Genomic DNA, 115343 nt, shown 5'->3' with positions numbered 1-115343 from the left:
TGAACTACACCGCACGAGCAAACGCCCTCTTAGCTTTCAGGGTTCCTGGACCAATATCTCTACAGATTATATTGATGACTCTAATACCAGTGCCCCAAATATCTCGGAACATGGCGTCCTGTCAGGTATTGCTTTGCTCGATAAACATCATAGGGTTATCAGCGTGGACGCTCCGTTCACTGAAATTTCCGGATTAAACGAATCTCTTTGTGTTAACTCAAAGTTGGAAGAGTTGCTGACCACCACAGAAATCGACGATCTGGCGAGTCACTTTCCCTATGACCAAGGTATTCTAATTGTTGGTCGCAATGCTGACAAAAAACGTTATTCAGCTATTCTGACAATTCGGGAAGCCATTTCAGGCTTTTCCGGGCAAGCGACGTATATCGCTACGTTAAGTGACGTAACCCGAATGAAGCAGCAACAGCGACAGCTGCAACGATTAGCTTTTTCTGATGAGTTGACTGGATTACCTAACGGCAACTCACTGGCATTAGACTTGTCCAAACTGCTGGATGAACTACCCAGTGACCGTCTGGCAGCGGTATTAGTAATAAATGTCGACCACTTCCACCAGGTCAACGACAAATACGGTCATCACATTGGTGATAAAATCTTACAGCGTCTAACCCAGAGACTAAAAGAAGTCACACCTTTTGGTACTAAGTTATATAACTTGGGAGGCGATGAGTTTGCCGTCGTTCTGAATCATGTCGTCGAATATATCGATATTCAGAATATTATCTTACAAATCCAAAAGGCGTATGAGCGCCCTTTCGAACTGACCAGCGATAACCAACAGCTTAGTTTAACAGCCAGTATTGGCGCCAGCGTCTATCCGCTGGATGGTCACGATGGTAGCAAACTATTAGCGCAAGCTAACCTGGCAATGAACTCAGCCAAAGACCAACAAAACGTCAATCAGAGTTATTTTAAACAAGAACTGGAAAACCGGTCGTACGATGACATTCAATTAGAAGAGGATGTCCACAGTGTTCTCCAGAGCGAACAGATGCAACTGGTCTATCAGCCAGTCCTCAATATGGAGAAGCAGGTTGTGGGTGTTGAGGCACTGCTACGCTGGGAACACCCCGAATTTGGTACTTTACAGCCAATACAATTTTTACCCCAGTTTGATGCTAACGGTCTGTTAGACACCCTGGGTATATGGGTCATTGAGAACGTCGTTGCACAAGTTGATAAATGGCAGCAACAAAATATCACTCCGGGCACAATAGCCATTAATTTGGCCACCGAGCAAATATCTCCGCGGCTCTACCAAACCATGAGTCGGTTAGTTAAAGAAACCCCTGAACTTGTGGCAAAATTTGAATTCGATTTAAGTGAGAGTAGCTTGAATGAGCCGTTACCGGACACGCTGGATATTATTGAACAACTGCACGAATTAGGTATCACTCTGGTCATCGACCGCTTTGGTAAAGGCATCGGCAGTATGCTGCATTTAAAAACCATGGCGGTCAGCAAAATTAAAATTGAACGTGAGTTTATCCGTGACCTCGATACCAACGAGCGCTCACAAAGCTTGGTCAGAGCAGTTATCCGCATGACCTCAGAGTTGGGTTTGGAAGTGCAGGCGGTTGGCGTAGAAAATCAGGCTCAATTAGATAAACTCACGGAATTCGGGTGTCATTACTGGCAAGGGCGGCTTTATAAACTCCCACAAACAGCCGACGATATCTTTATCAGCGATTGAATTAGTCGTTTACTAACGCATTATAAATCTGTGTAACGTGTGGGTCATTAACACCCAGTTGCTGTAACGCCAGTTGCAGCTTTACCAGGTACTCGGTATTTGGCCCACTGGGCCCCGATGCACAAGCTATATGCTGAGCTATTTCAGACTCCGGAGCCTCGCCAAGAAACGCTTCATTCTCTTCGGTTGCAATGTAAACCAATCCCTCATGCTGAGAACCATCGCGAAACGTCATTGCGGTTGTAAAACGTAAGTAGCCGTTTTTCTCCCGGTGGTCTAAGTGCTCAAACACATCCGGTGACACTTTATAAGCCATACCGGTACAAACTTCGCCCGGTGTCTCAATTAATGTCAGCACCCTTCCTGGTGCTTCGGGTGTACCGCGGTGGTCGTGAGAGCCCTGCCAAAACCGCCGCGACCAACCTTCAATAGAAGCCGGCGCACGTTCCAGGTAAGGAAAGTCAACTTTATAAATAAGTGACCCATAACCAAATAACCAGACCGCTTCCAGTCCACTTAAATCCTGACGCTCTTTATTCATTGCGATGGTATCGTGTGACATACAACTCACTTGTCCATTTTTTCAGTTACAGAGGTTTGTAGCCGATACGGAAACCGCCCCAATGTTTGCCGTTAACATAGACAGGTACCGATAAGTCGTGCATAACCTCCCCCGTATCGCGCTTATAGGTCTGTAACAATAACGCCTGCGTGTGGGCTCCGCAACGTGCACCCGTTTTATCATTAAATAACCGCCGTGACCGATTACCCACCAGGTCCTGTTTGGGATCGCCCGTTAGCGGCTTATTAAAGGCGTCGTTGTGCCGGGCAACGTATCCATTCGGGTCCGTTGTGATGGCATACACAATATGTTCGTGACGCTTCAGTATAGGTTCCTGAATGGCGGGTAGTACATTATCAAAAAATTCGGTATACGCGGCTTTGTACTTCACCGGCTCTGTTCCCGGAACTGGCTCATAATGTCGTGAAAACAACTCAGACGAGTTGAGCTCACCTTGTTCAAGTGCCTGCTCTAAGCGCTGCTCAATTTGTTGTGCCGCATCAGTTGCCGCTTTATAAATCACTCTATGCTCTGCATCGGCATCGTTTTCGACTAAATGCGCAAATAATTGCTCAGACTGCATTTCCAGTTGCCCGGCCTGGTCACTCACATCATCAAGCTGTTGATATTGCTCCGACAGGTCTGAATTAACCGAGTGCAACAGCTCGCCATTACGGGAGAGGTCATGCGCATTTTCTCCCATTAATGCGGTTATTTTCTGCAGTTGTTGCTCGACCGTTTCCGCTTGCTCCACAATACTCGCCAGTTGCTCAACAATACCTGCGGTAGTCTCAGACTGCTGTTCAATGTGCTTCGATAAATGCTCAATATTTTTCACAGCAGCCGTGGTTTCCGTATGAATCGCTTCGACCAGGTTACTGACTTCTACCGTTGCATCGGATGTTCTTCCCGCCAGCGTTCGAACTTCATCGGCAACCACGGCGAAACCTCTGCCATGTTCACCAGCGCGGGCTGACTCTATTGACGCATTAAGCGCCAGCAAATTGGTTTGTTCGGCAATACTGTCGATAACCTGAGTTACTTTTCGAATATCGCTGGCTTTTTTCTGCAAACCTTTAACCGCTTCTGCACTTTCCCGGCTGTCTGACACAACCAAATCAATTTCACGCGTCAGCTGCTTTATTTTTTCCCTTCCCTCTCGGCTTATTTGCTTGGTTTGCTCAGCAGCAACCGCTACTTCCGAAGAGAAGGTCTCGATACCTTGCGCGCGTTCACTAACCCGAGACGAATTATCAACGCTTTCTTCCAGGCGCTCGACAATGTCTGCGAGTACGGTTTTAAAGCGGGTAATTGCAAAGCTAAGCTCTGCCGTAGCAATAGCGTTCTTGCCTGAGTTTTCGGCAAGATGGTCTGTGCTGACGTCGGCTTCTTCGGACTCATCAGCAGAAGTCAGAGCACGCCGGAAGTAATTAATATAAAACCAGCTTAAACTAATAAACAGCAAAGACTGAATACATAGCTGAAGCCAGGGCCAGGGAACAAAAGAGGTAACGATTAAACTGCCAATTATCGCTAAAGCCGTTATTAATAACGGTGGTTTCACATCAACTGTGGACATTTTTCTGTTTCCATAAGGCGCAGACACCGCGACAAACCATGTCTATTTATCGAACAGTTTCCACGAAACTTTATAACGGCGCACTACGACCTTGGTAGCACAATGCAAATCTGAATGACGGTTTTCTCTCAGTATTTGAACCACTCATTCCATTGACATCAAACGACACGAGTAGCAATCTAACCTTCTATTTAGGCACCAACTGGCAAAACTTATGAAGAACATCGTTGATCACTTAGCACAATATGCGGCTTATCATCGTAACCGAAAGAATGTAGCAACCCACATTGTCGGTATTCCTCTGATTGTTGTTGGTATCATTAGTCTCTTATCCCGACCAGCGCTACCTTTAGATTATCTGCTGATCACCCCGGCCAGCTTAGTCGTTTTAGCCGCTGTTATTTTTTATATTCGGCTGGATATCAAGCTTGGGCTGCTCATGACCTTACTATTATGGTTGTCTTTATCTCTGGGCCGCGATATCGCCGCATTATCCACCAGCCTGTGGCTTAGCTGGAGCATCGGCTTGTTCGTGGTCGGCTGGGTATTTCAATTTATTGGTCATTACTTTGAAGGGCGAAAGCCTGCTTTCGTTGATGACATTATGGGTTTGGCCATTGGTCCCTTATTTGTAGTTGCAGAGGTGGTTTTTATGCTGGGCTTTAGAAAAGACTTAAAAGCCGCTGTGGAACAAAAATTATGATGAACCTGGAATATCCGCAGTGGTTTCAGGCATGGGCTGATACCCAGCCCTGGGCGTATACCTTTAGCGCCTGTATTATTCTTGTTATTGCGGTTTGGTTGTCCCAATTAATTACCCAGCATATTTTGCTACGTGGTATTTCCAGACTCCTGTCACAAACCGAATTAGGCAGTGACCCGGGTGTTGGCATACGCGTTATTGTGCACCGACTAGCTCAAGTCGTTCCCGCGTTAGTCTTGTCAGCCGGTATTTATCTGGTACCCGATTTACCGGAAATAGCGACTACCATAATACGCAATATCAGTATCGCTTATTTGATTTTGACTTTGGCACGCTCATTTAGCGCGGCCATGACCAGCGTTAACGAAATTTACAACCGCCAGCCAGATGCTCACGAAAAACCCATTAAAGGTTACCTGCAAATTGCCAAAATTGTGGTGTATGTGGTCGCCGCTATCCTCATTATCGCTTCGTTGCTGGACCGTTCCCCGGTTATTTTACTGTCTGGCATTGGAGCGATGGGTGCCGTGGCCATGCTGGTGTTCCAGGATACTATTCTGTCGTTAGTTGCCAGTATTCAGCTTTCCTCTAATGACATGCTGCGGGTAGGCGACTGGATTGAAATGCCTCAACTGAATGCTGACGGTGATGTCATTGATGTTGCACTGCATACCGTACGAGTACAAAACTGGGATAAAACCATTACCAACATCCCGACTAAACGCCTTATCTCCGAGTCTTTTAAGAACTGGCGTGGCATGCAGGAAAGCGGCGGACGGCGTATAAAGCGTTCGCTGTACATTGACCAGAACAGCATCCATTTCTTATCCGCAGAACAAAAGGAAAAGCTCAAGCGTTTTTCATTACTTTACGACTATCTGGGGCAAAAAGAAAAAGACATATCAGAATGGAACTCAGGGCTGGAGAAACAAGGCCTGGACCCCATAAACAGCCGTCAAGTCACCAATATTGGTACTTTTCGCGCATACGTCAAACAGTACCTTAAAAGCCGTCCCGATGTGCATCAAGGGCTCACCTTAATGGTTCGCCAGCTAAGTCCCGGACCTCAAGGGTTGCCAATAGAAATCTATTGCTTCAGCAACGATACGGCATGGGAAACCTACGAAGGCATCCAGTCAGATATCTTCGATCACCTTTTTGCCATACTGCCTCAGTTTGACCTGCAGGTGTATCAGGAAACGTCAGGGCAAGATGTTCGTATGGCGGTTCAGCAATTCAAGCAGATCGGTGATGAGCCGTCATAACGGCGGTTCATTAGATTCGGCTTTTTTCTTGACCGGAGGATTCACCCAATACACATCGACTTTGCTCGTTCCGCCCATACGAGCTTCACGATTAACGGCGTCAACGTAGCCGCGATCAATCTCATACAGGGCAACACCGGAATGCTGACTTCGGCTGGAACAGCCTGTCAATAACAGGGTGGAAACACTGAGTAACACCACGAATAATATACGCATAATAGCCTCCTGAACTGTCTATGCAGCTCATTATTAAGTGTAGAACCCCCCTGTCTTTTTTTCCTGAAATAAATATCCTTAGTAATCAATAAAGTATTCTATTGAGTCCGTTAAAAAATACTTGTATGGTCGTCTACCCCTTTAATGTCAATGAACTTACAACGGTGGTATCGCTAAATGACGGTTTTATCAAAACGAACTCAATTCGGCTTCTTGATCGGCTTTTTTGTCGCTTTTAATAGCACCGCAGACGATACCAATTTAGTGAAACAGGTCACTTTTCAACAAGTGCTTGAACTGCCGGCAAACGCGTCCACAAAAAGGTATACCTATGGCTCGCACCACTCTCAGTACATTGACTATTGGCCTGCGCCAACGCAAATAGACTCTGCCGCTCATGTCATCTTCATTCATGGCGGGTGCTGGTTAAAAGAGTACGACATGAGTCATACCAACCCGGCAAGTAGCGCGTTATCAGAGGCCGGCTTTAATGTCTGGTCTATTGAATATCGCAGGCTGGGAGAAGAAGGCGGAGATTGGCCTGCCAGCTTAAACGATGTAAAAGCCGCGATAAAGCAGATACAAAAAAAGCTTAATGGTGAACCCGCTGCCGTTATGGGGCACTCAGCGGGTGGTCATCTCGCCCTTTTAGCAGCATCGGGCGCAGGCTCTGCGGCGCAGAATATCAAGACGGTTGTTGGGCTGGCCGCCATTACCGACATAGTTAGCTACACTCAAGCTGAAGGCAGTTGTAACCGCGCGGCGGCTAACCTAATGAACACGGCCTACGAAGAAGAAAGCGACTATAAGAAAGCCAGCCCTGACGCCTATGACTTGCACACAAACACCTGGCTGATACAGGGCTCTGCCGATAATATTGTTCCCGTGAGCCAAACTCAGGGCCTTAACGTACACATTAAAATGATTGAGGGCGCCGGACATTTTGACCTCATACACCCTCACTCAATTGCATGGCAACCCATCATCCAGCTTCTCAATAAAGAGCTTAACCCATGAACCTGACTGACGTACAAGCACTCGACAATAGAGACCCACTGGCAGAGTACCGTGAACAATTTAAATTGCCGGAAAATACCATCTATCTGGACGGCAATTCGTTAGGCGCAATGACCACAGCGACTGAAAAACACCTTCAGCACGTCATTAGCCAGCAGTGGTCACAAGACCTTATCAGTAGTTGGAATGAGCATAACTGGATCCACCTGCCACAAACCGTCGGTGAAAAAATTGCGCGTCTGATAGGTGCCGGGCCAGAGCAAACCATTTGCTGCGATTCCATATCGGTCAACTTGTTTAAAGCCTTGGCGGCAGCACTTGCACTGGCTCAAAGCCATGACTCTGAGCGCAACATCGTGCTATCCACCAAAGACAATTTCCCGACAGACTTATATATGGTTCAGGGCATTTCTCATTTCCTGGGCCAGCATCGGTGTCAGTTAAAACTGGTTGAAGAAAGTGAACTGCAGCAACATATTGATGATAAAACCGCGGTTATACTGGCCACCGAAGTTAACTTTCGCACCGGCCGACGTCTTGATGCGAAGCCGTTAGTTACCGCCGCACATGAAAAAGGCGCATTGGTTATTCTGGATTTAGCCCACAGTGCCGGTGCAATGCCTGTGCATCTGGATAACTGGCGCGCCGACTTTGCGGTTGGATGTACCTATAAGTATTTAAACGGCGGCCCCGGGGCTCCCGCTTTCATCTACGCTGCAAAACGCCACCATAAAGCCATGACGCAACCTCTAAGTGGCTGGTTCGGACACGCACGTCCTTTTGACTTTACTCCAGACTACCAACCGGCAGGTGGCATTCAACAGATGCTCACCGGTACACCATCCGTTATCGCAATGGCCGCCGTCGATTCAGCGCTTGATGTGTTTGAGCAGGTCAATCTGGACACACTGAGAGAAAAATCACTGCAACTGGGTGATGTTTTTCATCAGTTGTTGAAAGAACACAACCTTGATAAAACCCTGACGCTCATTTCTCCTCAGCAAAGAGAAGAGCGCGGTAGCCAGTTGTCTTATCACTATGAACACGCCTACGGCCTCTGTCAGGCACTGATTCAACGAGGCATTGTTGCCGACTTCCGTGCACCTAACTACATTCGCTTTGGGTTCACGCCGCTCTACAACAGCTTCGAAGATATCTGGCGGGCAACCGAGCAACTACGGCAAGTGATCGCAGAAAAAGAACATCTTGATCCACGCTGGCAACAGCGTAATCCCGTCACCTAAAACAAAAAAGCCTCAACCGACGTCAGTCTGTTGAGGCTTTTTACTGCAATACGATTAGGCTTACATCATGTTGCCTAATGGAATTTTCTGACCATTGAGCATAGCTTCGCCGTCTTCCATCTGGAATTCGCTACGGTACTCATCCTCAGCTTCTTTTAGGAAACCTTGCTGCAAATACATATTGATCATCATTGGAACTTGCTGTTCTGCCATTTTCTGTATTTCAGCTTCATCAGCACCAGGGTATTGCATACGCATTGTTGCGAGCATCTGCTTTTCAGCAAACCACTGTAACAACGGTTTATCAATAGTCAGCAACGAGTTTGTAGTCAGACTCGAGAGCCAGAACTGAGCATCATCCAGATTATCAGGCACCTGAGTCACACCAACCAATTTAGTTGACATGTTACCGCCAAATTTGCCCGCATCCATTTCACCGCTAAAGTCACTAATAGCAAACTCAGGCTCTGCTTTTAATAGCTGCGGTAAATTTTGTTTTACCAGTTTCTGGGTTGCCGCTTCTATTTCTTCCGGTCCCTGATCATAGATATCTTGCATAGTCTGGTTATAGGCCTGCAAGAATCCAGTATCAATGTTATTAAACGCCATGTTCAAGACCAGATTATTAAAGTTCATGTCGTCAAACTGCAATGATTTAACTGAATAGTTCATATCCACATTCATGCTTTTTTCATCATCGCTAAATGCGCTGATAAACTCGACATCCAGCTCTTCTAAATGGAACAAATTGACGTCATCAGGATCGCGCGCGGTGACCTTTTCGAGCTTCATAGACATCTCGCTTTCATATAGCCCACCTTGCAAAATACTCATCAGGTCGCCTTCAGTTTCAGTGCTTAGCTTCATCTCACCAACACTGACAGCTTGTCCTTCCATAAGAACTTTAGCGCCGTCTAATACACCCTCATAACTGAAGTTGTTTGACGCAATATCTCCACTACCTTCGTAGTGGGACACTGAAATCTGCTGTCGCGCGTTATTTGGTACTAAGGTAAATGAAGAAATGGAATCGCTGTAGCTAAAGTTACCGGAAAAACCGACAAAGCCAACCAAGTGATAAAAAGGCGTTTCATCTTCCCAGTCCAGAAACTCACGCAAACCTTCATCTTTGGTACTGGCTTCAATTGATGCCAGACCAAGACCCGGAGAAAACTGAGTAAGAACAGGGCCATGCTGAACATCAATAGCCATTTCAAAAGACAGCTTTTCTGATTGCTCTGCTTCAGGGAAAGCCCCACTGAAATCAACTCCCAACTCAACGGTTGCGGTTGAACCGAACCAGCCTCTATCAAATGACACAACTTGCGCTGTATAAGCAGGCACATTATTTAATGCATCGACATGCAGTTTCAATGAGTCTTCAACGTGAGAACCTGCAAAGCGAGGGCCAATTAAAGCAGCAGCAACAACGACAATACCGACGCCGCCGAGGAGTCCTTTCTTATTCATAGTAGTCCTTTCATTTATAGAGGTGAATTGTAATTATTATGTTGAGATTATACATAAAGTTGAAACCGACGGCAAAGGTCCCGGGGTCTAAGTCACCTCAATAGTCGTGTGTGAACCTTTATGGTAATTTCTCAGTAAAAGAAACAGGATTTTTGCTTAGAACAGGTTCAACGATATGGTCAGGATGGTAATCGCGGCGGCTACTGCGCTATTTCTTTTTGGGTGTTCGTCAGGAGACTGGCGCGATGCATCTAGAGAGCCAGCGGGCATTGCGCCTGATCCTGAAATAGAAAAGCAGGCGGTAATAGAAGCCTATGCCGCCGATGCTTTTGGCTGGCGTGGCTGGTTTGCGGTTCACACCTGGCTGGCGGTAAAACCTGAAAATGCCAGCGAATACACTGTCTACGAAGTGGTCGGCTGGGGTGTCGAACACGGCCGACCGGCACTGCGTATTTACCAGACAGCCACACCTGACCGTTACTGGTATGGTGCCAAGCCGGAAAAAATACTCTCAGTATCGGGAACTCAGGCCGCCGGAATGATCTCACGCATTGAAGAAGCGGCTTCCCGCTACCCCTGGACCGACCAATACGAGGTGCTTCCGGGCCCTAACAGCAACACCTTTCCTGCCTGGATAGCCATACAAGTTCCGGAACTTGGCCTGAAACTGCCCTTCAGTGCTATTGGCAGCGGTTACGCGGATAATGATCAATAAGTAAAAAAATGGGATAATGGCACCTATTGCTCGCTGACAGTAGTCAACTTATCAACCGCGGTGCCCCCTAAATGGAAATCAATGTAAACTTTCTCGACAACATGCGCCTTGAGGCGAAATTCGATGACTTCACAGTTATTTCGGATCAGCCTATTCGGTACAAAGGCGATGGTTCTGCCCCCGGTCCTTTTGACTACTTTCTGGCGTCTTCCGTTATGTGCGCCGCGCACTTTATCCGTTTGTATTGCGACGCCCGCGACATTCCAACCGAGAATATCCGCATTTCACAAAACAACGTTGTTGACCCGGAAGATCGCTACAAGCATCTGTTCAAAATTCAGGTTGAGTTACCGGCCGATATTTCCGAGAAAGACCGCAAAGCCATTATCCGGGCGGCCGAGCGTTGCGCCGTTAAGCGCGTTATCGAAAATGATCTGGAATTTGACGTCGAAGCGGTTGAAAGCATTACTCAAGACGCTCAGGCGTTACTGACCATACGACCTGACAGCGACAGCAAGACCTTTATTGAAGGTAAAGACTTACCGCTAGAACAAACCATAGCCAATATGACGGCGATTCTGGCGGACTTAGGCATGAAGATAGAAATATCCTCCTGGCGTAATATCGTTCCGCATGTGTGGTCGCTGCACATTCGCGACGCCGCTTCTCCTATGTGCTTTACCAACGGCAAAGGCGCCACCAAAGAAAGCGCTTTATGCTCCGCGCTGGGTGAGTTTATTGAGCGCTTGAGCTGTAACTTCTTTTATAACGACCAATACTTTGGTGACGAAATAGCAAACGCCGAATTCGTACACTACCCCAACGAAAAATGGTTTAAACCCGGCGCAAACGACGAGCTGCCCACCGAAATTCTGGATGAGTACTGCCGTGAGTTTTATAACCCGGAAGGCGAGCTGCGCGGTTCACACTTAATTGATACCAACTCAGGCCGTGCTGACCGCGGTATTGTGTCCTTGCCGTTTGCGCGTCATTCCGATGGCGAGACGGTCTATTTTCCGTCGAACTTAATTGAAAACCTGTATTTAAGTAACGGTATGAGTGCGGGTAACACTCTGCCCGAAGCACAGGTTCAGTGCTTGTCAGAAATTTTTGAGCGCGCCGTCAAAAAGCAGATTATTGAAGAAGAAATTGCCCTACCAGATGTACCGCAAGACGTACTTAACAAATACCCGAATATTCTGGAAGGGATAAAAGCCCTGGAACAACAGGGCTACCCGGTGTTGGTTAAAGATGCCTCGCTTGGCGGTCAGTTCCCTGTGGCCTGTGTTACCTTAATGAACCCACGCACCGGCGGTGTTTTTGCTTCTTTTGGTGCGCACCCAAGCTTTGAAGTGGCGCTGGAGCGCAGCCTGACCGAGTTGTTGCAGGGCCGCAGCTTTGAAGGTTTAAACGACCTGCCGGCACCAACTTTCAACTCCATGGCCGTAACCGAGCCAAATAACTTTGTTGAGCACTTTATTGATTCGTCGGGTGTGGTGTCCTGGCGTTTCTTTAGCGCTAAGTCCGACATTGAATTCGTTGAATGGGACTTCAGCGGCTCTAACCAAGAAGAAGCCGATACGCTGTTTGGTATTTTGCAGGACATGGGCAAAGAAGCTTACATAGCCGTGCATGAAGATTTAGGCGCGCCGGTATGCCGTATTCTTGTGCCGGGCTATTCTGAAGTTTACCCCGTGGAAGACCTTATTTGGGACAACACCAATATTGCTTTGCAATACCGTGAAGACATTCTGAATTTGCACCGATTGAGTGATGAACAACTAGAAGACTTAGTTGAGCGCTTGGAAGACAGCCAGCTTGATAACTACATGGACATTATCACGCTGATTGGCATTGAGTTTGATGAAAACACGGTTTGGGGTCAGCTCACCATTCTTGAGTTAAAACTCTTAATTTATCTTGCGCTGCAACGCCATGACGACGCTTTCGAATACGTTGAAATGTTCCTGCAATTCAACGACAACACCGTTGAACGCACGCTGTTTTATCGTGCCATTGAAGCCGTGCTGGAAATTACTCTGGATGAAGAGCTGGAATTAGGAGACTATCGCTACAACTTAGGCCGGATGTACGGCGAAGAGACGATTGAAGCGGTGATAGGCTCTGTTAACGGCACTACCCGCTTTTACGGACTGGAGCCAACCAATATGCAGTTGGAAGGTCTGGACAGGCACTTACGCCTACTAGAGAGTTACAAGAAATTGCACAGCGCGCGAGCCAAACAGGGAAGCTAATCGCTTCCCTGTTGTTCGTTAATGCCATCAACGTTTAGCAATAATCCATACCGCGTGAATAATGCCAGGGATATATCCTAATATAGTCAACAGGATGTTAAGCCAAAAGGCTCCGCTAAGCCCAACCTGAAGAAAAACACCCAGCGGTGGCAAAAGAATCGCAATTATAATTCGAATCAAATCCATACTTATTCTCCTAACTTTGAGCTTATAGAATAGTTCAAAGCATAGCCGTTAATAGGCGAAACCGATAGACGTCCGCCTGTAAAGATGGAATAAAGCGCAAGCCGTTTATGGGACTGTTAGGATCAAGCAAGCGTAAATTTTTGAAAGATGGTGGCCCCTCCCAGATTTGAACTGGGGACCAACCGATTATGAGCGGCTATTTAAAGGTATTTAACCATGAACAAGTATGAACCAAAAAGAACGAAGAAAATATATTATAACCTTTGAATACAATAACTTGTGAAAACAAAGGTTAATCACCATTGTTCATTCCCGTTCGTTGAAGCATAATCAAAAAGCGACACATAAGCGACATACTATCGACACGGGTATTTGCAATGGCAATTAAAGCGAAGATAACCACGTCTTCTATCAAGAAGCTCAAGCCGTCTGACAAACGACTTACTGATACAGAAATTCGCGGCTTTCATGCTCGAATTCATGCCTCTGGTAACATCCATTATTACCTGTACTACAAAACCCATGGTCGTGAAGGTAACTTTAAAATAGGTAGCCACGGTCAACTAACGCCTAGCGAAGCTCGCGAAATAGCCAAAGTGAAATCAGGCGAGCTTGCTAGAGGCATCGACATTCAAAAGAGTCGCTTAGACGAAAGGCAGGAAACCGAACGCCAGCGAGCTAATCAATTATGTAAATACTTAGTAGAGCACTATAAGCCATGGTTAGAAGCTAGAAATGCGAAAACGGCTGATCGAATTATTCAAACCATTCAGTCAGGCTTTGCCGATTTCCTTAAAACCCCACTTTCTGAAATAACAGCCCGTAAAGTTGAACAGTGGCGAAACCAAAAAGTGAAAGCCCAAATGGGTAAGGCTACCGTCAATCACTACGTAAACTCTCTTAAGGGGGCTATGAGCCGAGCCGTAGAATGGGACTTAATACCGAGTCACGATTTAAAAAAAGTGAAAACGCTAAAAGTTGAAAGCACCCGTTTACGCTACCTCTCGCCAGACGAAGAAGAATCTCTGCTATCAACCTTAAGAGAGCGTGACGAGCGACTTAAAACAGCCCGAGATCAAGCCAATGAGTTTAGACGTGTCAGAAACTACCCTACCCAACCAGATTTGAGAGAACAGGAGTATTCCGATCATTTAGAGCCTATTGTCTTGCTAGCCATGAACACCGGAATGCGTAGAGGCGAAATTTTTCAACTTAAATGGTCAAACATAGACTTCTACAGCAAAACGCTGACAGTTGAAGCGGGTAACGCCAAATCGGGTAAAAGTCGCATTATTCCCCTTAACGATACCGCCTTTTACGTATTAGAGAACTGGAAGCCAATTAGCCAAAGCCAGTACGTATTTCATGGTAAAGATAAGGAGCCTTTAACTGATATTAAAAAAGGCTTCCTCAAGGTACTGGAAGAAGCTGATATTGAAGAGTTCCGCTTTCACGATTTAAGGCACCACTTTGCCAGTAAACTAGTCATGCGCGGAGTCGACCTTAATACTGTTCGGGAGCTACTAGGCCATGCTGATATCAAGATGACCCTTCGGTATGCTCATTTAGCTCCGGAGCATAAAGCTCGGGCGGTTTCACTTCTTTAAGCTCTTCCTTACTAAACTCTTTGAGATTAAGGAAACTCAAATCAATCAGTAGAGCTCATGCGTTGTCGTTTGGTTAGGTCAACGGAAGTCTTAAAGACAGTCAAAAGTTCGCGCCAGTGGTCTCTGTGTTCGCCTAATAGGAGCTATAAGGGGGATTTTTGAATTTGCTATTGTCGATTTTTACTCTCAGATTTTTGTGCTAAAACATTTCGGTTAAACATAGACAGGCTGCATTCTTTGGTTAGACTGGGTTGTTCAACATTAGTCTGCGACTTTACAATGAAAGTAGAAAAACGGAAGACAAAATGAATAAAAACAACTCAGCAGGTCGAATACTAAGAATCATAGATAAATGCCGTTCAGGTCAGACTAACAGACAGCAGTACCTTGTATGGGCAGATGTTTTCGGTCTAGATAAGGAAGACAACCACTCCATAACATCCTTTCTTAAACTGGCGTTTCACGAATTAGAAGTCATTCAAATTGAGGCGGAAGAACAGAGAATTCCTAGTCATTTGTATAAAGATACACTTGCTCGCCTAGAGGATTTGATGAATGCGAGAAACTTATCAGAAGCATGGAGTCAAAAAGGGAACAAAATAACAGAGGGTAGTCTTCGAGATTTAGCGTGGTTGGCTTTTAATCTGAATGAAGACTCCGATGTTTCTGGTGATGATGTAAAAAGTCTTCTTTCTGAAATTAATGAGCTTGAAAAGCTCTTAGACCAGCAGAGTTTTAGTCCTGCTCAGGAAAACTTCTTAAAAAGCCAGATCGGGATACTAAAACAGGGCTTGAAAGCATTCAATGTTCAAGGTGAGAAAGCGGTATGTGATGCAGTCAAAAAAGCAGTAGTTGATATTCCTATGTCAGAGGACGCAGATGAGGCTTTGAGAGGTGACGGTAAGGATTCTGAACCGATGAACCGCTACAGAAAAATAATGCGACGAGCTGCAACAGTATCGAACACGGCATTTGAGGCTATTAGCAAGTTTAACGACACCTATAGGTTAGCTGACAATCTAAATTTGCTTGGTAACTAAAAAAAATGTTGTTTGAGTTTTTTGAGCGACTCGGCCCCTTACAAAGAGGTACGGTTTTCCTAAATGAAAAATTTAGAGCCGTCTTAAATCAATAGGTTATGGTTTAACTATTATGTTCGAGAAAACTCTTCTTCAAGTTTCAGACATAGTTCGCTTATAACCAAGAATAATATTTTTGTTTTTACCTTTTAATAAAACTTCTGGGTCTCCCGACCTACTAGCTCTATCTCGAGAGTTTTCTTTAAGGCGAATAAGAACTTGGTCTTATAAATTAGTTTTTTTAATTTTCAACATTAATACTCCGGCATGCCTAAGGGTTTATATGCAATGAGTTTGCTAAGCAAAAGCGGTGCGTGAGCACCGCTGTGGTTTGAGCATTAATGTTTACGCTTTTTCACGCGAATGCGAAATGCTTTCTTACCGTACTTATGAGCGTATATCCTCCGACCTAACTTTTTATGAAAAAAGTATGGGACATAGATATATTCATATTCGTCTTCAGTGCTGTTCTGGGTAGGCATGTTGGCCTCCGTAGTTCAGTAATGGAGGACAAACCAAGAGCAGGTAGCGCTGTTCAGTCTTTACAATTTTTTGTTGTATCAACTTCCAACAACTACTAAGATTACAAGCGTCAACTCGGGCTGCTCTTAGCTGTCCGTTTTGTTTGCTCACGGGTCACACCCCGTGAGCAAACCCTTCAGCTAAAGCACTACATATTGTGTTATCTAATCATTAAAATCACAAACTAACACCACATATAGTACTGTATAGCTACCTGTATGCTAGGACTAACCTTCTGATTGATCAAGTAAGTTTAACAGTCAAAAACCGGATAATTTTGTATTAAAAGCCTTGATTTTTTCTTAGCCTTTGACCGGTGTGAGTTTGCGTGAAAGCGTCTTCTATAGACTTTTTTAATCTTTTAAAAACAACTGATAGATCAAAAGTTATCAATGGCCTAAAGTACTACCTAACCTCCGATTCAATAGAGAATTACAATGCTCCCAATTGACCACAGCGCAGTTTCCGAAATTGCTTCTGAAGGCCAAATCGCTCAACTGATTTCAGATAAAAAGATATCGCTGCTCTGTAAAGTATCAGCTCGCAAAGCTCTGGTAATAACTAAAGAGGGAAAGGTTTGGTATGCCCGAGCCCATGGTCGCTTCAATGGTTATTGTTACCTGTATAACAAAGATGCCGTTGAGTGTTTGCGGAAAGGTAGTGCCAAAATCACTGCCAGTAGAGTTTCAACCGAAGGCTTTATCGACTGGTCAACTGACTCACCTTTCAAAATAGACTTCCCAATATCCTATATCGAAAAATGGGAACCACTGGATAAACCTAAAAAACCTGAATTGCTCCATGCCCTGTTCAACCCAACAGCCCACGAGCCTGTCTTAAGCCAATTGGACAGAGCGGTAAACTCAGGGAACGGTGATAACGACTTTACCAAATTTTTATCAAAGGCATCCCAGGTACTTAAGAACGCTAATAAAGGCACAAAAGCAGCCTTGAATATGCGTGAAATCGAAATACACAAGTTAGATTTGTTAGTCGACTTAGATCGATTAAAAGAGTTAGTGCAGCCCATAGAGAGTTCACAAACTTCACACCAAGACCCTGAAGGAAAAGAACGTTGGTCGCTAAATAGGAAGCTAGAATCCGTGGGCTTAAAACCCACACGCTTGCACCAAGTTCTATACAGAGTGATGGAAGCTAGTGAGGATAAATCGGCTAAAGCAATATTTAATCTCATTGAGAAAGACTTCTACTCAGAGGGACAAGAGCTTAACGTTGCAGACACTATAACCGAGATAACCGATATTTACTTATATTGGGAAGATAGCTCAGGTAAGAACAGAAGGAATAAATTCAAGACCCTTGAGGACCGGCTAACAAAACTAAGAAAATTAGGGTGAAAATCTCCTATATTATCTCAAAATCTCGTATTTCCTCTCTGCCGACAAACACGATCTAGCATCTCAGTGAACTTTTAACTACTGAGGTAAATACCATGAACGTTGCGAAACGTGCATTTTCTGAAATAGAGGCTTCCGAGTATATCGGGATGAGCCGTTCCTATCTGCGTCAATCACGTATGGATGGTCAACTGGGTAAGCGGAAGCCTGCTCCGCCATTTATAAAAATTGGTCGCACAATCCGCTACCTGAAAGAGGACTTAGACACTTGGCTAGAAAGCTTCTATAAGGCTTCAAACTTAACTGACCATGAGGTGAACCATGGCTGAGTTAAGTACAAACCAAAAGCTAATCATTGAACACCTGTCATCAGGTAAACCTATTCATATAGTCGTTGATTTGTTCCCTGCTATGGGACAGGTGATTACCGATGATGACGAACTAAAAGTTACATCTGATGATCTTTTCCATTTACGGCAATCAGGGGTTGTTACTCCAACTTACCGCCATATCTGCGGTGTCTGGTATTTGGTTCTTGAGCTTTCGGAGGTGTCTCATGTTGAATGAAGCCGAAAAGCAATATTACCAAGAGAGTTACCCCGAGCTAAAACCGTTTATTGATCAAGTTGACTCGGGTAGCGTTAAGTTCCTGATGGATCATATTGTTGTGCTTCCTTTGGAGCACAGTTTTCACATTCTGAAAGCCTATTTTGAAAAACCAACTATACGGGAACAAAACCTGTTTATACGTAAACTGAAAAAGTCGATTTTCTCAAAGGTTCCGGCATTTGTTGATAACATCAATTTCTATTCTACCGATATACGGAAATGGGCAGCTTACCAATCAAGGAAGTTTTCTAAGCTCGCTAATGAGTACCCTTATACCTATACGGGAAAATCGAGAACAAAATCCCCGTATAGAGACAAAGCGAAAGAACTCGAATCCCTGTATAAGGTTATGTCCTCGTTTATACGAGAACTTAATATTGAACCGCCAAAGCCTAACAGTCAGAAAACATTAGAAGGCTGTATACAAAGATTACAATGCCCTGAATGGTGGGCTCGCCGTATAAGGAAAAGCCTTAAACAAGCAAGAGAGTATACGGCGATAACTCTCGGGCGAGTATCCAAAGGCAAGGATATTTATTGTAGTAATCCGACCGTAAAAGATCGCGAGCTTGATAAATTGAGAAATGAAAAGTTTCTCAAGGACAAATATGTCGTAAACGAGGAAGGAGAAGTACTGAGTTTATTCGAGATTAGCCAGTCAACAATCGCTAATCCCGTAAACAGACGCGCCGACTTAATGACCCGAGCCAGTGGTTTTGAGAAAATGGCTGACGAAGAAGGGTATCAAGGTGTTTTCGTTACTATTACCTGCCCTTCTAAGTATCACAATAACTATTCGAAATCAGGTAAGCCAAACCCTAACTGGGGCGGTTATACACCGAAAGAGTCACAAAAGTACCTGAACTCTGTTTGGTGCAAAATTAGGGCTCAACTCAAACGAGATAAAATTACAATGTTCGGCATTCGGGTTACTGAGCCTCAACATGATGGAACCCCGCATTGGCATATTTTAGTTTTCATTTTGCCAACGGATATTAAACGTTTTTCAGAGATAATTGCGCACTATGCTCTAATGGAAGATGGAGACGAAAAAGGCGCGGCTGAAAACCGTTGCGATATTAAAATTATTGATAAGACAAAAGGTCGGGCTACGGGATACCTTGCAAAGTATGTCTCAAAAAATATCGATGGAGTGGAGCTAGAAACGGGCAGCTATGACGAGCCCATTAAAACGACAGTAAGGCATGTTGAGGCATGGGCTTCATGTTGGTCTATTCGACAGTTTCAACAGCAAGGCGGAGCTTCTGCGTCCGTTTATAGGGAGCTAAGACGTGCAAGGCATGAACAAGCCCCTGATTCACCTTTTGAAGCTGCGAGAGCAGCAGCCGACACCGGAAACTGGGCGGAATACAACAGAGCCATGGGCGATATAAACACGCCACGTAAAGACCATAAGCTAAAACTGGACTACGAAGTTAAGTTTGATACCGACACGGGGGAAATATCAACCACCCGCTATGATGGAGACATTCGGAAAAAACTAATTGGTGTGAAAGCTGGCGATCAACGGCTAAAAACCCGTCATCATGTTTGGCGGCCTTTACCTAAAGGAGCGGGTTAACCCGCTCCACTTGGAGTACTGGGAATAACTGTACGCATTAAATTATCACCTTCAATCATCTAAGCTGTTGAGGTAATCGGCAATAACATCGCCATGGCAAGCCATAGGTTTACAATGACAGCCAAGTCTTTTCCCTTTTAAAGAACGCAGAGCTTTCTTTTTAGATGGATCAGATAGAATCTCAGATTGAAAGTACTTTTTATATTTCTCAATTACGTCCTTTCTATCCATACCATCGTCACCTATAGCGAAAGGGTTCCCCCACGGAGATCTTCTACCTATATAGACATCATACTGTTCTCCAGCATCTTTATTTCTAACTTTGGTAGTCGAGATTGGTATGATTCTGCTCTGTATAGGCAAAGAAAGTGCTTGGTGTACTAGATAGTTAAACTCGTACCCATTCCAAAAAATAACGGCATAATCAGCATTTGCCGTTAACTCAGACAATTTCGAATGTGCACTTTCGTCTATCCCTTCAATTTTCGTTACTCTGTCGCCAAAAAGTTCTTCAGTAAACAAATGAACATCATTAAGACTTTGTATCTGATAATCTTCAAGCCCACTCAACACCTTATTCAATGTCCGTTCAAAAAAAACTGGCCTTTTAAAGTCGTCTGGGTACGCTACTAACACCTTAGGCACTTCAGTTTTTTTTGTCATATATGCTTCACCACTAATCTATTATTCCAATAACTATTTAAGTACTCAACCACTAGCCGTCTGTGGCAATTGTGAGGCTTTTTCTCACTGCATAGCAGGCACGAGCTATCAAAATAATCCAATGACAACTCTTCTTCTATTTTTCGTTTGCTCATCAAATCTAGAAATCTAATCTCATACTGATTCCAAGACAACATGTCAGAGCGGTATTCTTTTAGTAGTTCTTTTTCAGGGCATAATAACGGTTCATGCTGATAGCTAATATCACAGATTTCGTTCAAAAAAAACTTTAAGTCTTTGGCTTTGGCAAACCCTGACAACTGGCTAGTTGGATTAATACGTACGTCTATTAGTTTTTTAACTTCGTTTATTTTTAAGTTTTCAAAAAATTCCTGTGCTCTAGTTTGCGTAAAGCCAATAGTGCAGCAAAAGGGCTTCTCCATTCGTCACTCCCCTCTTAAGTCAACAAACGGTTCTGGAAAGGTATAAATTCCGTTAACCTGCAACCAGTACTTGCCTTTATGCTCTCTGCCCAGTCCCACGCGCACAAAGACCTCCTGAGAGTTGTGTATAAATGCGTTAATCTCTTCAAGTTGGTCGAATCTGTGATGATCTTGAGCAAAATGATAAAAGCCTTTATCGGTTATGGAAAGAAAGCTAAGAGCAACGCCTTCACCATCTGTAATATGCGCTTTTAGTTTATTTGAATCGTATTGATTAGGAACAATTTGTACTAATTTAGGATCAACTTTCAAAGTTATAATTGAACGTTGAGGACAGTTTTCTGGACTATATGATTTTTCTTTGGGTGCGACTGGAAGGCCAAATCCTTCGTTAAGCGTCAAAAAAGAAGAGTTTTCAAGCACACGTCGAAACTCATCTGAAGTAACTCGCCCCGCTCCAGTTAGCCCTTCATCATAATTGTGATCTTCTGTGTGCGGGTTTTCCAAATGAGGTCTAAGCTCAAAAACACCTTGTAGCTTAGTCCCGGGTCTTATGTCTAACTTTTCACTATCAACAATAGTTAGATAGGGCAAAGGTCTAATGAGCTTGCCTGTTTCAGTAGAAATTCCAGCTAAACATACGTATTTACTTCCCTCAGAAAAGCGGGTCAAATCCGTTACAATAATTTCTTCCATGAGGTTTCCCATCTAATGATTAAAAAACCATCATAAAGTTTCTTTACAAATCAAGCAAATGACACATTTAAAAAGCGACACATAAGCGACATGCTACATAGAAAAGGATGTAAGTTAGTAGGAACTTCGGCTGAAAGCCTTTAAAAGTGGTGGCCCCTCCCAGATTTGAACTGGGGACCAACCGATTATGAGTCGGGTGCTCCTATATACCCCCTAAAATCACCTACCAAAACTTACCATAACTAATATTATTTGTCATTCAATTGAGAAATAAAGAGCTTGATATGTTTTGCGTAGAGGTGTAGCGTAAGTTACGAAAACCTACTAACCAAGAGGTGAGCAATGGATATTAAGGAGAGAAACTACTGTTATCCATTGCACCATGTAGTTGTTATTCAAAAAATCCTCTCTCCTGCTTTCGCTAAAGCTCCTTTTCTCTATTTAAATATCGAGGGTAAGCCAATACTTTTTCGAGGGTTGGTTGAATATTTTGAGTACCATTTTGACTCAAGCCTTACTTGGAAAAGAACAGTTGCCAGAGCTATTGGTTTGTTCTTCGATTACTCGGTCGCAATACAGTCTCAAAATTCGCCTACCGTCAAGTTAAGTTCATTCAAGTTACTTAGAAATTTCGCAATAGCCGTTGCGATAGGAACTAATAAAGACGAATCCAAAATAGACCCACTAGGTCTATATTGGCCCGCAAGTGGTGTAGCTACCGCAAAAAGATACCTTAGCGCAATACAAGACTTTATTACTTGGGCTAGCCTTGAGGGCTTTTACAGCTCAGCTTTGGAGCAAGGTCTAACCTCACCGACAAATGAAAGAGCTATGGCAAAGTATTTTCATGAAGCAAGTAAAGCTAAGCAATTTTCTTTTTTTTCGCACTTAATGAAGAAAGAATCTCTAATTCGCTCCATCGTCTACAGAGAGAACAAACGAGTTGTGAAATTTAGAAACCGGCAGGGCACTCACTCCTTTGATAAAGCATTCCCCTCAGAGTGGATTCCTAAATTGATACAGGATGGCTTTTTATTAGACGAAGAAACAGGCGAAGAAGATATAACAGCAAAAATGATAACTACTCTCCTAATGTTCACAGGCATGAGAGAAAGCGAGTTTTGCCATCTTTGGTTCAATGATCTTGTTCCTCTTCCCGACGGAAGACTTAAGGGATTTCTGAGAGAACCGTCTGATTCTTACTGCAACATCATTGGCGAAGGCAACAAAAGTCGCAGGGAATACTTAGCAGAAAGAGGTTTGTTACCACGTAACGATATTGCAAACCCTCACTGGTATTTCGCTGGCTGGAAAGAACTCAAAGTCGATTCTTCTTTGTCTGCCGAATTGTTCTTTCTTCACAAAAACATCGAAATGCTTCTCAGTAATATGTTTTTCTCTTACTTAGATTATCGTGAGTTACTTCTCAAAAAATACAGATTAACGCACAACGGATTAGACCACCCTTTTTTATTTGTAAAAAAACACCAAGATACCGGTGCTCCATACTCAATTTCTGCGTACGTTGATGCATTAAAAAGAGCATATAAACGATTGAATAAAAAGTACAATTTAAACATTAAGTATGGCAAGAATTACGGAACATCCCCGCATGGCTTTCGCCATTGCTTTGCACGCCTTTTAAAAGAGGCTGGGGTTGATCCAAAGGTTATTCAAAACTGCTTACGCCAGCGAAGTATAGCCTCTCAAGAGGCTTATACAGAGCCTACAGCTGCATTTGTAAGTGCAGAACTTAATAAAGCGAGAAATGCTAATGACTTTTTCGATGCGATAGGGATGTCCTAAATGGAAGTGAAAGATAACAAGCTGACTTATGATGAGAATATTACCTTTATTGCCAATAATCTGGACATTCTAGGCAGTGAATTCGATCTTGCCGTTAAAAAGGTTAAAGATTACGCAGAGAGTAATCCTGATGCGCGTCCATTGACTGATATTTTTCATACATTCAATTCTTCTTCAACGCACGTTTACAAAATGAATCTAGCTAGTTTTTTGAAAAAGCAAGAAGCGATTGAATCAATTATATTTACGGCAAAGAAGTTAAATTGCTTGTCCGCTAGTAAAGCCACACGGTCGGGCCAAGAGGCATCTTTAAGAACATTTTCATGGGTTGTTATCAGGTTAAACGAAGCTTCGTCAATTGCAGAAATCAGCGAAAACGAGTTAGTCAACACATTATTACAAGTCAAAACTGAACTTGGCACATTTGAAGATAAATTCCCCGAGAGGTATCAACAAAGCGCGAGACATTTAGCAAAAGTCTTGAATTCACTTGATCTAAAAGGACGTTCCGGCAAGTGTTTTTTCAGTATTGTATCTGTTCCGAGAGGCGTTCGACCTTTGATAGGCTCCGGCTCCCAGAAAAAAATGAACGTGAAATGGCATGAATATTTTGAGGATTATTTAGGCACCCTTCTTTTAGCATCTACTAAAGAACCACGAGCTGCATTCAAAAAATTTATTGCATATTTAGCTCTGGTTGACGCTGAAAGCGATCCAGAAGCATTTCTATGTAACCTACCGAATTATTCATTCCTACAGTTTCTGGAAGATAACAAAATACGCGGCATTAAACCGGCAGCAACATTAATGTATGACTTCTGTGAACACATTATTAGAGAGCACTTAACCATTCGTGAAGATGGTGAGGATACCACTCTAGCTCGACAACTTTTATCTCCTTCAGAGTATGATCGTGTCATAAGGAATAAAATCAGAAAGGGGTCAAAAAGAGCTAGGCCCTCTGAGAGTACGAAGGAAATAATGCCGACTAAGCTAATTCTAATGTGTAAAGATATACTAGTGGCAGAAGACTACAAATGGCCTAAATCATTGAGCAGTCAGTACTTTTATCGAGTTGACGAAGGCGGCAATCAAATTAAAACTTGGTGCCCATCTATTACCAATTTGATCTTGCTTCTTCTAGAACTTCCTTTACGCAAAATTCAGGCAAAATCATTAGATTCTGGGGAAGGTGACGAATATGAATATGATGTGTCATCTCAAAGTTGGGTTCAGAACAAAGCCAAACATGCGGGGTATTGGGCTGATAGCCGAGCTGTCACCCATAGTCGAGGCTTTTTAAGAAGGAAAGAGACTCCACAAGGTGACTCATTAGTACTCTATATCAATACCAATAAAACACAGGATCGGGAGCATGGTTTTTCCGAATTATCTGGTTACGAAATTCCATGGAAAAATAATGCGGTCATCGATATTGTGAAGAAGCAGATGGACTGGCTCTCTACCTACCACCCTGTTGATGCACCACAAGACTTTGCCAGCCTACCCAGAACAGTATTTAGTAAAGATCCTACGAAGGCAGCACTAGAACTTATTCCTGACAGGTTTTATCTCTTCAGATGTATGCTGAACAGCTATCATGCTACTGACGGCCCCCCACAAGAACACTTAATTGTTGAATTTTGGAATCAGTTGATGCTCGAACTGAACAGTCGTTTAAAAGAGCTAGGTGAAAGTTTCGACATAATTACAAAAAAAGCTGTCTCAAACAATTCGTATATATCTATCTATACTCCTCATGGTTTGCGTGTCGCGGGCTTAACATCGTTTTATAAGGCTGGAGTACCGATCGAAATATTGAGCAAGCTTGTAGCAGGACATAAATCAATATTTATGACATTTTACTACCTCAAGCTTAGTAGTGAAGATATAACTGAAACCCTCACTAGTGCCCGTAAGAAAATAGAAAACAACCAACAATCTGAATTCAAAAAATTTCTACTCTCAACCTCGTATAAAGAAGCTGAGAAATATATCCATACTCAGAAACATTTTCCAAGCGATAGCTGGGACTCAATCAGACAAGGGCTTTGGGAAGTAACGAATCTCGGCATCTGTCCAAACTCTGGGACTAAATGCAAAGAAGGCGGACCGATGATTAAGAAAGAGAGTAAGTCAAAGCCTGCAATCTTTGGCCCAGTCGAAGGAGGCGACGGTAATTGCATCCGTTGCCGATTCCTCATTACCGGAAGGCCATTTTTGATTCCTCTATTCCTGTATGGAAACAAACTGCTTGCTGACGCTTTGAAACTCTCTGCTATTGAAGAGAAGCATCGAAACAGTCTTGAAGATCTCTACAGTCAAAGAGCAAAATTTGCTAAAGATCGTGGTTTTGGGAACATACCTGAAGATTTGAAAGTGGAAATAAATGCCACAGAGCGGCTTGTCGAGAAAAGTTCAGTTGACTTGGATAACGTGCTAAATAATCTTCACCCTACGCACAAGATAATCTCGTCCATCAGAAAAGGTATTTCAGAAAGCAACGACTTGACTGAATACCAAGGTGACACACAGGATGATATAGGTTATGAGGATATCTCAAAATTTAAACAGATGAATTGTTTAGTTCAAGCTGCACGATTATATCCTCATATTGTTGATCCCGACTTAGAACGAGAACGAGATCAGTTTATCGACAAGGTGCTATTTCAGTTAGGAAAGACTCCCATATCATTCGCACCATTAACTGATGATGAAAAGCGAGCGGCTGCCGATGCTTTTGGCAACTATTTAATTTCAAGGTTGAGCGATAGCGAACTTACAGCTCTCGAATCAAACCAAACAGTTAGTCTGGAGACACTTATTACAGACACGAAATTTAAAGAGCTAACAGATCTTGGAAGTAGCGATATGTTATTGACTTCAGGAGATTGAGAGCTAATTATGCGAGAAGAAACGATATACCACAGTGAGGCTGAAGTAGACTCCTTTTTTACATCTTTGACTTCTGAAAATAGCAAGGCTGTTAATCGAAAATTGGACGCTATTCATTCAGTCTGTAAAAAGCTAGTAAATAAAAAAAGTTGATGTTACTGTTCCCCTTTTAGTTAAGCATTTGACTGAAGCGGGAGTGTCAATAAGCGAACAATCTCTATACAACCCCAAATCCGGTAAAAAAGCCAATCCTTATAAGTTGCTCTACTCAGCATGGCAGTCGTATGGCTCCAACAAAGCATCGAAAATGGCAGCGGCTTCCGCTGACTCTCGGCGTGATTCTTCATTAAAAGATGAAGAACTAGCAGAGATAGGCAATCCTGTATTGAGATACAAAATTGCGCTTGTAAATGCTGAAGTTAAGTCTTTACGGAGACAGAACGATCTAATTAGGCAGGTTAAAGAGTTGCCGATAATGTCCAATTCTCAACCAGAAGCTATCGAAAGTGACTCACCCCAGTCTCTGCCTCTTCTTCAATATAACCAAGATTTAATACGTGAATTTTTGAGAGGAAACTCATTTCTAAGCTTTGATGATAAAGGCAGGCTATATGCTAAGAGGGCTATTTCAAAAGGAGTAGTATTGTCAGCAGACGACCTGCAAGATGCTTTACTTGCATTAGTAGATGGAGATATGAGTAGAGATGGCTAACGAACAGCAGAAGGCGCAACAGAATCTCAATTTATTTATTAGCTAGAGAGCATTACAGAAACTTGACGATTTTAAGCGAATAATTTTTCGATGTGTCAATTACTCGGGTTCAATGACTTTTACGAAACCACTCCCTAAAAGGACGAGCATCTGCTCTCGCTCAGTCAATTGACTCGCTACAACCTGACCTAGTCTCGCCCATCCTTCTATTACATCCTCAACTGAAGCAGGTTTTCTATCAAGAAGGGTCTGCGCATCTTTCAGCAGGGAGGTATCGAGATTTACTGTTGAGTGCTCTGACTGATCGTCGGTCATCTTATGCCCCTTATTCATCTCTTCGTTGATAACCCCAATTGGTTGTAGTGCTCAGGCTTTTTCGAGACTCTCTTATCATTACGAGCACTCTCTCACGACAAATCAAAGCCTTACCGAAACTTACTGCTTCCATAGGACTGGTTAGCAGCCTACCCCTATCAATATGAAACAATCTGACACTCTAAGCAAGATACTGGGGAGTTTAATCTTTTAGCGCAGGAACGACAACGAACCTGTGAGTTATTTGATTAATTCTTTATAAACAATAGGTTAGGTTATTATTTCATTCCAAAAAAGCAATAAAAGAATGCCTACGGTTGTCAAATAACCCGTTAACTCCTTTAAAGCAGGGGATTGCACCTGTGAGTTTTCCGATCAATCCCAGCGCATTACCTATTTAGTCATAATAGCTCTTTGCCGAATGAAGGCTAAGAAACCCTCTCTGTTTTAACGAGACTCTATGACAAAGGGGAGGTTCACACTTTCGACGGGTGCCTATTAGATTTGCTTGAACTATCTAATAGTTCTGAAGACAATTCATAACTAAACCGAAGCGTCTGCTCGGTGCCAATTTCTGAACTTGAATCAGTTTGGCCACAACGACCGCTCTGTGCGTGAAGCAGACGCTGAGATAATTATTCTAGGATGACTGTTTTCACAGCGAAGAAGAATTTCACTGCTACTAGTTTTGCAACTATCAGTCGCCTAATAAACCATCAACGATTTGAGAATCTATACAAGCCATCACCTTCATTAGCAATTGAGATAAAGCTTGCACATCAGATTGAGAAACCTCGTTGGAATCACCATCTTTTGTCCTCCCGGCTCGGTGAACAATGTCATGTCGAGTGATTATTGCTTTGGCAAGGCTGTCACTCAATTCATGAGGAATACTGATTAATAAGACCGAGGAAAAGAAGTCCTTGATTGTCTTCACACTGTGGAAGGATAAATTATCAATGCAATCGATAATTAACTGATCAAGCTGCTCCATTCTGAAGTAGATCTCTGTTATCTCCAATTTCTTTTGACTTTTAGCAAAAGGATCGAATTTCTCAACAAATCTTCTCTTGATGGATTCTTTGTTCAGAACTTGTCGTTTTACGATATCTGACAAATAGGCTTCAAGTATGGTGACTAGTCCGCTATATGAGATGCGTTGTAAAACTCTGTTAGCTTCATCCAACCTACTGAGTTGAGTGATCTCATTAATTTCTACTTTCGCTCTTTCATAGAACTTAGTTTGGCCAGCTTGATACTCTGCCAGATCATCAAAATCCTCAACCCAACCGCTATCAATCAGGCCTGATATATCCAGCTCGCAAACGACATCTGATTCTACTACATGAAGAATCGCCCATGCGTAACTAAAAGATGACTTACAAGGAAAATGATAAGCTCCAGCAGAGTAATTCGGATACTCATCGTAATTAGAACACATAAACTTCAGAAGATTTTGTTCTGCTGCTGTTAAATTTTCAGTTTCATGTGATTTGTTTTGAGTAGATTTGTGTTCAGATATGGAAATGGCTCTAGCGACTGGAATAAGCTTTAACCAACTATCGATAGAACAGTTCAGTAGTCCGTCGATGTAACATAAATAATTATCATGGTGCTCTCTAAAGTCTGTATCACTCAATAGTTCTTTCATTTCCTTGATCCATAAGAGCTTGACCTCATCCATTTCTGTCTCAACTGCTAACCTGTTAACTCCCTGAAGCTCCAACCTTCGCCTAAGGGTCGCGGTATCTATACGATAGCCAATGAAAGAATCTTCAGGTGTTTCTCTGACCCGATCGGTGTCGTTGAAGAGCCACTTATGATAGGTATTTTGCCATTCCTCAATAGAGTACTCTCCCAGATCAACGCCTGCCCACGTAGACATAACACTAGATTCCTATTCTTTAATACTTGTCTTAGTTTCCAAGAGTACTGGTATCCTTTTAATCCTTCAATTGACTGTTGAAAGTGTTGGCGAAGTCCGATACTGCCGGATCGCTAATCGGGCAGTCATGACCGACCGGATATTGTCTGAAGCTGACGCCCTCATCCGTGCGAGCCAATGACTGGAACTCGCTCATAACAGACTAGCTGTTTACTGCAATTAACGGAGATTCGAATTTATCATAAATGGTGGACTATAGAACGCACCTGCATTAGCAACGACACCTCAGTTGTATTAGCTCAAACTCTATCTGACACTAAATTGCCATTCTTAAACCCTATTCGAGCAATTGATTGTCGAAATTGACGAAGTGAGGCAACATGAATTTACTTAATCTCATCACATGTTCGAGTGAGTGACCATGGATCTGCAAACTAGACTAGTGTTTATCGATACAAGTACTTACGAAAACAAAAACTATCAATTTGGGCAATACGCTCTTGGCCGACTTCAAGAGCTTGTAGAGGAAAAGAAAATCCACCTGTTGATTACTGACGTTACAAGAAAGGAGATAGATTCACACCTTAAACGCAAGTCTGAAGAGTCGGCTGCCAAAATAAAGAAGACTCAAAAAGACGCAATGTTCCTGAGAAACACTCCCGAACTTGATTGTCATGGCATTTTCACCTCAGTCAAAAGCAAAGACATTTATGATGTTATCAGTAAAAAATTCGATGAGTTCGTTGAAAACGGCTATGTTGAAACAATTGATGTAAGTACAGTTAACCCCCAAGTGGTCTTTGATGCCTATTTCAATAACTACCCTCCCTTCGACAAGGAATCTAAGAAGCATCAATTCCCTGATGCTTTTACACTAGAAGCCATTAAAAAAATAAGCTTGTATAGAGGATACTCTGTCTACATCGTCAGTTCAGATGGTGATATGAAGTCATTCAGTGAAAAAGAAGACAACTTCATTTATCTTGAAAGTGTAGATGATTTAATTGATATGATTCTTCGTAGCGACAAAGCATACGAAGAACCCGCAAAATTTTCGGATGAAGTATTCGATGGACTCTTAGAACAAATCATATCTCATGCCCAGCAGTCGTTAGAAAATGGAGAATTCAACTATGAGGAGGCAGATCCTTTCGATGAGATTATCAAATCTATAGAAATTAACTCGGTGCGTGTTGAGAAAAAAAGCTTACAGAATGTTGATGCTGAGTGGGCTGAATACGAAGTTGAATTTGAGGTAGTAGTTACAGCACACTACCACGTTGCGGACTACGACCGATCACCTTGGGATCCTGAAGAGAAAGAATATGTATTCATCTTAAGTAATGAATCAATAGTAAAGCACAAGGAAGTATACACTGCCCACTTAACTCTTGCCTATGATGATGGTTTAAAATCAAACGCCCATATTGAAGAGTTGTACTTCCCAGCCACTTACTTTGAATTGACTAATGATGATTCGGAAGTGTTATTTTTCCAAGAGCTGGATATTTACGGTGAATAATATGAAACTATATGTAATTGGTAACGGCTTCGATATTCATTATGGTCTCGACACAAGGTATACGTCTTTTGGCCTTTATCTGAAAAATAACTATAGGAACACGTACGACCTCCTCGTTGATTATCATGGCTTTTGCGACCTCGACCCTAACAATTCAGCATCAATGTCTGACCCTCTCTGGTCAGATTTTGAAACAAGTCTATCATTGCTCGATACCGATAATGTTCTAGAGGCAAACATGGATGCTATGCCAAACTATGCTTCAGATAGCTTTCGAGATAGAGACCGCTATACACTTCAGATAGAAATGGAGCGGATACTGGGCTTTCTCACCACTGAACTTTATAAAGCATTCAAAGAATTCATTCTATCGGTACAAATTCCTGAATTTGACCAAAGTAAAGCTATGAATCTTGATAGAGATGCGATTTATCTCTCGTTTAACTACACAAATACGCTTGCTCAATACTACGACATCCCTGACGAAAACGTTCTATTCATTCACAAGAAAGCTGACCCGGATGTTGATGAGTTGATTCTTGGACATGGTATTGATCCTGATAACTTTAACGAAGAACCTGTTAAACCGCCGGCAGGTTTAAGTGATGAAGATTTAGAACGCTGGATGGAATATCAATCCGATCAATATGACTACTCATATGAGCGTGGCAAAGAAACTATCAACCAATACTTTTCAGCAACATTTAAAGGAACCGAGAAAATAATAAAAGATAACGAAAATTTTTTTACACAACTCGATGAAATCGATGAAGTGTATATCCTAGGCCACTCGTTAGCTGAAGTAGATCTACCCTACTTCAAAAAGTTAACCCAATCAGTCAAGCCTAATGCTAAATGGGTGGCAACTTTCTATAATCCTGATGATGAGGAAGGGCATCGTAATAAGCTAAAAGGAATTGGTATAAGCGACGTTTCAGTCATCAGTATGGGTCAACTCTGAGCAATATGGTCCGCCAGAGAAGAAGCTAATTGCGAACTAAATATTTTATCTGTAGCGAAGATTGAATGATAAGACTGCTGTGATACTAGGCAAAAGTTCTTTAAAAAAATGGTGGCCCCACTTGGATTTGAACCAAGGATCTCTCGATTATGAGTCGATTGCATTAACCGCTATGCTATGGGGCCGATAACTTGTACTTTCGTAATCTCTAAAATATTTTTGGTAACCTTACCACAAGCCAATCCCTTATTCACTCAATCACTCACGACATTTCGTAAGTTTTACCCCTATACTCGTGCTTTAACCACTGAGCTAAGGGGCCATTCTTGATTGGAAGCTGTGAAGCGGCGCAGATTATACGAACTTTTTAAGCTTTTGTCATGGGTATCAGCACGTTAAATCGCGAAGTTTTCTCGACTTTTTCATAACTAATATCGCCATTCTGATTATGCAGGGTATCCCGCACAACTTTGAGTCCTATGCCGTATTGCGTCGGTGCCAGTTCATCGGCGTGGAACAGTAAATGTTTGTTTTTACTTTCTATACCCGAACTTTCGTCGCTAACGGCAATTTTTACAAAGTTATCTTCCACCATTGCCTGCAGCATAATTTCGGAATTAGCTGGCACAAAGCTCATGATATGACGTATTAAATAATCCATTGCAAAACGTATGAGCAAGGGCTCTGCTTCAAACTTAAGGCCTTTCTCGGCTATAGCCGTTAAGGTTATGTCTTTAGCGTTTCCATGCTTTTCATGATAGTCAGACAAGTCCTGCAGAAAGTCTTCTGCATCTATCGATGTCACCCGGCTATTGCCTACGTCGTCAGTGATTCTCTCAAATGAACTAAACAATTCGGTCAACTGAGATACTTTTTCTTTAATGTCTTCTGCGTTTGCTTGTGGCAATTTACGCTTTATATCTTCCAGCTCAGCTAAAGCTAGCGCAGTCATGGAGCGAGCTATACGGCCAATTAACGTCTTTTGGTTGGCCATAATCACTTTATTCATTTGCTGGCTCAGTTCCCGTTCTTTAGATTGAATCTGCTGACGAGCTTGGTACAACAATAGTAATAATGGTTGTATTTCAGGAATTTCAGTTGTCACCGAAACAGCCTGAGAACTATCTTCTGCTTGATTAACGATACGATCACGCTCTGAGTGCCAGTTTCGGTTAAACACCGACTCACGTACAATCAACACGCCGCCAATGATAGCCAGCAAGACAAACAACACGCTCACAATAATGGTAAAGTTTGGAGGTACCAGCGGTACACTTTTGTTGAGCCAAATACCCAGATTATAGTGATTTGTCTCCGGGCACGCCGCAACCACTGTCACAGCCTGGCCATTTGACTGAACCGAAACAACCTCTCGCTGCTGCTCTAATGAGCGCTGAACCGCCGAACGGACAATTGACACATCGTCGTTGCTCACACCCATTTCGTTGCTACTATGGCTGCCTGAAGGGAAAGTGAAGCCCATAAAACCTTGAGCGGTATGCCAGAAGCCACCTTTTGTCCCATCATTATTTTTTATTGCGTCGCTGAGTGCCTGGTGCATTAAGTCCGGATTTGCAACTTGTTGCTGCGGCGACTCTGAGGAGGGAAAAAGGGAATTAACCGCAAGCTGGGCATCTTTACATGCATGGCTCATAGCGGTTTGGTTGCGTTCCAGAGTTTCGCTTGCGGAAAACCAGAATGCCACTAACAAACCGCCGACTGCTACTGCAATTAGAGCAATAGCCAACCAGCGGTTATGTTTTGTGTGGGAGGAGAGAGACTGCACTTACCTCATTCTCATTTTGCTAAGGTAGTTTATAAAAGTCGCGGGCATTTTGATAAAACACTTTATCAACCGCTTCTTCGTTCTCATCCAGAGCCTGCACTACTGTTGCTATATCTGAAGGCTCAAACGAGCGATTACTGCGCGTACCCGGTAAATCGGTTCCAAACATCAACGCATCAGGATTGGTTTCGTTCAGTGTCTTGATAGCGTCTGCAACGTTCACTTCCGTGCGGCCAAAGCCACTGGCTTTAATTTTAACACCGCCTTCCGCTAAACGCCGAACCTGCGACAGTCCTGACTTTGCCATACCTAAATGATCGACGCTAAGTTTTGGCAGTTTAAGCAGGGTGGGAACCATGTCGTCCAGTTCACGGCTATCGACGTAAATTTCCAGGTGCCAGCCGGCTAAATCCCAGATACGCTTACCAAACTCAACGATACCTTCGATATCCCGATGAACACCGCGTTTTAAGTTCACACGCACACCGCGAATACCATGTTCATTCAACTGCTGAATTTTTTCGTCACTTACCGAGCCCGGTAACTGTGTAACACCCACAAAATTATTACCGAGATTTTCCAGCGCCGCTTTCAAATAGCGTTGTTCAAAACCCTGGAATGAACCTGAAACAATAACACCACCTTCGACAGGTAAGCCACGTACCAGGTTACGGTAATCATCGATGTAGAAAGGCTCAGGGATATGACCTTGGTTTTCAATTAGCGGAAACTCGTCATCATAAATGTGCAAATGAGAGTCAATAATACGCTTCGGCCAATTGTCACGGTTGTAACCCATGGTGCCTCCTGTTTCAGAGAATATCTTACTCATCCAAGAACGACTTCAGCTGTTCAGAGCGGCTTGGATGGCGAAGTTTTCTTAATGCTTTGGCTTCAATTTGACGAATTCGTTCACGCGTTACATCAAACTGCTTGCCGACTTCTTCTAAAGTATGGTCGGTATTCATATCAATACCAAAGCGCATACGCAATACTTTTGCTTCACGAGCCGTTAGTCCACCCAGAACATCGCGAACGGAATTTCGCAAGCTTTCAGACGTTGCCGAATCAATCGGTAAGTCCAGGGTGTTATCTTCAATAAAGTCGCCTAGGTGTGAATCTTCATCATCACCAATTGGCGTTTCCATTGAAATAGGCTCTTTCGCTATTTTCAATACTTTACGAATTTTATCTTCCGGCATCATCATGCGCTCTGCCAGTTCTTCCGGCAGCGGTTCGCGACCCATTTCCTGCAACATCTGGCGCGATATACGGTTCAGCTTGTTGATGGTCTCAATCATGTGAACCGGAATACGAATAGTACGCGCCTGGTCTGCAATTGAGCGAGTAATGGCCTGACGGATCCACCAGGTTGCATAAGTTGAGAACTTATAACCACGGCGATATTCGAATTTATCAACAGCCTTCATCAAGCCAATGTTACCTTCCTGAATTAAGTCCAGGAACTGTAAACCACGGTTGGTGTATTTTTTAGCAATTGAGATAACCAAACGCAGGTTGGCTTCAACCATTTCTTTTTTCGCACGGCGGGCCTTTGCCTCACCAATCGACATACGGCGGTTAATGTCTTTTACTTTGCCGATGGTCAAGCCAGTTTCTTTTTCTACATCAACCAGCTTGTTGACGCAGCGTTCAATCTCGCCACGAATTTCTTTCAATGAGTCAGAGTAGCTTTCGCCTGCATTAATTTTCTCATCAACCCACGCCATATTGTTTTCATGGCTGGCGAAGGCTTTCATAAAGCTGCGTTTAGGCATTTCGCCCTGCTCAACGCTGAGCTTCATAATAATGCGTTCCTGAACGCGCACACGCTGCATCATGGCGCGCATGTCTTTAACCAAACGGTCAAACTGTTTAGGAACTAAGCGGAACTGTTTAAATAGATCACTAAGCTTATCGATTTCGACGCGGGCGTCGGCACCATCGCGGCCGTGCTTAGCAATTGCCTGACGAGTTACTTCGTATTGTTCACGGAGCGCATTAAATTTGCTGCGCGCAAATTCCGGATCAATACCTGTATCGGTTTCTTCGTCATCATCGTCGTCATCGTCGTCTTCATCTTCCAGCTCTTCAGTTGGTAACTCAGAGCCAACGTGAGTAGCAGCCACCGGGGCTTCGTCTACTTCGTCAGGGTCGATGAACCCAGATATGATATCGGTTAAACGCAGTTCTTCGGCTTCGTAGGAGTCCCATTGCTCAAGCAAGAAGTTGATGGCTTCAGGGTATTCAGCAACAGAGCACTGAACCTGATTAATGCCTTCTTCAATGCGTTTGGCAATATCGATTTCGCCTTCACGGGTCAGTAGCTCAACCGTACCCATTTCGCGCATGTACATACGCACTGGGTCAGTCGTACGACCAATTTCACCATCAACAGAGGCTAGCGCCTGAGCGGCCTCTTCAGCGGCATCTTCATCAGCAGCACTTTCTGCCATCATCAAATCATCGGCATCAGGAGCGCTTTCAAAAACGCGAATCCCCATGTCGTTGATCATGCGAATAATGTCTTCAACCTGATCGGAATCAACAATTTCTTGCGGTAAATGGTCATTGACTTCAGCAAATGTCAAAAACCCTTGTTCTTTGCCTTTCGCAATAAGGACCTTAAGTTGCGATTGCCGATTCTGCTGCATACAGACGTTCCACCTGTGACTGTGAATGTAGAGTATCCAAAATGACCAAACAGTATAACAGAATACTGACTTTTAAGCTAGCGTAAGGCGCATGGGGATGTACTATCTTGCCTTACTCAAGTATTGAATGAGCGTCTGATATTCTTGACGTTCGACTCGGGTTAAAGCCCCTTCCTGCTCTTTCTTTAAAAGCGCATTCGCGCGTTGCTCAAAGTATTGGTCAATAAGATAAATAAATATATCGTTAAATTCCTGCTCAACGTTTTCTTCGTCGAGCTGATGTTGCCATAGCGCCAGTTTTTGCAAAGGCTGGTAATACTCAGTATCGCGCCAACCTTCTAATACCTGTGCTGTGGTCATTTGTCGTTCTGCGCACTGTTTATGTAAGGCGATAAGTAAATCCATGCCGTTAACCCGCAGCGCCCGCAGTTCTTCATTGACCGGTATGGACTGCGCCAACTGAGGATACTGCAGTAACAGAGCAATGGCTTTTCTTAGCGGCGTCATTTTGACGCTTTCTTTAGGCCGTGACTGCCGCTGTGGTTTGTCAAAATGACGTTCCAACTGCGATGTCTCGCGACGAAGCTTCTCTGCCAGTCTCTGCATTAAGGTGTCGCGATAGTAGTCACTCGCCACTTTTTCAATCAACGGTTTCGCGATATTCAGTAATTGCGACCGTCCGGCGTCAGAAGTAACATCAATATCCGTCTGCAAATGCTCGAAGAAATACTCAGTGAATGGCGTTGCCTTCTTCAATTGACGTTCAAAAGCTTCAGCACCGTGCTCGCTGACCACGGAGTCCGGGTCTTCCCCTTCCGGTAAAAACAGAAACGCCATATCCAACCCGTCGCGCAATAACGGTAAGGCATTTTCTAACGCTCTCCAGGCAGCATCCCGGCCTGCCCTGTCGCCATCATAGCAACAAACAATCCGGGCACTTGTACGGAACAGACGCTGCAATTGTTCACTAGTAGTAGCGGTTCCCAGCGAAGCAACGGCATAATGAATACCCGCTTGCGACAAAGCCACAACGTCCATATAGCCTTCAACAATACAAACTTGTTCGGGTTTGCGCACCGCTTGTTGCATGTGCCAGTAACCGTAAAGCTCGCTGCCTTTATGAAATAAACGGGTTTCCGGAGAGTTTAGATATTTCGGTCCGTCGCCATCAATAATGCGACCGCCAAAACCAACAACCCGCCCGCGCCGGTCGTGAATAGGAAACATCACCCGGTCACGGAAAAAGTCGTAGTGCCGCCCTTTCTCATTACGATTAATAAGCTTCAATTCCAGCAATTGCTGGCGTTGCTGGGCTGAGCCACCAAACGTACTAAGCAAGCTATCCCAGGCGTCGGGCGCATAGCCAATTTGAAAACGTTTTACCGTTTCACCGCTTAAGCCCCGGCCTTTTAAATAATCGATAACCCGCTTTGAGTTTTCATGATGTTTTAACTGATGCTGGAAAAAACGAGCCGTTTTATTCATTAGCTCGGCGTCGTCTTGCACCTGCTGTTGTTTCTTTTGTGCCAGCTCTGGGTTTTCCGGCTGCTCACGCGGAACCTCAACGCCCATAATACCGGCAAGTTCTTCTACGGCATCGGGAAAGTTCAGGCCATCAAACTCCATCAGAAAGTCTACGGCATTGCCATGCTGTCCACAGCCAAAGCAATGATAAAACTGCTTGTCCTGACTTACTGTAAATGAAGGTGTCTTTTCATTATGGAACGGACAGCACGCCTGATGGTTCTTACCGGCCTTTTTCAACGGAACACGGCTATCAACTATCTCAACGATGTCTGCTCGTTCAAGCAAATCATGAATAAAGCTTTTGGGGATCAAGCCTGCCATATTGTCTCAATACCGGAGTTGCGAAAACAGAAACTAGCAGAAACACGAAAGCCGCGACAATAGAGTCACGGCTTTCAGCACTTTACGGAAAAGTGAACACTCAAATTGTCGTAAACAGGGTCTTAGTAAAGACGAGTACGACGAGCGTTATCACGAGCCAGTTTCTTGGCGTGACGTTTTACCGCAGCGGCTTTCTTGCGCTTACGCTCTGAAGTCGGCTTTTCATAGTGCTCGCGACGACGAACTTCAGACAGAACACCTGCTTTTTCACAAGAGCGCTTAAAGCGACGCAAAGCTACGTCAAACGGCTCGTTTTCTTTCACTTTAACGACTGGCATTAAAAAATCACCTCGGATAAATTATCTGTTTCGGTTAAAAATTAACCACTACGGGTTCAATTGGTGCTGAATTGTACCGACTCAGATTCGCCTTGTAAAGTGTTATCCGACGCTTCCCATCCAGGGTCATTATCACTAAGCAATTCGCGGACTGGCGTAGACTCCAGTAACAAATTACTGACTAAATCCTGCAAATTAGTTGGTTTTTCTTTATAAGACAGCCCGAATTGCCATAGCTGAGGGCCGACCGATTTTGTACTTCTCGTTAAAAGCTCATTAAAAACAATGGTGCCACTACCGGTTTTAATTTTTACTTCGGCCGGCAATTCTCTATTGGCGTGGGTATCAACAGGCAAGGTGCCTCGGTAATTAAAAGCGATGCCCTTATCAGAAATATCGACTACCTTTCCTGATAATGGGTCACCGAGTGTATCTTTCAATTGAAACTGCAGTTTTGCTTCACAGTTCACTGATATTCTTGGTGACGATCGCAATACCTGGACATCAGCTTCTCTGGGGTAGCTGACAAATAACAGTTTTTGCGGATACTGGGTAATATGCAAAATATCGACCACACCCGTTACCTGTTCTCCAGCAGGAGATACCGTCTTCAGACCGACCGATTTTTCCGCAACCAAAAGTGGCAAGGTATCTTGCCAACAATATTGTCTGGAAAGCTCTAAAATCAGATAGTCTGGATATTGTAGCCCCACCAGCGTCATATTTAAGCGCTTGTAGCCGTCATTCTGTTTAATTTGGACTTCGACAGACTGCCTGAATCCACTGTTTGCTAAAACATCACTGTTTTCCCGCATCAGTGCTAACCCCTGCTTTATTATTTTTATGAAACTTATCATAGCTTAAATTTGCTAATTTTTAAGCTGTAGGCCAATTAATTTTCATTGATGTCAATTGACGTCGTTTTATAAGTAACCAGTAAGCGCCTACGCTAAACCTGTTGTTTGCTGCTCGTCATCGTTAGACTGGATTTGAGCTTAACAGTAAGGAAATGATTTTGGCTGAAGCACATCCGGACACAACTTTCCCTTACCCAATACCTGCACGTTATCAGTGCATTAAGCTGTTGGGGCATGGGGGTAGTGGTCTGGTTTATAAAGCCTACGACCAACGTTTAAAACGTGATGTCGCTATTAAATTTGCACGTTCACCTTCTATTGTCAGCCGTCACCGGCTGGTGAACGAAGCCCGCTTATTATCCAGTGTTGATCACCCTGCACTTTGCCGGGTTTTCGATGTTGGTGAGCCTGAAATTCCTTCATCATCGCTGTTTATGGTGCTTGAATACATTGAAGGTAAACCTCTCAGCAAACTGCAAAAGCTCATGTCAGTGTATGACGCGGTGAAAATCGTTCACTCTCTGGCGGAAGGCGTTTGTCGTATGCATGCAGCTGGCTATGCACATAATGACATTAATCCACATAACATTATGCTGCGCTCTTCGGCGACAAGTAAGCATCCCTCCAATAAAGAGCCAGTTTTGGTTGATCTCAGCATTGCGGCACCAAGTTCACCAGCTAGCATCCAACGAGATGTTTACCAGCTAAGTTCTCTGCTGCTCTCATTGTTAACCGAAATGAAGCCAGAGCAGTTCTTTAATCAGCCGATGACACATCGGAACAGGCTTCCGTCCGAGTTAAGCCGAATTATTAAGAAAGCGCTTTCGCTGGAGCCAAACTCACGCTCCCGCAGTTGCGATGCTCTGCAGCAAGAACTCGGTCGCTGGCTTCATCGCTATCAGTTTAGGCAGCGCGTTATTAAACTGGGAGCAGCCAATGCCGTTATTGCTGTCATTGCCGTTCTCATGTTTATTTTTTTACGAGAGCCAACCACTGAACACGTTTTAGACGGTTATTCAACTGAGCAGAATCACTACGCGCACGCCCTGGTCTTCGCCCATTACTTTCAACATTTGGCTAGCGACGGTCAAACTCAAAAGGCAGCCGAACAAGCTGAGCTTGCGCTGAATCATTTTGATGACTCGGTTTCTGACAGACCAGACAAACTGCAATACCACATGGAACGCGCAGACTTTATTCTTAATTTGGACCGCGTGTTTAGTAACGCTCAAGTCACCACTATATTACTCAATGCCATTAACGAGTTTGGGGAGCCGGAAAATTATGACGATGTTTCAACAGCCCATTACTTATTAGCAAAAATGTATTTAGGGCTCGCCCGGCTGAATAAGGAACAGTCGCATTTGGTCGAAAGGTGGAGGGACTCTGCTGTACGTTCGGTGAACGCAGCGATCAAGCATCAGCCTGATGTTGACCGCTACCAGGAATTACAAAATGAGATACGCCAATATCAATCCAGAGGCGGTACGGATTGATCTCTTAGCCGATAAAACTCTTGTACGAATTCATCAAATGTTCCCGCATCTAAGGCATCACGCATGTCACTCATCACTTTTTGATAAAAACGTAAGTTATGAATGGTGTTCAGGCGCGAACCCAGCATCTCGTTAGTGCGGTCCAGATGATGCAGATACGCGCGAGAATAGTTTTTACAAGTGTAGCAGTCACAGTTTTCATCTAACGGCGACGTATCGGTACGATGAACAGCATTACGAATTTTTACCACGCCCGAGCTAATAAACAAGTGGCCGTTACGGGCATTACGGGTGGGCATAACGCAGTCAAACATATCAATACCACGACGCACCGCTTCCACTAAATCTTCCGGTTTACCCACACCCATCAAATACCGAGGTTTTTGCTCAGGCATTTGTGGCGCCGTGTGCTCCAGAATGCGCATCATGTCTTCTTTCGGTTCGCCGACCGACAAGCCGCCAATAGCGTAACCGTCAAACTCGATATCGGTCAGACCTTTCAGAGAAATATCGCGCAGCTCTTCGTACATGCCACCCTGAATAATACCAAATAGCGCCGCTTTGTTGTCGCCGTGCTCTTGCTTTGAGCGTTCAGCCCAGCGCAGCGACAGTTCCATTGAACTGCGTGCCTCAGCCTGAGTAGCCGGAAATGGCGTGCATTCGTCAAATATCATGACAATGTCGGAACCCAGTTCACGCTGAACCTGCATGGATTTTTCAGGCGTCAACAGAATTTTCTCACCATTGATAGGTGAACGGAAAGTCACGCCTTCTTCGGTGATTTTACGAAGTTCACCCAGACTGAACACCTGAAAGCCGCCAGAATCGGTCAGAATAGGCTTGTCCCAGTTCATAAAATCATGCAAGTCACCATGCTGCTGGATAATTTGCGTACCCGGGCGCAGCATTAAGTGAAAAGTATTGCCCAGGCAGATTTGCGCGCCGGTGTCTTTTACCTCTTCTGGTGTCATACCCTTTACAGTACCCAGAGTACCTACCGGCATAAACGCTGGCGTTTCTACGGTTCCACGTTCAAAGGCCATGCGCCCACGGCGCGCGCGACCACTGGTTTTATCTAATTCAAATTTCATTGTCATAAGTGTTCACTTCAGTGTATTAAATTTAGCGCTGTAACAGCATGGCGTCGCCGTAGCTAAAGAATCGATAGCGCTCTTTAATGGCTTCATTATAAGCCTTCATAATCAAATCACGACCCGCAAATGCCGAAACCAGCATAATGAGCGTGGACTCAGGTAAATGAAAATTGGTTATCAGACTGTCGACCACTTTAAATTCATAACCCGGAAAGATAAAAATATCGGTGTCTTCGAAAAACGGTTCGATGTCTTCTGTGGCTGAAGCCTGAGCGGCTGATTCCAGCGAACGAACCGAGGTTGTACCTACAGCAATAACCCGGCCACCCGAGGCTTTGGTCTGCTTAATGGCATGACAGGTTTCAGCACTGACTTTGGCGTATTCGCTGTGCATAACGTGGTCGTTAATGTCTTCCACACGCACCGGCTGGAAGGTTCCGGCGCCTACGTGCAGGGTAACATAGGCAAAGTTCACGCCTTTATCGCGCAACTGTTGCAGTATGTCGTCGTCAAAGTGCAGACCCGCGGTAGGAGCAGCAACGGCCCCCGGTTCGCGGTTATAAACGGTTTGGTAGCGTTCTTTGTCAGAGCTTTCATCCGGACGATCAATGTACGGTGGCAATGGCATATGCCCGTATTGCTCAAGCAGCTCGAGTACCGTTTCATCGTGTTCAAATTTTAATTCAAAGAGTGCATCGTGCCGCGCCAGCATAGTGATTTTCACATGACCTTCCAGCAACAACTCTGCCCCGGCTTTCGGCGCGCGGTTGGCTCGAACATGGGCTAGCACGCGATGGTCGTCCAGCAAGCGTTCCACTAAAACCTCGACTTTACCGCCGGAAACTTTTTCACCCAACAAGCGGGCAGGAATAACCCGGGTGTCGTTAAATACCAACAAATCACCGGCATTTAGCTCATCAACGATGTTTTTGAAGTGCTTATGCTCAACACTGTTTTCACTCGACTTAACCGAGAGTAAACGGCTTGCACTGCGCTGCTCCTGCGGGTAGCGGGCAATGAGCTCGTCGGGTAGCTCAAATGAAAAGTCACTGACTTTTAAAGAAGAATGATTGGTATCTGACATATCCGTGCTGCACTTACGAGATGTAATGAAGCGCGGATTTTACTGGAAAGTAGGCAGCCTGTCACTGTTACAGGCTGCCTGTTTATCGCAAGCTTACTCGACGCCGAAAATGGCTTTTAAAATGTAGAAGAAAGCAATCGACATAATGGCCCCTGCAGGCAATGTCACCACCCACGAAATAACGATGTTGCGAACAACACCAAGATTCAGAGCAGCTATACCGCGCGCCATGCCAACACCCAATACCGCACCGACCAGCGTTTGAGTGGTTGATATCGGTAACCCGGTACCGGACGCCAGAACTACGGTTGACGCAGCGGCAAGTTCCGCCGCAAAACCACGGCTTGGGGTTAAGTGCGTAATACCATTACCAATGGTTGCAATAACACGTTTACCCAGCATAGCCAGACCCGCCACGATACCTACGGCGCCTAAAGGCAGAACCCACCAGGCTAATGTCGCTTTACTGCCGATATCACCACCACTGGTAACCACACTCACTACAGCGGCCAATGGCCCGATAGCGTTAGCAACGTCGTTAGAACCATGAGCAAAAGCCATAGCACAGGCAGTGACCACCATCAGCACCGCAAAGACTTTTTCCACGTTGGTGTAATGCATGTCTTTGTCGTCTGACGGGTTAAACTTAAGACGCCCGATTGCCATTTTACCAATAGCAAAAACCAGTACCGCGATACCCAGCGCCCACAGATAACCTTCAATGCTGCCAAGATCCAGGCCAACGTGCTTAAGGCCTTTTTTAATCGTGACCAGCGACAGTACGAAACCAGCTAGCCCCATATAGTAAGGCACATAGCGCTTAGCCATTGCTAACGGATTCGATCGGTCAAAAATGAGCTTCTGTGCACTCATAAATATGAGATAGGCAATAAACCCGGATATGGCGGGGGTGACAACCCAGCTTCCAACGACACCTCCAACTTTCATCCACTGAACTGATTCCATGCTGACGCCGACAGCAGAGAAACCAACAATGGCACCAATAATGGAATGAGTCGTCGATACCGGCCAGCCAAGGTAAGAGGCTATCAGCAACCAAAAGCCTGCGGCTAAAAGAGCTGATATCATACCAAACACGAGCAATTCCGGCTGATCGACAAAGTATCCAGAGTCGATAATACCTTTACGGATGGTTGAGGTAACTTCCCCGCCGGCCAGGTAAGCGCCGGCAAACTCAAAAATCATCGCGATGAGAATCGCCTGTTTTATTGTCAGTGCCTTGGAGCCAACCGACGTACCCATGGCATTTGCCACGTCATTTGCGCCAATGCCCCAGGCCATGAAGAAACCAAAAACCGCTGCCATCCCGATAAGCAGGAGGCTGTAACTAGAAATAATATCCATAAATCAGACTCCGCTTAGACGCGCGCTAGCATCAGTTCGAAACGTGCACCGACTCGCTCGGCCAGGTCAGCTAAGTCGCCAACCCAGTCCAAAATACGGTATAAGAACATCGCGTCCACAGGGTTCATATCAAGCTCAATTTTGCGTAGATCCTGACGTAGCTTAATTTGAAGCTGATCGGTATCCGCTTCAATTGCGTCGAGCTCAGCAATGAAATTGTCAACCAGATCGCGTTCGCGCCCTTTAAAACCGGTTTCCAGCAAGTCGTCAAACTCACCAATGGTTTCGCGAGCCTTGTCAGTGGCATCCAGACAGCGACTTAAATAGGTGTCAAAGTCTTTTACCAAGGATTCAGGAATGGTTAATTCGCGACCGGTAACCAGACCGGAGATGTCTTTGGCTTTATTCGCAATTTTATCCTGCTGGGAAACGAGCTCAAGCAAGTCAGCTCGCTCTACCGGCATAAATAAGCCACCCGGAAGGTTCAGACGGATTTTGCGTTTCATTCCATCCGCGTTTGATTCGTGCTTCACGATGGTTGCGCGAGCGACTTCTGCGCTCTTCCAGTCCTTTGAATAAACCGCTTTAAAGAAATCTTTCAGCGCATAAGCGCAGCGGTGCACTTCGTCCATGTGGTCAATCATCGGTTTAATTGGGGACTTAGCAAAAACCCCAAGAAATGAGTTCACTGACATAACATTATCCGATTTTTTTCAGCCGATGTTAGCTGCCGCGAATGTTAGCGAAATCTAAAGACAAAGGGAACCGTAAGATTTGATTAATTATTCATGAATTGAACGCTCGTTCTATCTCAATTCTTTGCGTATCAACTTGAGCTTCTACTTGTCTTAGTAACTGATGCGCATTGTCCATTTCGGTGACCAGTCGCTCTAACTGATTTGAAAACCCGTCCACTTTCTCAGTTTGTTGCTCTGCTAACCTGAATGATGTTTTTGCTTCTTCTGTCGAAGCTTGAGCTTGCGCGGAAACTTCATTGGACGTCTCCACTAAGCGTTCAACAAATTGCTGCTGAGAGGTACTTGCCTGAGCAATTTCCCGATAACCACTCTCGATAGACAACGACGCCTCAGTCAACTGATTTAAAGAGTCGTTGATACCTCCCAGTGAGGATTGTGTTTTTTGGGCTAACTGCCTGACTTCATCAGCGACAACCGCAAAGCCCCGACCTTGTTCCCCAGCTCTCGCCGCTTCAATTGCTGCGTTCAACGCCAGCAAATTCGTCTGGTCGGCAATACTTGAAATAATGGACAGCGCATCTTTCACTTCTTTAACGGAAAGGTCGAGTTCCACAGCGGAACGTTTTGCTGTTTCGATTGCTTTTTCATTCCGCTCTGAAGCGTCTCTGAGCTTAAGAATATGCTGACGGCTTAATTTCATTGAGTCTTGCGTATCTAACGCATTTTTTTCCAGCGTATTGGTGCATTGATTTAGTTCTTCGGTTAACTCACTTAGCTCGGCAATGCCATTGATCGTTGTCGACGCTGACGCCTGCGTATTAGCAGATGATTGAACAATTTGCTGTAACTCTTGTATGACACGTTTTAATGCTTCATTGACGACCGTCATTTGTTGAGACTTTTCCTCATCGCGACGCTGGGTCTGCTCCAGTATGCCGTTAAAAAATTGGGCAATCTCAGCCATCTCAGTATCGCGGTCAGCATTGGGTAAATAATTCAGTTCCTGCCTGACGAGCAAGATTTCCATGGCGTCACGCAAGCTTCTTAACGGTGTCAGAACCATGCGTTTTAATAACACAAAATTAAGCACCGAAAATATCAATAGCGCGGCAACCAATGCCATAAGAATCCACTTAATCTGCACCAAGTTAGCCTGCTGGTTCTGTAAAAGAGCCTGCTCGACTTCTACCGCTAAGGACTGAATATTAGCAATGTCGTCTGATATTGAAGCAAAAGCCTCACGGCGTGACTCAATGAGTTTTAACGTTGAAGACAGCTCTTGCGGGTAACGCTTAATCAGACTGTTCATTTCCGAGATGATCTTTGGACCCAGTTCTTTTGCCTCTCTTGCTACCAGCATCATTGACTGATCGGGCAACTCTTCTTTTACGCCCAGTTCAGGTAACTGCTGCAGTCGCTCTACTTCCTTTTGCATGGCATTAAGCACTTGGTTGAGAGCCTGTTCTTCAACTTCTCCACTGAACAGCCGTTCCCTCGTGTGGACCAAGTGGGCAATTAATAACACTAAGTCGCTGCCGATACTCTGATAACTCTCCGCTGTAGAGGGACGGTTGCCACTGCCTTTTTGCACATAATCGAACAGCCGAGACAATTCATTAAACAGCGACCTCTCAGCATTTACCAACAACGCCACTTCCTGACCAGACAGTTTTCCTATCGCCCGATAGTCATTAGAAATTCGGCTACGAATAACATTCAGCTGTTCTTGCATCACCTCGGTAGATACTAAGTTTAATGCATTAAGTTCATCATTCACTTCGTTGACGGAGGTTTCAGCCTGGTTCAGCAAAAGCGCATTACCTGACTGCAGGTAACCGCTGAGCTCAGTGACCACTTCAACCATTAACTTTTCTTTTATGGATGAATAGACAGTCTGTTGCCGTTCAAAATGCTGTAACTGATTATTTGCCCAGGCGAGCACAAACAAAAACAGCAGCGACAAACCCAGCAAGGAAAAGGAAGAGACACGACTAAATGTTGAAACCCGCATAAATCAGTCCAGTTGAGAATACTGCGACAGTTTAAGACGGTTTTATGACAGCTTAATGAAAAAAGCCGCGGCATAAGCCACGGCTTTGTCGTTAACAACTAAGAGGTTTTAGAAAGAGTAAACTAGCGTTACCGCAGTTTCTGTATCCAGCTTCTCCAGGCTCTCATCGGCCACATGCGAGTTGTGATTTGCGCCAATTGAGAACTTCATTGCCAGTGAACTGTTAATATTCGCAGAAACCGAAAGCTCCGCTTTACTCTTTGTGTTGTCTTCTCCAATTTCAGATGACAACAACGCGTTAAAGCGTGAGTTTTCGCTAATTTTCCAGTTCAGTCCGCCCGCTAGACGCAAAATCATGGAGCCATCTGATTCAACCGGCGGTTCGCCTTCAACCTGTACTGGCTTCGTTCTGGAATAACCAGGACCAATTTCGTAGTCGGCATAAATGTCTTCATCGTAGCGATAACGGGCACCATAACCGGTTGCTACCGTTGCCTGGTACTCAAAACCACTAAACTCGTCTTCTTCATAGGAACCGAACACAAACAGCGAATCGCGACTGTCGGGATCGAACTTATAGTTACTCTGAGCCGATATGAACATGCGATCTGCGGTTTCGACACTTTCTCCGGTTTCCTGGTCTTCCTGTTCAGCGGTGTAATAATCAAAAACACCTTTATGGCGCCAGTTTTGAATATCCCGCGACGCGTTAAACTTGCCCTTCAGGCTTTCTGTCTCGGTATTACCAGAGGTGTAAAGCAAGCCAAATTCAGCACTGGCTTCCCACTCTTCAACCGTTTCTGTATCAATGTCGTCAGCATCGTCAAACATAAATGTTTGTGCACTCGCTGCAACAGGTAAAAACAAACTAGCGAATAATAAAGAAAATCGCACACTAACCTCGTTATTTGTGTCTTTTATAAAGTACCGCGTTACTTAATAATGGCGTCCAACTCACCGTTTTCATAGCGCTGAAACATTGATTCTAAGTTAATCGGCTTAATTTTACTGGCCATACCGGCACAACCAAAAGCTTCGTAGCGCGCACGGCAAATATCTTCCATAGCGGTTGTTGCTGCTGTAAAGAATTTGCGCGGATCAAAGTTTGACGGGTTTTCCGCCAAATGACGACGAATAGCACCGGTTGAAGCCAGACGTAAATCGGTATCGATATTAACTTTACGCACACCGTGCTTAATACCTTCCTGAATTTGCTCAACTGGCACCCCATAAGTTTCTGGGATCTCGCCACCAAATTCGTTAATAATCTTCAGCCACTCTTGCGGTACGGATGATGAACCATGCATAACCAAGTGTGTACCCGGAATGCGACGGTGAATCTCTTTAATGCGATCAATGGCTAAAATATCACCTGTTGGTGGGCGAGTAAATTTGTAAGCACCGTGCGATGTGCCACACGCAATAGCTAACGCATCAACATTGGTCGCTTTAACAAATTCAGCCGCTTCTTCAGGGTCGGTCAGCAGTTGTTCATGCGACAATTTACCTTCAGCGCCAACACCGTCTTCTTCGCCTGCTTCACCCGTTTCCAATGAACCCAGACAACCCAGCTCACCTTCAACAGAAACACCACACGCGTGCGCCATTTCGACAGTTTGTTTGGTCACTTTTACATTGTAGTCATACTCAGCAGGTGTTTTACCGTCTTCCAGCAAAGAACCGTCCATCATAACTGAGCTAAAGCCCAATTGAATTGAACGCTGACATACTGCCGGAGAAGTACCATGATCTTGATGCACAACGACAGGAATATGTGGCCATTCTTCAACGGCCGCCTGAATTAAGTGGCGCAAGAAAGGAGCACCAGCGTATTTGCGAGCGCCGGCTGAAGCCTGCACAATAACCGGACTGTCGGTTGCGTCAGCTGCCTGCATAATTGCACGCATCTGTTCAAGGTTGTTGACGTTAAACGCCGGTACACCGTAGTCATGCTCTGCAGCATGATCGAGTAACTGTCGTAATGACACCAAGGCCATAAAAAATACTCCTTAATTAAAAACTTGTGTTCAGGCGTCTTTAGCCCGTTCTTGTAAAATTGCAACGGCTGGTAATGTCTTACCTTCCAGGAATTCCAGGAACGCTCCGCCACCTGTTGAAATATAACTTATCTTATCAGCGATACCGTATTGGTCAATTGCAGCCAGGGTGTCACCACCTCCGGCAATTGAAAACGCGTCACTTTGTGCAATCGCATTGGCTATGGTTTTTGTGCCCTGACCAAACTGCTCAAATTCAAACACTCCCACCGGACCGTTCCAGACAATAGTGCCTGCGTTTTTCAGCATTGCTGCCAGTTGCTCTGACGTTTTAACACCAATATCGAAAATCATGTCGTCATCTGCAACGGTGTTAACGGCTTTGGTTTCCGCTTTAGCTTCTGCGCTGAATTCTTTACCTGTTACCACGTCCACCGGTAAAGGAATATCGCCACCTTTGGCTTTCGCCTGCGCCATTAAACGGTTGGCTTCGTCAGTTAAGTCGGCTTCATACAAAGACTTACCTACATTATGGCCAGCAGCTGCAATAAAGGTATTCGCAATACCGCCGCCCACGATTAACTGATCGACTACACCAGACAGTGACTCTAATACGGTAAGCTTAGTCGAAACTTTTGAACCACCAACAATAGCCACTAACGGACGCTTAGGGTTTTCCAGTGCTTTACCTAATGCTTCCAGCTCACCGGCCAGCAAAGGTCCCGCGCAGGCAACCGGCGCGTACTTAGCCACACCATGAGTGGACGCCTGAGCACGATGCGCGGTGCCAAACGCGTCCATCACATAAACATCACACAAGCTGGCTAATTTTTTAGCAAGCTCGTCATTGTTCTTCTTTTCACCAACATTAAAACGAACGTTTTCAAAAACTACCAGTTCTCCGGCACTGACTTCAACACCATCCAGGTAGTCTTTACAAAGGCGGACAGGGCAATCCAGTGCTTCTTTTAGGTAATCCACAACCGGTTGCATAGAGAATTGCTCGTCGTATTCACCTTCGGTTGGGCGCCCCAGGTGCGACATCACCATCACTTTAGCGCCAGCTTCCAACGCTTGCTGAATACTTGGCATTGCTGCTTTTAAACGCGCATCGGAAGTGACTTTGCCGTTTTTTACCGGGACGTTTAAATCTTCCCGTATGAGTACGCGTTTGTTGTTTAAATCCAAATCGGTCATAGCAATGACAGACATGCGGTATCCTCTCTAAACTTAGTGTTCTATTTGTTCAGCCATCGTTTTGGCCGTATCCAGCAAACGATTAGCGAATCCCCACTCATTGTCACACCAGCACAACAACTTAACCAGGCGCTTATGGCTTACGCGGGTTTGGGTGCCATCAACAATGGATGAATGTGGGTCATGGTTAAAATCGATTGAAACTAATGGCTCTTCAGTATAGTCCAGTATGCCCGCCAGCTGATGCTCACTTTGCTCACGTAAAACCTGATTTACTTGCTCTATTGTAGCATCACTATTGAGCGTAACACTTAAGTCCATAGCGGTGACGTTAGTCGTTGGCACACGTACAGCAATGGCCTCAAAACGCCCTTCTAAGTGCGGCAGTATGCGTTCTATACCTCGTGCCAGTCGGGTATCTACCGGAATAATGGAGCGTCCCGCCGCGCGGGTACGCCTTAAGTCAGGGTGATAAGCATCAATAACCTGCTGATCGTGCATAGCCGAATGAATGGTGGTAATAGCACCGGAATCAATGCCAAAGGTGTCATCCAATACTTTAATGACCGGCACAATACAATTGGTTGTGCAGGAGCCGTTCGATACCACTTTATGATCGGCTTTTAACTCTTTTTCATTCACCCCATAAATAGCCGTAAAATCAACATCCGGTTTTCCGGGATGAGAATACAGTACCCGCTTTACCCCTTGCTGCAGGTAAAGCTGACCGTCTGCCTGGCTACCAAAGACACCGGTACAGTCGATGACAAAATCTACTTGATGAGCACGCCAGTCAATGGCTTCAATCTCAGTCTGGTGTGTTAAAGCAATAGTGTCACCGGCGACGGTTAAGGTGTCATCACGCTGAGACACTTTTTCTCCAAACCGGCCATGGCTCGAGTCGTATTTAAGTAAATGCGCTATCGCTTCCGACGCTGCCGGTTCGTTAATCAGAACCACCTGCACGCTGTCGCGATAGCCATTTTCATACAAAGCACGCAAAAAGCTTCGACCAATACGGCCAAAACCATTAATCGCAATACGAGCTGGCTTGCTCATTTATGCTCCCAGCAGTCGTTTAGCAGCTGCCACAGTGTTTTCTGCCGTAATACCAAAGTGCTTGTATAAATCGGCAGCTGGCGCAGACTCACCAAAAGTCGTCATGCCAACGACTTCGCCGTTAAGGCCAATGTACTTGTACCAAAAGTCCGCAATACCGGCTTCAATCGCAACACGGCGGGTCACGCTGGAAGGCAACACAGACTCTTTGTATTCAGAATCCTGAATGTCGAACACATTGGTTGATGGCATAGAGACAACGCGCACCTTATGACCTTGCTCTGACAGTTGCTCAAAAGCAGCAACCGCTAAATCAACTTCAGAGCCAGTAGCAATCAGAATCACTTCCGGCTCGCCGTCACAATCTTTCAGCACGTAGCCACCACGAGCAATATTGGTTAGCTGATCTTCATCTCTTTCTTGTTGCTGCATGCCCTGACGGCTGAAAACGAGCGCAGTCGGTGTTTTGCTGCTTTGTACTGCAGCACCCCAGGCAACGGCGGTTTCAACCGGATCACAAGGACGCCAGCATTGCAGATTCGGGGTTTGGCGCAAGTTAGCCAACTGCTCGACCGCCTGATGGGTAGGTCCGTCCTCGCCTAAACCAATAGAGTCATGGGTGTAAACAAAAATGCTGGGCTGTTTCATCAGCGCCGACATACGTACGGCGTTGCGGGCATATTCCATAAACATCAGGAAGGTTGCACCGTAGGCTTTAAAGCCACCGTGCAAGGTTACGCCATTCATAATAGCGGACATACCAAACTCACGGACACCATAGAATACGTAGTTGCCGCTGGCATCGTCGGCAGTAATGCCTTTTGCATCCTTCCATAAGGTCAAATTAGAGCCGGCTAAGTCGGCAGAACCACCCAATAGCTCAGGTAATTTAGGACCAAATTCATTCAGTACATTCAGTGACGCTTTACGTGTCGCTATTGCTTCAGGGCTACTTTGCAGCTGCTTCGCATAGCTGTGTACAGAGTTCTCAAAACCTTCCGGTAATTCGCCATTTAAGCGGCGCTTTAATTCTTCTGCTAACTGCGGGTGTTCCTGCTCATAAGCCACCCAGCGCTTATTCCACGAGGATTCAACCGCCGCACCTTTATCCACCGCAGACCATTTTTGGTAAACATCGGCCGGCACTTCAAAAGCTTCGTGTGGCCAATTCAACTGCTTACGTGCAGCGACAATTTCATCATCACCCAGAGGCGCGCCGTGACAGCTTTCAGAGCCTTGTTTGTTCGGTGCACCGTAACCAATCACGGTTTTGCAAATAATAAGAGTCGGCTTATTTTCGTAAGCTCGCGCTTCATCAATTGCCCGGGTGATGGCAGCCGAGTCGTGTCCGTCAACTTTGTCTATGACGTGCCAACCATAAGACTCAAAACGTTTCGCTGTGTCGTCGGTAAACCAACCTTCGACTTCACCATCAATGGAAATGCCGTTGTCATCGTAAAACGCGATGAGCTTACCTAAACCTAAGGTACCCGCCAGTGAACACGCTTCGTGAGAAATGCCTTCCATTAAGCAGCCATCACCCAGGAAGGTGTAAGTGTAATGATCAACAATTTCATGGTTTTCACGATTAAACTGCGCGGCTAATACCTTCTCGGCCAGTGCCATACCAACCGCATTTGCAAGCCCCTGGCCCAACGGCCCGGTGGTGGTTTCGATACCTGGCGTGTAGCCATACTCAGGGTGACCCGGGGTTTTTGAGTCGAGTTGACGAAATTGCTTCAAATCATCAATGCTGAGGTCATAACCAGACAGGTGCAACAAAGAATAAATCAGCATTGACCCATGCCCGTTAGATAACACAAAGCGGTCGCGATCGGCCCAGCCCGGGTTATGAGGGTTATGCTTTAGATAGTCACGCCAAAGAACTTCTGCGATATCTGCCATACCCATGGGCGCTCCGGGGTGGCCTGATTTGGCTTTCTGAACCGCATCCATACTGAGCGCACGGATGGCATTGGCGAGATATTGACGATCTGACATGAAAAACCCCCTGGAAGGTGAAGAGCAACTTGCGATGCGCGTATTCTCCACATTTCAGGGGGTACAAGCAAATTTATAGGCAATATTTTGTTTAAATATCAGCCTGTAAATCCGCTGCTTTATCCGTTTTCTCCCACGGAAAGTTATCCCGGCCAAAGTGTCCATATGCCGCCGTCTGCTTATAGATAGGACGCTCCAGATCAAGCATTTTAATTAATCCATAAGGGCGTAAATCAAAATGTCGGCGTACCAGCGCAATGAGTTGCTCTTCTGAGTGCTTAGATGTACCGAAGGTGTCGATACTGATAGAGGTTGGTTCGGCAACACCGATGGCGTATGAAATTTGCAGCTCGCAACGCTCGGCTAAACCGGCAGCCACCAGGTTTTTAGCGACATATCGCGCCGCATAAGCCGCACTGCGATCAACTTTTGAGGGATCTTTACCAGAAAATGCACCGCCACCATGACGAGCCATGCCACCATAAGTATCAACAATAATCTTACGGCCGGTAAGGCCACAGTCACCCATAGGACCACCGACGACGAAGCGCCCGGTTGGGTTGATATGAAACTGGGTATCTTTTGAAATCCACTGCTCCGGTAATACTGGCTTAATAACTTCTTCCATGATGGCTTCACGCAGAGTTTTCTGTGTGATGTCTTCTCGGTGCTGAGTGGAGAACACGACAGTATCAATGGCAACCGGCTTACCGTTTTCGTAAACAAAGGTCAGCTGACTTTTGGCGTCCGGGCGCAACCAGTCCAGCGTGCCGTTATTGCGCACTTCTGACTGGCGCTGCATAACACGGTGCGCGTAAGTAATAGGAGCAGGCATTAAAACTGACGTTTCATTTGAAGCATAGCCAAACATCAAACCTTGATCCCCTGCGCCCTGCTCTTCCGGGTTAGCACGGTCAACGCCCTGATTAATATCGCCACTTTGTTTACCGATAGCGTTCAATACCGCACACGATGCGCCATCAAACCCCATATCAGAATGCCGGTAACCAATGTCTTTTACCGTTTGTCGGGCCAGGTCTTCAACATCAACCCAGGCCTTTGTCGAAATTTCGCCACCAACCAGCACCATGCCGGTTTTAACGTAGGTTTCACAGGCTACACGGGCTTTAGGGTCTTTTGCTAAAATGGCGTCTAAAACCGCATCGGATATTTGGTCGGCAATTTTGTCCGGATGCCCTTCGGACACTGACTCTGAGGTAAACAGGTGACGTGACATATGCCCACTATTCCTTTATTTTGATGAAATCACTCAATACTGGTTGCATAATGTAACCGATCACTCTGTTTTTTTCTACTTCTGGACGTCTAAAAGTCCGAATAAGGCTGACGACATGCGAGTACCGCGGATTTATCACCCCGCCTCGATAAACTTACAAACTAAAACCGAATTGAGCCCGGATGCATTCCAGCACTTGATCAAAGTATTGCGTTTTAACGTAAATGATAACATTGTTTTATTTAACGGTGACGGTCACAACTACGAGGCAACGATAACGTCGGTCCAAAAAAAATCCGCCCATTTTATTGCCACTGACAGCAAGACAAATAATTCGGAGTCGCCTGTCCGCGTTCATCTTGCTCAGGTCATTTCTCGCGGTGATCGCATGGATTTTGTTCTGCAAAAATCAGTCGAACTTGGGGTGACCGAAATTACACCGCTGTTTAGTGAGCGCTGTGGCGTTAAACTCAGTGGCGACCGGCTCGAAAAGAAGCAGCAACAATGGCAAAAAATTGTGCGTTCGGCTTGTGAACAGTGTGGCCGCAGTGTGGTTCCTGAAGTTAAGCCGGCTCAGCAGTTCAGCGACTTTATTGACAGCACATTTGCCGGGCTTCGCCTGACCTTAGATCCGACGGCAACAAAGCCACTTTCGTCGTTTCAACACGCCGACAAAGGTATACAATTACTCATTGGGCCCGAAGGTGGATTGACCGACGAAGAAGTCACTGCCGCCGAGCAACAAGGGTTTAACCCAATGCGTCTGGGCCCTCGCGTATTAAGAACAGAAACCGCCGCGCTATCTGCGCTCACAACCGTGCAATATCAGTTTGGCGACTTAGGTTAAAGGAGTTTACATGAAGAAGTTAGCTATGGTGATGGATCCAATCGCCGCTGTAAAAACCGAAAAGGACACCAGTTTTCGTCTGCTGCTGGAAGCTCAGGTGCGTGGTTATCAATGTTTTTACCTGGAAATGGCTGACTTAGTCATTGATAACGGCCAGCCAATGACCTTTGCACGGGAAGTTCGCGTTCAGGATCAAAAAACCGACTTTTACAGCTTAAGCGACAGTCAGTACCGTCCGCTTGAAGAATTTGACGTCATTATGATGCGTAAAGATCCGCCCTTTGACAGCGAGTTCTTATACGCCACACAAATTCTGGAACTGGCCGAGCAGCGCGGTAGTTTGGTGGTGAACAAACCGCAGAGCCTGCGTGATTGCAATGAGAAACTCTTCACTTCATGGTTTGCCGATTCTATTGCCGATACGTTGGTCAGCTCCCGTGCTGACGTGATTAAAGCGTTTCATAAAAAGCACGGCGATATCATTTTAAAACCATTAGATGGCATGGGCGGCGCTTCGATATTTAAAGTTGGCGCCGATGGCAACAATCTGGGTGTTATTATTGAAACTCTGACTGAGAAAGGTCAGCGCTACGCCATGGTGCAAAAATACTTGCCAGAGATTAAAGACGGCGACAAGCGCATTTTAATTATTGATGGTGAGCCTGTGCCTTATTCTTTAGCGCGTATTCCCAGCGCCGGAGAAACCCGCGGAAATCTCGCAGCCGGCGGCAGCGGACGGGCTCAACCTTTGTCGGACAGTGACTGGGCTCTGGCCCGTAAAGTGGCACCTGAACTGAAAAAGCGTGGGCTCATTATCGTTGGGCTGGACGTTATTGGCGACCGTATTACGGAAATTAACGTCACCAGCCCAACCTGCATGCGTGAAATTGAAAACGCTTATGATATCAATATTGCCGAAATGGTCTTCCAGGCAATTGAAGAGAGATTGAATTGAATTTCCGTTAGACGCCCCCATATCGTTATTAGAGATTATCGTTAAGGAGTCGGTGAATCGATGAACAATTTGCAGAATCATTTTTTGATAGCAACACCCATGCTGGACGATCCCATGTTTAAACGGACCGTGACCTACATCTGTGAGCACAATGAAGAAGGTGCAATGGGGCTGGTCATTAATCAGCCGGCAGATTTAAGCGTGACCTCGCTACTGGATAAGCTGGAAATTGTTTACCCGGAAAATAACCAGCACCTGCAGGGCAATGTCTACCAAGGCGGTCCTGTTGGTCGTGAACGCGGTTTTGTGATTCACCCACCTCAGGATAACTGGAGTGCCAGTCAGAAGCTGAGCGATGACATCATGGTCACAACCTCACGGGATATCCTGGAAGCCTTGGGTTCGTCTGCGGCTCCGCCTCAGTTTTTACTGACCTTAGGCTACGCCGGCTGGGAAGCCGGTCAGTTAGAAGAAGAACTGGGCGAGAACTCATGGCTCGCCATTCCGGCAGACCCTGCGCTGCTGTTTAATACACCCGCAAGTGAGCGCTGGCAAAAAGCCACAGAGCAACTTGGTTTTGATGTGTGGCAGCTGGGACCGGATGTCGGCCACGCATGAGTACGGTTATTGGTTTTGATTTTGGTACCAAAAGCATTGGTGTTGCGGTTGGGCAAACCATTACGGCAACCGCCTCGCCATTAGCCGCGCTCAAAGCGAAAGAAGGCATACCCGACTGGCAACTTATTGAAAAGCTGTTTGCGGAGTGGCAACCAGAGCAGTTGGTCGTAGGCTTACCGCTAAATATGGATGGTACCGAACAACCGCTTACTCAGCGGGCAAAAAAATTCGGTAATCGTTTGCATGGGCGTTTCGGTTTACCCGTTGCTTTCCAGGATGAGCGTCTCACTTCAACGTCGGCCCGCGAAAACTTATTTGCCAACGGCGGTTTCCGAAAACTGGAAAAGGGCTTGGTCGATAGTCAAGCGGCGCTCATTATTGTTGAAGATTTTCTGAACGGTTATTTGCCAAAAAGCGATAATTCGTTATAGTGTCGTCAGTAATAAGTTGACGCGACAGGAGCTGGCCTTGTTTGGTAATGAAGAACCCTATTCAGTAACAGGTAATACTATTTTACTGAAAGACGAAAATAAAAAACTGCTTTTAATTACTGGTCCTCGTTACCAAAACATACTGGTTTCGCGAGGTTCCGTAGAGTTTACTGATCTACCGGCTGAACGTCGCCCCGGGTTAAGACTGGTCTCGTTACAAGAAGTCTTTAAAAAGGACAAGACGTACTTTTTCATCCGTGCCGGCGGTGTTGAATATCAAGTTGACCTTAAATTTGAAGACAGCCCTATTACTGAAATGAAGTTTTAGAGGCTGACAGGAGTAACCAGAATGACACATAAACTCTGTGCTACTGTCTGGTTACTCTTACTCCTTCCCCTAACCGCTAATAGCCAAAATTTTTTTCAACTCAGCGAAAGCGCCGATGACGGCCAACTGACTTTTTCTTACCAGTGGCGTGATTTTGATGACCATCAGCAAACGTTTGACTTTCAGGTTGATAAAAAAGAGTTTTTGCAGCCCCTAAAACGTTATCGTGGTTTTAACCTTGAACGCAGTCAACGTGAACTTGCGCATCAATTAAATCGCTATATTCGCCAACAACAATGGCAGGGTATTCAGGCACGTTTAACTCCTCGCCAGCAATCCGTTGAACTGGTGACCGCCAATGCCAGGACCGAACAAAAGCAACAACAGCTTAAGGAATATAAGAAGCGTTTGCGCGAATACTACCATGAGCGTTGGAACGATTATCTGGAAGCTAACTTCTACCGCCAACTGACTTTACCCCCGGGCGAGCAGGGTATTATTCCTGACCATCCGGCCATTGCACGCGAAGTAACTCCCACTATACGCCCACTGATACAGGCAATTGGTGAACAACTGGGTAATAATACGCAACGTAATTACATCAATTACATTGCCAGCTTTATCCAGCAAATTCCTTATAACGACTTGAACAGTAAGCTGGATAGCCGCGGAGATGGCTTCGTGCCGCCTAACCAGTTGCTTTACTACAATCAGGGCGACTGCGACAGTAAAGTGACTTTAATGACGGCAGTTATAAAACAAATTATCGACACACCCAAAATGGCCATCATTTATCTGCCGAAACACGCCGTCTTTGGCATCGCTATTAGTCGACGTTCCGGGGACACTACGGTTGAGCATGATGGTGTCAATTATATCCTGGTTGATGTGACTGGCCCGGCGGCAATGCCTTTGGGCCAGGTGGGTGACGAAACGGAATTTCAAATCAACACCGGACAATACAGCGTCGTACCACTTAACTGATTCTGACTATAAATGTTCTTCTGCAAACTGCGCTAGTTGACTGCGCACCACACCATTTAAGTTTATCGTCGCACTGCCGGGATAATCTTTAAATCGTTCGACAATATAGGTCAAGCCGGAAGTCACTGCAGTTAAATAATAACTATCAATTTGCGCCAGGTTGCCCGACACGACCAGTTTCGTATTCTCACCGCAGCGAGTGATTAAGGTTTTCAACTGAGATGCGGTTAAGTTTTGCGCTTCATCTAGTATAACGATGGCGTTTTGTATACTGCGTCCACGCATAAAATTCAGTGACTTAAACTGAATGTTCGCCTTTTTCATAATATAATTTAAGCTCGACTCCATACTTTCATCGTGCCTATGCAAAGCCTCTAGTGAATCCGTTATAGCAGACAACCAGGGAGCCATTTTCTCTTCTTCCGTACCCGGCAGATAACCAATTGACTCAGCAATTTCGGGCGTATTCCGAGTCACAATAATTTTCTCGTAAATTCCCTGTTCCACCACCATTTGCAACGCCGCCGAAAGGGCAAGGAAGGTTTTTCCGCTACCTGCCGGGCCCGTCAAAATCACCATATCCATACTGGTATCGAGCAGAGCATGTAACGCCATAGCCTGATAAATATTCTTCGGATGCACACCCCAGGCACCATAGGACATCATGCGCTCCACGCCTAAATCCATAAGCGTCACCGTGTCGTTGTCGTACGCTTCGACCCGGGCGGCAAAGTTGTTGGTGGAATCAATAATGTATTCATTCGCAAAAATTTGAGGTAGCAATTCACGACTCACCGTATGGTAGGCATCTCTGCCTTCTTGTTGCGTTTTCACCTCACCCACCTGTGACCAGAAGTCGCCTTCAAACTTATAAAAACCTTTAGTCAGCAAACGAATGTCATCAATAAGCTGGTCAGTTCGGTAATCCTCCACGTATTTCATACCAGCGCCCTTGGCTTTCAGGCGCATATTAATATCTTTGGTAACCAGCACCACGCCGGCGGGCGCACGCTCGCGTTGAATTTCCAGAGCCGCCTGAATAATTCGGTGGTCGTTTTCTGTTAACGACAGCATCGAATCGGTTTGCTCCAGCTGATAGTCGGGGAAAATGGCGAGGGTTCCATTTGCCTTATGTTCACCGTGCATTCGGCTTAATGGCACACCTGCCACAATTTCCTCTGGCGTTGCTTCTTTTAATACTTCCTCTAAAGAACGAATCGCCACCCGCGCTTCCCGGCTCACATCCTTATTTCGATCTTTTATTTTGTCGAGCTCTTCAAGAACCACCATGGGGATAATCACGTTGTGTTCGTCGAAGTTAAGAAAGGCGAGAGGGTCGTGCAGAAGAATATTGGTATCCAGGATAAAGAACTTGCCGGTGCTTTTAGTCATTAGCGCGTACCTTTGCTTGTGGTTATTCTTTTCTTACAGCTTAGCCTAAAATTCATGACACAACGGTTACAGAAATAAATTTTTCCTCGGAATTAGCGAGCGAATTAAGTACCATTGCGACCTTAGAAAATGGCGCGCGGGAGTGTGTAGTGAGCGAGTTTAGAGTTGGACAGCGTTACTTAAGTGAAACGGAAACCGAATTAGGGCTAGGCATGATCACCCAGGCCGAAGGGCGTCACTTAACCGTGATGTTCCCTGCCACCGGTGAGGTGCGACTGTACTCGGCCCAGGAAGCCCCCTTAGCTCGCTATCAGTTGCAAGTGCAGCAGCAAGGTAAACACGCTGACGGCTGGAGCTTCACTATTCAGGAGTTGACCGAGTCACAGGGTATTGTGACCTACCACGGGTTACGTGATGACAACCAGGAGTCCGTTGTTGTCCCCGAAACCCAGCTCTCTCATCAAGTGGATAGCAACCCAGCACTAACTCGCTTACTGGCGGGTCAGGCCGACAGACTCGATATGTATCAGTTGCGTTGCGAAGCCAGCGAACACCTGGCGCATCATCAAGCCAGCGAGGTTGCCGGTTTATTAGGTGTTCGCACCCATTTGCTGCCGCATCAGCTGTATATTGCCAAAACCGTTGCCGATCGTTACCACCCTCGTGTGCTCTTAGCCGATGAAGTGGGCTTAGGAAAAACCATTGAAGCCGGCATGATCATTAAGCGCCGCCTGACCACGGGCCGTTCGCAACGTGTACTGATTGTTGTGCCGGAATCTCTGATGCATCAGTGGCTGGTTGAACTGCGCCGCCGTTTTGCCTTGAACTTTACGCTATTTGATGACGAACGCTGTGAACAGGCCGAAGCCGACAGTGAAAACCCCTTTTTGACCGAACAACACATCATCATCAGTAGCCGTTTTATGCACGAGTCTCGCTGGAGTCAGGCGTTGCTTGAAGCCGAGTTCGACTTGCTGATTATCGATGAAGCTCATCATCTACAACCCAGTGCGCCGGAATTCAGTGCCGTTAAAAACCTTTGTGAAGCGGTGCCCGGCTTGTTGCTGTTAACCGCAACCCCGGAGCAGGAAGGTGCTGAAGGGCATTTCCAACGGCTGCAGTTACTGGATCCGGACCGGTTCTCCAACTTTGCCAGTTTTCAGAAAGAGCAAGCGCACTACAAAGAATTGGCAGAGCAGGCCGAATCAGTCACTGACCCCGCCGAACTCGATGACTTACTGGATAAACACGGCACCGGCCGCGTCATGTTCCGTAATCGCCGTGCCGATATCGGCGGCTTTCCTTCGCGCCACTTTCATCCGGTAGAGCTGGATGAATTTGAAGCCGATGAAGACATGCCCTGGTGGATGGAAGATCCGCGTATTGACTGGTTACTGGACCACATTAAACAAAACCGTTCGGAAAAAGCACTGTTAATCTGTAAAACCGCAGAGCAAGTTCTCGATTTATCGGAAGCCCTGCGGGTGCTGGCCGGTGTACAAGCCGCAACCTTCCATGAAGGTATGACGCTGACCGAACGTGACCGCTCCGCTGCCTTTTTTGCCAGCGAAGAAGACGGCAGCCCGATTCTGCTGTGCTCAGAAATTGGCAGTGAAGGTCGTAACTTCCAGTTTGTCCACCAACTGATTTTATTCGATTTACCGACTAACCCTGACTTGCTGGAACAACGCATTGGCCGTTTAGACCGCATTGGTCAACAACAGGACATTGATATTTACCTTCCTTACAGCAAAGGATCAACCGAAGCCATACTGCTGCCTTGGTATGAACAGGGAATGAACGCCTTCACTCAGTGTAATGCGATAGGCCGTAAGTTGTATGATGCCTTCGCCGCTGAAATTGAACAGGCTATTGCTGAGCAGCAGCCTTTAAGTACCGAGTTGCTGGAACAGACGAAAGAGCTGCACAAAACCTGGCTGGAGCACAACCGCGAAGGTCAGGATAAGCTTCAGGCACTCAATGCCTGTCGCCCCGAAACTGCAGAAAAAATCATAGAGCAAATTCATCGTGACAGCGATACCGATACGCTGGCAGATTTTATGATTGCCTTTTGCGACCGCTTTGGCATTAACAACGAAGTGCTGGATGAAGAACGCTGGTTTATTCGTCCGGGCGAGCATATGCGTATCGGTAGCCTGCCGGGATTACCGGATGACGGCATCACCGTTACTTTTGACCGGATTACCGCGCTTAACTTTGAAGATACCGACTTCCTAAGCTGGGATCACCCTATGGTGCAGGCCGCACTGGAACTGTTAACGGCAGACGACTTTGGCAGTACTTGCGTAGCTGAGCTGAAAAACCCGGCGATTCCAGCGGGTAGCTGGTTCCTGGAACTGGACTTTGCCAGCATTGTGCCAGCGCCAAAAGCAGCGGCATTGCAGGAATTCTGCCCGTTAAAGAGCTTACGTCTGCTGTTTAATGGTCAGGGTCAGGAGCTTTCCGCCAAAGTATCGCGCGAGCTTCTGGATCAACAGGCGAGTTTCATCGATAAGAAAACCGCTCGCCAGGTGCTGCGTCAGCTGCGTGAGCCCGCGCAAAAGCTCATTCACTCGGGTCAGCAACAAGCACGTGACTGGCAACATAGCCAGCTTGAGCAGGTAAAACAGAATGCACTGAACGCATTACAGCATGAGCAAAACCGTCTACTCGAGTTACAGAAGAAAAACCCGTCGGTACGTACCAGCGAAATAGAAGCGATAGATTGGCGTGAAAAGCAGATTACCTCGGCTCTAGAACGCCCGCAGCTATCGCTACAGGCCGTGCGTATTCTGGTTAATAATCATTAATGACGCTGCTTCATTACCAGCCACCAACAACGCCTTTTCTCAACGTACTTTATGAGGACAGCCAGTTGCTGGTGGTTGATAAAGCCGCCGGGATACTCAGTGTTCCCGGTAAGCGGCCAGAGCATAAAGACTCAGTTTACACCCGGGTTCAGCGAGCACATCCAGACATTAGAGTCGTGCACCGGCTGGATATGGCCACCTCAGGTATTTTATTACTGGCAAAAACCAAAGCGGCGCAAAGCCACCTTAACCGACAATTTCAGAACCGCACTACCAACAAAAAATACATGGCGAGAGTCTGGGGTAAGCCGCCCGCTCAGCAGGGAGAAATCGAGCTGCCATTATCTTGCGACTGGCCTAACCGGCCCAGGCAGCACATGGACTTTTTCACTGGCAAGCCCAGCACCACTTTTTATCGAGTCATTGAATTTGACGGCTGCTGTAGCCGTGTTGAACTCATACCTCATACTGGCCGTTCGCATCAACTCAGAGTTCATATGCAAGCTATTGGCTGTCCCATTTTAGGCGATAAATTCTACGCACACAGCGACGCCTTTTCTGCCGCTGAACGGTTATTGCTGCACGCCGAATACCTTTCTGTATCGCATCCGCAAACCGAACAACCCATAGCGTTCTATAGTCCCGTTCCGTTTTAAGACTTTACACTCAAGCTGTCCGTGCTGTGGCCGATATAAGCTGCATGAAGCGCTATCTATTAATACTGCTGGCTGCACTTTTTATCGCGCCCGCAGTAGGCCAGGACGACTTACAACGTTATTTACCACAAGACCAGTTACATTGGTTGTCAGGTGATGACGACGAGCGCTATTTGGCTTTGAAAAAAGAGTATCTCCAGGCTTTTGAACGCGGTCAAATCGTACTATTACCAGACTGGCACTATCATCCGCTGCAGTCATTCTATATTCGACCCGTTTATGAAAACGCACCGGACTTCGGCTGGACTACCTGGGCATTAACGCCACCCGACAACGATATACGTACCGACAACTTGCAGACGCCGGCCAGTGCGACGCACTTCCCCGAGGCAGCAGATGAAGAAGTCTTCACACCTCTTGTTGACGCCTTACAGCAACGCATGACTCTGCTGCTTGAGGAGACAATAAGCCGCCCCGGTTTTTCTGTGTGGGTGGTTGAAGGTATTACGGCCGATATTGCCTTGCGCTTACTGGAGAATGAACCCTCAATAATGCCCGATGCTATTGTACTGATTAATGCCTATGTGCCGCAATTTCAATACAACCGGGAGCTTGCTGAGCGTATCAGCCAGTCGCAGTTGCCCGTTTTGGATATTCGCAGTGCAGAGGGGAACCGTTGGGTGAGTGAGCACTGGTCACAACGTAAAAAACTAGCCAATAAATATCAGCACCCAGCGTACCGCCAGCGACAACTGGTTAACTCCGGTAACGCCGGGCAACGTGAATTAACCTCCACCATAAAAGGCTGGCTGGAATTTCACGGCTTTTAGCAGTACTTGTTCTAACGAATATCGCGCTTTTCTTTGATTTTCTCATAGGCGGCCTGAATATCCTGAGCACGTTGCTGGGCCTGTTTCATAACTTCTTCAGGTAAGCCCTTTGATGCCAGTTTATCTGGATGGTGTCTTGCCATCAGCTTACGATACGCTTTCTTAATTTCAGCGTTACTGTTTTGCGCTGTTACACCAAGCACTTCATACGCGTTTTTAATTTCATCCTGACTGGAGGTTTTACGCTGCTGCTGGTGCTGTTGCCGACGATGCTGATGAAAACGAAACGCCGCTTTCTCCATCATCAACCACTGGTCCAGCTGAAAACGGGTAAAACCAAGGTGCTTCGCAACGTTAACCAGAACTTCATGTTCTGATTTCTCCAGAATCCCGTCGTTCAATGCCAGGCCAATGAGCTGCTCCATGAACAACTGCAATACATCCCGGTTACCATAGAAAGAGGCGCTAAAGTCTTTCATGACTTGCTGCAATGGGAATGTCGGTTCTTTGCCTTCTCTGAAGGCTTCCTGCGCTTCCCGGGTTGCGTCTGAACTGAGGTTCAGGCGGCGCATGAGTTCCTGCGCCTGAGCAATATCGTTCGACGTTACCTGACCTTTAGCTTTAGCAACATGGCCCATTACGGCGAACAAGGTATAGATAAAATTAGCGTCACCCGCTGCCTGTTCCGCACCGTATAGAAAGCGTCCCCAGGCACCTTTTCTGGAAAAGTCCTGAGCCATTCCCCGATCAAACCAATGACCGATCAAAACACCCAGGATAGCCCCAGGCCATTTCATAAATGCAAAACCTGCCAGTGCGCCGACAACTTTTCCCCAAACCATTCTATTTCTCCAACTGCTGGTTAAGTTGATGCAAACGCTCCGGCGTGCCGACATCCGTCCAAAGACCATTCCAGCAGGTTCCTACCAGTTGCTTTTGCTCTATTGCCGCATCAAAAAATGCTTTTAGCGCCTGCTTTCCCGGAGGAAAAGGTGCCAATAATTCTTTTCTGTACAACCCGATACCGGAGAACGTTTTCCTTTCTGAGCCTTTACTAATCAAACGGCCATTCTCAACACCAAAATCACCCTCCGAATGATGAACCGGGTTGTCCACCATGATCAAATGCGCAAGCTGCTCATCCTCTAAATGGGTCGGTAAATCCTGGTAATTCCAGTCAGTCCAAATATCCCCATTGATAACCCAGAAAGGATCATCCCCTAATAACGGCAATGCTTTAATAATGCCACCGGCAGTTTCAAGACCACCTTCCGGCTCTGCTGATAACGAAATTTGCAGCCCCCATTGGCTGCCATCACCCACAAAGTTTTCAATTTTCTCACCATGCCAGGCATGGTTAATCACCACCTCATTAACTCCGGCGGCAGCTAACTTCTCTAAGTGATACGCCAATAGCGGTTTCCCGGCCACCGGTAACAGCGGTTTGGGCTGATTATCCGTCAGCGGACGCATCCGGTTTCCCCGCCCGGCGGCTAAAATCATCGCTCTCATAAGGTTTCCTTCCAGGCTGGTACAACACGCTGTTCTAGCCACTGGTTATAGTCAGCAAGCTGCGGATAGTTAGCACTTACTCGCTGCAGATAACCCAGAGTTCTGGGGACGTCCTGCAAATACCCCGGTTTATGGTCACGGTGCGCCAGCCGCGCAAAAATACCGGCGGCTTTAGTATGTCGCTGTAACCCCATCCAGTCGAACCAATGCTGCCATTGCTGTGGTTCAATCTGAGCAGCCAGTTGATCAGACTCAATTAATTGTTGTCTCAACCCCTGACTCAACTCATTAACCAAATCATCAGGCCACTCAATGTAACAGTCGCGCAATAACGACACTGCGTCGTATGTCACCGGCCCCAAAACCGCATCCTGAAAATCAATGACACCAATGCGGTCATCATCCAGTAGCATTAAATTACGCGAGTGAAAGTCTCGGTGTACGCCCACTTGCGGTTGTTCCAACGCGTTATTGATAAGCTGCTGACTAAATTTTTCCCATATGCGTTCATCTTCATCGTTCCAGTCTAACGCCAGGTGCGTTTGCAGCAGCCAGTCTTTAAACAACGATAGCTCACGCTCCAGCAGCGCTTTATCAAAAGCGGGGAGTTCCCCCTGCTCTGTGCGCCGCACGGACATGATATTCGGTAGCGCAGTTAATGCCTGTTGATAATACTGTCGGACGTTACGAGGATGGAGTTTGCTCAGCAGAAGAATTTGACCGAAGTCCGATTGCAGCATGAAACCTTGCTCGAGGTCTGCAGCGATAACTTCCGGAACAATGACCTCTGCGTCCGCATAGGCGTCAGCAACGGCCAAAAATGGCTTCATGGGTTCCTTTTCCGGCGGACAATCGACCGCTATCAGGCTATTTTTACCGTTTGTAGCCCGAAAGTAACGACGGAAACTGGCATCACCGGATACAACCTCTAAAGTCGGCTGGGGAACCCCAGTCTGGGCTTCACACCATGCCTGCAGAGCCACTTCTCGTTTGTCTTCCAAAATACCCTCCACCAAATATTGTCGTAAAGCCTTAAAACTAGCAGTGTACCAAATAGCGAAACAAACAAAATTGCTTTATTATACCCACGCGCTGCAAAACAGAATAAATGCATTTAATAACAACGAACGGAAGATTCAATTGCTGCTACGATTTATTACTCCGCTGATGCTACTGTCCTTTACCGGCAATGCGCTAGCGGCTTTACAGAATCAAAACGTACAACAAAACATGACCTGCGCTGCCGCACAGACACAGGAGAATGTGATTGGTGCGGTACAACTGCAGCAAACTGAGGCGGGAACCATTGGTGTGGAGTCACGCAAAGCGGAAATCTTTGCCAACGACAAAGCCTTTTTTACCGGTAACGTTATTATTCAACGTAACGGGCAATGGCTGTCCACATCAAAAGCCACCATCGATCAGCAAAAAGGTGAAATTTTTGCCTCAGATGGCATGACTTTTAGTGATGGCTACCTCAATGTAACCGGCGACTCGTTATTTCTTGATCTTAACGAAGATAAAGCCGAGCTCTATAACAGCGACTATCGCTTACAGAACCATAACGCTCGGGGGCACGCAGAACTGCTGTCTCTGTCCCGGCAAGAGGTCTTGTTACAAGACTCAAGTTTCACGACTTGCCCCGGAGACTCACCGGCCTGGCAATTACGAGCAGAACGCATTGAAATTAACGAAACCAGCGATTTCGGTGAAGCCTGGCACGCCCGTTTTGAACTCTTCGATGTGCCGGTTCTTTACCTGCCTTATTTTAACTTTCCGTTGAGTGACGCGCGTAAAACCGGTTTGCTCTATCCAACGTTTGACTCTTCATCAAACAGCGGTTTTGAAGTTGAGGTGCCCTATTACTTTAATATTGCACCGAATATGGACGCGACGATAGCGCCAGTCTATATGTCCGAACGCGGCACCATGTTAAAAGGTGAATACCGTTACCTGTTTGAACAAAACGCAGGTCAGTTCAACTTAGAATATCTGGGCAATGACGACACCCGGATTGAAAATAAAAAGCGTTACCTTTGGCATGTCCAGCATGCGGCACAAATTAATCAAGACCTGAGCTTTTATCTTAATGCCACCGAAATTAGTGATGACAACTATCTCAATGACTTTGGCAGTGACTTTGCCGGCCGGGCAGATACGCACTTATATCGAGTGGCTCAACTGGATTACGATAATGAGAACTGGACAGCACAGCTGCGCACCGAAGATTATGAGCTTATTGGTGACTATAGAAGCCCATACCGTACGCTCCCGCAGTTAAGTGTCGACTATAACACCAATAACTTTTCCGGTTTCAGCGCTCGCTTTTACAACGAATTGACTTACTTCCAGAATCAGGACCGATCACGCGAATACGCCACTCGTGCGCACATCGAACCCAGTGTGAAATATCGTTACGAAAAGCCTGCATTTGATACGGAAGCCGAATTATCTTACCTGTATACGCGTTACTGGCAGGAGAGCCCTGACAATACCATCAGTGAGGAAGTCACCCGGACGTTACCCCGTGCCAGAGTTCGTGCGCGCATGCACCTGGAACGAGCCGTCGAAATAGGTAATGACGAGTACAGACAAACTCTGTCGCCGCAAATTCAATACCTGTACGTGCCTTATGAAAACCAACAGAACATTGGCATTTATGATACCTCCCTTCTGCAGGATGATTACCACGGTTTGTTCCGCAGTCGGCGGTTCTCAGGACTGGATCGGATAGCAGAAGCAAACCAAATAACTTATGGCGTGAGCAGCAGTTTATTTACGCAGAATGAGCGTGAAGTACTCAGAGCCAGTATTGGCCAAATATACAACATTGATGAAAGCCGAACTCAGTTGTTTGCGGCAAATGAAGAGACCACAACATCCAGTAACAGTGAATGGGTTGCTGACATCAACTGGGCTGTTGACGAAAATTGGTCATTACGCAGCTCGATTCAGTACGATACGGAACTTAACAGCACTCGTAAGAGTCAGACCGCGGTAGAGTTCCGTAAAGATGATTCAAACCTGGTGCAGGTGAGCCATCGCACAGCAACGAACATTTTAAACAACGATATAGAACAGGTTGGAACCCAAGCCGTTTGGTCGGCCAGTTCGCGCTGGCAAGTGGCGGCAAACGTCTTTTACGATCTCACACATGACCGTCTAAATGATGCTATGGTGGGCGTCCAATACAGCAGTTGTTGCTGGGCCTTACGGGTGAGTGCTTACAGACGCATAAACCGTGACCTTGAGCCCGCATTCAGTGCACCGCAGATAAACGGTGACACGCAGTTTGACAACGGCATTAGTATACAATTTATCATCAGTGGCTTAGCTTCTGATAACAGTGGTCTAATTAACATGCTTGAGAAAAGTACGTACGGCTATCGCCGTCCTTTTTATCTCAGTAACTAGTGGTAGGTATAATGAAAAAAATAGCAATGTTTTGTTCAGCAGCCGTGCTGATCGCATCATCCTTTCTGCTGAATAATACGGTTCATGCTCAGCAAATTTTGGACCGTGTTGTTGTCGTTGTCGACGACGGCGTCGTATTACAAAGCCAAATTGATCACCTGGTTCAGCAGGTTAAAAGCGGTCAAAATTTTAATGCTGATAATGCGCCTTCGGACGAAGTATTAGAAACTCAAGCAATCGAACGCTTAATATTGCAGGAAATTCAATTGCAGATGGCCGATCGCATGGGTATTGAGATTGACGATAGCCAGTTGGAACAAGCCATTACCGAAATTGCAGGTAATCAAGATATGACCATCGCTGAACTGCGCGAGCAAATGGTCAGTAACGGTATGAGCTGGGCAACCTATCGCGAGAACATTCGCAATGAACTGATTATTCAACAAGTTCAAAGAGCCGCTGTGCAGCAAAGAGTCTCGGTCACGCCACAAGAAATTGATAACCTGGTCAAGCTGATTGATGATAACCAGGAAGTTCAAACAGAATATCGTCTCGCACAGATTTTGATTGCAGCGGATTCAAACGCCTCACAAACAGAACTTGAAGAAGCCAAAAGTCGAGCAGACGCCGTTTTAAGTTTACTTGATAAAGACCGCGACTTTTCTGATTTAGCGGTGCGCTCATCATCAGGCTCAGCAGCTCTTGATGGCGGTGATATGGGCTGGATGACCGTTAACGGTATGCCAACTTTATTCGCTGAGGCCATAGATGGCAAGGACGTGGGCGAAATCGTTGGTCCTATCCGCAGCGGTATTGGCTTCCACATTCTGAAAGTACAAGACAAGCGCGGTGAGCAAACAGTCGAAGTTCAGGAAGTAAAAGCTCGACACATCTTAATCAAACCTTCCGTTATTTTGTCGGACAATAAAGCGAAAGAAATGCTGAATCAGTATCGCGAGCAAGTGGCTAGTGGCGAGAAGAGCTTTGCAGAATTAGCTCGTGAACACTCTGCAGATCCGGGTTCTGCATCACGCGGCGGTGATTTAGGCTGGGCTCGTCCTGATAAGTATGCGCCTGAATTCAAGCAAAAAGTTGAAACCATCGATGCAAACACAATAAGCGAGCCGTTCCGCACACAGTTCGGTTGGCATATCGTTGAAGTCACTGAGCGAAGAACTCAGGACGCCACTCAAGAAAGTAAACAAGAGCGCGCTTATCAAATGTTGTTTAGTCGTAAATTCCGTGAAGAACTCGACAACTGGCAACAGGAAATGCGCGATCAGGCTTACATAAGAAGAGTCGCTGAGTGAGTATACCCACACTTGTATTTACACCGGGAGAGCCGGCAGGTATTGGCCCGGACTTAATTATCAAAATTGCACAGCAGCCCTGGTCGGCTGCTGTGGTTGTCTGTGGCGACAAGAATTTACTGCAGCAGCGCGCAGAACAATTAGGTTTGTCTATTACGTTACACCGGTACCGAAAAGGTGAAGAACTGCCACAGCATCAGCCAGGGCATTTATGGGTTGAACATATTCCGGTTTGCGAGGAGGTTGTTGCTGGCCAACTGTGTACAGCTAACGGCCACTATGTGGTCGATTGCTTAAAACGAGCATCCGATGGCAACCTTTCAGGCGAATTTGATGCCATTGTCACAGGCCCGGTGCATAAAGGTGTGATTAACCAGGCTGGTGTCGCCTTTTCCGGACATACGGAATTTTTAGCCCACGAAGCCAACTGTAACGACGTGGTCATGATGCTGGCTACCGAAGGCTTACGAGTCGCTCTGGTGACCACTCATATTCCGCTGGCTTATGTTGCCAAAGCGGTGACCAAAGAGCGTCTGACCAATATTCTAACGATTCTGCACAATGACCTGACCAAAAAATTTGGCGAATCATCACCTAAAATTCTCGTTTGTGGGCTTAACCCCCACGCAGGTGAATCGGGGCATTTAGGGCGGGAAGAAATAGAAACCATATCACCGGTGCTTGAACAACTTAAAGCGCAAGGGATGAATCTGCATGGTCCCTACCCGGCCGATACTATTTTTCAACCTAAGTACCTGGAAGATGCCAGTGCCGTAGTGGCTATGTATCATGATCAGGGTCTTCCTGTATTAAAATACAAAGGGTTTGGTCAGGCAGTCAACATTACACTCGGGTTACCTTATATCCGAACATCTGTCGATCACGGCACAGCACTTGAGCTGGCGGGAACAGGCAACATTAACGACGGTAGTTGCCGATTGGCAATGCAAACCGCTATCGATATGGCAAGAGCAGCGTACTATGAGTAAAAACCAAGGTGGGAATAAACACCAGGGCGGGAGCAAAACCCATCTAGGCCATAGGGCGCGTAAGCGCTTCGGTCAAAACTTTCTGAATGACGATTATGTTATTGAACAAATTGTTGATGCAATTAACCCTCAACCGGGTGAGAACCTGATTGAAATTGGTCCAGGGTTAGCGGCTTTAACAGAACCAACAGCGGACCGTAGTGGTCACTTGAAAGTTATAGAAATTGATCGTGACTTAGTGGAACGGCTTCAGCACCACCCATTTCTGGGTCCAAAGCTGGAAGTCATTCAGGCGGATGCATTAAGCATCGACTTCAGCCAGTTTGCAGAAAAAAATCCGGCAAGAGTCTTCGGCAATTTGCCCTACAACATCTCCACACCGTTGATTTTCCATCTATTGAAATTTGCTGACCACTTGCAAGACATGCACTTTATGTTACAGAAGGAAGTGGTCGATCGGCTGGCTGCAGAGCCCGGTTCGAAAAGCTATGGTCGAATCAGCGTCGGTGTTCAGCAAGCCTGTAAAGTGACTCCTGTCGTTGCAGTACCACCTTCAGCCTTTACGCCTCCACCTAAAGTCGAGTCATCCGTTGTTCGTTTAGAACCTTATCGTGATAGCCCACACCCGGTTAAAGATAAAGCACAACTGCATAGCTTATGTTTGACAGCGTTTAATCAACGCCGTAAAACAATAAGAAATAACCTTAAACAGTTGGTTCCTGCAGAACAGTTAGAGGCGCTTGGTATCAATCCCGGCGCAAGACCGGAAACCTTATCGGTTGACGATTACTGCAGAATATCCGATTGGCTCACTGAACAAGCGGAACAGAATGACAGTCAGTAATATTCAAATAGACGTTAAAACACAGTACCTGGCTGCACAGTCAAACGCTGATGCAGGCCAGTATGTATTCTCTTACACCATCACGATAACCAACCAATCCAGTCAACTGGTGCAGCTGCTCGCCCGTGAATGGCGTATTACCGATGCCGACAATAAAATCACCCGCGTAGCTGGTGACGGTGTGGTTGGACAGCAACCTAAACTGAAAGCAGGGGAATCTTTCAGTTATACCAGTGGCACGGTGCTGGCAACGCCGATTGGTACGATGGAAGGTCATTACCTGATGATTGATGAGCAGGGCTCACAATTTAAAGCCCCAATTCCATCTTTTCGTCTGGCTATCCCTAATATTATTCATTAGTTATGAGCCACTATATTGTCGGTGATATTCAGGGCTGCTTTCGTGAGCTTGAGGCCCTGTTGAGTCAGGTTGGATTTAACCCGACGGTTGATTCTCTATGGTGTGTCGGTGATATTGTTGCACGTGGCCCCAATTCCCGCGACGCCCTGAAATTCTTTTACCAAAATAGTGGCTCAGTACACACCGTACTAGGTAATCATGATTTAAACCTAATGGCTGTGCTGCTTGGTTTTCGCAAGCCTAACCCGAAAGACAAACTCGATGAACTGCTGGCCGATGAGCAACGCTTTGCCTGGCTTGACTGGCTTCGCCATCAACCTTTGCTAAAACCATTAAACAGCGTAAAAACGGTGGTGGCTCACGCAGGGATTTACCCGTGGTGGACGCTGGGTGAGGCAACCAAATACGCTAACGAAGTTGAAAATGTTCTCGCTGGAGAGCAGTTCGAAAGCTGTATGCAGCAACTATTTGGCGACTCTCCGAAAAAATGGGACTCAAGTCTGCAAGAATTCGACCGATACCGTTTTATAGTGAACGCGTTTACCAGAATGCGTTACTGCAGCCCGGACGGTGAACTCGAATTTTCGAAAAAAGATAATCCGTATCAAAGTTCATCGCAGAATTCGTTAAAGCCATGGTTTAACTTTTGGCCCGAATCTGAGAGTCGCGTAGTATTTGGACACTGGGCTGCGTTAATGGGTGAAACCCGACGTCAAGATGTAATAGCGCTCGATACTGGCTGTGTCTGGGGTCAGCATATGACGTTATATAACGTTGAAAGTAAAACATTCTTTCATCAACCGGCTTTTTCCGGAAAGTGATAATCATCATGCAGTGCTGAGGAAAGTTTCATGAAAATTACTGTTGCCATGCGAGTTATTGGTGGCTTTGCCATCATTACATTGCTGTTACTCATCATTAGCTTAAGCTCGTTGTTTAATATCAACAGCATTGGCTCATCGGTTGATAATCTCAACGACCAAGCCGTGCCCGCACTCAATGAAGTTGCTGCGGCTAAAGTCGATATTCTTGAACTGGCCAGCGTGCAGTTAGAAACTTTCTACGATGAGGATGTGGCCCAGGTTGATAAGCACAGAGAAGAGTTTGAGACATCCCGTAATTCCCTCTTCTCCTCTCTTGAGGAACTGAAAAGACTGATTAAAGGCGCCGGTCAGAGTAGCCTAATTAATACCATTGAAAAGGATTCTCAACAGTACGTTGATTTAATCGATCGCTTATTTAGTCAACAGCGCGAATACCTGGAACTGCAAACGGTCACAGCTTCTCAATTGGATGAAATTGCATTTAACATTGATGACGCCGCTATTATGTTATTGGACACTATGGATATGTCTGATAATGATGTCATTTCTCGAGAAGCCAATAATATCGAGTCCTCGTTGTCCAGCCTTATTACCTTAATGTATGACTTAAACAAAGCGAACAAATTAGACTCAGCCGAAGTGATTCGCAGTGAAATCGATATCAACATTGACAGTATTCGTCCTCGTCTAGAAGTTTTGGGCAGCGAGCCCGCCGGCAACGCCGAAACAATGGTTACTGATGCGATTACAACGGTTCGCGATGCTCTGGAGAGTCTTCAAGGCAGTGGTTCCTACCCTGATAACGTGATTCGTCGCCAGCAGTTACGACTGGATGCAGAAGACTCACTTGATCAGTCACAAACTCAGCTAAATACTCTAATGACAGAATCGGATGAACTCCAGGACGCTGTTCAGGGAATTGCTGAAGACACCCGTGTTTCAGTGACCGACGCCATTTCTACCAGCAGCTGGCTCAATGGTATTATTACGATTGTTTCTGTCGCTTTGGCTGTTCTCATTTCCTGGTATACAGTTCGCAGCATTAGCCAGCCACTATCTCGCGTTAACCACATGCTGAACATTATGGCCGACGGTAACCTGACCGAGCGAGTTGACTATGACGCTCAGGACGAATTTGGTGAGTTAGCCTCCAACACGAATAAGCTGACAGGCAACCTGCGTAAATTAATCGAAGGTATTGCAAATCGTGCGACTCAGTTGGCGACTGCCGCTGAGCAGTCATCCAATGTTTCTGACGAAACCACCAACGCCATAGATGAGCAGCGCCGCCAAATTGAACAAGTTGCAACGGCCACTCAAGAAATGAACAGCACCGCCAGCGAAATGGCTGATGGTGCCGAACAGGCATTACGTGAAATTCAACACTCTGATGATGAAGCGAAGCGTGTTCGTGAAATCTCTGATAAAAACCGCTCGACTATCGAAGGCTTGGCCCGCGAGATTCAAAGTGCATCTGAGGTTATCGACCAGTTATCCGAAAACAGCAAAAACATTGGTGGTATTCTGGATGTTATCCGTGGCATCGCGGATCAAACCAACTTATTGGCCCTAAACGCCGCTATTGAAGCTGCTCGAGCAGGTGAACAAGGTCGAGGCTTCGCCGTCGTTGCCGATGAAGTTCGTACCCTGGCCAGCCGTACTCAGGAATCGACCGAAGAAATTCAGGACATGATCGAAAGCCTGCAAAATGACTCGCAACGTGCGGTGACCGTCATGAACAAAGGCCGTGAACAAGCTGAATTAAGCGTGCAACAATCTGATGAAGCCGCTCAGGCACTGCAATCCATTACAGAGTCTGTACACCAGGCATCTGACAGCAGTAATCACATTGCGAATGCCGCGAAAGAACAAAGCAGCACGGCGCACGATATCAGTGAGCGTCTTGAGTCTATCGTTTCGATTGCAGAACAAACCGCTTCTGGTTCAAAACAGACCGCCCAGGCTTCCAACGAAGTTGCGAAACTGTCCGATGAATTGCAAGATTCCATCAAAAGTTTCAGAGTCTAAAAGCATGGAAACAAAAAAGGCGCCAACTGGCGCCTTTTTTATTGTCGGAATCATCGACCGGTTAAGCTGTTAAGTTAATCTTAGCGAAGCGCCGTTTGCCTACCTGGTACACTCCGGAATCATTCTCCGTACAGATATAACGAGAGTCACTGAACTTCTCACCATCCACTTTAACGGCATTTTGCTTTATCATCCGCAACGCTTCAGAGGTTGATTCGACAAGCCCGGCTGCTTTTAAAACATTGCCAATTGCCATGCCTTCGGCGCCAACATTCACTGTTTTTTCAGGAATATCATCGGGCAAGGCATTTTTTTGAAACCGCTGAATGAAATCTTGTTCAGCTTTTTCTGCAGCATCCTCAGAGTGGAAGCGGGCAATAATCTCTTTCGCTAACAGGACTTTGACGTCGCGCGGGTTTTTGCCATCGGCGACCGCTGCTTTCAATTCATCAATTTCAGTAATGGAACGGAAACTGAGTAACTGGAAGTACCGCCACATCAGCTCATCGGACACTGACATGATTTTACCAAACATGTCATTCGCCGGTTCGGTAATGCCAATATAGTTATTCAGCGACTTCGACATTTTCTGCACACCGTCCAATCCTTCCAGCAACGGTGTCATGATGACAGTCTGAGGACGCTGCCCTTCTTCTTTTTGCAGTTCGCGTCCCATCAGCAGATTAAATCGCTGATCGGTACCACCAAGCTCAACATCGGCTTTTAACTCAACCGAGTCCCACCCCTGTACTAAAGGATACAAAAATTCGTGAATTGCGATGGATTGATTATTCTGATAACGCTTTTTAAAGTCATCACGCTCTAACATACGTGCGACGGTTTGACGGGCCGCTAGCTTAATCATATCGGCAGCCCCCATTTTCGACATCCACTCGGAATTAAAGCGAATTTCCGTTTTAGTCGGATCGAGTATTTTGAAAACCTGCTCTTTATAAGTTTCTGCGTTAGCAATAACCTGCTCTGTGGTCAGCGGCTTTCTGGTGACATTCTTACCTGTCGGGTCACCTATCATGCCAGTGAAGTCACCGATAAGAAAAACCACTTTGTGACCGAAATCCTGGAACACTCTCAGTTTATTAATTAAAACCGTATGCCCTAAATGCAGGTCAGGTGCAGTTGGGTCAAAGCCGGCTTTCACTATCAGCGGCTTATCACTCGCTAATTTCTCAGCCAGTTCCTGCTCGAGTAAAACTTCTTCGGCACCGCGAGTAATCTCGGCAATAGCTTCCGCCACTTCGGTTTTCATCCTTTTCTCCAACTGTAAAAACTCATAAACCAGCCATTTTACGCCATTCTTAACACTGTTTTAAGCTCAATAAGCTGGTATTCTTCATTTTTTCGTATTATCCTCGAAACCATAAGGTTATTCTGTGGTCGTAAACAGTTGCGGTAAGCCGCTTGTTTACTGGATAATCACAATAAAGAAAGTGAAGTGCGCTATAATATGACATTAAAATTTGTCACCCAAATTCAGCGGATGTTCCTGCAACTTCCGCACTCTCATAAAATTCTGATCAGTGCGATCAGCGTTGCCCTATTGTTGTTACTGATCATTCCGTCAGAACCTGCCACTGCGTCTAAGAACAGTACCTCGGCAGAACAACTCATGCCGGGCAAGCGCTACCAGTTAGAGTTGGCCTTTGAGCAATCAAGCGCGAGCGAGAGCTCAGAAAGTTCAGAGCTGACCTGGCAAACTTATCAAGTTAAATCTGGCGACAGCTTAGCCAAAATATTCAGTAAAGTGGGCTTCAGCGCTCAACAGCTTTACCGCGTTACCGAGTCTGGAGACGAAGCCAAACTTCTGCGTAAGGTTCACCCAGGCGACTTGCTGCGTTTTGCCACGGACAGCGAAGACCAGCTTGTCCAGTTAGCTCATCAAATAAATGATACCGAAACACTCATTATCACTCGTCAGAATGATAATTTTGTCGCCGAAGTTGAAACCAAAGAAGTGGAAGTTCGTACTGAGTTTACTCATGCCGTCATTGACTCGAGCTTCTGGAATGCCGGTATTGATTCAGGCCTTACCGACAACCAAATTATGCGCATTGCGGATATTTTTGGTTGGGATATCGACTTTGCCCTGGACTTGCGTAAAAACGACGAGTTCAGTGTGCTTTATGAAACCCATTACGTTGATGGAGAGTTTGTCGGTTACGGAAAAATATTAGCTGCAGAATTTGTTAACCGGGACGAAAATTTTCAAGCCATTTTGCATGACAACGGACAGTATTACACACCGAATGGTCGTGCTATGCGTAAAACCTTCCTGCGTTCACCGGTTAACTTTACCTACATCAGCTCGAGCTTCAATCCTCGCCGCTTACACCCGGTAACCGGCAGAGTACGCCCACACAATGGTATTGATTACGCAGCCTCTACTGGTACCCCGGTGATGTCATCCGGTGATGGTAAAGTCGTTGCAGCGGGTTATACATCGTTAAATGGTAATTACATCTTTGTTCAGCACGGCGAGCGCTACGTCACCAAGTATTTGCACTTGAGCCGTAAGCATGTACGTACAGGCGATCGCGTTAAGCAGGGTCAGGTCATTGGCCGTGTCGGAGCAACAGGCCGTGTCACCGGCGCTCACTTGCACTATGAGTTCCTGGTCGATGGCGTACACCGTAACCCCCGCACTGTTGAGTTACCTAAAGCCAAGTCATTAGCTGAGTCAGAACTACCCTCCTTCCGTCAGCACGCTGATCAGGTTATGGCAATACTCAACGACAATAAGCGCGTTTATCTGGCGATGCGATAATGTTTCAGCGCTTTATCGGACTGATGTCGGGCACCAGTATGGATGCAGTAGACGCGGCATTAGTCCAGATAGACGCGCAAGGTTCGCTTAAGCTTGAAGCTCAGCACTCCCTACCCATTCCACCGGAACTGCGTACTCGATTACTGACTATCAGCCATACCAATGCCTGGTCTGCAGATGAACTGGCCAGTTTGGATATTGCTTTTTCAGAACACTGTACTGAAGCCGTCCTTACGCTTCTTCGAATCGCCAAAGTCAGGCCAGAAGAAGTCGTCGCCATTGCCAGCCATGGTCAAACCATACGGCATAAACCCAATTTAGTTCCGTCTTATACGTATCAAATTGGCGACCCTACCCGCATGGCGATTCGTACAGGTATTGATGTCATATATGACTTTCGCCGCAAGGACATTGCAGTAGGTGGTCAGGGTGCGCCTTTGGTTCCGGCGTTTCATCAACAGACTTTTGCCCGTGAAAAACAAAGTATTGTGGTGATAAATTTGGGCGGCATAGCCAATGTTACCTGGCTTGGACCTAAAGGACAAGTTTTAGGCTTTGATACAGGCCCAGCCAACACCTTGCTCGACCAGTGGATTCACTATTGTTATCCGGATAAGAGTTTCGACGAAGACGCACAGTTTGCTCGCGCAGGCCAAGTTCAGACTGATTTACTAGAACAGTTGTTACGGCACCCTTTCTTTTCAAAGCCTGCACCGAAAAGCACGGGCCGGGAAGAATTTAATCTGGACTGGCTGAAGCTACAACTAGCAGATCAGGAAGTCCCTTCTGAAGACGTCCAGCGCACATTAACGGAGCTTACCGCTACCAGCATCACCGACGCTCTGAAAACACTACCACAACAGCCAGACGCCATTTATTTTTGTGGCGGCGGTACCAATAATCCGTTATTGATGGAACGCTTAGCTCAACTCTTATCGCCGGCTAAATGTGATACCACGAAAAGTCTTGGAGTAGACCCACAATGGGTCGAGGCGATGGCATTTGCCTGGCTAGGATGGTGTTACGAACATAAAAAACCGGGTAACCAGCCTGCTGTAACAGGAGCCAGTCACCCGGTCGTATTAGGCGCTAAAGTCCTACATCAATAGCCTGTTTATTCAGCGCCAAGCTCTTTAAACGCATCACGCGTCAGGTTTTCATTGCCATCGCTTCCAACGACAATACTGTCTTCAATTCGCACACCACCGTACGGACGAAGCTCATCCACTTTATCCCAATTGATATCAGCACTGTCTTTATGTTCTTCCAGTAACTGATCAACCACGTACAGGCCCGGTTCAATAGTAAATACGTGACCCACTTCAATATCACGTAGTAAGCGTAGGAACGGATGACGTTCGCTGCGCTCGTAACTGGTACCTTTATCGTCTTTTAGGAAGCCACCAACATCGTGCACCTGCAAACCAATAAAATGACCCAGTCCATGCGGCATAAAGGCGCTAGTATAGCCTTTGTCGTAAATGCTTTGTGCATCACCCTTAATAAAATCAAAGTCACTGAGTATTTGTGCGACCTTAAGGTGCATTGACACATGCAAATCGTAATAACTCGCGCCGGGCTTAATCTCGCTCAGTAGCTCTTGTTGAGCTTTATCCATAGCCTCCACCAGATCGGCGTAAAAACCTTCTTCATAAGCATAAGAACGGGTGATATCGGCGCAGTAGCCGCGGTACCGTGCGCCAGCATCAATTAAGAACGAGCGAATTTGCTTAGGTGGGACTGTATCGTAAACATCGTAGTGTAGAATGGCAGAATGACTGTTCAATGCAACGATGCTGTTGTAAGGCACCTGTGACTCACGAAAATCGATAGCCCCCAGGTACGCATGATGTATTTCCAGCTCACTTTTACCAGCATAAAAAGCTTCTTTCGCGGCAACATGAGCTTTCGCTGCTAGTCTATTCGCTTCGCGCAGGTTATCCACTTCCCACTCCGTTTTTATTGAACGGTGAAAGTGCAAATGATCGATTAACGCCTGAGGATTACGTGCCTTCACTTTCCAGTCACTCACTGGTTGAGCGAAGTCTTCACCAATAAAAGCGGATTGCTCTAATTCGCTGCCTAAGTCCTCAGTCAGCATGCTTAAGTCATCAATAATTTTTAAATCGACATGCTGCTGCCATTCTTCTTCCGGAATACTGACTGCGGCATGCCAAAAATCACGAGCCTGAAACAGATAAACCGTTGGACGTTGGCTGCCTTTACGATAAAAAATAGCACTTTTGGGGCTTTCTGTGACCGGAACCCAATACTTAAATAGTGGGTTAACCCGATACGGCGGCGCGTTATCATCAAGAAAATCCACGCGGGGCTGACCCGAGTAAATCAGTACCGATTCAAAATGATTATCGTCTAACGCCTTATCAAAGCGGTTACAAACTGTCTTGATGTGTTCTGCGTACGCGCCCATAAAAAAACCTCACAAAAAATTGTGAGGTTATTCTAGCGGAAAAGCTTAAAACTTTCAGCCATTCGGGCGGATAGAAGCTTAGTCTTAAATTGAGAAGCTTGAACCGCAACCACAGGTTGTTGTGGCATTTGGATTGTCGACAAAAAAGCGAGAGCCTTGTAGTCCCTCTTCATAGCTGACCACACCACCCATTAGATATTGCAGGCTCATAGGATCCACTAAAAGAGTGACGCCGTCTTTCTCTATTTCCATATCACCCGGGTTTTTCTTTTCATCAAAGGTAAAACCATACTGGAAGCCAGAACATCCGCCTCCGGTTACGTAGACACGTAACTTCAAATTTGGGTTTTCTTCTTCAGCAATCAGCTTACCCACTTTGCTCGCCGCTTGTTCAGTGAACTCAATCGGCATTGCTTGCTCTGCTGCACTGCTCATGATTTCTCTACCCTTGTTGAACTCTACGACTATTTTCTCTTACCTGAGTATTTTGGTCAAGTATCACCATCACTACGCACACTGGGCGTCGCATCACCCCGGTTAATTTCTTTCCAGAAGAACGCTCTGTCCAGAGTACCATTGCCACCCTTAGTTAGGCGGACTTTAACTTCAATCCGTTCAGGCGCAAGCCCTTCAGGCATAAAAAAGTCGCCTTCATACAACGAAAAGTAGCGCATTGAAAAGCTACGGTCATCCTTACCTATGTTAGCTAACTCGAGTAAATCGTAACGTTTTTTATTGCCATCTATGCGTCCCACAAGCTCTACCGTAACGTTACCCTGAACAAAGTTACGGCGCTGCTCAATTTGCAAGAGTGCCAAAGAAAAATGAAAGTGATCTTCAGAACGATTCGGCGTAATTGTCAGCGAATCGATAGTAACACCACTCTCCTGCAACTCCGGCGCCATAATTTTCTGATAGAAGGCTAAGTCACGTCGCAAGCCATAGTTATCGTTTTGCAGTGCGCTCAATTCGTCTTGCAAACTTTGGTTGGCCGAGCGCTCGATATCCAACTCCACTTGCAGCACATGGCGTTGATATTCCATCTGCTCCAGTCGTTGATACAGCTGTTCCAGCTGTTGCTCCTGTTCAGCAACTTCTTCTTTTAGTGCTTTCGCATGCCATACACCGGCCAAATACGCCAAGTAGGTAACCAGTACAGCGACCAAAATCATGACCGCAAACACAGGGAACGCTCCCCAGCGTTGCTGCCAATATTTCAGGTTAAAATAGGGCTTCATAACTTCCAGCTCATTTCCATCAAGCGTTTATGCTGATATGTTATTGATAAATATGCAAGCGACATCCCACGGTTTACGTTAAGGATCCTAATTTCAATGGCCTCTAGATCAGCACTCCGACAACAACTGCGAAAACAACTGGCGACGCCGTCGACCACCATCGCAATTTGTCTATTGGGACTGACTGGCGGCATTCTCGCTGCTCTTATGATCGCCGGCTTTCGCTTTGCCATTGAACAAGGCGCCTATCTTGTCGGTAATGACGGCTATTGGCAACAACCTTTACCAACCACTTACCGGTTCTTACTGCCCATAATCGCTGCAGTACTCGTGTATGGCCTGTTCAGACTGTCAGGATCTAAGCATGTACGGATGGGGATCCCTTATGTCATTCACCGCATGAAGCAACATTATGGCATGCTGCCCTGGCGCAGTACCGTTAACCAATTTTTCGGTGGAATCATTGCCCTTGTAGCAGGTTTTAGTGTCGGCCGAGAGGGCCCTGCCGTGCATTTAGGCGCCGCGGCAGCTACCTGGCTCGGCTTTCACTTTGACGCCCCCAAAAATGCTCTTCGCACCCTTGCCGCCTGCGGTATCGCAGCTGCCATTGCTGCATCCTTTAATACCCCTTTGGCCGCTATGGTTCTGGTCATGGAAGTGGTGCTCCGGGAGTATAAAGTTCACGTATTCATTCCGGTAATGCTCTCAGCAGTTGCCGGTTCGCTCATTACCGAAGAGATTTTTGGTGTGGCATCCGAGCTGGCCGTGTTGTCAGCGCAAGATATTCCCACCACACAGCTGCCCTGGGTGGTTTTACTCGGTGTTGTGCTTGGGTTAGTCGGCGTACTGTTTAAAAAGCTCATGCTGGATGTCATGGAAACCGTAAAGGACATGTCATTGTTTACTCGTTTGCTGTTTGCCGGCCTTATCACCGCCATGCTGGCAGTGATTATACCCACCAGCTTAGGGCCGGGACTGACCGCTATTGAGCAAGTACTGAACCATCAGGGGCACATGTCCTTATTGACCACCTTGCTGATTGCCAAACTTTTTGCCTCTGCTATTGCGTTAGGAATGGGCATACCCGGGGGGTTAATTGGTGCCGTGTTTGGTATCGGCGCAATCATCGCAGCCGTGTTTGTTGGTGCTGTCAACGGCCTCGGAATTCAGCAGGCACTGTCTTTTGACAGCTTTATCCTGTTGGGCATGGCTGGAATTTTAGCCGCTTGTATCCATGCCCCCATGGCGGCTCTATTGGCGATTGTTGAATTATCCCGTAGCGTGGAGATCATCATTCCCGCCATGCTGGTTATCGTGCCAGCCTATCTGATATCAAGCCAACTCTTAAAGTCTAAATCGATTTTTATCGCCCAGCTCGAATTGCAGGGTTTGCCTTATCAATTGGCGCCAGTGCATGTTGCTCTGCAAAAAACAGGCGTTGAGAATGTCATGGAAACAGACTTTAAATTGCTGCTTGAGCCCACTCAAAATGAACTGGTCGACGCACTTGAATCGGCGCAGGCAAAAACCGTTATCGTGATGTCAGTGGATGAAGACAATCAAGCCATCTACCGACTGGTTTCTTATGATATTAATGCGGGAGATAGCCCCAGCCTAAGCTATACACCCATTAAAGGCATCCGTGTGACATCCACCCTGGCAGAGGTTTATGATGAAATCGGTCAGCAACGCCGTGGCGCGGTTTACATCTATGAAAACGATGACGGCCAACCCTGTGGTATTGTGACTTGGGAAATCGTCCGAAAAGCCTTACAGAGAGAACTGTCATGACATGGATATTATGGGTTAAAGCGCTGCATATTGCCTTTATGGTTGCCTGGTTTGCCGGCATCTTCTATTTGCCCCGCTTATTTGTCTATCACGCCATGAACGCTAAACCCGCTGTCGACGAACAGCTTTGCGTTATGGAAAGGCGCTTGCTCTATTTTGTGACACCCTTCGCGATTCTCACTCTGATTTTCGGCGTGATACTTATTTTTGCTTACGGTTCTGCCTGGTTTGCCGCCAGTGGCTGGATGCACACCAAGCTGGTGCTGGTCTTATTGCTTTATATTTACCACGGATACTGCTTTAAGCTGTTGAAAGACTTTAAAACCGGTACCAATCGTCGTAGCCATCGATTTTATCGCGTGTTCAATGAGCTTCCGGTACTGGCACTGTTCGCGATCATAATTTTGGCCGTGGTTAAGCCTTATTAGATTCTCTTGTGCCACATGATTTGCTATAGTGTGCGCCCAGTGACATTCTGCGGCAGAGGCGCACCTAAAGATGAATTTCACCGGCTCCAACATTCTTTCTGTAAACCAGTTCGATCGCGACAGTATCGATTATATTTTCTCCGTTGCTGACAAGATGCAACCTTATGCAAGGCGCAGAACACGCACCCGCGTTCTCGACGGCGCTATTCTCGGCAACCTGTTCTTTGAGCCATCTACCCGCACCCGGGTCAGCTTTGGTACTGCGTTCAACCTGTTAGGGGGCGAAGTACGGGAAACCACCGGAATGGAAAGTTCTGCCATAGCCAAAGGTGAGTCGCTTTACGACACCGCTCGTGTGCTAAGCAGCTACAGTGACGTTATTGCTATGCGTCACCCAAAATCAGGTTCCGTGAGGGAGTTTGCCGAAGGCAGCCGGGTACCTGTCATTAACGGCGGTGACGGAGCAAATGAACACCCCACGCAGGCACTACTGGATCTTTACACCATTCAAAAAGAACTGGCATATCATCAGCAAAGCATTGATAACATGCACATTTGCATGATTGGCGATTTAAAATATGGACGTACCGTTCACTCGCTATCGACGCTGCTATCCATGTACAAAAATATTAAGTTCACTTTAATTTCTCCACGTGAACTTTCTATGCCCGGCTCCGTATTAGATACGCTGGAAAACGCAGGTCACCGTGTCAATGTCACAGAGAAAGTCGACGGTATTGTCGACGCTGATATTGTCTATCAGACTCGCATTCAGCAAGAACGTTTTGCCAGCCCGGAAGACGCAGATCAGTACCGCGGCAAGTTTCGTTTAAACCAGGATATATACACTAAGCACTACAAACCGAATACCGTCATTATGCACCCGCTGCCGCGAGACTCGCGTGCCGAGGCAAATGAACTGGATAATGATTTAAACCAAAACCCCAACCTGGCTATTTTCCGCCAGGCAGACAACGGCGTATTAATTCGTATGGCTCTGTTTGCATTAACACTTGGGGTCGTTGATCAAGTTGATAAGCACCAATGTGAGGTCAACTGGTACAGCGAGAAAAGCCAACAGTAAAGAGGTAGTTACGACATGAGTCGCTCAGAAGATTTATACACTCAAGCACAAATCAGTATTCCTGGCGGCGTTAACTCGCCGGTTCGGGCTTTTAATGGCGTTGGTGGTACACCCATCTTCTTTGAGCGCGCTGAAGGCGCTTATATGTTCGATGCAGACGGCAAACGTTACATAGACTATGTTGGCTCATGGGGTCCTATGATTCTGGGTCATAACCACCCTTCTGTTTTAGAAGCAACAATACAAGCCGCTCAACGTGGTCTGAGTTTCGGTACGCCAACCGAAGTTGAAATCACCATGGCGGAGATGATTCGAAAAATTGTGCCTTCAATTGAAAAAGTACGCATGGTGAACTCGGGCACTGAAGCCACTATGACCGCTATTCGGCTTGCTCGTGGCTACACTGGCCGCGATAAAATTCTGAAGTTTGAAGGTAACTACCATGGTCACGCTGACTCTTTGCTGGTGAAAGCCGGTTCAGGTGCTTTGACTCTGGGTGTACCTAATTCGCCCGGCATTCCGGAAGACTTTGCTAAACACACCCTCACCGTGAATTACAATGATATTGAATCAGTGAAACAAGTTTTTGCTGAAATGGGCGACCAAATTGCCTGCATTATTGTTGAGCCTGTCGCCGGCAACATGAATTGTATTCCACCGGTTGAAGGCTTTCTGGAAGGGTTGCGCAGCATTTGCGACGAGCACGGTTCGGTCTTAATTTTTGATGAAGTCATGACCGGTTTCCGCGTGGCTCCCGGCGGAGCCCAGGAACGTTACAATGTAAAACCTGACCTGACTACCTTGGGTAAAGTTATTGGTGGCGGTATGCCAGTGGGCGCCTTTGGTGGCAAAAAAGAAGTGATGGACTACATTGCTCCGGTCGGTCCTGTTTATCAGGCGGGTACCTTATCAGGTAACCCGGTTGCTATGGCTGCAGGCTTAGCGGCGTTGCAGCAATTATCCCAACCAGGTCTGTATGATCAACTTTACCAACGGGTTGATACTTTACTTAACGGCTTACAAGAACGAGCCGACCGAGCCGGTATTCCAATGACAACCAATCGCGCGGGTTCCATGTTTGGTTTCTTCTTTACCGAAGAGCCTGAAGTAACCACTTACGCTCAGGCTACACAGTGCAATATGGAACACTTTAAAACCTTCTATCACGCCATGTTAGAGCAAGGTGTTTATTTGGCACCCTCTGCTTTTGAAGGCGGCTTTATGTCTGCGGCACACAGCGAAGAAGACATCCAACAAACACTGGATGCGGCTGAAAAAGCGTTTGCTAAGTTAGTCTAGCTTTGCGGCTATAGCGCCTGGCCCTGGCCTGGGCGCTTTTAGCCACCGAACAAACGTTCCCACCAGTTTTTCTCGCGGATATTTCCTTCACAGGTAATATCCTCGGGAAGCCTGATTTCCTCTGCTGGTAACCGGCGACCATTAGCGCAATCATCTGGAATTTTTTGTCCCGTTGTTGGATGAAAGTTCTGCATCATCAAAGGCTCGGGTACATCCAGCGACATGCTCAATGGCGGTAAGTCACCATAGAAGTCAGCTGCCACTTTTAGCGCTCCGCTGCTTCCGGTCAGACCCACAGGTTGATTGTCGTCACGCCCTAACCAGACAGTGACCACTTGCTCTCCATCGACAGCAACAAACCAACTGTCACGATAATCATTGGTCGTCCCTGTTTTTCCGCCCAAAGTCTGTCCCGCCAGTGCGCTCTGTAAACGGCTGGCGGTACCTTCAGCCACCACACCGTGTAAACCATAGCGCGTTAAATAAGAGACACTTTGGTCAAACACTTCTTTTGCTTCGGGTGACTGGCGACGATACAAAACGTCCCCCTGATGAGTGGTTATAGAAGAAACCGCCGCCAAAGGCTGATAATGACCGTTGTTCATTAAAGCACTGTATATTCGTGTCACGGCCATAGGCGACAAAGATGCGGAGCCTAAAGTCAATGAGGGGTATGCTTGCAGCGGCGTTGTCACCCCCAGTTCGCGTAAGTAACTCACCAGTTGGTCAATACCAACTTCCATGCCCACCCTGACGGCGGGCAAGTTTCTTGACTGAACCAACGCATCATAAAGTAGCAGACTGCCGCTAAAGGTTTCATCGTAATTATTTGGCTGCCATTCTTTGCCATTTTTATCTGACAGAATAATAGGCTCATCGGCAACCGGAGTGTGCAAACCAATACCCGAATCCTGCATAGCCGCAGCGTAAATAATCGGCTTCATCAAAGAACCTATAGGCCTCAAGGCTAACAATGCACGGTTATATCCTAATGCCTGACCCAAACGCCCTCCGGCTAGTGCGCTGACGGTACCATTACGGTAATCCGCCACCACCATGGCGCCCTCTAACTTCGCATCTTCACCATCAGCCATCAGCTGTTGTGCCAACGAGCGTTGCACCGAATTTTGTACATCCACCTGCAAATGTGTGAAGATTTTTAACCCAGTGTCCTGCCAGTCTTCCGGTAAGACAATGCGCTTCATTTCACGCCGCACCAGGTCCATATAATGTGGGTATGGATGCTCGACCAGACGACGGCTTTCCTTAACATCCAGTTCCTGCTCAACGGCTGCAACATAGTTATCTTTGCCGACTAAGTCATTCTCAAACATGACTTTAAGGACCGTATCCCGCCGCTGTCTTGCGCGTTCAGGGAAGCGCCTGGGATCATAATAAGAAGGCCCTTTTATCATTCCCACCATCAGAGCTACTTCGCTTGGGTTGAGCTCCTGAACTTGCTTACCAAAATAAAACTGACTGGCCAGTCCGATACCATGAATGGCATTTCTCCCATCCTGACCGAAGTAAACCTCGTTCAGATACGTTTCTAAAATCGTATTTTTATCAAATCGGTAATCGATAACCAGTGACATCATGGCTTCATGAAATTTACGCCACAATGTTTGTTCTCTGGTCAGATAAAGATTCTTAACTAACTGCTGAGTGAGGGTGGAGCCACCTTGCACCGTTCTGCCTGCTCTAACGTTGGCAGCCAGAGCCCGTAAAATAGACCAGGGCGATACGCCCTGATGATGATAAAACGCTTGATCCTCAACTTTTAGTAACGTTTCAATGAGTAAGTTTGGCACCACTTCCAATCCGACCAGCAGCCTATCTTCTTTACTCAAAGTACTAATACGCCCTATCAGTTCAGGCTCCAACCGGAAGCTTTCTATTTCTCGTCCACTGGGCCAGCTTTTCAAAGACGCGATACGTTCGCCCCGGAAGTTAATTTGAACTCGTTGAGCCATTTGTGGCCCGTCTGAAAAATCAAAGGGGCGGCGGTGCACCATGACATTGCTTTCGCCCACCGAATAATAACCTGATTGTTCAGTATTGCTGTTGCGCTGGTAACCTACCCGTTCCAAAATGTCGACTAAGCGCTGTAAACGCATAGGATGGTTTTGTTCAAGCCTTACCTCTCCGGCATAAACCAGCGCAGGCGCCTGATAGCGGTCGTTACTAAAATGGCGGGATAAGCTGGCATCCAGGTAGATAGCATAAAGACCGACGACGGCGATAAGCACCAGCCCTATCTTAAAACTTGTCCAGAATAGGTATTGAAACCACCGACTTTTAATCACTACAGCTGCCTTTTGGTTTTAAACGTTGCAATTGCATTCAGCGGGTCTTCAGGCCAGGGATGCTTCGGATAACGACCTCGCATTTCTTTACGCACGTCGGCATAAGCGTTTTGCCAAAAGCTGGCAAGGTCATTGGTTCGCTGCAACAACCGGCCCGCCGGCGACAGAAGATCAACGGTCACCACTTGCCGATTATCGATAATCTTGGGCGACTCAGAGACACCAAACATTTCCTGCAATTTGACCTCAACCCGGGGGTTCTCGTCCAGATAATTTATAAACACTTTACGCTCTGTCGGCGTCAGCCACCATTCGGGACAGGCCGAGTTGAGTCTCTGTAAGTCTGAATAGTCGAGAAAATAACACAAAGCCTCGTAGGGATCCCACTGCTGCAATTGCTTTAATGAGCGGAAATTCGTCCAGTATGGTGCAGCCCATTGCTCCAGGTTATTAAGTAACCCTGCATGGCTCATATCGTAAACACTTAGCTCTCCGGCTTGTTGCAGCCAGTAGACCCGCCGTCGCAGCTGTTGAGCGCGTTGACTCCAATTGAGCTTATCCAGGCCTTTATCGCGCAGCCACCCGCAAAAAGCTTCGGCTTTTTGTTCATTAGAAACCGGGCCACTATTCGTCGTCTGGCTCAGTACGACTGAGCCCAGCTGAGTACGGGTTATTTGTCGCAGTTGTTGCTGTTCTCCCACCCATTCAGCCGTTTGTAAGGTCTTTGAAGGAATACTGGCTTCTTTCAGCAACGACGAGACATCGCCCAAAGGTAACAAGCAGCGACTGCGCCCTGTCGTGTCTTGCTCATGAAAAGTGACATCAAAAATAATCGCCCAAGCTGGCTGCTTCAGACGACTGTTGTCGCCACTAACACGACCACCACAGGCCAATTGAAAGTCATCCCGGCTGGCATCGTACTTTGCGACTCGATCGGGGTAACCCTGCAGTAAGGCGACGGCGAGGCCTTCTGCACTGGCTTCTGCGGTTTCTGCAACTTCTTTCAGCCCAAAATGGTTTAACCAATAGCGCCAGCGTTGTTGCCACAAAGGCGCCTGGTTTCGTTGTTGATAATGCTGCTGGGTGCGTTCAGACAGATCGACTGTTTTAACGCTGGTTTGCGGCTCTTCCAGTGTAGCCAGAACACGAGCCATAGCAGCTTGCTGAGCTTTACCCAACGCTTTGGTTGCATCAGCTACCAGTAAAGTTCGGGGATCAAAGCCGCCAGATTCCAGCTGTCTGCCTTTTGCGGTTAACTGTCCCTGCTTGATTAAGCCGGTACTGACTAAAAAGTCGATAGCCGCAGCGCAATGGCCGGGGTCGGGCTGAGAAAACCAGGCCAGCTGATTTACCTCACTGCCCCAACGCAGCACATCCAGTACTAATGCGGATAAATCCTGAGTGGCAACATCCGGCGGCGCGTAATCGGCAAAGCCATGTTCATCGGAACGCGACCACAGACGAAAACACTTCCCAGCCTGCTGACGGCCTGCACGCCCCGCACGCTGTGTTGCCGAAGCTTTAGCAATACGCTGCGTAATTAGCTGGCTTAATCCGTACTGAGGCAGATACTGAGCACGCCGCTCTCGACCACTATCGACGACCACATCAATACCGTCCAGAGTTAAGCTGGTTTCAGCAATATTGGTTGCCAGAATAATGCGTTTTTCGTCCTCAGCCTTTAATACCTGCCGCTGTTGCTGCAACGGGATACGCCCGTGCAGAGGTAAAATGAGTGTTCCCGGACGGAGTCGTTGGCTAAGTTCCGTAGCAACCTTTTGTATTTCATAGACACCGGGCAGGAAAACCAAAACGCCTTTTTCGGCCACTGCAAGGGCTTCGACAACCACTTTGGGTAACTCAGTCAGCCATTGAGTGATATGAGGTGGTGGCCGATAGTGATACTCAACAGGAAAACTCCGGCCTTCGCTGCGCAGAACCCGAACGTCGTCGCAGTAGTTCTCTAACCAGGCCTTAAGACTTTCTGCCGGTAAGGTGGCCGACATAATCAACAGGTTTAAATCCGGACGCAGGGGCAGCGCGTCAATAACCAGCGCCAGACTCAAGTCACTGTGTAAATTACGTTCATGAAATTCATCGAAAATCAGTGTACCAATGCGGCTAAGCTCAGGATCGTCCTGCAGCCATCGCACTAACACGCCTTCGGTAATAATGAGTAACTTGGTGGACTTACTGCGCTTGCTGTCACCGCGTACCGTGTAACCGACCTGCTCACCCACTGGCTCGCCCAGCTGTTTAGCCAAATAGTGAGCAATATTCAGCGCAGCAACACGCCTGGGTTGCAGCATGACAATAAGGCCGTCATTGGCAATACCTTGCTGCAACAGAAATAACGGAAGCTGTGTTGATTTTCCGGCACCGGGCGGCGCCTCAATAACGACACGCGCTGCCGGGAAGGCTTTCGCCAACTCCGGCAGTACGCTCTCAATCGGCAAGGTCATGCCAAATTAATCACCTTTTACGGTAGCGGCTATGGTACGAACACCAGCAGCCGTTGCGCCTGTCGCCCACATAGAAGTAGCCGATTTTTGGTATGCGCCCGCTAAATCAAAGTGCAGCCAACCTTGACCTTTATTGGGCGCGAAGCGGAGTAAAAAGCCCGCGGCATTACTGGCACCACCGGCCCCGCCGCCTTTTTGAGGGCGGCTATTGGCCGTATCAGCAAAAGGCGACGGGCAGTTTTCACTGTGCCATGGAGCCAACGGTAAGCGCCACAATAATTCGTTTTCTTTATCGGCGTTGGCCAACGCTTTAGTCGCAGCAGCCTCATCCACACTAAACAATGCGTTGTACTCATTACCAACCGCCATTTGCGCCGCGCCGGTCAGGGTAGCCGCATCAATAATCTGTTTAGCACCAAACTCACCCGCTGCTTGTAAGCCATCGGCCAGCACCAGGCGACCTTCTGCATCGGTATTAACAACTTCAACTGTTAAACCGTTTTTATAGCGAATAATGTCACCCAGCTTGTAAGCGCGGCCATCAATCATGTTCTCAGCGCAGCAAAGCAGTAACTTCACCCGTTTATTCAGGCCGCGACGTATCGCCAGTGACAACGCACCGGATACGGTCGCAGCACCGCCCATATCACACTTCATCGACAACATGCCTTCGCTGGGTTTGATACTGTAACCACCGCTGTCGTAAGTAATCCCCTTACCAATCAGAGCCGTTTCGACTGGCGCATTCTTATCACCGGTTGGGTTGTAATCCAGCACCAGTAAACCCGGTGCGTGCTGGCTGGCACGACCCACCGTATAGATTCCCATCCAGCCGGCATCTTTCAGTGCTTCGCCTTTTATGAATTCCGCGCTAACAGCATCCGGCGCCAGAGCTTTAAAATGCTCGGTGACCCGTTTGGCCAGACTTTCCGGATAAATTTCTTCTGCTGATAAGTTGGTGAGTTCGCGGCTGAAACGTGTCGCCTCACGCATGGCATCAAGCTCTTTGGCTGCGGGCTCATCGGTTTTACTCCAGATCACCTGGTTAGTCGACAAGGTTGATGTGAAGCCTTGAGACAACGCCCACTGACGCTCCAGGTTCCAGTCACTACCAGCAGCTTCAATAGTTACGGCCCCGGTATTGTCCAAGGTGCGCCCGGCTTTTTGGATACGCCGCAAGTTCTCTGCTTCGTCATCGACTAATATGATCTGTGCTTTATTTTCACCGAATACTAAGTTTGATTTCGGGTTCCAATAGTCTGCGGGGGATTCCTGAGTTAAATAAATTGCTAGTGCGCTGGACATTCTGTACCTCTACCGATAATTTGCTATCTGTTTATACTAGAGTTATGAGGTCGCTGATGCAATTTAACAAGCCCCTACGCTCCGGAGTTTTACAAAAAAGGTACAAGCGCTTTTTGGCCGACATCGACTTTGGCGATGGTGATATTACCACCGTCCACTGCCCCAATACCGGTGCCATGACCGGCTGCGCTGAACCAGGGTCCAAAGTCTGGTGCAGCGTTTCCAATAATCCCAAACGTAAATACTCACTGACCTGGGAGTTAGCCCAGAATAGTAAGGGCGAAATGATTGTGGTTAATACGCAGCACGCCAACCGCATGGCTGGCGAACTATTAAAAACAGAGCTCATGCCTCAGCTTAGCGAATGGCAGGAGCACAAACCAGAACAGCGTTACGGCAATGAGAAGAGCCGCATAGACTGGTGGGGAAGAGACTCAGACAATCGCGAATGTTTTGTCGAAGTCAAAAGTGTCACTTTGGCGGATGGTTCACGCGGTTACTTTCCTGATGCGGTGAGCCAGCGAGCTCATAAACACCTGAACGAGTTAATGCAGGTGGTTAGTGACGGACATCGTGCGATACAGCTTTACATGGTAATGCACCAAGGTATCGACAGCGTTATGCCAGCATCGCATATTGATGCGAAATACGCCGAACTTTGCCAACAAGCGGAGTCAGCAGGCGTTGAATTTTACGCAGTGAAGTGTATTGCAACACCACAGGAAATTAAACTGGAGAGACCAGTACCTGTAACCCTTTGAAACTCAGTGCACTCGCGATTTTAGGCACGAAAATTGATGCTAATAACGTTGCCAACAAGAATCCTTTCTGGTATACGTAGCGTCCTTTTTTTAAACGCACGCTTTTAAAGCACTCTTTAATAGAGAATGTAGGAGATCCATGATGCCTCAAGGCAAGGATAAGAAAACCCATGGCATCCTGGCGATGGCCGGCTTAGAGCCGTATCAGGAGAAACAGGGCGAAGAGTACATGAACGATGCGCAACGGTCGCATTTTCGTCGTATTCTGGAAGAATGGCGTCGTCAATTACGTCAAGAAGTTGATCGCACCGTGCATCATATGAAAGATGAAGCGGCGAATTTCCCTGATCCGGTAGACCGCGCTGCTCAGGAAGAAGAGTTCAGCATCGAATTACGTACCCGCGACCGCGAACGTAAATTGATTAAGAAAATTGAAAAGACCTTACAAAAGATAGAAGAAGACGACTTTGGCTTTTGCGACTCTTGCGGCATTGAAATTGGTATTCGCCGCTTAGAAGCTCGTCCTACAGCTGACCAGTGCGTCGACTGTAAAACGCTGGCCGAAATCAAAGAGAAACAAATGACCGGAGCCTAACGGCTCATGTATCGTGGCCGTTTTGCGCCGACACCCTCAGGGCCTTTGCATCTGGGTTCATTAGTTGCTGCCCTCGGCAGTTACTTAGATGCAAAAGCACACGACGGTGAGTGGTTAGTCCGCATCGAAGATGTTGATAAGCCACGTGCGGTTGCCGGAGCGGCAGATACCATTTTAAACCAGTTAGAAATGCACGGTTTAGAGTGGGACGGATCCATTTTATATCAAAGCCAACGTGACTCTGTTTACCAACATCAGCTAGAACTGTTGCAACAGGCGCAGCGCCTTTATCAGTGCGATTGCAGTCGCCGGGCTATCCGTGCCCGCAGCGCACATTACGATGGTTATTGCCGAAGCCGCCAGCCCCGCTCCAATCCATTCGCCTTACGCTTTGTTAACCAGAACCCAGTCAATGAATTTAATGACCGCGCTCATGGCATAATCACCGACCACTCAGCATCGGTGAGCGAAGACTTTGTGCTTAGACGCCGGGACGGTCTGTACGCCTATCAATTGGCTGTTGTGGTTGACGATATTGAACAGGGAGTTACCGATGTTGTCCGTGGCAGCGACTTAATCACGCCCAGCTTTTGGCAACTGACCTTATGGCAGGAGCTCACGGGTAAACAACCCGGAATGATGCATTTACCCCTGATAATGAATGACGACGGACGCAAGCTGAGCAAGCAGAATCACGCACCGCCAATAGACTCTGGCAAGGTCAGCCACAACCTGCTCACCGCACTGAATTACCTGGACATTGACCTTGAACCAGAACTGCAACACAGCTCTGCCACCGAAATATTGCAGCTGGCGTTGCAAAATTGGCGCAAAAAGTGGCATATAACGGGTCGTTAACGGTACAATATCCAAACAACAACTGATTCTGAATAAAAACAATGGTAAGGGAGAACCACCATTATTAAGCGAATTAAAGCACTGGCGAAGCGAGCCTTTTCCAGTAAGACGGCAGAGCCTGAATCCAGCCGGTTACCCAAATTACAAATTATTCCCAGGGACAAGCATCCAATATCCCGTAATGCTATCAGTAAAAATGCCATAAAGGTTCTTTACCGATTGCATAACAGTGGCTTTGAAGCCTATCTGGTCGGCGGCTGTATCCGTGATATTTTATTAGGACTTGAACCCAAAGATTTTGACGTTACGACCAACGCCACACCCGAACAGATAAAGTCACTGTTTCGTAACTGTCGCTTAATTGGTCGTCGCTTTCGCCTGGCCCATGTTGTATTTGGGCGGGAAGTGATCGAGGTTGCCACCTTCCGTGGACATCATGGTGACAGCCCTCAGGAAGAGAATAAGAAAAACCGAACGGCAGACCAGGACGAACATGGTCAACTGGTTCGCGACAACGTGTATGGCAGCATCGAAGAAGATGCCGAGCGTCGTGACTTTACCGCCAACGCGCTCTATTACAATATAGCCGATTTTGCCATTTACGATTTTGCCAACGGTGTCGACGACATTAACGCCGGTATTTTGCGCATGATTGGCGACCCGGAAGTGCGTTACCGTGAAGATCCGGTAAGAATGTTACGAGCAGTACGCTTTGCTACCAAGCTGAATATGCAGATGGACGATTCTGTCAGCGGTCCGTTAAAAGAGCTCGCGCCACTACTGACCAATATCCCTCCGGCTCGCTTATTTGACGAGTTTCTGAAAATGTTTATGTCGGGAAAAGCCGAAGCTAACTTCCTGATGATGACCGAGTTTGGACTGTTCCAGCAATTATTCCCTATGCTGAAAATTTATCTGGAAGATGAACAGGCGCCGCCTTACCAGATGATGCTGAAAGCCTTTAAGGATACTGACAAGCGTATTGCCGAAGAACAGCGTGTTACGCCAGCTTACTTAATTGCGGTATTGTTATGGTGGCCACTACAGGCGCGGCGCGAGCAACTTGAGAACGAAGGCGGTCTGCCGCCAATGGATGCGCTGAATGTTGCTGCGGCTGACGTTATTCACAGACAGTCACAACGCCTGTCACTGCCTAAACGCTTTAGTTTACCAGCCAGAGATATCTGGCAGTTACAACGCAGGCTTAATGTAACAAAAGGCGCTCGTGCCATGAAAGTTCTGGAGCACAAACGCTTCCGCGCCGCGTACGACTTTTTACTACTGCGCTCTCACGCAGAAAGTGGCGACAAAAAACTGTCTGACCTTGCGGCCCACTGGAGCAAAGCACAAGATAATCCGGGCCAGTTAAAAGCCGCCAAGCCAGGACCAGGGGCTGGAGCTCCCGGGCGTCGTAAACCGCGCCGTCGTCGTGGCCCGCGCCGTAAACCTCAGGAAAATAAAGGTAATGACGCAACATAAAGCGTTTATTGCACTGGGCAGTAACCTGGGCAAGCCGACAGAAAACCTTCTGTCGGCTCTAAAAGCACTGAATGAGAACCCGCGCTGGCAATTATCGGCTTATTCATCTCTATACGGTAGTAAGCCGATGGGCCCGCAAGATCAACCCGATTACGTCAATGCAGTTTGTTCGGTAACAACTGAGCTAGCAGCAGCCGAACTTCTACAAGCTTTGCACGATATTGAAGACGCCTTTGGTCGCAAACGAGTGAGGCACTGGGGCGAGCGCACGCTGGACCTTGATTTGTTGCTTTTTAACGAAGAGAAACATCACTCACAACAGTTACAAATACCCCATCCGGGCTTATACGAGCGCAACTTTGTTCTTTTCCCTTTAGCCGAAATAGCGCCTGACAAGCTTCTTCCAAACGGAAATACCGTTAAGCAACAGACAGAGACACTTACCGAAGACGGCTTAGACGTGATAATCTGTTCGTCTGAAATAATAATCTAATACTGCTGAAGGTGCGTTATGGCAACAACCAAAACCAGCATTGCAACATTACAGAAAATGAAAAGAGAAGGGGCCAAAATAAGTTCCCTGACCGCCTACGATTCAAGCTTTGCCAAGCTCATGACCGAACAGGGCGTCGATTTTATTCTGGTCGGCGATTCGCTCGGCAATGTTGTACAGGGCAGAGACTCCACTGTACCGGTCACCATCGACGATATGGTTTATCATACGCAGTGTGTTCGTCGTGGCGCCAACAATGCCTTTGTTATAGCTGATATGCCCTTCATGACTTACAGCACGCCCGAGCAAGCCTACGAGGTTGCCGCCCGCTTAATGCAGGCCGGTGCCAACATGGTTAAATTAGAGGGCGGACAATGGTTAGTCGAGACCATTGAAGGCTTAAAAACTCGCGGCATTCCGGTTTGTGCTCACTTGGGATTATTGCCCCAGTCAGTCAATGTTCTGGGTGGTTATAAAGTGCAGGGTAAAGAGCAGCAACAAGCTGACGATACACTCAACCAGGCATTAGCGCTTGAAAAGGCCGGTGCGCAGCTACTAGTGTTGGAATGTGTTCCGGCGTCACTTGGCAAACGCATTACTGAGCAGGTATCGATTCCGACCATTGGTATTGGTGCGGGTGCGGATACCGACGGTCAAATTCTTGTCATGCACGACATGCTGGGTATGAACAGCGACTACTTGCCTAAGTTCGCTAAAGATTTCTTAGGCCAGGGCGGCTCTCTTGCCGATGCTTTTCGCTCATTTGCAGAACAAGTACGTTCAGGCGAGTTCCCAACGTCAGAGCACAGTTACAAATGAGAATACTCAAGTCACTGGCTGAACTTCGAAAGTGGCGCCAGCAACAGTCAGAAGTTGCTTTGGTACCGACCATGGGCAACCTGCACGATGGACACCTGCATTTAGTAAAGACCGCGTTGGAGCGTTGCGATAATGTCGTGGCCAGTATTTTTGTTAACCCCATGCAGTTTGGCGCAAACGAAGATCTCGACAGCTACCCGCGCACCTTAGAAGCCGACTGCCAGGCACTGGATGCCCTTGGCGTTTCTGCCGTATTTACGCCGCAAGTCCGTGACGTTTACCCCCGAGGACTCGATAAGCAAACTCGCATCGAAGTCCCGGGTATCAGTGATATTCTCTGTGGAGCCAGTCGCCCGGGACACTTTACCGGTGTCGCAACCATTGTTTGCAAACTGTTTAATATGGTGCAGCCGCAATTGGCCGTATTTGGCGAAAAGGACTACCAGCAGCTACAGGTCATTCGCTTAATGACACAAGACCTAAGCTTACCCGTTGAAGTATTGGGCGCACCCACACAGCGTGAAACCAACGGCTTAGCGATGAGTTCTCGCAACGGCTATTTATCGGTCGAACAGAAACAGCAAGCTTCAGCTCTTTACCGTACACTTCAGAAAACCAAGGCGGAATTAAGCTCAAATGCTCACTTCGCTGAACTGGAGCGCTCAGGAATTAAAGAGTTAACTGACGCGGGCTTTGTCCCCGACTACTTCAGTATTCGTAATGCAGCGGATTTGCAGGAAGCGACCGCAGACAACCCTGAATGGGTGATCCTGGCCGCCGCTTTTATGGGGAAAACACGTTTAATTGATAACCTGCGGGTTATCAATACCAGCTCTAAGTAAGCATACCGAGTTCACGCATCTCGGTATGCAACGCACCCCTCAGGCTGGTCGCTTTTGAAGCAATTTGACGCTGCTCATCCAGAACTTCCTGCAGCATCTCATCTGTCGTTAATGGGTTAGCCAGAACCACACGAAATACCACTGTAGGCTCGTGATGATACTGTGCTGGCGTCAGCTTGGTACGCGACACAAAAGACTGACCACTTTCCCGCTGACGCTTCTGAATATAGCGGGTCAGGGCGTTCAAATGAGGGGTCAGCCGCGCTAATTGAGCAGGCGTTGCCTTTTTAAGAGCCGCTTTCACTTTAACCGGCACAAAACGGTAAGTTAAAATACAAAGCTCCGGCTCCGTAATCACCTCAAAATCATCCTGCTCAGCAATAAGTTTTGAGAAATAGCGCGCTTTATCAATGCTGTTATTTATCAGTAATTCATAACCCCGACGGCCTATAACGTGCATGGCGGAAAATACCATCATTGCCATACCCGCTCGCGACCCTTCCATTGAATGCGAGCCTAAATCTTTAGAGCCCTGACGAATAATGTATTCCGCGTGGTGCTCTATGGATTTAACCAATGAGGGACTTTTAAATAGCACCAGACCCGCACCCATGGGCACATACATTTGTTTATGAGCATCAATGGTAACACTGTCTGCCCGTTCAATTCCCGCCAGTAGCGGACGGTGCTGTTCAGACAATAGCGTTGCCCCACCCCAGGCAGCATCAACATGAAAGTGAGCATCCACTTCTTCCGCAACGGTTGCCATATCGTCTAGCGGGTCAATATGACCGGTTTCCGTTGTACCGGCGACGCCAACCAGCGCCAGCACCTTGCCACCTTCTTTTGCAATGTTCTCACAGGTTTTACGCAGCTCATCAATGCAAATACGGTTATCGCTGTCCGTTGCCACCGAAACTAAATTCTTACGGCCAATACCCAGTACGTCGGCTGCTTTGCTTAAAGAATAGTGGCCTCGTTCGGACACCACTACGGTTAATTTGGAATAACCATAATGCTGTAAACCGGCGGCTAATCCATCCGCTGCAATGCCGGCAAAATCACCATCAGCCTGTAACAAGCGGTTACGCGCAACCCATAGCGCGGTCATATTGGCGATGGTTCCACCCGAACAGAATGCACCCAAAGAATGCTGGGCACTGTGCATCCAGCGGTTATAGAACGGTGCATCCTGTTGGTACACCAAGTGATGCAGCATACCAATAACGTTACGCTCTAACGGCGTAAAGGCTTTGGATGTTTCAATTTTTACCAGGTTCTGATTGAGCCCGACCATCAGTTTAGCTAATGGCAGTAGAAAATACGGCAAAGCGGACGTCATATGACCAATAAAACGCGGCGACGCTGTGTGTACAGAATGCGCAACCAACTTATCCAACAGAAACTCAGTATGATCAGAAACAAACTGAGGTTCTTCAGGGATCTGTGATTTATCGAAATCCCTCTCAATTTCCTGTAACGGCTTCTCGCGCGCAACAATGTGTTCCCCCAGAAACCCCATTAGGTTCTCTGAAAGATGTTTTTCGATTTTACCCAGCGTAGAATCAGGAGCTTCCGGTATAGTAAAAATACGATACAGAGACTCTTGGCTGACTTCCGCCATATCATTTTTCGGGCTCAATCAGGGCTCCTTAGATAAGTTCGCATGCAGTTGCCATAACGCCTGACCACTGTTTTTATATTTACGTTCAAACGGTGTTATTGGGTCGGCGTCGTCTGCCAACAATGAAATATCGGCATAATGTCCGCTCACCTTAAGCGCCTGAGCAACCTCAAGCAAGTACAGGCTCCAGTTAGAGCGCATCTGTAATGTGCCGCCCAGTGCAACAACGTCTTTCCATACCGGGCTACCATGCCAACGACGCGCTAAGTGGGCGGATTTAGGCCACGGATTCGGATAAAAAATGCAGTGCTTCTGCGGCTGCCAGTTCGCCCGATTGGCCAGTCGCCAGAAATCATTCAAATCAGCCCGTACCACCCAATAACGTTGACCATTCTCACTTGTCTGATAATGGCTGTGACGGTCGACCCGGTGTGCTGATTTATCCACTCCAATGACCATTGCCTGAGGGTGAAGCTCTGCCAGCTTAGCGGTGCTTTCTCCGACGCCACAGCAGGAATCCAGAATGATTGGCCCACCCCAGCTTTCAACTTGTGTGTTGATTTCGTCAAACGCCTGCTGGTTATGAGCCTGTATTGGCTTTAGAAACTCGCTTTGTAAATGGCGACGAACCGCCGCTTCAGTATCCTCATGCGGCCCATTCTGGTTTGTTGTAACCGGTCTTGCCTGCTGCATCAGGAGCGGATCCCTATACCTTTATCCAGAATATAATAAGCCGCAGCAAAAAACAGGATATTGAAGCCAACCAAAACAGCTATTGCGACACCAATGCCCACATCAGATTGACCTAAAAAGCCGTAACGAAAACCATTGACCATATACAGCACCGGATTTGCCATGGACACTTTCTGCCAAAATTCCGGTAATAAGCTAACGGAATAAAACACTCCGCCCAAATACGTCAGTGGTGTCAGAACGAATGTCGGCACAATAGAGATATCGTCGAAAGTCTTGCCGTAAACAGCATTAATCAGTCCGCCCAGACAGAATAATGTGGAGGTTAAAATCACCGTTAATATGACATAACCAATATGGGCAATCTGGATATCAGCAAACAAGAACGACACGAAGGTGACAACCACGGCGACAATCAAAGCTCTTGCCATACCACCACCAACATATCCCGCAATAATAACTGCAGTTGGCACGGGTGACACCAACATCTCTTCAATGTTGCGTTGAAACTTGGCGCTGAAGAACGATGAGGCCACGTTAGAATAGGAGTTGGTGATCACTGACATCATAATTAGCCCGGGTACAATGAACTCCATGTAGCCGACACCACTCATTTCACCTATCCGCTCGCCGACAATGCTGCCGAAAATCACAAAATACAATGTCATTGTAATAGCAGGCGGTACCAAGGTTTGTACCCAGATACGAAGAAAACGAGTGCACTCTTTTATCCAGATGGTCTTTAACGCAATAAAATTCGCGGCAGAATGGTTCATTTCGCTTCCTCCTGCTGACGTCCTTGCTCGACTAAAGAAACAAACAACTCCTCTAAACGGTTGGCTTTATTGCGCATCGACAACACTTTTACGTTTTGCGCAGAAAGCTGTTCGAACACAGCATTCAACCCGGCATTTTTATCCACTTCAACTTCCAGCGTCTGTTCGTCAGTCCAACGATGATTAAAGTCTTTAATCTCAGCTCCGTTATGGCCTGGTTTTAAATCCAGTACAAAAGTTTCGCGACTTAACTGCGCCAGCAAGCGCTTCATCGAGGTGTTTTCAATAATTCGGCCACTATCAATAATGCCAATGTTACGGCACAGCATTTCAGCCTCTTCCAGATAGTGCGTGGTCAGAATAATGGTAATACCCTGCTGGTTAATTTTGGTCAGGTAGTCCCACATTGAACGACGCAACTCAATATCAACACCTGCAGTAGGCTCATCCAAAATCAATAACTTAGGTTCATGCAATAGTGCACGGGCAATCATCAGACGACGTTTCATGCCGCCAGACAAAGAACGAGCCGGCTCATTGCGTTTATCCCATAACCCCAACTGCTTCAGATATTTTTCGGAACGCTCTTTCGCCAACGAGCGCGGCACACCGTAATACCCTGCCTGGTTCACCACGATTTGTTGAACCGTTTCAAATTGATTGAAGTTAAATTCCTGAGGCACCAACCCAATTTGGCGTTTTAAATCGGTAAGTTGTGTATCCAGGTCATAACCAAATACTTTCACCGAACCTGACGTTTTATTAACCAGCGAAGAGATAATACCAATCGTGGTCGACTTACCGGCACCATTAGGACCCAGCAGCGCATAGAAGTCACCTTCCTCAACTACGAGATTAATGCCCTTTAAGGCTTCAAAGCCCCCTCGGTATGTCTTGCGCAAGTCTTTAATTTCTAAAGCTTTCATAAACCTCTTTATGACTCCTTTCCGTAGCCCCAACGGTTAACTAAACGCTGCTCAAGGCCAAGGTGGTCCAAAATTCTGGCCACCATAAAATCGATTAAATCATCAATACTTTCAGGTTGATGATAGAAGCCTGGTGCAGCCGGCATTATGGTCACGCCTTGCTGACTGAGTTGCAGCATATTCTGTAAATGGATAGTCGAAAGCGGCGATTCTCTCGGAACCAAAATGAGTTGTCCTCGCTCCTTCATTACGACATCCGCGGCCCGCTCGATCAGCGTATTACTGCTACCATGAGCAATAGCCGACAAGGTACTGGTTGAACAAGGGCAAACCACCATTTTCGCAGGCGCCGCAGAACCGGAGGCAACCGGCGAGAACCACTCTTCTTTGCCATAAACTTTGAGTTGCTCGGCGTCCACCGAGAAATACTCGCGCAACATAGCGGCTGCTTTTTCAGGTGATGCCGGAATTTGCATGTCCTGCTCTGTCGCCAGCACCACCCGCGCGGCACTTGAAATTAGCAACAGCACTTGTTGATCTTGATCAAGCAAACATTGTAACAAACGCAACGCATAAGGGGCACCCGAGGCACCAGTTATCGCAACAGTGATTCTATTGTCTGTCTTCATTATTCGGTTCCTGTGTCATCCCGTTGTTGCAGCGCTGTAATAAAACGCTGGTGCAAACCGTCGAAGCTGCCATTACTCATAATGAGTACGGAATCCCCTGCATTTACGTCGTTTAGCAACCCCGCCAGTAAATCATCGGTGGACTCAAACAAATGCGCATCTGGCATTTTCTCGGCCAGCTGCCACGTGAGCCCTTCAGGCTGAAGTACAAAAATCTCATCAGCATCAGTCAACGCTTCAGCCAGAGTCTCGCTGTGAACACCCATTTTCATGGTATTGGAACGCGGTTCCAGCACCGCAATAATACGGTTTTCCGGTTGATGCTGACGCAAGCCAGATACGGTTGTCTTAATTGCACTGGGGTGATGGGCAAAATCATCAAAGACTTTTATGCCGCCGTGCTCGCCCAGTAATTCCATACGCCTTTTAGGGCTTTTAAATAAGGTAAGAGCCTGTGCGCTTTGCTCTGCTTTAATACCAACATGGGCTGCCGCAATAATGGCCATCATGGCATTATTCACATTATGAATCCCGAGTAGGTTCCAGTTAACCCGTGCAACACATTGCCCCTGGTAGTGAACCTCAAATTCAGTACCGTCCGCTTTTAGCAGTTTAGTCTGCCATTCACCCTGCTCACCCATGCGCACCACCGGGCTCCAGCAGCCTTGCTCAAGAACCGTTTCCAGCGCAGCATCGTCGCTGGGTAAAATCACTTGTCCGGTATCGGGAACCACCCGCAATAAATGCGCAAACTGCCGCTGAATCGCGGCTAAGTCAGGGAAGATATCCGCGTGATCAAATTCCAGATTGTTCAAAATTAACGTATCCGGTGCGTAATGAACAAACTTGGAACGTTTATCAAAAAACGCCGTATCGTACTCGTCGGCTTCAATAACGAAAAAGTTCGAATCGGTTAAGCGGGCGCTGACAGGAAAGTTGCCAGGTACGCCACCAATCATAAAGCCGGGATCGAAGCCATTATCTTGTAAAATCCAGCTTAGCATACTGGCCGTAGTGGTTTTACCATGCGTACCGGCAACCGCCAGAACCCAACGTTCAGTTAATACATTATCATGCAGCCATTGAGCGCCTGAAGCATAGGGAATACGCTCACGTAAAACCGCTTCCACTTCATCGTTACCGCGGCTTAACGCGTTACCAATAACCACGATATCGGGGCGCGGCTTTAAGTTGTTTTGGGAGTAGCCCTGCATCAATTCGATACCAAGATTTTCCAGTTGCGTACTCATAGGCGGGTAAACCTTAGCATCAGACCCGGTGACACGGTGTCCTAGCTGCTGTGCAATAGCGGCAACGCCCCCCATGAAAGTACCGCAAATCCCGACGATATGAATGTGCATGCGTTATCCAAACCCGTTCGTTTAAAAAATATCGAAAGTGTACCACCGTCGTCGCTGACAAGCAGGATTTTTACCAAAAAATAAGGTATCATTTGCGCTCTCTGAACATACATTTGTAAGCATCCAACAACCAGAGCTGCAGGAACTTTCATGAAACGTTTATTACCAACACTGAGAGCGGATCAGACCAGCGAATCGCTTATCTCTGTTATTAACACCATTCAAATTGCAGCCAAGGAAATTTCTTTCCGTCTGCATCAGGGCGCATTAGCTGGTGTATTAGGCTCGACGCTGGATGAAAACATTCAGGGCGAGACACAGAAAAAACTCGATGTTGTTGCAAATCAGCTATTAAAAACCCTGTTGCTGGAATCACCTAACGTTCATGCGGTAGCTTCTGAAGAGGAAGACTCCATCGTGGAGAGCCCGAACTCAGGGCATTATCTGGTCGCGTTCGACCCACTGGACGGCAGCTCTAACATCGATATCAACGGTGGAGTGGGTACTATTTTTTCTATTTTGCGCAAACCTGAGGGTGAAGAGACAGGCGAAAGTATGTTTTTACAGCCAGGTAAAGCGCAAGTCGCAGCCGGCTACGTATTGTATGGCCCATCGACCATGCTGGTAATGACAACCGGTAAAGCCGTACGAATTTATACGCTCGACCAAACCGTCGGTGAGTTCTTACTCACCAAGGAAAAAGCCGAAATTCCCAAAGACACCAAAGAGTTCGCGATTAATATGTCGAACCGCCGTCACTGGGCTGACCCTATCCGTGCTTACATTAGCGACTTGCTGGAAGGCGAAGAAGGGCCCCGTGGTAAGAACTTTAATATGCGCTGGAATGCAGCGATGGTCTCTGATGTGCACCGCGTTATCTCACGTGGCGGTTTATTCACTTACCCCTGGGATTCACGCAAGCCGGAAAAACCTTTTAAACTGCGTCTTTTATACGAAGCCTCGCCCATGGCTATGCTGGTAGAAAAAGCTGGCGGAAAAGCCACAGACGGGTACAGCCGTTTAATGGAAATTGTACCAGAGCATATTCACCAGCGTGTTTCGGTGGTTATGGGGTCCGCTAACGAAGTCGATGTGTGCATGGATTACCATAAACAGCACCCAAAACCTTATTAGACTGATGTCGATAGTGCGCGGCTATTGCGTGAGTCCTCCGAGCCGCTATAATCGCGCAGTACCTTTTATTATTTTATTACTACAGCAGGAAGTACTATGAGCTTAGGAAACGTAACGGCTGGCGCGAACATGCCAGAAGAAGTTAACGTCATCATCGAGATTCCGGCAAACGCCGATCCGATTAAATACGAAGTTGATAAAGACACCGGTACATTGTGGGTTGACCGCTTTATGGCGACCGCTATGTTTTATCCGGCCAACTATGGCTTTGTTAACCAGACACTGTCTCTGGATGGTGACCCGGTTGACGTACTCGTCCCGACTCCATACCCGCTGCAGGCTGGTTCTGTTATTAAATGCCGTCCGGTTGGCGTATTGAAGATGACCGACGAATCGGGCGAAGACGCAAAAGTTATCGCCGTGCCGGTGAGTAAGCTGACAAAAGAATACGATCACATCAATGACGTTGATGACCTGCCTGAGTTGCTGAAAGCACAAATCACTCACTTCTTCGAGCGTTACAAAGAGCTGGAAAAAGGTAAGTGGGTTAAAGTTGACGGCTGGGGTGATGCCGCTGCAGCAAAAGAAGAAATTGTGTCTTCTTTTGAGCGTGCGAAAAAGTCTTAATTTAGAGTGAATCGTAGCACCGACATAATGCATGCTGTCAGCATAGAAAATCTGCTTTTTTCCTGGGCAGGACAACGACCCACCCTGGATATTCCTGGCTGGCAAATAAAGCAAGGTGAAACGGTGCTGCTACGCGGCCCCAGCGGTAGTGGAAAATCGACACTGCTATCGCTGCTGGCCGGCATTAATACCCCACAAAGTGGTTCTTTAAATCTGTTTGAAACCGCTTTTTCTAATTTGTCAGGCAGACAACGAGACCGTTATCGTGCTGACAATATTGGCTATATATTCCAGCAATTTAATTTGCTGCCCTATTTATCGGCTTTAGATAATGCGCTGCTCGCCTGTCAATTCTCCAAAAAAAGGCGGCAACGTATCGCAGAACAAGGCAGCTCTGCTGAAGCTACCGCAACTGAGATGCTGCAGCGCTTAGGGTTAAATTCCACACAAATTGAGCAACCGGCTCATACTCTCAGTGTTGGTCAGCAGCAACGTGTTGCCGCGGCACGAGCCTTGTTAGGTGCGCCTAAGCTTCTTATAGCGGATGAACCAACTTCTGCACTGGATGCAGAGCACCGGGATACCTTTATTCAATTACTGCTTGAGCTCAGTAGCCAAAATAACACCACCGTTATTTTTGTTACTCATGACGCGGCATTATCATCGTATTTTGACCAGCATGTTGAGCTCAACACACTCAATCAGGCAGGAGCTCAATCATGATCCGCCTGGCCATAAAAAGCTTAATGAATCGGCGCGCCAGTGTTGTTCTGACGGTTATCGCTATCGCTGTCAGCGTTACCTTACTGTTAGCCGTTGAGCGCGTTCGTGAACAAGTGCAAAGCCATTTTGCTAACACGGTTTCTGGCACTGACTTAATTATTGGCGCACGCACCGGACAAACACAGTTGTTACTGTCTTCGGTTTTCCATATTGGCAGTATGACCAACAATATGAGCTGGGAAAGCTTCGTCGATATCAGTGAACGTCCGGAAGTCAGTTGGGCAATACCCATGTCATTAGGTGACAGTGTTCAGGGGCTACCCGTTGTCGCAACAACCAATGCGTATTTCGAGCATTTTAAGTACGGCGACAAGCAGGCTCTGGAGTTTTCTCAAGGTAGTGCTTTTGCTTCAGATGAGGAAGTCGTACTAGGAGCCGATGCTGCCGAGAAGCTATCCAAAATCATTGACGATGAAATTATTATTGCCCACGGCAGTGGCGGCATTAGCTTTAGCGAACATGAAGAGCACCCGCTTACCGTTACCGGCGTACTGAAACGCACCGGAACTCCGGTTGATCAGGCGGTACTAGTGACACTGCACAGTCTCGACATGATCCACAGCGGTGAGCATGAACACTCTGAACATGATCACCACAACGAGGCTCCGGCGGAGAGCATCAGTGCCGCTCTCCTTGGCTTAAAAGCGAAGCCTCTGGCCTTGCGCTTGCAACGCCAAATAAATACCTACGACAAAGAGCCGTTAACGGCTCTTTTACCCGGTATGACCCTGCAGGAACTCTGGAAAACACTGCGAGTCTTTGAGCAGGCCTTAACGGCCATCTCAGCTATGGTGGTGCTGATTGGTCTACTGGGTATGCTGACGATTATGCTTGCCAGCTTAAGGGAACGTCGTCGCGAAATGGCGGTCTTAAGAGCCGTTGGTGCCGGTCCCGGAACCATATTTGGTCTGCTGCTCAGTGAAGCTCTGGTATTGACCGTAGTTGGCGCTTTCTCAGGCCTGCTTTTGCTTTATGGCTTGCAGTGGTCCTTAGCTGGCGTTATTCAGTCTCAGACCGGGCTAATATTCAACACCACCTGGCCCAGCATTAGTGAATGGTGGCGTATTGCGCTCGTTATTACTGCTGGCTTTATGTTAAGTTTAATTCCGGCTTGGCGAGCTTATCGCCAATCTCTTGCAGATGGACTCACGGTGAAGATATGAAGAAGTTATTAGCGGTTGTATTATTAATGCTAACCTTTCCCTCGTTCGCGGCTGCTGAAAAAATTGGCTGGAAAGATTTAATTCCCGAAGGTTTTACGCCGCCTCCGGTTAAACCTCAGTCTTACTATGACGCGAACCCTGAAGAAGATAGACAAACTAACCTGGATGCGCCTGTCGTCGAAGCTCTGGACGGTAAGAAAGTTCGTATTCCCGGCTATGTTGTCCAACTAGAAGGTGATGCCGACAAGGTCACTGAGTTTTTGTTAGTTCCTTACTTCGGCGCGTGCATTCATGTGCCACCACCGCCACCGAACCAAATTATTCACGTTCAATACGAAGAAGGTGTTCCGTATGAGAACACTTATGATGCGGTTTGGATAGAAGGTACCATCAAAGTCGAGCGCAAAGAGGGTGAACTTGCCGTTGTCGGCTATCAAATGGACGCCGATAGTGTTGAAGTTTACAACTAAGCTTAACTCTTTTGCTGTTGCAGTAAGCTGATTAATTGATCTGCGGGCATAGGTTTAGCGAAGAAATAACCTTGCCCTTCAGCGCACTCTAAACCCAAAAAGTAATCAAGCTGGGCTTGCTCTTCAATACCTTCAGCTAAAACATTTAACCCTAACCGCCCAGCCATATCAACAATAGTCTCTATAATGATTTGTCCGCTCGTCTGATCGGAATTATTAACAAAGGTTTTGTCTATCTTAATTCGATCGAGCGGCAATTTCTGGAGATAGCTCAGCGAGGAAAAGCCAACGCCGAAATCATCAATGGCAACCTTAATGCCTTGCTGCTTTAAACGCCTTAAAATATCGGCGACCAAGTCAGGGTCTTCCATAACGATACTTTCGGTTATTTCCAGTTCAATTCGTTCTGGATCAATCCCCCACTGCTCAATTTGCTTTTCGACAAGTTCAGGAAAGTCGCGTTTACGAAACTGAGGTACCGATACGTTAACAGCAACTCTTAGTTGTGGCAGGCCAATCTCATCAAATGCATTGATCTGTCGACAAGCCTCTTCAATAACCCAGGATCCAATTTCAACAATAAGTCCCGAATATTCAGCTAAAGGAATAAACTCCGCTGGAGAAATAAAAGAGCCATCGCTTTGAGGCCAGCGCAGTAATGCTTCTACCCCTATCACCTTTTTGGTTGTTAACTCCACCTGGGGCTGATACCAAACTTCCAGTTTCCTGTTAGCAAAATCCGCCCGTAGGCGACGTACCAAGTGAAGCCGACGCTGGGTATCTTGCTCCATCGACGGTTCATAATAGTTGTAGCGGTCAAAAGAGTTATTCTTCGCATTCTTTAAAGCAATATAAACTTGTTTCAATAGCCCTTTGCCATTGACCTTTTCCGGATTACCAGCGGATGCAAAACCGCAGGTTACCCGCAGCGGAATATAATGCTCTCCGGCTCTAAAGGGCAGCGAAAAAAGCTCAGTAAACGCATTAGGTGTGACAATATCTGTCGGCCCAAAAATACCAAAAACATCGGCCGCAATGCGCGAAACAAACACGTTACGACCAAGCTGATCGGCTAAGCGCAACGCAACTGAACGTAACAATAAATTACCCACATCCTGACCTAGACCATCATTCACATCGGAAAAGTGATCAATGTCGATGACGGCAATCATCGTATCTTTATCTGGTTTTTCAGACAAAACTTGAAGGTTACGAGTGAATTCAGCGCGGTTTGGAATACTCGTTAAGGGGTCAAGGTAGGCGGCAGTTTGCAACTCTTCAAATAAGTTCGCATTTTCAAAGCCAACGGCGATATTTGCCAGGAACACTTCTAAAAGCTCTTGATCGTATTCGGCGACAATGTTCTTTGTTTCTATATAGGCAGCCGCCTGATGCACCTGGCCATCAATAAAAAAGACGGTCGCATCTTCAGTATGAATATGCCGTCTTTCATTAAGACATTGCCGGACACTGTTTTCTATCTCATCTGAATTCAGTGTTGATAAGCTCTTATTGATGCTATCAGCAAAATGTCCTGCGGCTCCCAATACCAGAATATCATTGTCTTTATGCGGTGCTCTGGCGCCCACAATCCCCTCAGCACTTAAACCAAGCAATGACGCAATTTGCGTCACCACACCTTCGGAGAAATTAACAATAGAGTGCTTCTCCATAAGGTTTGAGGCGGAATGAATGATTTTACGTAAACCTCGGCGGTTTTCATTGATGGTACAGAGTTGCTGATAGGAGCGAACGGCAGAAAATACGGTGGTTAATAATCGGCTTCGTGTGAGTTCTGTTTTTGTTTTGTAGTCATTAATGTCGTAGTTTTTAACGACACTTTCTTCCGGCGCGTAACCTGGCTGTCCAGTGCGTAAGACAATTCTTATTTCATCATTGCCCAACTGCTCTCTAATAGCCTGAGCCACTTTTAAACCTGCGTTATCGGTCTCCATGACAACGTCAAGTAACACCATCGCTATGTCATCATGCTCACTCAGTCGGTCAAGCGCTTCATTCCCACTGTAAGCATGATGGAACTCAAGCTGACGACCACTAATGATCACATCTGCCAAGGCCATCTTCGTCACAGCATGAATCTCCTGATCGTCATCGACAATTAGGATTTTCCAAAAACCTTTACTGTATTCTGCCTGAGTTACTTCATCATCATCGTGAAGAAATAGAGGTTCGTCTTGACTACTGACCATTCGCCGAGGCCATCCATTTATAATTAAATACAAACATATAACAATTTAGCTTATATAATGAATGGCCTGCAAGCTCTGAATAACCTAATTAATCGATTAAAAGTGAACTTCTACCCCAACAAATGGCCCTTTGAAGGTCACATCGGAGTAAATTTCATCAACATCATCAAGTTCAATAACTGAGTGGCGGTAGCCTGCGTTAAGGTTAATATCCACGGCTAAGTTCTCTACCATACGATACTCCACACCAATTTGAGCGTCCTGAACTTTGCTATCTTTCACACTAAGGGCACTAACGTCAGCGAAGAATGTCCAGTCAGTTGCGGGTATTCCCACTCGAGCTGCGGCGTACGCTGTTGGCACGATAACTGAGAAATCCTGACGAGCAAAATTATTACTGAGCGGGGTACGCAAAGTACCGTCAAAATCCATTGCGTTTACACCAATGTCAAAAGACACCAAATCATTATCGAAAATTTCGTAGTATAAAATGTAATCTCTATGACTAAAGTCATTCTCTCCGTAACCACCCTCAATTTCTAATGTATTCTGCCTTACTTTTATATTAGGAATTAAAGGGACTGGGTGTTCAAGCGCAATATAGTAACTGTTGTGGTTTTCATTTTCGAAATTAGGTTCTATTAAATTAGAACCAACCGCATATTGACCTTCATTATTGGCATTCCAAATTTGTCCGCCGGCATAAACACCAAATACCGTATCGGCCAACGCATTAGGAGCAACCGCTAACGCTGCGGCTAGAAGCATGGTTTTTCTATACATAATTGTTCCTATAAGGTTTCGAACCTTTATTACTTAACCAAAATTTGAATTTCTTGCTTTGAACCTGAGTCAAAGTGCAGAATCAGAGAGAACGTGTCATTCGTTTTAAGACGGGAGGTTAATCCAAACAACATGAAATGGTAACCGCCGGGCTGAAATTTAATAACCTCGCCAGGTTCAATTGATAACGGCTCTACCGCCTCCATTTTCATGACATCACCTGACATAACATGACGGTGAACTTCTGCAGTCTTACTCACATCCGAGCTAATATGCGTGACATGGATGGTCTTGTCGTGTGGATTCTCAAGAGTTGCGTATGCAGCGCCATTTTCAGTTCCGGGGATACTCGCACGAGCCCAACCTTCAGTCGCATTTAGCGAGTCAGCCGTAGCGACAACCGGGAAAAAACACAGCGCTGCCAGAATTACTTTGAACATTGCCCTAGCCTCTTTATTTAACTAAGGCTGTATATTACACGTGATTAGCCCGTTCTAGAAACCTTTGGTTTGCGAAAGATAAAGTAAAGAACCAGAACACAAAGGATCAAAGGCCAGAAAAGTCCTATTCCACTTAACAACAAGGCGATAAAGGCAGCACCAATTCCGAAGAGCACACTGCCAAATAGGGTTGTAACAATAAAGAAAACCAGTCCCACAAAAAAGAGACTAACTAATAGCGTGACAGAGATTTCTATCACCGAGCCAATTGCCATTCCAAAGACTGAAAATATTTCTTCAGCAAAAAATAACAGACCGATGACAGATAAAACCAGTAACCAACCAAAGCTGCGATTAGACATAACGATAACCCCAATAGTGAGCAATATAACAATACTTACTCGTTTAAGTACAACTACCGTGCCAACTATTTAGTTATTTATTTTCATATACTTATATAAATAACGGTTCGGTTAAAATAAAAAAACCGCCAATATTTGGCGGTTTTTACTAATATTCGTTTTGGTTAGTAACTAAAATTTATATTCGACTTCCGAGTAAAAATACCCGCCATTGAAGCCAACCGGTGAATTCGTCAACGGGTACTTAAAAATACCATTGAACTGATTACCTTCAGCCCGTTCGTCAGGGTATTCACTGAACAAGTTCTGAACTCCCACTTTTAACGCTAACGCATCGTTCCACTGATAATTAACGGTTACATCTGTTATCCAGTTTGGACCATAGGTTTCAGTTCCGCTTGTATAGCCTATTGAGTAATTACCAAAATAACTAAACTGAACGTTCGTCGTCCATTTATCCTTGGTATGGGTTAAACCGATTGAGCCTGAATGATCAGGGGTCGACTGCGTCATCCGTATTTGTTCGTCACTATCGAACAAGACATCATCCAAACCGTCCAATAGCTGCGGCAGGTTAATAGAGTCAATTTCCGTAGTATTATAGCCATAAGCCAGTTGTGCTTTCAGATCACCATAATCACCGATACCGAAGCTTTTACTGGCCACGATATCCAACCCCTTGGTTGTTGTATCTACGGCATTCAGGAAGAAGCGCGCATTCTCCGCCGATGTTCCGGCCAAAGCCTCTTCAACGGCAGGTGAATCGGTAGGTGCAACATCTCCTGAAAGGATAATCCGGTCTTCTATCTCTATCTGGAATGCGTCTACTGTAATCGCTAACCCATCATAGCCATTCCAGACCATTCCAAGACTCACGCTTTCAGACTCTTCGGGTTGCAGATTACCAATTCCTAAAGCCTGAGTTACCTGGCTAATATTATTGAATGTGCCTGACTGCTCTGGTTCTAGCCCGTCCCCACGATCAACAAACAGAGTGGAAATGTTGGTAAAATACAATTGCTGTACACTAGGAGCTCGGAAGCCTGTATTGATGGCACCGCGCACCGCCACTCTGTCAGTTAAATCATACCGACCTGAAAGCTTCCAGCTGGTGTTATTGCCAAAGTCTGAGTAATCCTCATGACGAATCGCTGCCCCCCACATAAAGTCCGTGGTTAGCTGATTTTCAGCTTCAACATACACACCAATGTTGTCTCTCGATTCATCGACAGCAGATTCCGGAGTAAAGCCGGTAAAACCTTGACTACCCGCAGGGCGATCCTGATAGCCACCATTAATATAAGATGCTTCATCACCGGCAATTACCTGATAAGAGTTTTCACGGTAACTGATGCCCATTGCCAGAGAAATCTCTGAATTGTTGGCAAATGGAATAAATCTCTGCGCATCAAAAGTCACATTCGATTCACTATTTTCTAGTGTCCCGGCTTCAAAAGAAGTCGGTGTAAGGTCTGGACCTAAAGAAGCATTTAATGAGTTTTCGACATTATATTGAAATTTACTAAAGCCGTAGCCGCCACTGAAGTCTAATGTCCATTCCCCGACTAACCATTCATAACCAGCATAAACTGAATGATCTTCAACATCTGGAGCTAAAATAGGCAAAAAACCATCAGGATAAATTTCAGTTAATGTATTACTCTGCAAGGCCCTGCGATAAAACGCTCCTGATTGTGACGTGCGATCGCTAACACCACCGAAAGCATAGAAATTCCCTTCTCCGATAGCTACATCAAGATTTGCAAACAAAGCGGCATTTTCATATTCCGCATCGCCAACATGGAAACTTTTTCTATCAAACGTTTCTTCCCTTGGATCAGCTGCGCCGCCCGGCAGCTCCGGATATTGCTGACGAGGGTCGAGTCCAGCTCGGTTGGTTCGGTTCTTATGCTGTAATTCGCCGGATAATGTAAAAGCACCATCGCTGCCAATAGCAAACCCTGAGCTAGCGGAAAGCTTCCATTGCTCTCCATCACCTTTATGTGTCTGACCTACTTGAAAATTTGCACTCCCCCCGCTGTCATTATCTTTTAAGACAATATTAATCACGCCAGCAATCGCATCAGAACCGTACAGTGCCGCCGCACCATCTCTTAAAACTTCAATTCGTTTAATTGCAGCCATTGGAATAGCGTTGAGATCAACGTTAGAGCTTCCTCGTCCTGTCGTTCCGTTCAAGTGCACTAAAGCTGAACTATGGCGGCGCTTCCCGTTAATAAGTACTAAGGTATGATCAGGCGACAACCCTCTCAAAGAGGCAGGTCGTACGGCGTCGGTTCCGTCCGTAACAGATGATGATGGATAATTGAAGCTCGGTACCGCGTATTGCAGCGCCTTAGCGGTTTCTGTAATGCCTGTCGCCGCTAGATCTTCTCCACTAATAATATCGACCGGTGCAGCACCATCTGTCGCAGTGCGCATCGACAATCGGGATCCAACTACCTGAATAACTTCTTCAACCTCATCAGCTGCCGAGTCTTGTTGAGCTGATACAGTTGGTGTGATGAAAAATGAACTTGCTAAAGCAAGTGTAATCGCATTAAAACGTTTCATACTGCTCTCCCACTATAGTTATACAATGAATATAGCAGGCTATGCGGGGTTTGGTTCAGTCTGGAAAGCAATTAGGTATAAGCAAAAGTTATAGTAACCTGATGCTTTTGCATCAGGTGCATGTTCAGAACAACAGTAGATCTTTGAGTTTGAAATATAGACATAAAAAAACCCCGGCGCGTTAGCACCGGGGTCTTCCTATTTGTAGTCTGGACAAGGTTTCGCAGAGCTCAACCTGTTCAGCGGGGTAAAGCCAAATGGTTGGCTTTACCAGGGACCCGCTTCACCCTACTCTCAGTAGGTCACCACCAGAAATAAAAAACCCCAGCCGATTGGGCTGGGGTTATTTATTTGTAGTCTGGCGGTGACCTACTCTCGC

Annotated in this window: 102 protein-coding genes and 1 tRNA gene (1 of these 103 running past the window's edge); 53 read left to right on the top strand and 50 right to left on the bottom strand. The window is 46.4% G+C overall.

The genetic code is table 11. The features are described 5' to 3' along the window. Positions 1-1714: the 3' portion of an EAL domain-containing protein gene (locus tag CWI78_RS09120; RefSeq protein ID WP_126782387.1), read on the top strand. The gene continues 539 nt to the left of window position 1, outside the view; 1714 of the gene's 2253 nt are visible here — the last part of the coding sequence; its start codon lies beyond the left edge, outside the window; its stop codon occupies positions 1712-1714. A gap of 1 nt (position 1715) precedes the next feature. Here CWI78_RS09120 and CWI78_RS09115 read toward each other — a convergent pair whose 3' ends face one another. Together CWI78_RS09115 and CWI78_RS09110 are read right to left on the bottom strand one after the other, a co-directional pair. Further along, complete coding sequence (locus CWI78_RS09115) at positions 1716-2276, bottom strand: gamma-glutamylcyclotransferase (protein ID WP_126782385.1); 561 nt, start codon at positions 2274-2276, stop codon at positions 1716-1718. 25 nt (positions 2277-2301) lie between these two features. Next, positions 2302-3855, bottom strand: coding sequence for a methyl-accepting chemotaxis protein (locus CWI78_RS09110; RefSeq protein WP_126782383.1), 1554 nt, complete (start codon positions 3853-3855; stop codon positions 2302-2304). 214 nt (positions 3856-4069) lie between these two features. On the opposite strand from CWI78_RS09110, the gene CWI78_RS09105 reads away from it, so the two are divergent. Both CWI78_RS09105 and CWI78_RS09100 read left to right on the top strand, forming a co-directional pair. Continuing rightward, positions 4070-4558, top strand: coding sequence for an Mpo1 family 2-hydroxy fatty acid dioxygenase (locus CWI78_RS09105; RefSeq protein ID WP_126782381.1), 489 nt, complete (start codon positions 4070-4072; stop codon positions 4556-4558). Then, positions 4555-5823, top strand: a complete 1269-nt coding sequence (locus CWI78_RS09100; protein ID WP_126782379.1) for a mechanosensitive ion channel family protein — start codon at positions 4555-4557, stop codon at positions 5821-5823. The genes CWI78_RS09105 and CWI78_RS09100 overlap by 4 nt, the downstream gene beginning before the upstream one ends. Here CWI78_RS09100 and CWI78_RS09095 read toward each other — a convergent pair. Further along, on the bottom strand, positions 5818-6039 hold the full coding sequence (locus CWI78_RS09095; protein ID WP_126782377.1) for a hypothetical protein: 222 nt from the start codon (positions 6037-6039) through the stop codon (positions 5818-5820). The two genes, CWI78_RS09100 and CWI78_RS09095, sit on opposite strands and share 6 nt — an antisense overlap. 177 nt (positions 6040-6216) lie before the next feature. Between CWI78_RS09095 and CWI78_RS09090 the strand changes: the two genes are divergently transcribed. Together CWI78_RS09090 and kynU are read left to right on the top strand one after the other, a co-directional pair. Further along, positions 6217-7056 (top strand): alpha/beta hydrolase family protein, encoded by an 840-nt coding sequence (locus CWI78_RS09090; protein ID WP_126782375.1) that lies wholly within the window; start codon positions 6217-6219, stop codon positions 7054-7056. After that, positions 7053-8300, top strand: a complete 1248-nt coding sequence (gene kynU, locus CWI78_RS09085) for a kynureninase (protein ID WP_126782373.1) — start codon at positions 7053-7055, stop codon at positions 8298-8300. The genes CWI78_RS09090 and kynU overlap by 4 nt, the downstream gene beginning before the upstream one ends. A 60-nt stretch (positions 8301-8360) precedes the next feature. Here kynU and CWI78_RS09080 read toward each other — a convergent pair whose 3' ends face one another. Next, entirely contained in the window at positions 8361-9770 is a 1410-nt protein-coding gene (locus CWI78_RS09080; RefSeq protein WP_126782371.1) for a YdgA family protein, read from the bottom strand. Between the two features lie 175 nt (positions 9771-9945). Here CWI78_RS09080 and CWI78_RS09075 point away from each other — a divergent pair, with 175 nt between their 5' ends. Both CWI78_RS09075 and CWI78_RS09070 read left to right on the top strand, forming a co-directional pair. Beyond that, the gene (locus tag CWI78_RS09075) at positions 9946-10485 is read left to right on the top strand and encodes a DUF3750 domain-containing protein (RefSeq protein WP_126782369.1); all 540 of its coding nucleotides are present in this window, start codon (positions 9946-9948) and stop codon (positions 10483-10485) included. A gap of 71 nt (positions 10486-10556) precedes the next feature. Next, on the top strand, positions 10557-12740 hold the full coding sequence (locus CWI78_RS09070) for an OsmC domain/YcaO domain-containing protein (RefSeq protein WP_126782367.1): 2184 nt from the start codon (positions 10557-10559) through the stop codon (positions 12738-12740). Between the two features lie 27 nt (positions 12741-12767). On the opposite strand, the gene CWI78_RS09065 is transcribed toward CWI78_RS09070, so the two are convergent. Further along, positions 12768-12926: a YqaE/Pmp3 family membrane protein gene (locus CWI78_RS09065; protein WP_126782365.1), complete on the bottom strand. Its 159-nt coding sequence runs from the start codon at positions 12924-12926 to the stop codon at positions 12768-12770. Between the two features lie 377 nt (positions 12927-13303). On the opposite strand from CWI78_RS09065, the gene CWI78_RS09060 reads away from it, so the two are divergent. The 6 genes from CWI78_RS09060 (at position 13304) to CWI78_RS09040 (ending at position 19683) form a co-directional block, all read left to right on the top strand. Beyond that, positions 13304-14533, top strand: coding sequence for a site-specific integrase (locus tag CWI78_RS09060; protein WP_126782364.1), 1230 nt, complete (start codon positions 13304-13306; stop codon positions 14531-14533). A 305-nt stretch (positions 14534-14838) separates the two neighbouring features. Further along, entirely contained in the window at positions 14839-15573 is a 735-nt protein-coding gene (locus tag CWI78_RS09055) for a hypothetical protein (protein ID WP_126782362.1), read from the top strand. Positions 15574-16571: 998 nt separating this feature from the next. After that, positions 16572-17492 (top strand): hypothetical protein, encoded by a 921-nt coding sequence (locus tag CWI78_RS09050; protein WP_126782360.1) that lies wholly within the window; start codon positions 16572-16574, stop codon positions 17490-17492. 95 nt (positions 17493-17587) lie between these two features. Next, entirely contained in the window at positions 17588-17821 is a 234-nt protein-coding gene (locus CWI78_RS09045; protein ID WP_126782357.1) for a helix-turn-helix domain-containing protein, read from the top strand. Then, on the top strand, positions 17814-18059 hold the full coding sequence (locus tag CWI78_RS12890) for a hypothetical protein (protein WP_157982704.1): 246 nt from the start codon (positions 17814-17816) through the stop codon (positions 18057-18059). Before CWI78_RS09045 ends, CWI78_RS12890 begins: the two co-directional genes overlap by 8 nt. After that, positions 18049-19683, top strand: coding sequence for a replication endonuclease (locus CWI78_RS09040; protein ID WP_157982703.1), 1635 nt, complete (start codon positions 18049-18051; stop codon positions 19681-19683). The genes CWI78_RS12890 and CWI78_RS09040 overlap by 11 nt, the downstream gene beginning before the upstream one ends. 51 nt (positions 19684-19734) lie before the next feature. On the opposite strand, the gene CWI78_RS09035 is transcribed toward CWI78_RS09040, so the two are convergent. From CWI78_RS09035 to CWI78_RS09025, 3 genes are read right to left on the bottom strand one after another with little or no spacing between them, the layout of a single operon-like run. Beyond that, positions 19735-20346 (bottom strand): DUF4326 domain-containing protein, encoded by a 612-nt coding sequence (locus tag CWI78_RS09035; protein ID WP_126782353.1) that lies wholly within the window; start codon positions 20344-20346, stop codon positions 19735-19737. Continuing rightward, a complete protein-coding gene (locus tag CWI78_RS09030; protein WP_126782351.1) occupies positions 20343-20789 on the bottom strand; it encodes a DUF488 domain-containing protein in 447 nt (148 codons plus the stop codon). The genes CWI78_RS09035 and CWI78_RS09030 overlap by 4 nt, the downstream gene beginning before the upstream one ends. Positions 20790-20792: 3 nt before the next feature. After that, entirely contained in the window at positions 20793-21485 is a 693-nt protein-coding gene (locus tag CWI78_RS09025; RefSeq protein WP_126782349.1) for a dual OB domain-containing protein, read from the bottom strand. A gap of 342 nt (positions 21486-21827) precedes the next feature. On the opposite strand from CWI78_RS09025, the gene gmtY reads away from it, so the two are divergent. The 3 genes from gmtY to CWI78_RS09010 all read left to right on the top strand — a co-directional run bounded on the left by gmtY (position 21828) and on the right by CWI78_RS09010 (position 26898). Beyond that, entirely contained in the window at positions 21828-23291 is a 1464-nt protein-coding gene (gmtY, locus tag CWI78_RS09020) for a gamma-mobile-trio recombinase GmtY (RefSeq protein ID WP_126782347.1), read from the top strand. Further along, entirely contained in the window at positions 23292-26186 is a 2895-nt protein-coding gene (locus CWI78_RS09015) for a VPA1269 family protein (RefSeq protein WP_126782345.1), read from the top strand. It begins immediately after the preceding gene. 196 nt (positions 26187-26382) lie between these two features. Continuing rightward, positions 26383-26898: a hypothetical protein gene (locus CWI78_RS09010; protein WP_126782343.1), complete on the top strand. Its 516-nt coding sequence runs from the start codon at positions 26383-26385 to the stop codon at positions 26896-26898. Positions 26899-26997: 99 nt separating this feature from the next. On the opposite strand, the gene CWI78_RS09005 is transcribed toward CWI78_RS09010, so the two are convergent. Beyond that, entirely contained in the window at positions 26998-27213 is a 216-nt protein-coding gene (locus tag CWI78_RS09005) for a hypothetical protein (RefSeq protein WP_126782341.1), read from the bottom strand. 697 nt (positions 27214-27910) lie between these two features. Next, positions 27911-29098 carry a HEPN/Toprim-associated domain-containing protein gene (locus tag CWI78_RS09000; protein ID WP_126782339.1) on the bottom strand — a complete coding sequence of 396 codons (1188 nt, stop codon included), beginning with the start codon at positions 29096-29098 and terminating at the stop codon, positions 27911-27913. Positions 29099-29519: 421 nt separating this feature from the next. On the opposite strand from CWI78_RS09000, the gene CWI78_RS08995 reads away from it, so the two are divergent. Further along, positions 29520-30620: a PIN domain-containing protein gene (locus CWI78_RS08995; protein WP_126782337.1), complete on the top strand. Its 1101-nt coding sequence runs from the start codon at positions 29520-29522 to the stop codon at positions 30618-30620. Position 30621: 1 nt separating this feature from the next. Continuing rightward, positions 30622-31581 (top strand): bacteriophage abortive infection AbiH family protein, encoded by a 960-nt coding sequence (locus CWI78_RS08990; RefSeq protein WP_126782335.1) that lies wholly within the window; start codon positions 30622-30624, stop codon positions 31579-31581. Between the two features lie 109 nt (positions 31582-31690). Here the strand turns inward: CWI78_RS08990 and CWI78_RS08985 are convergent. The 7 genes from CWI78_RS08985 to CWI78_RS08955 all read right to left on the bottom strand — a co-directional run bounded on the left by CWI78_RS08985 (position 31691) and on the right by CWI78_RS08955 (position 39064). After that, positions 31691-31766 (bottom strand) — tRNA-Ile (locus CWI78_RS08985). A 182-nt stretch (positions 31767-31948) separates the two neighbouring features. Next, positions 31949-33367 carry a GHKL domain-containing protein gene (locus CWI78_RS08980; RefSeq protein WP_126782333.1) on the bottom strand — a complete coding sequence of 473 codons (1419 nt, stop codon included), beginning with the start codon at positions 33365-33367 and terminating at the stop codon, positions 31949-31951. 19 nt (positions 33368-33386) lie between these two features. Then, positions 33387-34166 carry an amidohydrolase family protein gene (locus tag CWI78_RS08975; protein ID WP_126782331.1) on the bottom strand — a complete coding sequence of 260 codons (780 nt, stop codon included), beginning with the start codon at positions 34164-34166 and terminating at the stop codon, positions 33387-33389. Between the two features lie 25 nt (positions 34167-34191). Next, complete coding sequence (rpoD, locus tag CWI78_RS08970) at positions 34192-36021, bottom strand: RNA polymerase sigma factor RpoD (RefSeq protein WP_126782330.1); 1830 nt, start codon at positions 36019-36021, stop codon at positions 34192-34194. Positions 36022-36123: 102 nt separating this feature from the next. Beyond that, positions 36124-37869 carry a DNA primase gene (gene dnaG / locus CWI78_RS08965; RefSeq protein WP_126782328.1) on the bottom strand — a complete coding sequence of 582 codons (1746 nt, stop codon included), beginning with the start codon at positions 37867-37869 and terminating at the stop codon, positions 36124-36126. A 122-nt stretch (positions 37870-37991) separates the two neighbouring features. Continuing rightward, entirely contained in the window at positions 37992-38207 is a 216-nt protein-coding gene (gene rpsU / locus CWI78_RS08960; RefSeq protein ID WP_126782326.1) for a 30S ribosomal protein S21, read from the bottom strand. A 56-nt stretch (positions 38208-38263) separates the two neighbouring features. Then, positions 38264-39064, bottom strand: coding sequence for a PilZ domain-containing protein (locus tag CWI78_RS08955; RefSeq protein ID WP_244213104.1), 801 nt, complete (start codon positions 39062-39064; stop codon positions 38264-38266). A 158-nt stretch (positions 39065-39222) separates the two neighbouring features. Between CWI78_RS08955 and CWI78_RS08950 the strand changes: the two genes are divergently transcribed. After that, positions 39223-40560, top strand: a complete 1338-nt coding sequence (locus CWI78_RS08950; protein ID WP_126782324.1) for a serine/threonine protein kinase — start codon at positions 39223-39225, stop codon at positions 40558-40560. Here the strand turns inward: CWI78_RS08950 and tgt are convergent. From tgt to metK, 11 genes are all read right to left on the bottom strand, one after another. Beyond that, positions 40536-41651 carry a tRNA guanosine(34) transglycosylase Tgt gene (gene tgt / locus CWI78_RS08945; protein ID WP_126782595.1) on the bottom strand — a complete coding sequence of 372 codons (1116 nt, stop codon included), beginning with the start codon at positions 41649-41651 and terminating at the stop codon, positions 40536-40538. The genes CWI78_RS08950 and tgt overlap by 25 nt on opposite strands. Positions 41652-41682: 31 nt before the next feature. Continuing rightward, positions 41683-42738, bottom strand: coding sequence for a tRNA preQ1(34) S-adenosylmethionine ribosyltransferase-isomerase QueA (gene queA, locus CWI78_RS08940; RefSeq protein WP_126782322.1), 1056 nt, complete (start codon positions 42736-42738; stop codon positions 41683-41685). Positions 42739-42831: 93 nt separating this feature from the next. Continuing rightward, a complete protein-coding gene (locus CWI78_RS08935; protein ID WP_126782320.1) occupies positions 42832-44103 on the bottom strand; it encodes an inorganic phosphate transporter in 1272 nt (423 codons plus the stop codon). 14 nt (positions 44104-44117) lie between these two features. Beyond that, a complete protein-coding gene (locus CWI78_RS08930; RefSeq protein WP_126782318.1) occupies positions 44118-44798 on the bottom strand; it encodes a TIGR00153 family protein in 681 nt (226 codons plus the stop codon). A gap of 91 nt (positions 44799-44889) precedes the next feature. After that, a complete protein-coding gene (locus tag CWI78_RS08925) occupies positions 44890-46812 on the bottom strand; it encodes a methyl-accepting chemotaxis protein (RefSeq protein ID WP_126782316.1) in 1923 nt (640 codons plus the stop codon). Between the two features lie 108 nt (positions 46813-46920). Next, positions 46921-47706, bottom strand: coding sequence for a DUF481 domain-containing protein (locus CWI78_RS08920; protein WP_126782314.1), 786 nt, complete (start codon positions 47704-47706; stop codon positions 46921-46923). A gap of 38 nt (positions 47707-47744) precedes the next feature. After that, positions 47745-48809 (bottom strand): class II fructose-bisphosphate aldolase, encoded by a 1065-nt coding sequence (gene fba, locus CWI78_RS08915; RefSeq protein ID WP_126782312.1) that lies wholly within the window; start codon positions 48807-48809, stop codon positions 47745-47747. 30 nt (positions 48810-48839) lie between these two features. Then, positions 48840-50021, bottom strand: a complete 1182-nt coding sequence (locus CWI78_RS08910) for a phosphoglycerate kinase (RefSeq protein ID WP_126782310.1) — start codon at positions 50019-50021, stop codon at positions 48840-48842. Between the two features lie 18 nt (positions 50022-50039). After that, complete coding sequence (gene epd, locus CWI78_RS08905) at positions 50040-51065, bottom strand: erythrose-4-phosphate dehydrogenase (protein WP_126782308.1); 1026 nt, start codon at positions 51063-51065, stop codon at positions 50040-50042. Further along, on the bottom strand, positions 51066-53066 hold the full coding sequence (tkt, locus tag CWI78_RS08900) for a transketolase (RefSeq protein ID WP_126782306.1): 2001 nt from the start codon (positions 53064-53066) through the stop codon (positions 51066-51068). It lies immediately after the preceding gene. Positions 53067-53157: 91 nt separating this feature from the next. Beyond that, positions 53158-54303, bottom strand: coding sequence for a methionine adenosyltransferase (gene metK, locus CWI78_RS08895; RefSeq protein ID WP_126782304.1), 1146 nt, complete (start codon positions 54301-54303; stop codon positions 53158-53160). A 115-nt stretch (positions 54304-54418) separates the two neighbouring features. Here metK and CWI78_RS08890 point away from each other — a divergent pair, with 115 nt between their 5' ends. Genes CWI78_RS08890 through CWI78_RS08865 form a run of 6 tightly spaced genes read left to right on the top strand, consistent with a single transcriptional unit; the run spans position 54419 to position 58466 of the window. Continuing rightward, a complete protein-coding gene (locus CWI78_RS08890; protein WP_126782302.1) occupies positions 54419-55150 on the top strand; it encodes a 16S rRNA (uracil(1498)-N(3))-methyltransferase in 732 nt (243 codons plus the stop codon). 10 nt (positions 55151-55160) lie between these two features. Beyond that, entirely contained in the window at positions 55161-56105 is a 945-nt protein-coding gene (gene gshB, locus CWI78_RS08885) for a glutathione synthase (RefSeq protein WP_126782300.1), read from the top strand. A 60-nt stretch (positions 56106-56165) separates the two neighbouring features. Further along, on the top strand, positions 56166-56723 hold the full coding sequence (locus tag CWI78_RS08880) for a YqgE/AlgH family protein (protein ID WP_126782298.1): 558 nt from the start codon (positions 56166-56168) through the stop codon (positions 56721-56723). Continuing rightward, the gene (ruvX, locus tag CWI78_RS08875) at positions 56720-57154 is read left to right on the top strand and encodes a Holliday junction resolvase RuvX (RefSeq protein WP_126782296.1); all 435 of its coding nucleotides are present in this window, start codon (positions 56720-56722) and stop codon (positions 57152-57154) included. The genes CWI78_RS08880 and ruvX overlap by 4 nt, the downstream gene beginning before the upstream one ends. A 37-nt stretch (positions 57155-57191) precedes the next feature. After that, the gene (locus CWI78_RS08870) at positions 57192-57482 is read left to right on the top strand and encodes a hypothetical protein (RefSeq protein ID WP_126782294.1); all 291 of its coding nucleotides are present in this window, start codon (positions 57192-57194) and stop codon (positions 57480-57482) included. Between the two features lie 21 nt (positions 57483-57503). After that, complete coding sequence (locus CWI78_RS08865) at positions 57504-58466, top strand: hypothetical protein (RefSeq protein ID WP_126782292.1); 963 nt, start codon at positions 57504-57506, stop codon at positions 58464-58466. Positions 58467-58472: 6 nt separating this feature from the next. Here the strand turns inward: CWI78_RS08865 and CWI78_RS08860 are convergent, their stop codons facing one another. Further along, a complete protein-coding gene (locus tag CWI78_RS08860; protein WP_126782291.1) occupies positions 58473-59858 on the bottom strand; it encodes a PhoH family protein in 1386 nt (461 codons plus the stop codon). A 149-nt stretch (positions 59859-60007) separates the two neighbouring features. On the opposite strand from CWI78_RS08860, the gene rapA reads away from it, so the two are divergent. The 3 genes from rapA to CWI78_RS08845 are packed head-to-tail and all read left to right on the top strand — an operon-like array spanning position 60008 to position 64154. After that, on the top strand, positions 60008-62668 hold the full coding sequence (gene rapA / locus CWI78_RS08855) for an RNA polymerase-associated protein RapA (RefSeq protein ID WP_126782289.1): 2661 nt from the start codon (positions 60008-60010) through the stop codon (positions 62666-62668). Beyond that, on the top strand, positions 62668-63324 hold the full coding sequence (locus tag CWI78_RS08850; protein ID WP_126782287.1) for a pseudouridine synthase: 657 nt from the start codon (positions 62668-62670) through the stop codon (positions 63322-63324). The genes rapA and CWI78_RS08850 overlap by 1 nt, the downstream gene beginning before the upstream one ends. Before the next feature lie 44 nt (positions 63325-63368). Continuing rightward, complete coding sequence (locus CWI78_RS08845; RefSeq protein ID WP_126782285.1) at positions 63369-64154, top strand: DUF3530 family protein; 786 nt, start codon at positions 63369-63371, stop codon at positions 64152-64154. 11 nt (positions 64155-64165) lie between these two features. Here the strand turns inward: CWI78_RS08845 and djlA are convergent, their stop codons facing one another. Genes djlA through CWI78_RS08830 form a run of 3 tightly spaced genes read right to left on the bottom strand, consistent with a single transcriptional unit; the run spans position 64166 to position 66667 of the window. Beyond that, the gene (gene djlA, locus CWI78_RS08840) at positions 64166-64996 is read right to left on the bottom strand and encodes a co-chaperone DjlA (RefSeq protein WP_126782283.1); all 831 of its coding nucleotides are present in this window, start codon (positions 64994-64996) and stop codon (positions 64166-64168) included. Between the two features lies 1 nt (position 64997). Further along, positions 64998-65666, bottom strand: coding sequence for an N-acetylmuramate alpha-1-phosphate uridylyltransferase MurU (gene murU, locus CWI78_RS08835; protein WP_126782281.1), 669 nt, complete (start codon positions 65664-65666; stop codon positions 64998-65000). Continuing rightward, a complete protein-coding gene (locus CWI78_RS08830) occupies positions 65663-66667 on the bottom strand; it encodes an aminoglycoside phosphotransferase family protein (protein ID WP_126782279.1) in 1005 nt (334 codons plus the stop codon). Before CWI78_RS08830 ends, murU begins: the two co-directional genes overlap by 4 nt. Before the next feature lie 139 nt (positions 66668-66806). Between CWI78_RS08830 and CWI78_RS08825 the strand changes: the two genes are divergently transcribed. From CWI78_RS08825 to CWI78_RS08795, 7 genes are read left to right on the top strand one after another with little or no spacing between them, the layout of a single operon-like run. Continuing rightward, positions 66807-69080 (top strand): LPS-assembly protein LptD, encoded by a 2274-nt coding sequence (locus CWI78_RS08825; protein ID WP_126782277.1) that lies wholly within the window; start codon positions 66807-66809, stop codon positions 69078-69080. Between the two features lie 11 nt (positions 69081-69091). Beyond that, complete coding sequence (gene surA / locus CWI78_RS08820) at positions 69092-70390, top strand: peptidylprolyl isomerase SurA (RefSeq protein WP_126782275.1); 1299 nt, start codon at positions 69092-69094, stop codon at positions 70388-70390. Next, positions 70387-71379, top strand: coding sequence for a 4-hydroxythreonine-4-phosphate dehydrogenase PdxA (gene pdxA / locus CWI78_RS08815; protein WP_126782273.1), 993 nt, complete (start codon positions 70387-70389; stop codon positions 71377-71379). The genes surA and pdxA overlap by 4 nt, the downstream gene beginning before the upstream one ends. Further along, the gene (gene rsmA / locus CWI78_RS08810; protein ID WP_126782271.1) at positions 71372-72223 is read left to right on the top strand and encodes a 16S rRNA (adenine(1518)-N(6)/adenine(1519)-N(6))-dimethyltransferase RsmA; all 852 of its coding nucleotides are present in this window, start codon (positions 71372-71374) and stop codon (positions 72221-72223) included. The genes pdxA and rsmA overlap by 8 nt, the downstream gene beginning before the upstream one ends. Then, a complete protein-coding gene (apaG, locus tag CWI78_RS08805; protein WP_126782269.1) occupies positions 72210-72584 on the top strand; it encodes a Co2+/Mg2+ efflux protein ApaG in 375 nt (124 codons plus the stop codon). The genes rsmA and apaG overlap by 14 nt, the downstream gene beginning before the upstream one ends. A gap of 2 nt (positions 72585-72586) precedes the next feature. After that, a complete protein-coding gene (locus tag CWI78_RS08800) occupies positions 72587-73405 on the top strand; it encodes a symmetrical bis(5'-nucleosyl)-tetraphosphatase (protein WP_126782267.1) in 819 nt (272 codons plus the stop codon). A gap of 30 nt (positions 73406-73435) precedes the next feature. Beyond that, the gene (locus CWI78_RS08795) at positions 73436-75436 is read left to right on the top strand and encodes a methyl-accepting chemotaxis protein (protein WP_126782265.1); all 2001 of its coding nucleotides are present in this window, start codon (positions 73436-73438) and stop codon (positions 75434-75436) included. A gap of 61 nt (positions 75437-75497) precedes the next feature. On the opposite strand, the gene tyrS is transcribed toward CWI78_RS08795, so the two are convergent. Next, the gene (tyrS, locus tag CWI78_RS08790; protein ID WP_126782264.1) at positions 75498-76703 is read right to left on the bottom strand and encodes a tyrosine--tRNA ligase; all 1206 of its coding nucleotides are present in this window, start codon (positions 76701-76703) and stop codon (positions 75498-75500) included. A 198-nt stretch (positions 76704-76901) separates the two neighbouring features. Here tyrS and CWI78_RS08785 point away from each other — a divergent pair, with 198 nt between their 5' ends. Both CWI78_RS08785 and CWI78_RS08780 read left to right on the top strand, forming a co-directional pair. Further along, a complete protein-coding gene (locus CWI78_RS08785) occupies positions 76902-78218 on the top strand; it encodes an OapA family protein (protein ID WP_126782262.1) in 1317 nt (438 codons plus the stop codon). Further along, positions 78218-79327 carry an anhydro-N-acetylmuramic acid kinase gene (locus tag CWI78_RS08780; protein WP_126782260.1) on the top strand — a complete coding sequence of 370 codons (1110 nt, stop codon included), beginning with the start codon at positions 78218-78220 and terminating at the stop codon, positions 79325-79327. Before CWI78_RS08785 ends, CWI78_RS08780 begins: the two co-directional genes overlap by 1 nt. A 5-nt stretch (positions 79328-79332) precedes the next feature. Here the strand turns inward: CWI78_RS08780 and pepQ are convergent, their stop codons facing one another. The 3 genes from pepQ to CWI78_RS08765 all read right to left on the bottom strand — a co-directional run bounded on the left by pepQ (position 79333) and on the right by CWI78_RS08765 (position 81887). After that, a complete protein-coding gene (gene pepQ, locus CWI78_RS08775) occupies positions 79333-80649 on the bottom strand; it encodes a Xaa-Pro dipeptidase (RefSeq protein WP_126782258.1) in 1317 nt (438 codons plus the stop codon). An 84-nt stretch (positions 80650-80733) separates the two neighbouring features. After that, complete coding sequence (gene erpA, locus CWI78_RS08770) at positions 80734-81084, bottom strand: iron-sulfur cluster insertion protein ErpA (protein ID WP_126782256.1); 351 nt, start codon at positions 81082-81084, stop codon at positions 80734-80736. A 56-nt stretch (positions 81085-81140) separates the two neighbouring features. Next, positions 81141-81887: a DUF6776 family protein gene (locus tag CWI78_RS08765; RefSeq protein WP_126782254.1), complete on the bottom strand. Its 747-nt coding sequence runs from the start codon at positions 81885-81887 to the stop codon at positions 81141-81143. Between the two features lie 96 nt (positions 81888-81983). On the opposite strand from CWI78_RS08765, the gene CWI78_RS08760 reads away from it, so the two are divergent. From CWI78_RS08760 to hemL, 4 genes are all read left to right on the top strand, one after another. Next, on the top strand, positions 81984-83678 hold the full coding sequence (locus CWI78_RS08760) for a chloride channel protein (protein WP_126782252.1): 1695 nt from the start codon (positions 81984-81986) through the stop codon (positions 83676-83678). Continuing rightward, complete coding sequence (gene hemJ, locus CWI78_RS08755) at positions 83675-84106, top strand: protoporphyrinogen oxidase HemJ (protein WP_126782250.1); 432 nt, start codon at positions 83675-83677, stop codon at positions 84104-84106. Before CWI78_RS08760 ends, hemJ begins: the two co-directional genes overlap by 4 nt. A gap of 70 nt (positions 84107-84176) precedes the next feature. After that, entirely contained in the window at positions 84177-85190 is a 1014-nt protein-coding gene (locus tag CWI78_RS08750) for an aspartate carbamoyltransferase (RefSeq protein WP_126782248.1), read from the top strand. A 15-nt stretch (positions 85191-85205) separates the two neighbouring features. Next, positions 85206-86489 carry a glutamate-1-semialdehyde 2,1-aminomutase gene (hemL, locus tag CWI78_RS08745; protein WP_126782246.1) on the top strand — a complete coding sequence of 428 codons (1284 nt, stop codon included), beginning with the start codon at positions 85206-85208 and terminating at the stop codon, positions 86487-86489. A 38-nt stretch (positions 86490-86527) separates the two neighbouring features. Here hemL and mrcB read toward each other — a convergent pair whose 3' ends face one another. From mrcB to pepB, 3 genes are read right to left on the bottom strand one after another with little or no spacing between them, the layout of a single operon-like run. Beyond that, on the bottom strand, positions 86528-88795 hold the full coding sequence (gene mrcB, locus CWI78_RS08740) for a penicillin-binding protein 1B (RefSeq protein WP_126782244.1): 2268 nt from the start codon (positions 88793-88795) through the stop codon (positions 86528-86530). Continuing rightward, complete coding sequence (gene hrpB, locus CWI78_RS08735; RefSeq protein WP_126782242.1) at positions 88795-91257, bottom strand: ATP-dependent helicase HrpB; 2463 nt, start codon at positions 91255-91257, stop codon at positions 88795-88797. Before hrpB ends, mrcB begins: the two co-directional genes overlap by 1 nt. A gap of 6 nt (positions 91258-91263) precedes the next feature. After that, complete coding sequence (gene pepB, locus CWI78_RS08730; protein ID WP_126782240.1) at positions 91264-92562, bottom strand: aminopeptidase PepB; 1299 nt, start codon at positions 92560-92562, stop codon at positions 91264-91266. 56 nt (positions 92563-92618) lie between these two features. Between pepB and sfsA the strand changes: the two genes are divergently transcribed. The 7 genes from sfsA (at position 92619) to panC (ending at position 98409) form a co-directional block, all read left to right on the top strand. Then, the gene (gene sfsA / locus CWI78_RS08725) at positions 92619-93323 is read left to right on the top strand and encodes a DNA/RNA nuclease SfsA (RefSeq protein WP_126782238.1); all 705 of its coding nucleotides are present in this window, start codon (positions 92619-92621) and stop codon (positions 93321-93323) included. A 142-nt stretch (positions 93324-93465) separates the two neighbouring features. Beyond that, a complete protein-coding gene (gene dksA, locus CWI78_RS08720; RefSeq protein ID WP_054489640.1) occupies positions 93466-93918 on the top strand; it encodes an RNA polymerase-binding protein DksA in 453 nt (150 codons plus the stop codon). Between the two features lie 6 nt (positions 93919-93924). Next, positions 93925-94776 (top strand): tRNA glutamyl-Q(34) synthetase GluQRS, encoded by an 852-nt coding sequence (gene gluQRS / locus CWI78_RS08715; protein WP_126782236.1) that lies wholly within the window; start codon positions 93925-93927, stop codon positions 94774-94776. Positions 94777-94926: 150 nt separating this feature from the next. Next, the gene (gene pcnB, locus CWI78_RS08710) at positions 94927-96255 is read left to right on the top strand and encodes a polynucleotide adenylyltransferase PcnB (RefSeq protein ID WP_126782234.1); all 1329 of its coding nucleotides are present in this window, start codon (positions 94927-94929) and stop codon (positions 96253-96255) included. Next, positions 96242-96748 (top strand): 2-amino-4-hydroxy-6-hydroxymethyldihydropteridine diphosphokinase, encoded by a 507-nt coding sequence (gene folK / locus CWI78_RS08705; RefSeq protein ID WP_126782232.1) that lies wholly within the window; start codon positions 96242-96244, stop codon positions 96746-96748. The genes pcnB and folK overlap by 14 nt, the downstream gene beginning before the upstream one ends. A gap of 18 nt (positions 96749-96766) precedes the next feature. Then, positions 96767-97567, top strand: coding sequence for a 3-methyl-2-oxobutanoate hydroxymethyltransferase (panB, locus tag CWI78_RS08700; RefSeq protein WP_126782230.1), 801 nt, complete (start codon positions 96767-96769; stop codon positions 97565-97567). After that, positions 97564-98409, top strand: a complete 846-nt coding sequence (gene panC / locus CWI78_RS08695) for a pantoate--beta-alanine ligase (protein ID WP_126782228.1) — start codon at positions 97564-97566, stop codon at positions 98407-98409. Before panB ends, panC begins: the two co-directional genes overlap by 4 nt. On the opposite strand, the gene panP is transcribed toward panC, so the two are convergent. From panP to mpl, 6 genes are read right to left on the bottom strand one after another with little or no spacing between them, the layout of a single operon-like run. Beyond that, the gene (gene panP, locus CWI78_RS08690; RefSeq protein ID WP_126782226.1) at positions 98402-100051 is read right to left on the bottom strand and encodes a pyridoxal-dependent aspartate 1-decarboxylase PanP; all 1650 of its coding nucleotides are present in this window, start codon (positions 100049-100051) and stop codon (positions 98402-98404) included. The genes panC and panP overlap by 8 nt on opposite strands. After that, positions 100052-100726 (bottom strand): tRNA (guanine(46)-N(7))-methyltransferase TrmB, encoded by a 675-nt coding sequence (trmB, locus tag CWI78_RS08685; RefSeq protein ID WP_126782224.1) that lies wholly within the window; start codon positions 100724-100726, stop codon positions 100052-100054. It abuts the gene before it with no gap. Then, the gene (locus CWI78_RS08680) at positions 100726-101502 is read right to left on the bottom strand and encodes an ABC transporter permease (protein WP_126782222.1); all 777 of its coding nucleotides are present in this window, start codon (positions 101500-101502) and stop codon (positions 100726-100728) included. The genes trmB and CWI78_RS08680 overlap by 1 nt, the downstream gene beginning before the upstream one ends. After that, positions 101499-102428, bottom strand: a complete 930-nt coding sequence (locus tag CWI78_RS08675) for an ABC transporter ATP-binding protein (protein ID WP_126782220.1) — start codon at positions 102426-102428, stop codon at positions 101499-101501. Before CWI78_RS08675 ends, CWI78_RS08680 begins: the two co-directional genes overlap by 4 nt. An 8-nt stretch (positions 102429-102436) precedes the next feature. After that, on the bottom strand, positions 102437-103057 hold the full coding sequence (locus CWI78_RS08670; RefSeq protein ID WP_126782218.1) for a flavin prenyltransferase UbiX: 621 nt from the start codon (positions 103055-103057) through the stop codon (positions 102437-102439). Beyond that, the gene (gene mpl / locus CWI78_RS08665; protein WP_126782216.1) at positions 103057-104418 is read right to left on the bottom strand and encodes a UDP-N-acetylmuramate:L-alanyl-gamma-D-glutamyl-meso-diaminopimelate ligase; all 1362 of its coding nucleotides are present in this window, start codon (positions 104416-104418) and stop codon (positions 103057-103059) included. The genes CWI78_RS08670 and mpl overlap by 1 nt, the downstream gene beginning before the upstream one ends. A gap of 150 nt (positions 104419-104568) precedes the next feature. On the opposite strand from mpl, the gene CWI78_RS08660 reads away from it, so the two are divergent. The 5 genes from CWI78_RS08660 (at position 104569) to CWI78_RS08640 (ending at position 108595) form a co-directional block, all read left to right on the top strand. Continuing rightward, a complete protein-coding gene (locus tag CWI78_RS08660) occupies positions 104569-105552 on the top strand; it encodes a class 1 fructose-bisphosphatase (protein ID WP_126782214.1) in 984 nt (327 codons plus the stop codon). 96 nt (positions 105553-105648) lie between these two features. Further along, a complete protein-coding gene (gene ppa / locus CWI78_RS08655) occupies positions 105649-106179 on the top strand; it encodes an inorganic diphosphatase (RefSeq protein WP_011235490.1) in 531 nt (176 codons plus the stop codon). 27 nt (positions 106180-106206) lie between these two features. Next, a complete protein-coding gene (locus tag CWI78_RS08650; protein WP_126782593.1) occupies positions 106207-106902 on the top strand; it encodes an ABC transporter ATP-binding protein in 696 nt (231 codons plus the stop codon). Beyond that, positions 106899-108125 carry an ABC transporter permease gene (locus CWI78_RS08645; RefSeq protein ID WP_126782212.1) on the top strand — a complete coding sequence of 409 codons (1227 nt, stop codon included), beginning with the start codon at positions 106899-106901 and terminating at the stop codon, positions 108123-108125. Before CWI78_RS08650 ends, CWI78_RS08645 begins: the two co-directional genes overlap by 4 nt. After that, positions 108122-108595, top strand: coding sequence for a DUF3299 domain-containing protein (locus CWI78_RS08640; protein WP_126782210.1), 474 nt, complete (start codon positions 108122-108124; stop codon positions 108593-108595). The genes CWI78_RS08645 and CWI78_RS08640 overlap by 4 nt, the downstream gene beginning before the upstream one ends. Before the next feature lie 2 nt (positions 108596-108597). On the opposite strand, the gene CWI78_RS08635 is transcribed toward CWI78_RS08640, so the two are convergent. From CWI78_RS08635 to CWI78_RS08615, 5 genes are all read right to left on the bottom strand, one after another. Continuing rightward, positions 108598-110805, bottom strand: coding sequence for a bifunctional diguanylate cyclase/phosphodiesterase (locus tag CWI78_RS08635; protein ID WP_126782208.1), 2208 nt, complete (start codon positions 110803-110805; stop codon positions 108598-108600). 96 nt (positions 110806-110901) lie between these two features. Continuing rightward, positions 110902-111588 (bottom strand): TIGR04219 family outer membrane beta-barrel protein, encoded by a 687-nt coding sequence (locus CWI78_RS08630; RefSeq protein WP_126782206.1) that lies wholly within the window; start codon positions 111586-111588, stop codon positions 110902-110904. A gap of 29 nt (positions 111589-111617) precedes the next feature. Then, on the bottom strand, positions 111618-112028 hold the full coding sequence (locus CWI78_RS08625) for a copper chaperone PCu(A)C (RefSeq protein ID WP_126782204.1): 411 nt from the start codon (positions 112026-112028) through the stop codon (positions 111618-111620). Positions 112029-112072: 44 nt separating this feature from the next. Then, positions 112073-112390 carry a hypothetical protein gene (locus tag CWI78_RS08620; protein ID WP_126782202.1) on the bottom strand — a complete coding sequence of 106 codons (318 nt, stop codon included), beginning with the start codon at positions 112388-112390 and terminating at the stop codon, positions 112073-112075. 171 nt (positions 112391-112561) lie between these two features. After that, positions 112562-114964: a TonB-dependent receptor plug domain-containing protein gene (locus tag CWI78_RS08615; RefSeq protein WP_126782200.1), complete on the bottom strand. Its 2403-nt coding sequence runs from the start codon at positions 114962-114964 to the stop codon at positions 112562-112564. Between the last annotated feature and the right edge of the window lie 379 nt (positions 114965-115343).

It is taken from the genome of Idiomarina ramblicola (genome assembly GCF_003987255.1).
GTDB lineage: Bacteria > Pseudomonadota > Gammaproteobacteria > Enterobacterales > Alteromonadaceae > Idiomarina > Idiomarina ramblicola.
This window is presented reverse-complemented; position numbering and strand designations above follow the sequence as displayed.

What these genes read in the sequence shown, in the direction of transcription:
- rpsU (WP_126782326.1), bottom strand. Translation starts at nt 38,207, where the DNA reads ATGCCAGTCGTTAAAGTGAAAGAAAACGAGCCGTTTGACGTAGCTTTG.
- panB (WP_126782230.1), top strand. Translation starts at nt 96,767, where the DNA reads ATGGCAACAACCAAAACCAGCATTGCAACATTACAGAAAATGAAAAGA.
- rpoD (WP_126782330.1), bottom strand. Translation starts at nt 36,021, where the DNA reads ATGCAGCAGAATCGGCAATCGCAACTTAAGGTCCTTATTGCGAAAGGC.
- apaG (WP_126782269.1), top strand. Translation starts at nt 72,210, where the DNA reads ATGACAGTCAGTAATATTCAAATAGACGTTAAAACACAGTACCTGGCT.
- rsmA (WP_126782271.1), top strand. Translation starts at nt 71,372, where the DNA reads ATGAGTAAAAACCAAGGTGGGAATAAACACCAGGGCGGGAGCAAAACC.
- CWI78_RS09075 (WP_126782369.1), top strand. Translation starts at nt 9,946, where the DNA reads ATGGTCAGGATGGTAATCGCGGCGGCTACTGCGCTATTTCTTTTTGGG.
- tgt (WP_126782595.1), bottom strand. Translation starts at nt 41,651, where the DNA reads ATGAAATTTGAATTAGATAAAACCAGTGGTCGCGCGCGCCGTGGGCGC.
- trmB (WP_126782224.1), bottom strand. Translation starts at nt 100,726, where the DNA reads ATGCAGCAGGCAAGACCGGTTACAACAAACCAGAATGGGCCGCATGAG.
- metK (WP_126782304.1), bottom strand. Translation starts at nt 54,303, where the DNA reads ATGTCACGTCACCTGTTTACCTCAGAGTCAGTGTCCGAAGGGCATCCG.
- CWI78_RS08660 (WP_126782214.1), top strand. Translation starts at nt 104,569, where the DNA reads ATGAAACGTTTATTACCAACACTGAGAGCGGATCAGACCAGCGAATCG.
- hemJ (WP_126782250.1), top strand. Translation starts at nt 83,675, where the DNA reads ATGACATGGATATTATGGGTTAAAGCGCTGCATATTGCCTTTATGGTT.
- CWI78_RS08975 (WP_126782331.1), bottom strand. Translation starts at nt 34,166, where the DNA reads ATGGGTTACAACCGTGACAATTGGCCGAAGCGTATTATTGACTCTCAT.
- sfsA (WP_126782238.1), top strand. Translation starts at nt 92,619, where the DNA reads ATGCAATTTAACAAGCCCCTACGCTCCGGAGTTTTACAAAAAAGGTAC.
- CWI78_RS08645 (WP_126782212.1), top strand. Translation starts at nt 106,899, where the DNA reads ATGATCCGCCTGGCCATAAAAAGCTTAATGAATCGGCGCGCCAGTGTT.
- CWI78_RS09035 (WP_126782353.1), bottom strand. Translation starts at nt 20,346, where the DNA reads ATGACAAAAAAAACTGAAGTGCCTAAGGTGTTAGTAGCGTACCCAGAC.
- surA (WP_126782275.1), top strand. Translation starts at nt 69,092, where the DNA reads ATGAAAAAAATAGCAATGTTTTGTTCAGCAGCCGTGCTGATCGCATCA.
- CWI78_RS08785 (WP_126782262.1), top strand. Translation starts at nt 76,902, where the DNA reads ATGACATTAAAATTTGTCACCCAAATTCAGCGGATGTTCCTGCAACTT.
- CWI78_RS08795 (WP_126782265.1), top strand. Translation starts at nt 73,436, where the DNA reads ATGAAAATTACTGTTGCCATGCGAGTTATTGGTGGCTTTGCCATCATT.
- tkt (WP_126782306.1), bottom strand. Translation starts at nt 53,066, where the DNA reads ATGTCAGATCGTCAATATCTCGCCAATGCCATCCGTGCGCTCAGTATG.
- ruvX (WP_126782296.1), top strand. Translation starts at nt 56,720, where the DNA reads ATGAGTACGGTTATTGGTTTTGATTTTGGTACCAAAAGCATTGGTGTT.
- CWI78_RS08860 (WP_126782291.1), bottom strand. Translation starts at nt 59,858, where the DNA reads ATGACTAAAAGCACCGGCAAGTTCTTTATCCTGGATACCAATATTCTT.
- CWI78_RS08880 (WP_126782298.1), top strand. Translation starts at nt 56,166, where the DNA reads ATGAACAATTTGCAGAATCATTTTTTGATAGCAACACCCATGCTGGAC.
- CWI78_RS09030 (WP_126782351.1), bottom strand. Translation starts at nt 20,789, where the DNA reads ATGGAGAAGCCCTTTTGCTGCACTATTGGCTTTACGCAAACTAGAGCA.
- CWI78_RS08935 (WP_126782320.1), bottom strand. Translation starts at nt 44,103, where the DNA reads ATGGATATTATTTCTAGTTACAGCCTCCTGCTTATCGGGATGGCAGCG.
- CWI78_RS08630 (WP_126782206.1), bottom strand. Translation starts at nt 111,588, where the DNA reads ATGTATAGAAAAACCATGCTTCTAGCCGCAGCGTTAGCGGTTGCTCCT.
- murU (WP_126782281.1), bottom strand. Translation starts at nt 65,666, where the DNA reads ATGAGAGCGATGATTTTAGCCGCCGGGCGGGGAAACCGGATGCGTCCG.
- dnaG (WP_126782328.1), bottom strand. Translation starts at nt 37,869, where the DNA reads ATGGCAGGCTTGATCCCCAAAAGCTTTATTCATGATTTGCTTGAACGA.
- gshB (WP_126782300.1), top strand. Translation starts at nt 55,161, where the DNA reads ATGAAGAAGTTAGCTATGGTGATGGATCCAATCGCCGCTGTAAAAACC.
- CWI78_RS09070 (WP_126782367.1), top strand. Translation starts at nt 10,557, where the DNA reads ATGGAAATCAATGTAAACTTTCTCGACAACATGCGCCTTGAGGCGAAA.
- mpl (WP_126782216.1), bottom strand. Translation starts at nt 104,418, where the DNA reads ATGCACATTCATATCGTCGGGATTTGCGGTACTTTCATGGGGGGCGTT.
- queA (WP_126782322.1), bottom strand. Translation starts at nt 42,738, where the DNA reads ATGTCAGATACCAATCATTCTTCTTTAAAAGTCAGTGACTTTTCATTT.
- CWI78_RS09090 (WP_126782375.1), top strand. Translation starts at nt 6,217, where the DNA reads ATGACGGTTTTATCAAAACGAACTCAATTCGGCTTCTTGATCGGCTTT.
- CWI78_RS09000 (WP_126782339.1), bottom strand. Translation starts at nt 29,098, where the DNA reads ATGTCTACGTGGGCAGGCGTTGATCTGGGAGAGTACTCTATTGAGGAA.
- tyrS (WP_126782264.1), bottom strand. Translation starts at nt 76,703, where the DNA reads ATGAAAACCGAAGTGGCGGAAGCTATTGCCGAGATTACTCGCGGTGCC.
- CWI78_RS09015 (WP_126782345.1), top strand. Translation starts at nt 23,292, where the DNA reads ATGGAAGTGAAAGATAACAAGCTGACTTATGATGAGAATATTACCTTT.
- gluQRS (WP_126782236.1), top strand. Translation starts at nt 93,925, where the DNA reads ATGTATCGTGGCCGTTTTGCGCCGACACCCTCAGGGCCTTTGCATCTG.
- CWI78_RS08990 (WP_126782335.1), top strand. Translation starts at nt 30,622, where the DNA reads ATGAAACTATATGTAATTGGTAACGGCTTCGATATTCATTATGGTCTC.
- CWI78_RS09065 (WP_126782365.1), bottom strand. Translation starts at nt 12,926, where the DNA reads ATGGATTTGATTCGAATTATAATTGCGATTCTTTTGCCACCGCTGGGT.
- CWI78_RS08765 (WP_126782254.1), bottom strand. Translation starts at nt 81,887, where the DNA reads ATGAAGCCCTATTTTAACCTGAAATATTGGCAGCAACGCTGGGGAGCG.
- CWI78_RS08750 (WP_126782248.1), top strand. Translation starts at nt 84,177, where the DNA reads ATGAATTTCACCGGCTCCAACATTCTTTCTGTAAACCAGTTCGATCGC.
- CWI78_RS08625 (WP_126782204.1), bottom strand. Translation starts at nt 112,028, where the DNA reads ATGTTCAAAGTAATTCTGGCAGCGCTGTGTTTTTTCCCGGTTGTCGCT.
- CWI78_RS09060 (WP_126782364.1), top strand. Translation starts at nt 13,304, where the DNA reads ATGGCAATTAAAGCGAAGATAACCACGTCTTCTATCAAGAAGCTCAAG.
- CWI78_RS08650 (WP_126782593.1), top strand. Translation starts at nt 106,207, where the DNA reads ATGCATGCTGTCAGCATAGAAAATCTGCTTTTTTCCTGGGCAGGACAA.
- CWI78_RS09025 (WP_126782349.1), bottom strand. Translation starts at nt 21,485, where the DNA reads ATGGAAGAAATTATTGTAACGGATTTGACCCGCTTTTCTGAGGGAAGT.
- hrpB (WP_126782242.1), bottom strand. Translation starts at nt 91,257, where the DNA reads ATGACCTTGCCGATTGAGAGCGTACTGCCGGAGTTGGCGAAAGCCTTC.
- CWI78_RS08640 (WP_126782210.1), top strand. Translation starts at nt 108,122, where the DNA reads ATGAAGAAGTTATTAGCGGTTGTATTATTAATGCTAACCTTTCCCTCG.
- epd (WP_126782308.1), bottom strand. Translation starts at nt 51,065, where the DNA reads ATGAGCAAGCCAGCTCGTATTGCGATTAATGGTTTTGGCCGTATTGGT.
- CWI78_RS09115 (WP_126782385.1), bottom strand. Translation starts at nt 2,276, where the DNA reads ATGTCACACGATACCATCGCAATGAATAAAGAGCGTCAGGATTTAAGT.
- CWI78_RS08675 (WP_126782220.1), bottom strand. Translation starts at nt 102,428, where the DNA reads ATGAAAGCTTTAGAAATTAAAGACTTGCGCAAGACATACCGAGGGGGC.
- CWI78_RS08845 (WP_126782285.1), top strand. Translation starts at nt 63,369, where the DNA reads ATGAAGCGCTATCTATTAATACTGCTGGCTGCACTTTTTATCGCGCCC.
- CWI78_RS08800 (WP_126782267.1), top strand. Translation starts at nt 72,587, where the DNA reads ATGAGCCACTATATTGTCGGTGATATTCAGGGCTGCTTTCGTGAGCTT.
- CWI78_RS08910 (WP_126782310.1), bottom strand. Translation starts at nt 50,021, where the DNA reads ATGTCTGTCATTGCTATGACCGATTTGGATTTAAACAACAAACGCGTA.
- kynU (WP_126782373.1), top strand. Translation starts at nt 7,053, where the DNA reads ATGAACCTGACTGACGTACAAGCACTCGACAATAGAGACCCACTGGCA.
- CWI78_RS09040 (WP_157982703.1), top strand. Translation starts at nt 18,049, where the DNA reads ATGTTGAATGAAGCCGAAAAGCAATATTACCAAGAGAGTTACCCCGAG.
- CWI78_RS09005 (WP_126782341.1), bottom strand. Translation starts at nt 27,213, where the DNA reads ATGACCGACGATCAGTCAGAGCACTCAACAGTAAATCTCGATACCTCC.
- gmtY (WP_126782347.1), top strand. Translation starts at nt 21,828, where the DNA reads ATGGATATTAAGGAGAGAAACTACTGTTATCCATTGCACCATGTAGTT.
- CWI78_RS09105 (WP_126782381.1), top strand. Translation starts at nt 4,070, where the DNA reads ATGAAGAACATCGTTGATCACTTAGCACAATATGCGGCTTATCATCGT.
- CWI78_RS08955 (WP_244213104.1), bottom strand. Translation starts at nt 39,064, where the DNA reads ATGATAAGTTTCATAAAAATAATAAAGCAGGGGTTAGCACTGATGCGG.
- hemL (WP_126782246.1), top strand. Translation starts at nt 85,206, where the DNA reads ATGAGTCGCTCAGAAGATTTATACACTCAAGCACAAATCAGTATTCCT.
- pepB (WP_126782240.1), bottom strand. Translation starts at nt 92,562, where the DNA reads ATGTCCAGCGCACTAGCAATTTATTTAACTCAGGAATCCCCCGCAGAC.
- CWI78_RS08850 (WP_126782287.1), top strand. Translation starts at nt 62,668, where the DNA reads ATGACGCTGCTTCATTACCAGCCACCAACAACGCCTTTTCTCAACGTA.
- erpA (WP_126782256.1), bottom strand. Translation starts at nt 81,084, where the DNA reads ATGAGCAGTGCAGCAGAGCAAGCAATGCCGATTGAGTTCACTGAACAA.
- CWI78_RS08680 (WP_126782222.1), bottom strand. Translation starts at nt 101,502, where the DNA reads ATGAACCATTCTGCCGCGAATTTTATTGCGTTAAAGACCATCTGGATA.
- pepQ (WP_126782258.1), bottom strand. Translation starts at nt 80,649, where the DNA reads ATGGGCGCGTACGCAGAACACATCAAGACAGTTTGTAACCGCTTTGAT.
- CWI78_RS09055 (WP_126782362.1), top strand. Translation starts at nt 14,839, where the DNA reads ATGAATAAAAACAACTCAGCAGGTCGAATACTAAGAATCATAGATAAA.
- CWI78_RS08635 (WP_126782208.1), bottom strand. Translation starts at nt 110,805, where the DNA reads ATGGTCAGTAGTCAAGACGAACCTCTATTTCTTCACGATGATGATGAA.
- CWI78_RS08670 (WP_126782218.1), bottom strand. Translation starts at nt 103,057, where the DNA reads ATGAAGACAGACAATAGAATCACTGTTGCGATAACTGGTGCCTCGGGT.
- dksA (WP_054489640.1), top strand. Translation starts at nt 93,466, where the DNA reads ATGCCTCAAGGCAAGGATAAGAAAACCCATGGCATCCTGGCGATGGCC.
- CWI78_RS08615 (WP_126782200.1), bottom strand. Translation starts at nt 114,964, where the DNA reads ATGAAACGTTTTAATGCGATTACACTTGCTTTAGCAAGTTCATTTTTC.
- CWI78_RS08925 (WP_126782316.1), bottom strand. Translation starts at nt 46,812, where the DNA reads ATGCGGGTTTCAACATTTAGTCGTGTCTCTTCCTTTTCCTTGCTGGGT.
- ppa (WP_011235490.1), top strand. Translation starts at nt 105,649, where the DNA reads ATGAGCTTAGGAAACGTAACGGCTGGCGCGAACATGCCAGAAGAAGTT.
- CWI78_RS08930 (WP_126782318.1), bottom strand. Translation starts at nt 44,798, where the DNA reads ATGTCAGTGAACTCATTTCTTGGGGTTTTTGCTAAGTCCCCAATTAAA.
- CWI78_RS08620 (WP_126782202.1), bottom strand. Translation starts at nt 112,390, where the DNA reads ATGTCTAATCGCAGCTTTGGTTGGTTACTGGTTTTATCTGTCATCGGT.
- CWI78_RS09045 (WP_126782357.1), top strand. Translation starts at nt 17,588, where the DNA reads ATGAACGTTGCGAAACGTGCATTTTCTGAAATAGAGGCTTCCGAGTAT.
- djlA (WP_126782283.1), bottom strand. Translation starts at nt 64,996, where the DNA reads ATGGTTTGGGGAAAAGTTGTCGGCGCACTGGCAGGTTTTGCATTTATG.
- CWI78_RS08780 (WP_126782260.1), top strand. Translation starts at nt 78,218, where the DNA reads ATGTTTCAGCGCTTTATCGGACTGATGTCGGGCACCAGTATGGATGCA.
- folK (WP_126782232.1), top strand. Translation starts at nt 96,242, where the DNA reads ATGACGCAACATAAAGCGTTTATTGCACTGGGCAGTAACCTGGGCAAG.
- panC (WP_126782228.1), top strand. Translation starts at nt 97,564, where the DNA reads ATGAGAATACTCAAGTCACTGGCTGAACTTCGAAAGTGGCGCCAGCAA.
- CWI78_RS08995 (WP_126782337.1), top strand. Translation starts at nt 29,520, where the DNA reads ATGGATCTGCAAACTAGACTAGTGTTTATCGATACAAGTACTTACGAA.
- CWI78_RS08760 (WP_126782252.1), top strand. Translation starts at nt 81,984, where the DNA reads ATGGCCTCTAGATCAGCACTCCGACAACAACTGCGAAAACAACTGGCG.
- CWI78_RS09095 (WP_126782377.1), bottom strand. Translation starts at nt 6,039, where the DNA reads ATGCGTATATTATTCGTGGTGTTACTCAGTGTTTCCACCCTGTTATTG.
- CWI78_RS09050 (WP_126782360.1), top strand. Translation starts at nt 16,572, where the DNA reads ATGCTCCCAATTGACCACAGCGCAGTTTCCGAAATTGCTTCTGAAGGC.
- CWI78_RS08890 (WP_126782302.1), top strand. Translation starts at nt 54,419, where the DNA reads ATGCGAGTACCGCGGATTTATCACCCCGCCTCGATAAACTTACAAACT.
- fba (WP_126782312.1), bottom strand. Translation starts at nt 48,809, where the DNA reads ATGGCCTTGGTGTCATTACGACAGTTACTCGATCATGCTGCAGAGCAT.
- CWI78_RS09110 (WP_126782383.1), bottom strand. Translation starts at nt 3,855, where the DNA reads ATGTCCACAGTTGATGTGAAACCACCGTTATTAATAACGGCTTTAGCG.
- CWI78_RS09080 (WP_126782371.1), bottom strand. Translation starts at nt 9,770, where the DNA reads ATGAATAAGAAAGGACTCCTCGGCGGCGTCGGTATTGTCGTTGTTGCT.
- CWI78_RS08865 (WP_126782292.1), top strand. Translation starts at nt 57,504, where the DNA reads ATGACACATAAACTCTGTGCTACTGTCTGGTTACTCTTACTCCTTCCC.
- CWI78_RS09100 (WP_126782379.1), top strand. Translation starts at nt 4,555, where the DNA reads ATGATGAACCTGGAATATCCGCAGTGGTTTCAGGCATGGGCTGATACC.
- CWI78_RS12890 (WP_157982704.1), top strand. Translation starts at nt 17,814, where the DNA reads ATGGCTGAGTTAAGTACAAACCAAAAGCTAATCATTGAACACCTGTCA.